General features: G+C 62.5%; 109 protein-coding genes and 1 other RNA gene (1 of these 110 cut by a window edge). 44 read left to right on the top strand and 66 right to left on the bottom strand.

What is annotated here, in order from left to right; all coding sequences use genetic code 11:
* Positions 1-926 carry the 3' portion of an FMN-dependent L-lactate dehydrogenase LldD gene (gene lldD / locus ACIQUI_RS15020; protein WP_391135279.1) on the top strand. 220 nt of this gene lie to the left of the window's left edge, so the window shows 926 of its 1146 coding nt (coding positions 221-1146); the start codon falls outside the window, past its left edge; it ends in the stop codon at positions 924-926.
* Between the two features lie 75 nt (positions 927-1001).
* Positions 1002-3812, top strand: a complete 2811-nt coding sequence (locus ACIQUI_RS15015; protein ID WP_403199845.1) for an FAD-binding and (Fe-S)-binding domain-containing protein — start codon at positions 1002-1004, stop codon at positions 3810-3812.
* A gap of 362 nt (positions 3813-4174) precedes the next feature.
* Here the strand turns inward: ACIQUI_RS15015 and ACIQUI_RS15010 are convergent, their stop codons facing one another.
* Entirely contained in the window at positions 4175-4423 is a 249-nt protein-coding gene (locus tag ACIQUI_RS15010; protein WP_403199843.1) for a hypothetical protein, read from the bottom strand.
* 395 nt (positions 4424-4818) lie between these two features.
* Between ACIQUI_RS15010 and ACIQUI_RS15005 the strand changes: the two genes are divergently transcribed.
* The 4 genes from ACIQUI_RS15005 (at position 4819) to ACIQUI_RS14990 (ending at position 6557) form a co-directional block, all read left to right on the top strand.
* Entirely contained in the window at positions 4819-5109 is a 291-nt protein-coding gene (locus ACIQUI_RS15005; RefSeq protein WP_403199842.1) for a hypothetical protein, read from the top strand.
* A gap of 99 nt (positions 5110-5208) precedes the next feature.
* Positions 5209-5607: a transfer-messenger RNA gene (gene ssrA, locus ACIQUI_RS15000) on the top strand.
* A 359-nt stretch (positions 5608-5966) separates the two neighbouring features.
* Entirely contained in the window at positions 5967-6206 is a 240-nt protein-coding gene (locus ACIQUI_RS14995) for a hypothetical protein (RefSeq protein WP_403199841.1), read from the top strand.
* An 87-nt stretch (positions 6207-6293) separates the two neighbouring features.
* Positions 6294-6557 (top strand): DUF3077 domain-containing protein, encoded by a 264-nt coding sequence (locus ACIQUI_RS14990; protein WP_403199838.1) that lies wholly within the window; start codon positions 6294-6296, stop codon positions 6555-6557.
* A 255-nt stretch (positions 6558-6812) separates the two neighbouring features.
* Here the strand turns inward: ACIQUI_RS14990 and ACIQUI_RS14985 are convergent, their stop codons facing one another.
* Positions 6813-9206 carry a TonB-dependent siderophore receptor gene (locus tag ACIQUI_RS14985; protein WP_403199835.1) on the bottom strand — a complete coding sequence of 798 codons (2394 nt, stop codon included), beginning with the start codon at positions 9204-9206 and terminating at the stop codon, positions 6813-6815.
* A 314-nt stretch (positions 9207-9520) separates the two neighbouring features.
* Between ACIQUI_RS14985 and ACIQUI_RS14980 the strand changes: the two genes are divergently transcribed.
* The 9 genes from ACIQUI_RS14980 (at position 9521) to ACIQUI_RS14940 (ending at position 17498) form a co-directional block, all read left to right on the top strand.
* On the top strand, positions 9521-10039 hold the full coding sequence (locus ACIQUI_RS14980; RefSeq protein WP_403199832.1) for a type IV secretion protein IcmW: 519 nt from the start codon (positions 9521-9523) through the stop codon (positions 10037-10039).
* Complete coding sequence (locus ACIQUI_RS14975; protein ID WP_403199829.1) at positions 10032-10877, top strand: hypothetical protein; 846 nt, start codon at positions 10032-10034, stop codon at positions 10875-10877. Before ACIQUI_RS14980 ends, ACIQUI_RS14975 begins: the two co-directional genes overlap by 8 nt.
* A 12-nt stretch (positions 10878-10889) precedes the next feature.
* Entirely contained in the window at positions 10890-11645 is a 756-nt protein-coding gene (locus ACIQUI_RS14970) for a hypothetical protein (RefSeq protein ID WP_403199827.1), read from the top strand.
* A gap of 1 nt (position 11646) precedes the next feature.
* Positions 11647-12783 carry a hypothetical protein gene (locus ACIQUI_RS14965; RefSeq protein WP_403199824.1) on the top strand — a complete coding sequence of 379 codons (1137 nt, stop codon included), beginning with the start codon at positions 11647-11649 and terminating at the stop codon, positions 12781-12783.
* Between the two features lie 7 nt (positions 12784-12790).
* Positions 12791-13966 carry a hypothetical protein gene (locus ACIQUI_RS14960; RefSeq protein ID WP_403199821.1) on the top strand — a complete coding sequence of 392 codons (1176 nt, stop codon included), beginning with the start codon at positions 12791-12793 and terminating at the stop codon, positions 13964-13966.
* A 13-nt stretch (positions 13967-13979) separates the two neighbouring features.
* Positions 13980-15116 carry a M23 family metallopeptidase gene (locus tag ACIQUI_RS14955; protein WP_403199818.1) on the top strand — a complete coding sequence of 379 codons (1137 nt, stop codon included), beginning with the start codon at positions 13980-13982 and terminating at the stop codon, positions 15114-15116.
* A gap of 27 nt (positions 15117-15143) precedes the next feature.
* A complete protein-coding gene (locus ACIQUI_RS14950; protein ID WP_403199815.1) occupies positions 15144-16532 on the top strand; it encodes a hypothetical protein in 1389 nt (462 codons plus the stop codon).
* 72 nt (positions 16533-16604) lie between these two features.
* On the top strand, positions 16605-17030 hold the full coding sequence (locus ACIQUI_RS14945; protein ID WP_403199812.1) for a hypothetical protein: 426 nt from the start codon (positions 16605-16607) through the stop codon (positions 17028-17030).
* 15 nt (positions 17031-17045) lie between these two features.
* Positions 17046-17498, top strand: a complete 453-nt coding sequence (locus ACIQUI_RS14940; protein WP_403199809.1) for a hypothetical protein — start codon at positions 17046-17048, stop codon at positions 17496-17498.
* Positions 17499-18076: 578 nt separating this feature from the next.
* On the opposite strand, the gene ACIQUI_RS14935 is transcribed toward ACIQUI_RS14940, so the two are convergent.
* Both ACIQUI_RS14935 and ACIQUI_RS14930 read right to left on the bottom strand, forming a co-directional pair.
* The gene (locus ACIQUI_RS14935) at positions 18077-18895 is read right to left on the bottom strand and encodes a hypothetical protein (protein WP_403199806.1); all 819 of its coding nucleotides are present in this window, start codon (positions 18893-18895) and stop codon (positions 18077-18079) included.
* Between the two features lie 85 nt (positions 18896-18980).
* Entirely contained in the window at positions 18981-19592 is a 612-nt protein-coding gene (locus tag ACIQUI_RS14930; protein ID WP_403199803.1) for a hypothetical protein, read from the bottom strand.
* 113 nt (positions 19593-19705) lie between these two features.
* Here ACIQUI_RS14930 and ACIQUI_RS14925 point away from each other — a divergent pair, with 113 nt between their 5' ends.
* The gene (locus ACIQUI_RS14925) at positions 19706-20053 is read left to right on the top strand and encodes a hypothetical protein (protein ID WP_403199800.1); all 348 of its coding nucleotides are present in this window, start codon (positions 19706-19708) and stop codon (positions 20051-20053) included.
* Positions 20054-20074: 21 nt separating this feature from the next.
* Here the strand turns inward: ACIQUI_RS14925 and ACIQUI_RS14920 are convergent, their stop codons facing one another.
* Positions 20075-20728, bottom strand: a complete 654-nt coding sequence (locus ACIQUI_RS14920) for an OmpA family protein (RefSeq protein WP_403199797.1) — start codon at positions 20726-20728, stop codon at positions 20075-20077.
* Entirely contained in the window at positions 20725-21216 is a 492-nt protein-coding gene (locus ACIQUI_RS14915; protein ID WP_403199794.1) for a hypothetical protein, read from the bottom strand. The genes ACIQUI_RS14920 and ACIQUI_RS14915 overlap by 4 nt, the downstream gene beginning before the upstream one ends.
* Positions 21217-21506: 290 nt before the next feature.
* Here ACIQUI_RS14915 and ACIQUI_RS14910 point away from each other — a divergent pair, with 290 nt between their 5' ends.
* Positions 21507-22040, top strand: a complete 534-nt coding sequence (locus tag ACIQUI_RS14910; RefSeq protein ID WP_403199793.1) for a hypothetical protein — start codon at positions 21507-21509, stop codon at positions 22038-22040.
* 38 nt (positions 22041-22078) lie between these two features.
* On the top strand, positions 22079-23332 hold the full coding sequence (locus tag ACIQUI_RS14905; protein ID WP_403199790.1) for a DUF6685 family protein: 1254 nt from the start codon (positions 22079-22081) through the stop codon (positions 23330-23332).
* Between the two features lie 85 nt (positions 23333-23417).
* Here the strand turns inward: ACIQUI_RS14905 and ACIQUI_RS14900 are convergent, their stop codons facing one another.
* The 6 genes from ACIQUI_RS14900 to ACIQUI_RS14875 all read right to left on the bottom strand — a co-directional run bounded on the left by ACIQUI_RS14900 (position 23418) and on the right by ACIQUI_RS14875 (position 30438).
* Complete coding sequence (locus ACIQUI_RS14900) at positions 23418-23870, bottom strand: hypothetical protein (RefSeq protein ID WP_403199787.1); 453 nt, start codon at positions 23868-23870, stop codon at positions 23418-23420.
* A gap of 103 nt (positions 23871-23973) precedes the next feature.
* Positions 23974-24459 (bottom strand): hypothetical protein, encoded by a 486-nt coding sequence (locus ACIQUI_RS14895; protein ID WP_403199785.1) that lies wholly within the window; start codon positions 24457-24459, stop codon positions 23974-23976.
* A gap of 59 nt (positions 24460-24518) precedes the next feature.
* Positions 24519-26342, bottom strand: coding sequence for a phospholipase effector Tle1 domain-containing protein (locus ACIQUI_RS14890; protein WP_403199784.1), 1824 nt, complete (start codon positions 26340-26342; stop codon positions 24519-24521).
* Positions 26343-26370: 28 nt separating this feature from the next.
* On the bottom strand, positions 26371-26823 hold the full coding sequence (locus ACIQUI_RS14885) for a hypothetical protein (protein WP_403199781.1): 453 nt from the start codon (positions 26821-26823) through the stop codon (positions 26371-26373).
* 75 nt (positions 26824-26898) lie between these two features.
* Positions 26899-27300, bottom strand: coding sequence for a hypothetical protein (locus ACIQUI_RS14880; protein WP_403199778.1), 402 nt, complete (start codon positions 27298-27300; stop codon positions 26899-26901).
* Between the two features lie 171 nt (positions 27301-27471).
* A complete protein-coding gene (locus ACIQUI_RS14875; protein WP_403199775.1) occupies positions 27472-30438 on the bottom strand; it encodes a DotA/TraY family protein in 2967 nt (988 codons plus the stop codon).
* 928 nt (positions 30439-31366) lie between these two features.
* Here ACIQUI_RS14875 and ACIQUI_RS14870 point away from each other — a divergent pair.
* A complete protein-coding gene (locus ACIQUI_RS14870) occupies positions 31367-31963 on the top strand; it encodes a hypothetical protein (protein WP_403199772.1) in 597 nt (198 codons plus the stop codon).
* Positions 31964-31973: 10 nt separating this feature from the next.
* Positions 31974-32327, top strand: a complete 354-nt coding sequence (locus ACIQUI_RS14865; RefSeq protein ID WP_403199770.1) for a hypothetical protein — start codon at positions 31974-31976, stop codon at positions 32325-32327.
* A 42-nt stretch (positions 32328-32369) separates the two neighbouring features.
* Here the strand turns inward: ACIQUI_RS14865 and ACIQUI_RS14860 are convergent, their stop codons facing one another.
* From ACIQUI_RS14860 to ACIQUI_RS14755, 22 genes are all read right to left on the bottom strand, one after another.
* A complete protein-coding gene (locus tag ACIQUI_RS14860; protein ID WP_403199768.1) occupies positions 32370-33233 on the bottom strand; it encodes a hypothetical protein in 864 nt (287 codons plus the stop codon).
* Positions 33234-33269: 36 nt separating this feature from the next.
* Positions 33270-33842: a hypothetical protein gene (locus tag ACIQUI_RS14855; protein WP_403199766.1), complete on the bottom strand. Its 573-nt coding sequence runs from the start codon at positions 33840-33842 to the stop codon at positions 33270-33272.
* A gap of 5 nt (positions 33843-33847) precedes the next feature.
* Positions 33848-34651 carry a hypothetical protein gene (locus ACIQUI_RS14850; protein ID WP_403199763.1) on the bottom strand — a complete coding sequence of 268 codons (804 nt, stop codon included), beginning with the start codon at positions 34649-34651 and terminating at the stop codon, positions 33848-33850.
* A gap of 288 nt (positions 34652-34939) precedes the next feature.
* Positions 34940-35734: a hypothetical protein gene (locus ACIQUI_RS14845; protein WP_403199760.1), complete on the bottom strand. Its 795-nt coding sequence runs from the start codon at positions 35732-35734 to the stop codon at positions 34940-34942.
* Positions 35735-35746: 12 nt separating this feature from the next.
* Entirely contained in the window at positions 35747-36733 is a 987-nt protein-coding gene (locus tag ACIQUI_RS14840; RefSeq protein ID WP_403199757.1) for a hypothetical protein, read from the bottom strand.
* 134 nt (positions 36734-36867) lie between these two features.
* Entirely contained in the window at positions 36868-38178 is a 1311-nt protein-coding gene (locus ACIQUI_RS14835; protein WP_403199754.1) for a type IV secretion protein, read from the bottom strand.
* 55 nt (positions 38179-38233) lie between these two features.
* A complete protein-coding gene (locus ACIQUI_RS14830; protein ID WP_403199752.1) occupies positions 38234-38452 on the bottom strand; it encodes a hypothetical protein in 219 nt (72 codons plus the stop codon).
* A 103-nt stretch (positions 38453-38555) separates the two neighbouring features.
* Positions 38556-39755, bottom strand: a complete 1200-nt coding sequence (locus ACIQUI_RS14825; RefSeq protein WP_403199750.1) for an ATPase, T2SS/T4P/T4SS family — start codon at positions 39753-39755, stop codon at positions 38556-38558.
* On the bottom strand, positions 39752-40699 hold the full coding sequence (locus ACIQUI_RS14820) for a type IV secretory system conjugative DNA transfer family protein (RefSeq protein WP_403199747.1): 948 nt from the start codon (positions 40697-40699) through the stop codon (positions 39752-39754). Before ACIQUI_RS14820 ends, ACIQUI_RS14825 begins: the two co-directional genes overlap by 4 nt.
* Before the next feature lie 14 nt (positions 40700-40713).
* Positions 40714-41214: a DotD/TraH family lipoprotein gene (locus tag ACIQUI_RS14815; RefSeq protein WP_403199745.1), complete on the bottom strand. Its 501-nt coding sequence runs from the start codon at positions 41212-41214 to the stop codon at positions 40714-40716.
* A gap of 82 nt (positions 41215-41296) precedes the next feature.
* Positions 41297-41836, bottom strand: coding sequence for a transglycosylase SLT domain-containing protein (locus ACIQUI_RS14810; RefSeq protein ID WP_403199743.1), 540 nt, complete (start codon positions 41834-41836; stop codon positions 41297-41299).
* Positions 41824-42441 (bottom strand): hypothetical protein, encoded by a 618-nt coding sequence (locus ACIQUI_RS14805; RefSeq protein ID WP_403199740.1) that lies wholly within the window; start codon positions 42439-42441, stop codon positions 41824-41826. Before ACIQUI_RS14805 ends, ACIQUI_RS14810 begins: the two co-directional genes overlap by 13 nt.
* 117 nt (positions 42442-42558) lie before the next feature.
* Positions 42559-45510: a TraM recognition domain-containing protein gene (locus ACIQUI_RS14800; RefSeq protein ID WP_403199738.1), complete on the bottom strand. Its 2952-nt coding sequence runs from the start codon at positions 45508-45510 to the stop codon at positions 42559-42561.
* An 11-nt stretch (positions 45511-45521) separates the two neighbouring features.
* The gene (locus ACIQUI_RS14795; protein WP_403199735.1) at positions 45522-48584 is read right to left on the bottom strand and encodes a type IV secretion protein DotO; all 3063 of its coding nucleotides are present in this window, start codon (positions 48582-48584) and stop codon (positions 45522-45524) included.
* Positions 48585-48647: 63 nt separating this feature from the next.
* Positions 48648-49394: an HNH endonuclease gene (locus ACIQUI_RS14790; RefSeq protein WP_403199732.1), complete on the bottom strand. Its 747-nt coding sequence runs from the start codon at positions 49392-49394 to the stop codon at positions 48648-48650.
* A 73-nt stretch (positions 49395-49467) separates the two neighbouring features.
* Positions 49468-49848 (bottom strand): hypothetical protein, encoded by a 381-nt coding sequence (locus tag ACIQUI_RS14785; protein WP_403199729.1) that lies wholly within the window; start codon positions 49846-49848, stop codon positions 49468-49470.
* A 37-nt stretch (positions 49849-49885) separates the two neighbouring features.
* On the bottom strand, positions 49886-50470 hold the full coding sequence (locus ACIQUI_RS14780) for a type IV secretion protein DotIE (RefSeq protein ID WP_403199726.1): 585 nt from the start codon (positions 50468-50470) through the stop codon (positions 49886-49888).
* Between the two features lie 14 nt (positions 50471-50484).
* Positions 50485-51108 (bottom strand): hypothetical protein, encoded by a 624-nt coding sequence (locus ACIQUI_RS14775; RefSeq protein ID WP_403199723.1) that lies wholly within the window; start codon positions 51106-51108, stop codon positions 50485-50487.
* A 10-nt stretch (positions 51109-51118) separates the two neighbouring features.
* Positions 51119-52546: a DotG/IcmE/VirB10 family protein gene (locus ACIQUI_RS14770; protein ID WP_403199721.1), complete on the bottom strand. Its 1428-nt coding sequence runs from the start codon at positions 52544-52546 to the stop codon at positions 51119-51121.
* On the bottom strand, positions 52543-53556 hold the full coding sequence (locus ACIQUI_RS14765; protein ID WP_403199718.1) for a DotH/IcmK family type IV secretion protein: 1014 nt from the start codon (positions 53554-53556) through the stop codon (positions 52543-52545). Before ACIQUI_RS14765 ends, ACIQUI_RS14770 begins: the two co-directional genes overlap by 4 nt.
* A gap of 2 nt (positions 53557-53558) precedes the next feature.
* Complete coding sequence (locus tag ACIQUI_RS14760; protein WP_403199715.1) at positions 53559-54323, bottom strand: DotI/IcmL family type IV secretion protein; 765 nt, start codon at positions 54321-54323, stop codon at positions 53559-53561.
* On the bottom strand, positions 54313-54579 hold the full coding sequence (locus ACIQUI_RS14755) for a hypothetical protein (RefSeq protein ID WP_403199712.1): 267 nt from the start codon (positions 54577-54579) through the stop codon (positions 54313-54315). Before ACIQUI_RS14755 ends, ACIQUI_RS14760 begins: the two co-directional genes overlap by 11 nt.
* A gap of 461 nt (positions 54580-55040) precedes the next feature.
* Here ACIQUI_RS14755 and ACIQUI_RS14750 point away from each other — a divergent pair, with 461 nt between their 5' ends.
* Positions 55041-55313 (top strand): hypothetical protein, encoded by a 273-nt coding sequence (locus ACIQUI_RS14750; RefSeq protein WP_403199709.1) that lies wholly within the window; start codon positions 55041-55043, stop codon positions 55311-55313.
* 141 nt (positions 55314-55454) lie between these two features.
* On the opposite strand, the gene ACIQUI_RS14745 is transcribed toward ACIQUI_RS14750, so the two are convergent.
* The 3 genes from ACIQUI_RS14745 to ACIQUI_RS14735 all read right to left on the bottom strand — a co-directional run bounded on the left by ACIQUI_RS14745 (position 55455) and on the right by ACIQUI_RS14735 (position 59784).
* Positions 55455-56846 (bottom strand): amino acid permease, encoded by a 1392-nt coding sequence (locus tag ACIQUI_RS14745; RefSeq protein WP_403199706.1) that lies wholly within the window; start codon positions 56844-56846, stop codon positions 55455-55457.
* A 466-nt stretch (positions 56847-57312) separates the two neighbouring features.
* Positions 57313-58656: a D-galactonate transporter gene (locus ACIQUI_RS14740; protein WP_391135307.1), complete on the bottom strand. Its 1344-nt coding sequence runs from the start codon at positions 58654-58656 to the stop codon at positions 57313-57315.
* 177 nt (positions 58657-58833) lie between these two features.
* Entirely contained in the window at positions 58834-59784 is a 951-nt protein-coding gene (locus ACIQUI_RS14735; protein ID WP_403199704.1) for a 2-hydroxyacid dehydrogenase, read from the bottom strand.
* Positions 59785-59883: 99 nt separating this feature from the next.
* Here ACIQUI_RS14735 and ACIQUI_RS14730 point away from each other — a divergent pair, with 99 nt between their 5' ends.
* On the top strand, positions 59884-60771 hold the full coding sequence (locus ACIQUI_RS14730) for a LysR substrate-binding domain-containing protein (RefSeq protein ID WP_403199701.1): 888 nt from the start codon (positions 59884-59886) through the stop codon (positions 60769-60771).
* A gap of 91 nt (positions 60772-60862) precedes the next feature.
* Here the strand turns inward: ACIQUI_RS14730 and gudD are convergent, their stop codons facing one another.
* Both gudD and ACIQUI_RS14720 read right to left on the bottom strand, forming a co-directional pair.
* Positions 60863-62218: a glucarate dehydratase gene (gudD, locus tag ACIQUI_RS14725; protein WP_403199698.1), complete on the bottom strand. Its 1356-nt coding sequence runs from the start codon at positions 62216-62218 to the stop codon at positions 60863-60865.
* 19 nt (positions 62219-62237) lie between these two features.
* The gene (locus ACIQUI_RS14720; protein WP_403199695.1) at positions 62238-63590 is read right to left on the bottom strand and encodes an MFS transporter; all 1353 of its coding nucleotides are present in this window, start codon (positions 63588-63590) and stop codon (positions 62238-62240) included.
* A 261-nt stretch (positions 63591-63851) separates the two neighbouring features.
* Here ACIQUI_RS14720 and ACIQUI_RS14715 point away from each other — a divergent pair, with 261 nt between their 5' ends.
* Positions 63852-64553: a FadR/GntR family transcriptional regulator gene (locus ACIQUI_RS14715; protein ID WP_403199692.1), complete on the top strand. Its 702-nt coding sequence runs from the start codon at positions 63852-63854 to the stop codon at positions 64551-64553.
* A 165-nt stretch (positions 64554-64718) separates the two neighbouring features.
* Here the strand turns inward: ACIQUI_RS14715 and ACIQUI_RS14710 are convergent, their stop codons facing one another.
* The 7 genes from ACIQUI_RS14710 to ACIQUI_RS14680 all read right to left on the bottom strand — a co-directional run bounded on the left by ACIQUI_RS14710 (position 64719) and on the right by ACIQUI_RS14680 (position 71072).
* Positions 64719-65480, bottom strand: a complete 762-nt coding sequence (locus ACIQUI_RS14710; protein ID WP_403199689.1) for an ABC transporter ATP-binding protein — start codon at positions 65478-65480, stop codon at positions 64719-64721.
* Complete coding sequence (locus tag ACIQUI_RS14705) at positions 65477-66538, bottom strand: FecCD family ABC transporter permease (RefSeq protein WP_403199687.1); 1062 nt, start codon at positions 66536-66538, stop codon at positions 65477-65479. Before ACIQUI_RS14705 ends, ACIQUI_RS14710 begins: the two co-directional genes overlap by 4 nt.
* Complete coding sequence (locus tag ACIQUI_RS14700) at positions 66535-67650, bottom strand: ABC transporter substrate-binding protein (RefSeq protein WP_403199686.1); 1116 nt, start codon at positions 67648-67650, stop codon at positions 66535-66537. The genes ACIQUI_RS14705 and ACIQUI_RS14700 overlap by 4 nt, the downstream gene beginning before the upstream one ends.
* Before the next feature lie 124 nt (positions 67651-67774).
* Complete coding sequence (locus ACIQUI_RS14695; RefSeq protein ID WP_403199683.1) at positions 67775-68785, bottom strand: NAD(P)-dependent alcohol dehydrogenase; 1011 nt, start codon at positions 68783-68785, stop codon at positions 67775-67777.
* Positions 68786-68949: 164 nt separating this feature from the next.
* The gene (locus tag ACIQUI_RS14690; protein ID WP_403199680.1) at positions 68950-69540 is read right to left on the bottom strand and encodes an HAD family hydrolase; all 591 of its coding nucleotides are present in this window, start codon (positions 69538-69540) and stop codon (positions 68950-68952) included.
* Positions 69537-70406, bottom strand: a complete 870-nt coding sequence (tesB, locus tag ACIQUI_RS14685; protein WP_016712127.1) for an acyl-CoA thioesterase II — start codon at positions 70404-70406, stop codon at positions 69537-69539. The genes ACIQUI_RS14690 and tesB overlap by 4 nt, the downstream gene beginning before the upstream one ends.
* Positions 70407-70502: 96 nt before the next feature.
* Entirely contained in the window at positions 70503-71072 is a 570-nt protein-coding gene (locus ACIQUI_RS14680) for a GNAT family N-acetyltransferase (protein WP_403199677.1), read from the bottom strand.
* A gap of 179 nt (positions 71073-71251) precedes the next feature.
* Here ACIQUI_RS14680 and ACIQUI_RS14675 point away from each other — a divergent pair, with 179 nt between their 5' ends.
* From ACIQUI_RS14675 to ACIQUI_RS14665, 3 genes are all read left to right on the top strand, one after another.
* Complete coding sequence (locus tag ACIQUI_RS14675) at positions 71252-71938, top strand: histidine phosphatase family protein (RefSeq protein ID WP_403199675.1); 687 nt, start codon at positions 71252-71254, stop codon at positions 71936-71938.
* 163 nt (positions 71939-72101) lie between these two features.
* Entirely contained in the window at positions 72102-73016 is a 915-nt protein-coding gene (locus ACIQUI_RS14670) for a histone deacetylase (RefSeq protein ID WP_403199673.1), read from the top strand.
* A gap of 148 nt (positions 73017-73164) precedes the next feature.
* Positions 73165-74406, top strand: coding sequence for a TIGR03862 family flavoprotein (locus tag ACIQUI_RS14665; RefSeq protein ID WP_403199670.1), 1242 nt, complete (start codon positions 73165-73167; stop codon positions 74404-74406).
* Positions 74407-74558: 152 nt separating this feature from the next.
* Here ACIQUI_RS14665 and ACIQUI_RS14660 read toward each other — a convergent pair whose 3' ends face one another.
* From ACIQUI_RS14660 to ACIQUI_RS14640, 5 genes are all read right to left on the bottom strand, one after another.
* Positions 74559-75884: a DEAD/DEAH box helicase gene (locus ACIQUI_RS14660; RefSeq protein ID WP_403199667.1), complete on the bottom strand. Its 1326-nt coding sequence runs from the start codon at positions 75882-75884 to the stop codon at positions 74559-74561.
* Positions 75885-75939: 55 nt separating this feature from the next.
* Positions 75940-76860, bottom strand: coding sequence for a drug/metabolite exporter YedA (gene yedA, locus ACIQUI_RS14655; RefSeq protein ID WP_403199664.1), 921 nt, complete (start codon positions 76858-76860; stop codon positions 75940-75942).
* A 125-nt stretch (positions 76861-76985) separates the two neighbouring features.
* Entirely contained in the window at positions 76986-77591 is a 606-nt protein-coding gene (locus ACIQUI_RS14650) for a PolC-type DNA polymerase III (protein WP_403199661.1), read from the bottom strand.
* 9 nt (positions 77592-77600) lie between these two features.
* Entirely contained in the window at positions 77601-78080 is a 480-nt protein-coding gene (locus ACIQUI_RS14645; RefSeq protein WP_016489324.1) for an NYN domain-containing protein, read from the bottom strand.
* A 162-nt stretch (positions 78081-78242) separates the two neighbouring features.
* The gene (locus ACIQUI_RS14640) at positions 78243-79007 is read right to left on the bottom strand and encodes a DUF2076 domain-containing protein (RefSeq protein WP_403199658.1); all 765 of its coding nucleotides are present in this window, start codon (positions 79005-79007) and stop codon (positions 78243-78245) included.
* Positions 79008-79173: 166 nt separating this feature from the next.
* Between ACIQUI_RS14640 and ACIQUI_RS14635 the strand changes: the two genes are divergently transcribed.
* Positions 79174-79830, top strand: coding sequence for a YciC family protein (locus tag ACIQUI_RS14635; RefSeq protein WP_403199655.1), 657 nt, complete (start codon positions 79174-79176; stop codon positions 79828-79830).
* A gap of 18 nt (positions 79831-79848) precedes the next feature.
* On the opposite strand, the gene hrpB is transcribed toward ACIQUI_RS14635, so the two are convergent.
* A complete protein-coding gene (gene hrpB / locus ACIQUI_RS14630; RefSeq protein ID WP_403199653.1) occupies positions 79849-82377 on the bottom strand; it encodes an ATP-dependent helicase HrpB in 2529 nt (842 codons plus the stop codon).
* 117 nt (positions 82378-82494) lie between these two features.
* On the opposite strand from hrpB, the gene ACIQUI_RS14625 reads away from it, so the two are divergent.
* Both ACIQUI_RS14625 and ACIQUI_RS14620 read left to right on the top strand, forming a co-directional pair.
* Complete coding sequence (locus ACIQUI_RS14625) at positions 82495-82914, top strand: polyribonucleotide nucleotidyltransferase (RefSeq protein WP_391135373.1); 420 nt, start codon at positions 82495-82497, stop codon at positions 82912-82914.
* 25 nt (positions 82915-82939) lie between these two features.
* The gene (locus ACIQUI_RS14620; protein ID WP_403199651.1) at positions 82940-83809 is read left to right on the top strand and encodes a cation diffusion facilitator family transporter; all 870 of its coding nucleotides are present in this window, start codon (positions 82940-82942) and stop codon (positions 83807-83809) included.
* Positions 83810-83933: 124 nt separating this feature from the next.
* Here ACIQUI_RS14620 and ACIQUI_RS14615 read toward each other — a convergent pair whose 3' ends face one another.
* Entirely contained in the window at positions 83934-84728 is a 795-nt protein-coding gene (locus tag ACIQUI_RS14615; RefSeq protein ID WP_403199648.1) for a DUF6515 family protein, read from the bottom strand.
* A gap of 395 nt (positions 84729-85123) precedes the next feature.
* Between ACIQUI_RS14615 and ACIQUI_RS14610 the strand changes: the two genes are divergently transcribed.
* Positions 85124-85600 carry an Lrp/AsnC family transcriptional regulator gene (locus tag ACIQUI_RS14610; RefSeq protein ID WP_016712159.1) on the top strand — a complete coding sequence of 159 codons (477 nt, stop codon included), beginning with the start codon at positions 85124-85126 and terminating at the stop codon, positions 85598-85600.
* A gap of 54 nt (positions 85601-85654) precedes the next feature.
* A complete protein-coding gene (locus tag ACIQUI_RS14605) occupies positions 85655-85858 on the top strand; it encodes a DUF2788 domain-containing protein (RefSeq protein ID WP_003249787.1) in 204 nt (67 codons plus the stop codon).
* Between the two features lie 112 nt (positions 85859-85970).
* Here the strand turns inward: ACIQUI_RS14605 and ACIQUI_RS14600 are convergent, their stop codons facing one another.
* The 5 genes from ACIQUI_RS14600 to ACIQUI_RS14580 form a co-directional block, all read right to left on the bottom strand.
* A complete protein-coding gene (locus ACIQUI_RS14600) occupies positions 85971-86603 on the bottom strand; it encodes a pseudouridine synthase (RefSeq protein ID WP_403199646.1) in 633 nt (210 codons plus the stop codon).
* Between the two features lie 6 nt (positions 86604-86609).
* On the bottom strand, positions 86610-88073 hold the full coding sequence (gene amn, locus ACIQUI_RS14595; protein ID WP_403199643.1) for an AMP nucleosidase: 1464 nt from the start codon (positions 88071-88073) through the stop codon (positions 86610-86612).
* 177 nt (positions 88074-88250) lie between these two features.
* The gene (locus ACIQUI_RS14590; RefSeq protein WP_403199640.1) at positions 88251-89903 is read right to left on the bottom strand and encodes an acyl-CoA dehydrogenase family protein; all 1653 of its coding nucleotides are present in this window, start codon (positions 89901-89903) and stop codon (positions 88251-88253) included.
* 503 nt (positions 89904-90406) lie between these two features.
* A complete protein-coding gene (ycaC, locus tag ACIQUI_RS14585; protein ID WP_403194906.1) occupies positions 90407-91036 on the bottom strand; it encodes an isochorismate family cysteine hydrolase YcaC in 630 nt (209 codons plus the stop codon).
* Between the two features lie 510 nt (positions 91037-91546).
* On the bottom strand, positions 91547-93535 hold the full coding sequence (locus ACIQUI_RS14580) for a sensor histidine kinase (RefSeq protein ID WP_403199637.1): 1989 nt from the start codon (positions 93533-93535) through the stop codon (positions 91547-91549).
* Between the two features lie 265 nt (positions 93536-93800).
* Between ACIQUI_RS14580 and ACIQUI_RS14575 the strand changes: the two genes are divergently transcribed.
* The 4 genes from ACIQUI_RS14575 (at position 93801) to ACIQUI_RS14560 (ending at position 97321) form a co-directional block, all read left to right on the top strand.
* Positions 93801-94598, top strand: coding sequence for a hydroxymethylpyrimidine/phosphomethylpyrimidine kinase (locus ACIQUI_RS14575; protein WP_403199635.1), 798 nt, complete (start codon positions 93801-93803; stop codon positions 94596-94598).
* Between the two features lie 13 nt (positions 94599-94611).
* A complete protein-coding gene (gene thiE, locus ACIQUI_RS14570) occupies positions 94612-95235 on the top strand; it encodes a thiamine phosphate synthase (RefSeq protein WP_403199633.1) in 624 nt (207 codons plus the stop codon).
* 17 nt (positions 95236-95252) lie between these two features.
* On the top strand, positions 95253-96536 hold the full coding sequence (hemL, locus tag ACIQUI_RS14565; protein WP_403199631.1) for a glutamate-1-semialdehyde 2,1-aminomutase: 1284 nt from the start codon (positions 95253-95255) through the stop codon (positions 96534-96536).
* A 239-nt stretch (positions 96537-96775) separates the two neighbouring features.
* Positions 96776-97321 (top strand): tetratricopeptide repeat protein, encoded by a 546-nt coding sequence (locus tag ACIQUI_RS14560; RefSeq protein WP_403199629.1) that lies wholly within the window; start codon positions 96776-96778, stop codon positions 97319-97321.
* Between the two features lie 3 nt (positions 97322-97324).
* Here the strand turns inward: ACIQUI_RS14560 and ACIQUI_RS14555 are convergent, their stop codons facing one another.
* On the bottom strand, positions 97325-97651 hold the full coding sequence (locus ACIQUI_RS14555; RefSeq protein ID WP_198752411.1) for a DUF1820 family protein: 327 nt from the start codon (positions 97649-97651) through the stop codon (positions 97325-97327).
* Between the two features lie 261 nt (positions 97652-97912).
* Here ACIQUI_RS14555 and ACIQUI_RS14550 point away from each other — a divergent pair, with 261 nt between their 5' ends.
* Genes ACIQUI_RS14550 through lnt form a run of 4 tightly spaced genes read left to right on the top strand, consistent with a single transcriptional unit; the run spans position 97913 to position 101768 of the window.
* A complete protein-coding gene (locus ACIQUI_RS14550; RefSeq protein WP_016712170.1) occupies positions 97913-98911 on the top strand; it encodes a PhoH family protein in 999 nt (332 codons plus the stop codon).
* Positions 98904-99377 (top strand): rRNA maturation RNase YbeY, encoded by a 474-nt coding sequence (ybeY, locus tag ACIQUI_RS14545; RefSeq protein ID WP_403199625.1) that lies wholly within the window; start codon positions 98904-98906, stop codon positions 99375-99377. The genes ACIQUI_RS14550 and ybeY overlap by 8 nt, the downstream gene beginning before the upstream one ends.
* A 25-nt stretch (positions 99378-99402) precedes the next feature.
* The gene (locus tag ACIQUI_RS14540; RefSeq protein ID WP_391129244.1) at positions 99403-100242 is read left to right on the top strand and encodes a transporter associated domain-containing protein; all 840 of its coding nucleotides are present in this window, start codon (positions 99403-99405) and stop codon (positions 100240-100242) included.
* A gap of 8 nt (positions 100243-100250) precedes the next feature.
* Positions 100251-101768 (top strand): apolipoprotein N-acyltransferase, encoded by a 1518-nt coding sequence (lnt, locus tag ACIQUI_RS14535; RefSeq protein WP_403199623.1) that lies wholly within the window; start codon positions 100251-100253, stop codon positions 101766-101768.
* Positions 101769-101894: 126 nt separating this feature from the next.
* Here lnt and ACIQUI_RS14530 read toward each other — a convergent pair whose 3' ends face one another.
* On the bottom strand, positions 101895-102656 hold the full coding sequence (locus ACIQUI_RS14530; protein ID WP_403199620.1) for a YdcF family protein: 762 nt from the start codon (positions 102654-102656) through the stop codon (positions 101895-101897).
* A gap of 133 nt (positions 102657-102789) precedes the next feature.
* Positions 102790-103104: a hypothetical protein gene (locus ACIQUI_RS14525; protein WP_403199617.1), complete on the bottom strand. Its 315-nt coding sequence runs from the start codon at positions 103102-103104 to the stop codon at positions 102790-102792.
* Positions 103105-103332: 228 nt separating this feature from the next.
* Here ACIQUI_RS14525 and leuS point away from each other — a divergent pair, with 228 nt between their 5' ends.
* From leuS to ACIQUI_RS14500, 5 genes are all read left to right on the top strand, one after another.
* Entirely contained in the window at positions 103333-105939 is a 2607-nt protein-coding gene (gene leuS / locus ACIQUI_RS14520; protein ID WP_403199614.1) for a leucine--tRNA ligase, read from the top strand.
* A gap of 61 nt (positions 105940-106000) precedes the next feature.
* Entirely contained in the window at positions 106001-106606 is a 606-nt protein-coding gene (gene lptE / locus ACIQUI_RS14515) for an LPS assembly lipoprotein LptE (RefSeq protein WP_403199611.1), read from the top strand.
* A gap of 39 nt (positions 106607-106645) precedes the next feature.
* A complete protein-coding gene (gene holA / locus ACIQUI_RS14510; RefSeq protein ID WP_403199609.1) occupies positions 106646-107683 on the top strand; it encodes a DNA polymerase III subunit delta in 1038 nt (345 codons plus the stop codon).
* Positions 107684-107872: 189 nt separating this feature from the next.
* Positions 107873-108037 (top strand): alternative ribosome rescue factor ArfA, encoded by a 165-nt coding sequence (gene arfA, locus ACIQUI_RS14505; RefSeq protein ID WP_403199607.1) that lies wholly within the window; start codon positions 107873-107875, stop codon positions 108035-108037.
* Between the two features lie 60 nt (positions 108038-108097).
* Complete coding sequence (locus ACIQUI_RS14500) at positions 108098-109414, top strand: lytic murein transglycosylase (protein WP_391129262.1); 1317 nt, start codon at positions 108098-108100, stop codon at positions 109412-109414.
* A gap of 114 nt (positions 109415-109528) precedes the next feature.
* On the opposite strand, the gene ACIQUI_RS14495 is transcribed toward ACIQUI_RS14500, so the two are convergent.
* The 5 genes from ACIQUI_RS14495 to ACIQUI_RS14475 all read right to left on the bottom strand — a co-directional run bounded on the left by ACIQUI_RS14495 (position 109529) and on the right by ACIQUI_RS14475 (position 113753).
* Positions 109529-110467, bottom strand: a complete 939-nt coding sequence (locus ACIQUI_RS14495; protein ID WP_403199893.1) for an LD-carboxypeptidase — start codon at positions 110465-110467, stop codon at positions 109529-109531.
* 110 nt (positions 110468-110577) lie between these two features.
* Complete coding sequence (gene lipA / locus ACIQUI_RS14490) at positions 110578-111594, bottom strand: lipoyl synthase (RefSeq protein ID WP_391129268.1); 1017 nt, start codon at positions 111592-111594, stop codon at positions 110578-110580.
* Between the two features lie 2 nt (positions 111595-111596).
* A complete protein-coding gene (lipB, locus tag ACIQUI_RS14485; protein WP_391129271.1) occupies positions 111597-112244 on the bottom strand; it encodes a lipoyl(octanoyl) transferase LipB in 648 nt (215 codons plus the stop codon).
* On the bottom strand, positions 112244-112519 hold the full coding sequence (locus ACIQUI_RS14480; protein ID WP_003249736.1) for a DUF493 domain-containing protein: 276 nt from the start codon (positions 112517-112519) through the stop codon (positions 112244-112246). Before ACIQUI_RS14480 ends, lipB begins: the two co-directional genes overlap by 1 nt.
* A 73-nt stretch (positions 112520-112592) precedes the next feature.
* Positions 112593-113753: a D-alanyl-D-alanine carboxypeptidase family protein gene (locus ACIQUI_RS14475; RefSeq protein ID WP_105946268.1), complete on the bottom strand. Its 1161-nt coding sequence runs from the start codon at positions 113751-113753 to the stop codon at positions 112593-112595.
* Positions 113754-114037 lie beyond the last annotated feature (284 nt).

Below are 114037 nucleotides of genomic sequence, written 5' to 3'. Positions count from 1 at the left end.
CACTGGCCCCGGTCGGCCTCACCGGCATGTATGCCCGCCGTGGCGAAGTGCAGGCGGCGCGTGCGGCGGCAGCCCATGGCATCCCGTTCACCATGTCTACGGTGTCGGTGTGCCCGATCGAAGAAGTGGCCCCGGCCATCGACCGGCCGATGTGGTTCCAGCTGTATGTGCTCAAGGACCGTGGCTTCATGCGCAACGCCCTGGAGCGGGCCAAGGCTGCCGGGGTCAAGACGTTGGTATTCACCGTCGACATGCCCGTACCCGGCGCCCGCTACCGCGATGCCCACTCGGGCATGAGCGGCCGCAACGGCCCGCTGCGCCGCGTGCTGCAAGCCATGACCCACCCTGAGTGGGCATGGGATGTAGGTGTGATGGGCCGCCCGCACGACCTGGGCAACATCTCCAAGTATCGCGGCAACCCCACCGGCCTGGCCGACTACATCGGCTGGCTGGGCAACAACTTCGACCCGTCCATCTCGTGGAAGGACCTGGAATGGATCCGCGAATTCTGGGACGGCCCGATGATCATCAAGGGCATTCTCGACGCTGATGACGCCCGCGATGCGGTCAAGTTCGGTGCCGACGGTATCGTGGTGTCAAACCACGGCGGCCGCCAGCTCGATGGCGTGCTGTCCAGCGCCCGCGCCCTGCCGGCGATCGCCGATGCGGTCAAAGGTGATATCAAGATCCTTGCCGACTCGGGCATCCGCAGCGGCCTCGACGTGGTGCGCATGATCGCCCTGGGCGCCGACACCGTGCTGATCGGTCGCGCCTTCCTGTGGGCCTTGGCCGTTCACGGCGAAGCCGGGGTAAAAAACCTGCTCGAACTGTTCGAGAAGGAAATGCGCGTGGCCATGGTACTGACCGGTGCCAAGTCGATCAGCGAGATCACCCGCGACTCGCTGGTACGCGAACTGGGCGCCTGATCGCCTGCCAGAAACACCGCCTGATTGACCCGGGGCACGTGGCGCACAGACGCCACGGCCCCGCGAGGAGACTGCATGAGCCTGCCCGCCGCGTTCCTGCGTGATGCCGAGCGCCTGATACCCGCCGAACGACGCTTCGACGACCCCACTTCCACCCTGGCCTTCGGCACCGACGCCAGCTTCTACCGGCTGATCCCCAAACTGGTAGTGCGCGTCGAATCCGAGGACGAAGTGGTCGGCTTGATCAAACTGGCCCAGCGCGAGCGGGTGCCGGTCACCTTCCGCGCGGCGGGTACCAGCCTGTCCGGCCAGGCCATCAGCGACTCGGTGCTGATTGTGCTCGGTGATAACTGGAACGGCCGCGAGATCCGTGGCCAAGGCGAGCAGATCCGCCTGCAACCTGGCGTGATCGGCGCCCAGGCCAACGCCTGGCTGGCCCCGTTCGGGCGCAAGATCGGCCCGGACCCGGCCTCGATCAACGCCTGCAAGATTGGCGGCATCGTTGCCAACAACGCCAGCGGCATGTGCTGCGGCACCGCGCAAAATACCTACCACACCCTGGCCGGCCTGCGCCTGGTGCTGGCCGACGGCACCCGCCTCGACAGCGAAGACCCGGCCAGCGTCGCCGCCTTTGCAAGCAGCCACGCCGAGCTGCTGGAATCACTCGCCCGCCTGGGTCGCGAAACCCGCGCCAACACTGCACTGGCCGAGCGCATCCGGCACAAGTACCGGCTGAAGAACACCACCGGCTTGTCGCTGAACGCACTGGTGGATTACGACCAGCCGCTGGACATCCTGCAGCACCTGCTGGTCGGCTCCGAAGGTACGCTGGGCTTCATCAGCGCCGTCACTTACCACACCGTGCCCGACCACCCACACAAGGCCAGCGCACTGCTGGTGTTCCCCAGCGTCGAAAGCTGCTGCCGTGCAGTGACCGTGCTCAAGCAACAGCCGGTTTCGGCCGTGGAGCTGCTCGACCGCCGCAGCCTGCGTTCGGTACAGAACATGCCCGGCATGCCGCTGTGGGTAAAAGGCCTGTCGGACAATGCCTGCGCCCTGCTGATCGAGTCCCGCGCTGCCAGCCAGAGCCTGCTGCACGAGCAACTGCAACAAGTGATGGCCTCGATCGCTGACTTTCCCCTGGAACAGCAAGTGGACTTCAGCGAAGACCCGGCCGTGTACAACCAGCTGTGGAAAATCCGCAAGGACACCTTCCCCGCCGTCGGCGCCGTGCGCCAGACCGGCACCACGGTCATCATCGAAGACGTGACCTTCCCCGTCGAGCAACTGGCCGAGGGCGTCAACCGCCTGATCCAGCTGTTCGACAAGCACCGCTACGACGAAGCGATCATTTTCGGCCACGCACTGGAAGGCAACCTGCACTTCGTCTTCACCCAGGGCTTCAACAGCGCCGAGGAAGTCGCCCGTTACCAGGCGTTCATGGACGACGTGGCGCAGCTGGTGGCCGTGGAGTTCGGTGGCTCGCTCAAGGCCGAACACGGCACCGGCCGCAACATGGCCCCGTTCGTGGAGCTGGAATGGGGCCATGACGCCTACCAGCTGATGTGGCAGCTCAAGCGCCTGCTCGACCCCAATGGCATCCTCAACCCCGACGTGGTGCTGAGTGAAGACCCGGACATTCACCTGAAGAACCTCAAGCCACTGCCCGCCGCCGATGAAATCGTCGACAAGTGCATTGAGTGCGGCTTCTGCGAACCGGTGTGCCCGTCCAAGGGACTGACCCTCAGCCCGCGCCAGCGTATTGTCATGTGGCGTGACATCCAGGCCAAGCAACGCGCCGGCATCGACACCCGCGAGCTGATGCACACCTACCAGTACCAAGGCATCGACACCTGCGCCGCCACCGGCCTATGCGCACAGCGCTGCCCGGTCGGCATCAACACCGGTGAACTGGTGAAGAAACTGCGCAGCCAGGCCGCCGACCATGACAAGACCGCCGACTGGCTGGCCGAACACTTCCACACCGCATTGGGTGGCGCACGCCTTACCCTCACGGCCGCCAATACTGCGCGCAAACTGCTCGGCGCCCCGCGCCTGAGCCGCCTGACCGCCACACTGAACAGAGCAAGCAAAGGCCGCCTGCCCCAGTGGACACCGGCCATGCCACAACCCCTGCGCCCGATCAGCTTCGGCCCGGCCAGTAACGACGCCCGCCCCCGCGTGGTGTACCTGGCCGCCTGCGTATCGCGGGTAATGGGCCCGGCCTATGCCGACCGTGAGCAAAGCTCGCTGCTGGACAAAACCCGCGGCCTGCTGGAGAAGGCCGGCTACCAGGTGGTGTTCCCCGAAAACTCCGACAGCCTGTGCTGCGGCCAACCATTCGCCTCCAAGGGCTACCCCGAACAGGCCGAACACAAACGCCAGGAACTGATCAACGCCCTGCTGCACGCCAGCCGCGGCGGCCTTGACCCGATCTATTGCGACACCAGCCCCTGCACCCTGCGACTGGTGCAAGACCTGGGTGACACCCGGCTGGACCTGTACGACCCGGTGCGCTTCATCCGCACCCACCTGCTCGACCGCCTGGAGTTCACCCCCCAGGACGAGCCGGTGGCCGTGCACGTGACCTGTAGCACCCAGCATCTTGGCGAAAGCCAGGCACTGATCGACCTGGCGCGGCGTTGCAGCAAGCAGGTGGTGATCCCCGAAGGCATACATTGCTGCGGCTTTGCCGGCGACAAAGGCTTCACCACCCCCGAGCTCAATGCCCACTCGCTGCGCAGCCTGAAGGACGCGGTGCAGTATTGCAGCGAAGGCATCAGCACCAGCCGCACCTGCGAGATCGGCTTGAGCAGCCACAGCGGTATCGATTACCACGGGCTGGTGTATCTGGTAGACCGCGTTACCCGGCCGCGTAGTATCTGACCGCAGGAATGCGCCGGCATCCACAGGGACTGCGCTGGCTTCGAGTCAACACCGTACTTGTGGGAGCGGCTTCAGCCGCGAACACCGGCTAAGCCGGTGCCATTCACCGCGCCGCCTGCTTCGCGGGCGCGCCCGCTCCCACAGAGACCGCACAGCGCTTAGCTCACGCGATACCTGTGGGAGCGGGCAAGCCCGCGAACACCGGCAAAGCCGGTGCCATCCACCACGCCGCCTGCTTGGCGGGCACGCCCGCTCCCCCAGAGACTGCGCAGGCTTCAAGTTGACACTGTACCTGTGGGAGCGGCTTCAGCCGCGAACACCGGCAACGCCGGTGCCATCCCCCGCTGGAGTTCCCAAGCAACTCAAGGCTCGCGATCGAGCACCAACTCAGCCAATGCCCTGCTCATCTGCACGTTGTGCACCGAATTCACCAGCATGCCTATCCCCGGCTCACCGGCATTGCCACAGATGTATTCATCCAGGGTGTCTTCAATGCCACGCATCAGCTGTATGGCATGCAACAACGCTTCGTGCGAAGGCACTGTGCTGTCGATGGTGTAGAACGGGCGGGAGGTGGTTTTGGCGGGTGGATCAGGAACAATTTTCTTCATGGTGATTCTCCGATGTCGAAAAGCGGAGCTATCACCTTCTTCCTCTCACAGAAGGAGGCGGCAGCCGTACGTGGGGTGAGAGACCGGCGATCATCGGAATTCCGGCCAGGCCGAGGCCTGCCCACATACGGCTGCCATAACAAAGGCACGATGAACTGCCAGGCTCTCACCCCCGATCGCCAAACCTAGGCGACCCAAGGAAATTACCCCCTGCACTCATCATCGACAACAGAGAAACGGCTGTGGCGGCAGTAGGATAATTCCTAATCCCCTCCCACCCGAAGCATTTAGTTTCAGGTTCAGAATTTACCTACCGCCGCAAAGATTGAACCCCCGCCAATCCCCCACAGTCCACCCTACAGGCCCACCTTCCCGAGGCCCCAGAGGAGACTCCCATGAAAGGTACCGCGCTTTCGGCCCTGTTCGCGGCCGCCACCCTGCTGGCTTCGCCGGTGTTCGCCGCCGAAGACCTCTGCACCATCAACCTGCAAAAGATCGACGACAGCATGGCCACCGCCGGCGCCACCTCCGAAGGCCTGGACAAAGCCATCACCGAGCGCGTCGACAAAGCCAAGGCCGCCCAGGCCTCGGGCGACACCAAGGAATGCATCGCCATCACCAGCAAAGTGCTGGAGCGCCTGGACAAAACCGAGAAAGGCAGTGGTACCGGCAGCGGCGGCGCGTGAGCCTGAAAGCGGGCGACAGGACCGGCTGTCGACGTCGCCCGCACAATGCCGTATACTCCACCCCACGTGCCGTAAGGCGCGTTAGCGTAACGCTAGTGTGGGGCCGATTAGGATTCGACGCCGGTAGCGAAACTCTAGGTGCATGCCGAGTTGGTAACAGAACTCGTAAATCCACTGTTGCAACTTTTATAGTTGCCAATGACGAAAACTACGGCGCGGAGTACAAGCTGGCTGCGTAAGCGGCCCTCTTGACCCGTTGCTTCTGGTAGCTTCGGCTCCAGCAATCACTAGGGGATGCCTGTAAACCCGAACTGATTGTCATACAGAACAGGATCGTCGCGTAGCACGTTGTGGGCGAAGTGACTAAAACTTACACAACTCATCCAAAGCACCCTGCCCGTCGGGCGGCTGCGGATTAAATCAGTAGACACGGCTAAGCATGTAGTACCGACAGCGGAGTACTGGCGGACGGGGGTTCAAATCCCCCCGGCTCCACCAAATCCTGGAAAGAAGACGCCCACGGGCGTCTTTTTTTGTGTCTGAAATTTGCGATCTATAGGTCAAAAAGTCAGATTTCACCCCTTCCTTGTAGGGCGTTTCCCAAAGATACTCCCAGCGCCTGTTTTCCGTTGCGGTCATTTTTTCAGGGTTTTAGTCTCGGTGGGTCGTTGCACATCAACGACCGGCTTTGACAGGCCGCAACGATACACAGCGCGCACAACCGTTCATGGCGGTTGTGCATGGGGCACGCTCGCGTGCGCCGGTTTCTGTGTTCGCCGGTCTGTCAACCCATGCACAGCTGCCACCTTTCCGTTTGACAGCGGGTTGGCGGTGGCCCCTATCGAGAACACAGCAAAATGCTAAAAATTGTTCCTGACCCACCTCACCTCACCTCCCTGGAAGACACGATCACGCTGGCCTCGGACTACGCACTCTGCGCAGAAGCCGTAGCCCAGCAGGCGATGCTGATGCAGCCGAGATCTCCCGCTTCGTTGTTGATCATGGCGTCGATGCACGAACTTGAAACCCTGCGGCGATTACTCGAATCAGCGCTGGCGCTAATCCAGCAGCCAGCGAACCCGCAACCGATGCATTGACTCGCATACCGAGCGAAAACCTGTGGGAGCCCGGCTTGCCGGCGATAGGGCCAGCCCAGGCAAGCACAAGACCAGGGAGATTGATCAATGACCACCGAAGACACGAAATGCACAGTCGGTAAAACCATCTTCTTTCAAGGCGAAGACCAGACTCACCCACTGTTCCGCATCGAAGCAGGCATTCCTTGCCAGAGCGCCCGCGAGCAGGCTTCTGAGCTGATGGGTTATGCGCGGGACCTGACGATTGATGGGCTAATGGAAGACAAACCGAAGCTGATCTGGGCCGCGCATTACCTGTGCGCCTTGGGCAAGGCACTGCTTGATGATGCCGAACTAGGCATGATGCGCTGAAGCTTTAAGGCTGAATGTGGTAGGCATCTGTGGGAGCGGGCGCGTCGAGGCGTCGAACCGCCGCGAAGCAGACAACGCGGTGGATGGCACGGGCTTCGCCCGTGTTCGCGGGCAAGCCCGCTCCCACAGGGGTCGCGCCAGCTTTTAGAAATTGAGCAAGACAGTTGCTCCCACCACGCCATGCTGAAGAACTACGCCGCACCTGTGCGGCTTTAGCCGCGAACACGGGCAAAGCCCGTGCCATCCGCCACTGCCTTACCAGCTGTAGCTGACCTTGGCCGTAACCTCACGCCCCGGGTTGTAATAGTTCGCCGTCCCCGACCCCACCACATGCTGCTCGTCAAACAGGTTGCTGACATTCAGCGCAAGGTCGGTGCCCTTGGCAATCTTGTAGTTCAGCGCCGCGTCAAACAGCGTGGTGCCGTCGCTTTTCTTGGTGTTGGCAGCATCCATGTAGTAGCCCCCTACATACCGCGCACCCAGGCCAACGCTTACGTCAGTATCCGGAATGTCGTAGTAGCTCCACAGCGAAGCCGTATGCTTGGGCGCGACGGTGAATTCCTTGCCCTTGAGCGAAGAGCCGTCATACAGCGAGCCTCGCAGCACCTCGGTCTCCATGTAGGAATAAGCACCGATCAGGCTAATGTTTTGCGTGACCTGCGCCTTGGCCTCAAGGTCCAGGCCACGTGCATGGGACTCACCCACCGTCTGCTGCTCGATGATCCCGCTCGGCAACACCACGGCGATTGTGACGTTTTCCTGGGTCAAGTCATAAACGGCAGCAGAGAACAACGCATCCATGCCCAGTGGCGAGTACTTGACCCCCACTTCGTACTGCCTGCCGGTCTGCGGGGTTACGCCAACCTGCGGAGGCGAAACCGACTCCACCATGCTGACGTAGGTGGAGACTTCATCGTTGACGATGTAGGTCAGCGCACCGCGGTACGAGGTTTCAGAGAAGTTGTCGCTCTGCTTGTTCACGCCACCGACGTATTCGGTGCTGGACAGGTCCATGGAGTCGTTACGCACACCCGCCGTCGCAATCACACGGTCATAGAAAGACAGGTTCTGCTGCAGGAACACAGCCTTGGTGGTGGCGTCGTTCTTCTTGCGGGTATAGGGCGTGACGCCGCCCGGAACGCCGGTGAATACCGGGTTGGCGATGTCGATAGACGGCGCAAGGCTGTAGACCGAGCTTTGCTTGGTGCTTGAGTCGAGGTATTCCACACCCACCAAGGTGCTGCTGTCGATGTGCTCGAACTGCGCATCGTACTGCAACATCAGGTTGCCGTTGAGCTGGTCGGCATCGCTGTCGGTGCCGAACACGTAGCGAGGGATGACGGTGCCAATACGCGAAGCGCGGTCACTCAGGTAGACATAGCCAAAATCATCGCTCAGCTCGCTGTAGCGCAGGTTGCTGCGCAGCGTGAAGCCGTTGTCGAAGTCGTGGGTGATGTTGCCGCTGAGGCTGGTGCGCTCCACATCGTGGAAGTTGTAGCTGGGCTCACCAAAGAAATCGCTGCGGTCGTATTCCTTGTCCAGTGGGTAGCCACCACTGTTCGGCGAGCTGTTGGTCTTCAGGTAGTCGAGGATCACCGTAGCCGAGGTGAAGTCGGTAGGTGCCCAGGTCAGGCCGCCCATGACGAAGCGGTTGTCGTCCTGCGAGTGGTCGTACTCGCGGTCGCTGTTCTGCATCTTGGCAGTGAATCGGCCAGCCAGGGTTTGCTCATCGTTCAAGGCATCGCCTACATCGATACCGGTCTCGGCGTGATCATAGGAGCCATAGGTCACATAGCCTTGCCCGAACTTTTCGAAGCGCGGCTGCTTGGTCACGAAGTTCACCGAGCCGCCCGGGTCTGCCGGGCCGAACAGCGTGGAGTTGGCACCGCGCAAAATTTCGATACGCTCATAGGCAAACGGATCTTCGCGCACACCGCGCATCGAGCTCAAGGTCAGGCCATCACGGTAGGTGGTGGCCTGAAAGCCGCGGATCTGGAAGTAGTCGTTGCGGTCGTCCGAGCCGTAGAAGTCGCTGACCACGCCCGGCGTGTACAGCAGCGCCTCTTCCGTGGTGCTGACACTGCGCTGCTGCATTTCCTTGTTGGTCACCACCGACACGGAAGCTGGCGTATTGAGGATGCTGGTCGCCACCTTGCCGCCGACCCACAGCTCCTTGGCAACCACCGAGTTGGTGTCGTCATCGGCACTGGCCTTGACCTTGGCGTTGATGATGACCGGCGCCAGGCGGTAGTCCTCGGTCGCGCCCAGTTCCAGCGGGCCGGCAGGCTTTGGCTGCGGCACTACCAGGTAAGCAGCAGGGCCCTGCTGCTCAAGCTGCAACTCGGTCCCTTGCAGCAACGACGACAATGCCGACTGGGTATCCAGCGCGCCCTGCACCCCTTGGGTATTGCGGCTGGCCACGTTCTGCGCATCGAAAGAAAGGCTGATCCCCGCCTCCCGCGCAAAGCGGTCGAGGGCCGGCGCAAGCGGGCCGGCAGGAATGTTCCACTGCTTGAGCGGGCTGCTGTGGTCAGCGCTCGAAGGCTGCGCCAGCGACGGCAAGGCGTAGGCGCTGACAACCAGACCAAAGAGTGCGGCGTGCAGGGCACGGTTCAATGGGTGGCGCTGTGGAACCGGGGTAAAACTCATTCTCTCGCTCCGTGTAGGGGGTCGGCGGGGCGGCCTGTAATCCGGCCTTACCTACAAGCCGAACGAGAATGAGAAAACACCTCATTTATTTTTCACTTGCTACTGGTAGCGCTTCGCGAACTGCCTTTGCCCCCTTCACTGATCAAACGAATGCGCCGCCCCCCCCCCGCAATCACTCGAAAATGATGGCCAATTGCCCTTGGCTTTTCTCTCAATCAGCATGTCAAAAAGTTGATACGCCAAGATTTTTGATAGAGAATAAGAAACAGGATGCATTTTAGCGTATTTCAGTATGCTTTAACCGAGTGCAGGGAATGGACGAACACACAACCTCCGGTACGCACATACCGCCCATCGACCAGCTGGACCTCACGGCACATGGCGTTCTTGGCCACTTCGCCAAGTCGTCGCGCAATGCCCAGATGGTGAAGTTTCTGGTGAGCATGGACCGCCTGGACCGCTGGGCAGTGGACTTCGATGAGGATGCCCCAGCGCAGCAGTTCGAAATCCAGCTACTGATGCAGGAGCTTCAGTCGTTCGTCGAAACCTACGCACGCGTCCTGCACCAGGTTCCGCAGGCCTTTGCTGAGCTGCTGGCCCACCTCACCTCTTCGCGTTGCATGTACCTGGCCCGGTATGCCGCGCAACACAACGATGCGTTCAACGCGGCGCTGGCGCCGCTGCTAGCTGGCGACCTGTCGCAGCCTGGGGACCTCGCTGCATTTCGCCGCCGGCTGGATGCCTTCAGCAAAGCTCACCTGCTCAGCGAGATTTTCTCTGCAGAGCGGCTGCGCGAGATATCACAGATCATGGAGAGTTACGCAGATGTATGACGGACGACTGAACCCTGTCACGGTGGCGATAGGCAAATCTGTGGGCAAGCGCGCGGTGATGGGTGGTGTGCTGGGTGCCTGGCTGTTGCTGGCCGGGCCGGCATTCGCCGCCACCAGCAGCCTGGGCTCCACGTCCAGTACGTTGCTCTCGGAGCAGAGCTCGGTAGTGGCCGACGCCATCAAGGCCGATGCCGAAGATTGCGCTGCAGGCACCAAGGAAGGAACGATTGGTGCCTCCATCGGCGACGCCCTGAAAATCCACACCGAACTGGCAGCGGCAACCCCCAATGTCGAGTCGCTGTTCAGTGCCACCGCGGACTGCTTCGGTGGCCTGGGCAGCCTGTTCGACCTTTCCGGCTCCATCCCGAGCCTGGGCTCCATTTTCGCAGCGGCCCAGGAAGCGGTATTGAAGTACGCGCAGAAAAAGGTCTGTACGGCAATCCAGCAGGTTTCCTCGATGGTTACCACTCCCATCAACCAGGCGATCGGCAAGGTCAGCAGCGGCACATCACTGGCTGACCTCAACGGCTTGACCAACGGCCTGGTCACCAAAGGCATGAACACGATCGACCCGGAACTGGGCAGTAGCTACCACAGCACCCCTGCCGGCTACGAGGCCACCTACACGGTAGACGTCAACCCGTTCAACTACGTGCAAACCGACTTCGGCGGTGGTGCCGGTACTGGCACTGGCACCACCACTAGCAGCGCGGCGGCAACCAGCACGGTGGCGCCTGCGCCAAGCAGCTCGTCTTCGACGACTTCGGGCAGCACCAGCGGATCCTCGTCCAGCACCAGCAGCGGGTCGTCCGGCTCGGCTGCCGGCCTGTTCAACTAAAGGGGGCTGGCGATGAAGAAAGTCGCGGCAGTGCTGGCCGTCGGCCTTGGCCTGGGCGCTACGGCGCTTCCTGCCCAGGCACTGACCTGGGCTTCGGTGCTGACGTTCATCAGCACCATGCAGAGCGAAATGAGTGCCTGGTCGGTGACCGTCAAGCAGACCGCGCTGTCAGCCAACGTGGTCTCGCAAATGGACAACGATTCGAAAAAGCAGCTTGCCAACGCAGTCGGTGCCATCAACATGTCCGACCGGGCGATGGCCGCTGTGACCTCGTTCGACTCTGCCGTCGGGCAACCGGTCACCATCAAGTGCATCGCCCAGCAGCAGGGCAAGCTGATGGTCGAGGCAGTATCCCAGCGCGACAAGGACGCAGCGCGCCTGATGGCGACCTACTCCTCCCGGCGTGTCGGCTCCAAGGCAGCGGCCGACCAGGAGACCCTGGAAATGCACCGTGACAGCTATTGCAGCGTGTCCGAGGCCAGGCAGGGCATGTGCACGCTTAACGCGAACGGCATGCAAGGCTGGGATGTCGACTACGCCGGGCCTTTCAGCGAAATGACCCTCGCCCCCGAGGGCGAGACGGCAGCGTATGCCTACACCGCGATGATCACCGATCAACGTGCAGAGGCACATATCGACTGCACCACGGTCGCCTGCAATGCCGCCCAGTCGCAGCAACTCGCCGCCTCGGCGATGACCGCGATGGCTGCCAACTCTCTCGTAGGGCAGGTGACGGACCGTCGCGTGCCAATGCTCACAGGGCAGTGATATGAATTTTCGGCTCAAGCTCGCCAGCATCGTCGTGGGTTCGACAATGCTCTCAGGTGTTTCCTACGGTGCACTGTACGGTTTCGGCCCCGCCGAGATGTGGACGGTGGCGCAGATCGAATTGCTGACAGGATCCGTGGGCACCAACATCACCACCTTCGGCACGACCTTCGGTAACCAGATGACCATCAAGTTCGAACAGATCATCGCGGCCGTGGCCGTCGCCACCAAACAGGAGGCACTGTCGGCGAACGTGGTGGCGGACAACAGCCGGCAAACCTCCGAGCAGCTGGTCAACGCGATTCGCGCACAACAGCAGAACTCGGCCGTGGCCAAGGCTTACCTCGACTTCAACGCAGCGACCGGCCAAGGTTTCGACCCTTGCGGCACGGTGGTGAAGAACAAGTCGATGGACATTGCCTTTACCAGCATGGCAGCCAAGGCCAAGGCCGCAGTCGGTGAACTGGACGCCTCTCCAGGCCGCCTGGTTCCCTCGACAGGCAAGGCAATGCAGCAACGCCTGCAAGAGCACCGCAGCAAGTTCTGCACCACCGCAGAGGCAGACGCAGGCCTGTGCACGCTCAGTACGCTGCCCGGTGGCGATACCAACGCCGCCCTGCTGTTCGAAGCCGCAGACGCTGACTCGCTGACCACCGAAGCACGCACTGCCTATATCCAGCACGTGATCGGCCCGCCTGATGAAGCCCTGGCCAAGGCCGCCGGCGCGACGCCAGCCGGTGAAACCTACATGGTGCACAAAAACCGCAAGGATTCGATGCTGTCGGTACCGGCCTACAGCCTGTCGATGATCAACGCAGCCAACACCCGTAGCAAGGAGTTCGGCGGCAAATCACCCAATGAGGTGCTCAAGCTGCGCGTGAACCAGTACTTCGGCGGCAAGGAAGCGGAGCAGTGGTCGGGCAGCCTTGCGCGCCAGACCCAGCGCGGGCTGCTGGTTGAGGCGGCCAAGATGGGTGGCCTCGAAGTCTGGATTCATCAGCAGCAGTACGAGCAGAACCAGCGCCTGCTGGCCAACCTGGCAACGCTGGTGGTCGCCTCCTCGGACGTCCTTGGCGCCCCACTGGAAGCGCGCTACCAGAAGGTATTGTCTGAAACAGCAGCGCAGTCGGTACAGTGAGGTGCCTATGAAAAAGGATTTCGACGAAGCGCGTGAAGCGCGCAAATGGAAGGTTGCGCTCGGGGCGTCGCTGGTTCTGACCTCCACGCTGGCTTGGGCCTATTGCCCACCCCAGTATCAGGAAAATACCGTAGCCCCGGCGTTCACTGCTGCTACCCAGACGCTCAACGGCCTGGTGTCGGGCGTGGATGCTTCGCTGTCGGCCCTGCTTGAGACCGAGAGCCAGCGCCTGACCTCGGCCATCGCGATCCTGACCAAGCAGAAAGCCCTGGCCGCAAACCAGGTCGCGGAGGCAGGGCACAATGCTGCGCAGCAAACGGCCACAGGGCTCAAGGTGCTGGCCCAGACCCAACGGGTCAAGCAGTCTCGCTTCGACTATGGCGGCGAATTTGGCCAGGGCTTCTCGCCGTGCTCGGTCTACGCAACGCGAACGCTGATCAGCGCCCGTGATGCCGACATGGGCACCGAGGTTCGCCAGCGGGTCAAGTCCGAGATCGTCGCCGCCCCCGGCACCTATGCCGAGCCCATCAGTGCACAGGCAGCACTGGTGGAAGCACGCAAGCCGTTCTGCACCCAGGATCAGGCAGATTCAGGCATGTGCGAGTCGGTCGGTGCTCTGCCAGGCGCCGACCTGACCGTGGCCACCTTGTTCGAACCCGCCATGGAAACCGAGCCGCTGTACCAGGCGAAAGTCGGCTTCGTGAACAACGTTGCCGGCCTGCCGGACGGCCCGGTGCCGGCATCGGCGGGCAAATCCGCCGCCACCGCGGACTACGCGCTGTCCAAGGCCCGCAAGGATGCGCTGGTTTCGCCGGCACTTGCCAGCCTCAAGGCGATCCAGCTGGACTATTCCGGCGTGCAAGGCAAAGAGACAGGTACCGACCTGCCGCTGGCCGTGCATTTCCGCACCGAGGTCAAGCGCTATTCGGGCAACACCGCCCAGTACGACAATTGGTCCAGGGTCATGTCGGCCCAGAACGAGCGCGGTGCGCTGGTCGAGATCCTGAAGATCAAGGCGCTGGACCTGGCCATCCAGGAAAAACAGTACCGCCAGTACGAAAGCATGGAAGCCCAACTGGCTTCGCTGGTATCGATGTCGGTCACAGCTGCCGGCGCGCAAGCCCAGACCAGCCAGGCAGCGGCAGATGCCGCCAAGCAGAACGTACAGCAAAGCGTGCAGTGACGGAGCGCCAGGGATGAACAGAACGATCTTGCGCAGCATTGCCAGCCTTGGCTTGCTGGCTTGCGCCCACAGCGCCATTGCCGACACCTGTATGGTATCGCCCACCGACAAGGAAATTGTGTCCGGTCGTTTCGGCAAGTTCCGGGGCGGCGGCGCGGCCAACCATGGTTCGGCCAACCAGAAAGCGCACATGCACGATGGCCTGGACTTTTCCACCAGCGGTACCTCGCAGCCGGTATACGCCACCACCGAGGGCAAGATCACCTTCGCGGGCTCTCGAAGATCTGCGGGCAACGCGATACTGATCCAGCGGGCCAATGGCGATATCGTCGCCTACTACCACCTCAGCGGCTTCGCCAACGGCATCAAGCAGGGCGTCACGGTCAAGCCGGGGCAGCAGCTGGGGCTGTCAGGCAACACCCCCAGCACGACCATGGCCAAACACTTGCACTTCACCTATGGCACCACGAAAAAGGACGAGGCCAGGGCCAAGGCGTTCAGGGAAAATGCCCACCGAGGGCCATTCAACCCGGCGCAGCTACCTTCCGCCGTGGTCACCCCGCAGGCTGACATTGGCTGGAAGACTGACCCGGCACCCTATTTCTGCCAAACTTACGCCATCCAGGATGGCCACCCCGAGCATTACCCGATCCTGGGCAAGGACACCAAAGCTCAGCACCAGATCCTTTTCGGTAATGTACCTTCGGGCGGGGTTGCGCCAGACTCCACAGCTGAGCCTGTCCAGGTGGCAGCCGCCAACGCCGATGCAGCGCTGGCCGAGGCGGATGGCAAGACACCCGCGATGTACTTGTCCGACGCTGATGGCTATGGTGCCTTGCCGAGCGCGCCGATTGGTGGCTACGACACCATGTCGGTTTCGGAAATGCTGGCTACCGAAGCCACCCGGCGCTTCAGCGATGCCGAGTGGAACAACAGTATCACCCATGTTTCCAGCCGCGCCCTGTGGGTCGACTACAACCGGGCAGTGGGGGTCGGCAATTATTTGTCGGAAGCGATTTATCGCAAAAAGGAAAAAGTTGAAGCATTGCTTGCCGTTTACGCGTCGCAGAAATTGGCAGGTCAACGGATACAGACCGATGGGGCCCAGCAGCGAGCCCAGAAAGGAGCTGTTTCCAGATCCATTGAATAACGCGGCGCCCACGAAAGGTAAACACAGATGGAACCCAAAGAACTCGATAAGCCTGATCATGCCGTCGCTGATTCTGCTGCCGGGCAAACAGCCCAGCCAGGGCGGAGCTATGCAGGCATCCTGGTCCATCATGGCGCAGCACCTTATCAAAATGACCCTGCCAATCAGGGCAGTTACTACGTAACCCTGGAAACACCTGCCGGTAATCAGACCTTGTGGGGTGCCGGCCTCGAACAGGCTATGCGCGAGACAGCACCTGCAGTCGGCAAACCCGTGCAACTGGATTACCAGGCAAGTGCCGAAGCAGGGAGTGAACAGTCGGCACCAGGTCGCTGGAGCGCGCATTCGATCGATGCGGCTGCCCTGCAGGCCCACAATGCCGGCCACAGTCCGTCGCCGAGCGCTGTGCCAGACATCGACCCAAGCACATTTGACGCCATCATGAAGGTTGCCGCAGAGGTGAAGTCCAAAGGGGCATCTCTCGACCCTGATGAAGTACGCCGCATCAACGCAGCCCTTCTCGACAGCAATGCCAACGACGCTGCGCAATCACCTGCACCCGCTGAACCCGAGGAGCAGGAGCCACATCACCAGGCGCCGCAGCCAGAAGCCAACGGTGCCGAAGCGCTGCTCAAGGGTGGGGCTCAGCTGGTGGGCGGCGTGGCCTCGCTCACCGGTGCTGCCATGCAGGGGCTTGGCAAGGGCGCAAGTGCCTTGGCCACTGCCCTGCGCGGGAACGCGCAAGCCCAGGATGCGCAGCTGTCTTCGGCGCAAGCGACAAGCCAGCAAACGCACGACGCTGCGCCAGAGCCCGCGGCTACCGAGGAAATGACCGGCCGTGTGCAAGTTCTGCCCCGTCTCTCCGAATACCGGGTAGACCAGGTCGAGAAAGCCGCCAGCAACTACGAGAAAGCCCACTCTGCCTTCTGGAACGCTGGGAACATGCCCCAGGTGCGCGAGCAGATCGAAACCCGCGCCGAGCAGACTGGCCTGAGCGTGCCCGAAGTCATCGAGAAGATGAAGCCAGACGGTGAATACACCGACCTTCACGAAAAATTCGTGCAGGCCGTAGGCGAGTCACCGGACGCGCAAAGCAGCAAGAAAGCCATGGACAAGGCCCTCACCGGCTGGACACGGCAGTATGGGCGTGCCCAGGAAGAATTACTGAACCCGGAAACCCAGGACAACCCGCACTACGACAAGCTGAAGAACCGGCTGGAGAACTCCAGCGACAACATGCACCACAATGCGGGCAACATGCCGGCCTTCGAGGGCGAAACGCAATCGCACCTGGAGCGCTTGAAAGATGTGATGCAGCGTATTGCCGAACGCCTGAAGGAAATGGTGCAAGGGATTGTCAGCATGGTTCGCGGCAAGCCTTCAGGTCCGTCTCAGGGCGATGACTTTACCCCGTGAGGCAGCTGTAGCAAGACTCAAACCCCAATGGAGCCATGAAGGCGCAGCCCTCATCCAAGCAAGGAGAACGGAATGACCGAGTACAGCAGCTGGAAAGAAATCACCGCCACGCCGGAGGCCCACCTCGATTTCCTGCGGGTGATCGATACCAAGCTGGAAGAAGGCCTGGGTCGCAGGAACCTGTATGAAAAGCTGTCGAAGGACATCACGGTTGAAGGCAAGGCCTTCAGCCAGTCCTTCCACCTGAACAAGCTGGAAACCAACTCCACCAACTGGGATACCGACGAAACGCCAGACCCGGTCAAGCTGGAGATTGTCGAATTGACCTCGAAGATCAAGGCGGCAGACCCAGGTTACGACCTGGCTCACTTCACGGTCGGCTACGAATACATGATCAACGAGATGAAAGAACGCGGCGTGCAGGTGAATGCGGGCCTGGACCACAGCGACCCTGCCCCGAGGCAACGCAGTGGCTCGGACTACGAGCCTGGCATGTGACGCCTGGAGGTGCCTGTGAAACCGACCATTTCACTCATGCTGGCATTCAGCGTGCTGGCCTTGGCAAATGCTGCCCAGGCCCAGCAAGCCCCGGCGGCGGCCGAGGAGCAATGGCAGGAGCTACCGCGCAACACCACCATTTACGTACCGGTGCCGAAGCAGATCACGCCGGTTTCGGCCTATCGTTCGTGCTCGAACCGTTACGAAGGTGAACGCTGCGATTTTTCCACCCCTCGTCAGGGTGTGGTCGAAGGCACCTGCCAGGCACCGGAAATGCGACAGCCGCCTGCCTATGGCTACGACACGCAACAATACCCAGCGCAAATACGCACTGCGCTGGTATGTGTCCCTGCCGAGGACCCGGCTGCTGGTGGTCCGAGCATGCCGGATGGCAACCCGGCCAATCCTGGCCACGAATCGCCCTACGCGCCCCCGGCAGCCCCGGCAGCGGAACAGCCCAATCCATAGCCACTGTTTTGCCGGATACCCAATCTTTGCGGGAACAACTGTCTGATTCAAAATCTGAGAGCTTGGGCAATCTCTGTGGGAGCGGGCGAGCCCGCGAACACCGGCGTAGCCGGTGCCATGTACCGAGTTGGTTTCTTCGCGGGTGAACCCGCAGAGGTACTATGCAGGCCTCAGCTTGGCGCGGTCCCTGTGGGAGCGGCTTCAGCCGCGAACACCAGCGCAGCCGGTGCCATGTACCGAGTTGAATTCTTCGCGGGCACGCCCGCTCCCACAGGTACTGTGCAGGCCTCAGGCTGGTGCGGTCCCTGTGGGAGCGGCTTCAGCCGCGAACACCGGCGTAGCCGGTGCCATGTACCGAGTTGAATTCTTCGCGGGCACGCCCGCTCCCACAGGTACTGTGCAGGCCTCAGGCTGGTGCGGTCCCTGTGGGAGCGGCTTCAGCCGCGAACACCGGCGCAGCCGGTGCCATGTACCGAGTTGAATTCTTCGCGGGCACGCCCGCTCCCACAGGTACTGTGCAGGCCTCAGGCTGGCGCGGTCCCTGTGGGAGCGGCCCTGGCCGCGAAGACGCCACTCACTCATGACATCGGATCAGGTTCTTCCGGCTCCTGCCGGGGAGCTGCCGACTGCAGCATGTCCATGATGAACCGTTGCGTTTCCGGCAACTGCTTGCCGAACGCCTCATCCACCTCCGGGGCTACCTGGATGTCACCCTCGCGCACACTCAGTTCAACCTCCTGCTGATAACGCGCCACGAAACGCTCGCGTATCAATTGCGCATCGGGCGCTTGCTCGTCAACCAGCTCTTCCAGCACGCCTTGCGCCGCATGCGTGAAGACCAAGGTGCTGTTGTATTGCTGCGTCTTCAGGCCCGACTGGGCAAAGGTGGACTGAAACTGCTTCTCCATCGCTTCAATGGTGGCATGCAGCAACCGGTTGGCCTCTCTGAGCGCGGCAACTTCCGCCGCCAGGCCAGCCTCGGGGCTACCCTGTGCACCCGCGGCGCGGTTCGCTTGCGCCATATGCGACATCTGTCCGTGCATCAACTGGATCAGTTCGCGCAGGCGCTCAGCTTCACCCCTGAGCTGCACAGTTTCTTCAAAATACTGGCGAACATACCCACGTAGCGGCTCCAGCTTCTCGTTGGCGCGCGCCACGCCGGCATTCCAGCCCTCCGTATACCCATGGGAGCGGCCTTTTCTGAAACCCTCCTTGCGGCCGTGCCCCCGGCCTTCCTGATAGCCCTCCTGGCGGCCTTCCTGGTAACCCTCGCGCCGCCCTTCCTGGCGCCCCTGGTCGCGGCCAACATGGAGGTTGGCAATGGCCTGCTGAACAGAGCCGTTGTAACCGCCGTCAAGGCTCATGTTGCCCTTGCGCGCAGCCCAGTTATGGTCCATCTCGCCATCTCCCTGGATCGGCGCGTCCTCGGAACATGCGCCGCTAGATTCTGGTCAATGCCAAACCCGATACTGTCGACCGAGTTCAGCGCGTGGTCTTTACCTCGCTCCCAGCTGCTTGCTGGGCTTCGGCCTGAGGCAAGGCAAAATCGGCCAGGCGATGCAGCGCAACCGCGACCCAGTCGCCACCGAAACGCTCGTCCTCCAGCACTGACTTCAGCGCCAGGATCGGCACACAGTGCCTTGCCACGCCTTGGACATAAAAAGCAGCGATCCATTCGGGTAGCAAGTGTTTTAAATCTTCATGGGCTTCCACACTGAACATCAACGCAAGAATACCCGGCATGGCCTTGACCTCCCGGCTGGGCAACGCGTCGGCCAGCCAGAAGGCCACCTCGCCGAACTGGCCGGCCTCAATCGGCAACAGCGCCACCACCTTGTGCCCGTAGCGATCCACCACGATCCCCGGTTCGAGATCGAGCGTTTGCGCGTCGAAGTGGATGGTTTCATGCCGAATCGGCAGCGACTTGAGAAAGTGCTCCAGCAGCGTGTACATCTCGAAGGCTGCCGGAATGTCCTTCTGGATGGCGGGTGCACTCTTGGCCATCACGCTGACGAAGCCGCCGCCCGCCTGGGCCAGGACATCGCCACTGATGGCCTGCGCCACTAAAGCCTCGAGTTCATACAACGAATACATGGTCCCACTCCCTCGCAACGGCTCGACTAGACTGAACTTCAACCTGCTGACAGGTCCAAAATCGCAGTCGTTCGTGTTTGTATGTTTGCAGCCCAAACTTCAAGGATGTACCCATGACCCATCAGTTTCACTGTGCATTTCACCCCGCAGCCGGCAATGACGGCGGGGTGCTGAACATCGGCCCCGCCTCGGTCAGCATCGACCTGGAAAACCTCTCCCTGTTCGCCAGCGTGGTCGGGCAGATCGAAAAGCGCCGGGCGGCGGGCCTGGCCAGGTCGGAGATTCTCGGCGAGTGGGCAGACAGTGAAAACATCGATTGGGCGCATATCGGCTTTCACGCCTGCCGAGAAAGCTACAGCCTGCGCTACAACGGCGTTGCCTGGGAGGCACCTGCCGACGCTACCATCGCCGCCGCTGCCGAGGCGCGGCTGTTCCTCGACAACATGCGCCTGCAGGCCTGAACCAACGACACGGCCCCTGTCCTAGCGAACCAGGGCCGTGTTCGCCTGATACTGACCGAAGAACTCGAACTCGACCCGGCGGTTGGCTGCGCGACCAACTGCAGTGTCATTCGCGGCGATGTAGTCGCCCTCCTGCCCCTCGGCACTGATCTTCGCCGCCGCTACGCCACGCCGAACCAGGTACATCTTCGCCGCCTGTGCCCTGAGCAGGGCGACCCGACGGTTCGCTGCCACCGTGCCCACGCTGTCGGTAAAGCCGACAATTTTCACCTGCAGCGCGTCTTGTGCCGAGCGCACCAGAACGTCGCCATCCTCGGCGCTGGGGCTGAAGCGTGAGTGACCGAAAGCGAAGTTCAAGGTCATGTGGTTGATCGACGACTGGATCTGATCCTGCCGTGCCCTGATTGCCAGCAGCTCCTGGCGGCTGTCACTGGCATCGGCTTCGGCCGCAGCCAGCCGAACCCGCAAGCTCTGTATCTCGGTGTTCAAGGCATTGATGGTCTGCTGCATTTGCGCAGTGCCCTGCCCTTGCGCACCAGGCGCAACGTAGGGTACCGGCGCGGCAGGGTTTTCCACCAGCTCGAACCCGGCGAACGCCGTTGGCGCGAGGACTGCCGACATCGTGGCCAGCACAAGCGGCACCAGCCGGCGTGGGGTGGCAAACAGGGTGCTCATACTTCTCTCCAATACCGCAGGATCACGAAAACGATGACCGACCAGGCATAGCCCAGCAGCAAGGCAAGAACGCCTGCAAGCAAGTAAGTGCGAAGCGGGTCAATGGCATCCTGGCCAAGCGGCTGGAGCCCAGGCACCAGCGTGGCGGGAAACCATGCGAACAACAGCGCCACCAACGGCGCCAGCCACAGGCCAAGGCGCAGTCGCCGATGGTCACCCTCACGTGTCCACCAGGCGTACCAGGCCAGGCTGAGCAAGTAGGCGGGTAGCAGCATGACACTGAGCAACAGTGTTGATAACGACAGCGCGGCAGCATAGAAGCGCGGCGACCCTTCGGCCATTTCACCCATCAGGGTCGCGACCACTGCAATGGTGAAAGCGCCAAGCGCTGCCAGTAATGGCACCGACAGCAGCCAAAGGGCCGCGCGGCGATCGCCGGCCAGCCGGAGGCCCGGCGCCACGGCAAGCGGAGGTAGCGGGTAGGACATGCCAGAAACTCCTTGTAAGGGCCAGCTGTAGGGCAAGGTTCAGGACAACCGTTGCACCGTGTCAGCCAACATTCGACATCCTGTCATTTATCAAAATGACCTGTTAGAAAAATGTTGATATTGATGGTGAGTATGAATTTGAGGCCTTTTGCCGTCAAGGTTTGAATCTCTGCTATCGGTATGCACGCACTTGACCAGGCGCAAGGCGTAGCGCACACTCAAACCATCTAAAAAACATTTTTTTGACAACCAAAATTGATAGCATTTTGTCATCCAGAAGGATCTGACGCATGAAAGCCCTGCAATTCGCCCTGCCACTGCTGGTTTCACTCGCCTGCACTTCGGCATATGCCGCAAAAATCGACCCGACCGAAGCCAATGCACGCCTCACCCAGGCCCTGACCTGCAAACGCAACCTGTCTCCGGAACAATTCGAGGCGCTGGTCAAGGCCGCCAACGGCAAGGCCATCGTGCAGGCCTCGGACCTGTCCGACGGCGAGTACACCGTGCCGAACCCGCTGGACGTTTTCGGCCGTGCCGTCACCAAGCTTGCAATCCACCCCGGCTCCAATGGCGAAGGCGACTTCGACACCTACTCCGGGGCGTTCACCGGCGAAAGCATCCAGGCAGTGGCCAAGCTGGCCGACGTTCCCAAGGACCAGTTCGGCCAGTACAAGAAAGAAGTCGGCAACCATGACCTGTGGCTGTATGAAGATGGCAACGACACCTACATCAGTTGCTCGTACGACATGCGCACAGTGGTAAAAACCATCAAGAGCACGGCACGTAACGCAGCCGAAGCAGTGCAGCGCGCCACCCAGTAAGGCCAAGCCAACCGACATGAGCTGAAGGGAGTCGCGCCATGAGCTTCAGGACACTGGCTGAAAAGTTTCTGGAAACGGTCAAGGACGACCTGGGCATCCCGGCCCGGTTACGCCGGGTCATCGCCGACACCCCGCGGTTACGCATGCGGGTGGATGACACCGCTGCCGTCATCGCGGCATCGAGTGTGGTTCGCTGGCATGAGTGGGCGCAGCGTATCGGCTTTGGCCATGGCAGCGGTAAAAGCGGCGAGGTCAGGGGCTGGCGCTCAATCAATGACCACTCTCACAGCGAGCATCGGCAAATCCCCGCCCTGGCGCGGCTGGGCAAGAGCGAGACCCAGGCCGGGTTCACCTGCGACATCGGTGATGTGACCGGCCTGTCGGCCTCCAAATCCGAGCTGTACCGGTTTTTCTCCCTGCAGCAGATGGCCGAGCAAACCTGCCAGGCGTTTACCCGCGACATGAGCCAGGAGGGGCTTGCGCAGAACCTGCGCTGGCCGGAGATCGGCATCGTGCATGGCAGCAGCGACTTCATGGTGCAGTATGGCTGGGATGATGGCCTGTACCTGGCCAACAGCGGCGGCTCGCACCATTTCGTCGCCGCCCGGCATATTGCTACCCGGTTGCAGCAACCGGTTGCTCTGCACGGCCGCCTGGTGCGCAACGACCTGGATGCCGAGGCCGCTGCCGAACTGAACGATGAGTACGCCATCTACGCCGTGAGCAAGGACCCCTTCTTCGCTGACGCTTTCGATGCCCTGCGCGACTTCAAGGCCACTCACTACTGGGGCGACCTGCCGCCACCCTACGAAAACGGTATGGCGATATTCCTGCCCAGAGAGGAAGCGCGCTCACGCAAAGTGGCGGAAATCTTCGCCAGCGAAGGCTTTACCAATGTAGGCAAAATCCTGGTGGAACTGGCGTCGCCGGATGCAGCCCTGCAGCGCCGGGCCCGCCAGGAACAACTGCGCGCACGCATTGAAGCCCTGCCAGGGCTTGAAGCAAAAGCCGGTGTAGCGCACCTGTTCGGCAAGCACGCGGCAGCCGCCCTGCGCGATGAACTGGCGACACAGGTGGATTGGCAAACCGTGGAGCAGGCCACCCTGGAGGAAGCCTTCAGCGTGCACCGGCTCGCCCCCCAAAGCGTTTACGAAGCGCTCGCCCAACACAGCCCTGGCGCCATTTCGAGTCATTCATTGCAGACCCTGCGCGCCACCGTCGATGGCTACGCAGCGCTGCATGAGCGCCAATTGGCCAACCCGGCTACGCCCGACGCACCAAGCCCGGACTGACTGCGGGGCATGCAGCGAGCCGGCTGCACCCTTCGGCTGGTCATTGTCCTTGTTGTTGGCAGTACCCCTATGAACGAGCGCAGGATCACTGCACATTCAGCTTCAGAATGTGATCCCGTATGGCAACCCCGGCCTGATGGATCAGCGGCTCCCAGAACACGCGCCCCCTGGCCATCAGCGGCGACCCACGCAAAGAGTCCGCCGTGGCTCGAAGTGCAAGCGCTCCAAATTCATCCGCCATGCTCGCGACGCTGCGCAGACGCTGGTCAGGGCTGTTGTAAGGCTTCTGGTACCACGTTGCGATCTGGTACTCGACACCTTGCTCCTCCAACTTCGCATACAGGTGGGAGACCAGTGCAAGGATGGTTTCGCGAATCAACCCGGGGTCGACATCTTGCGCCTCCAGGAACGCCTGGGTTGGGATCTGGGCAACAGCGAGCAAGTCTTGATGGTTGTAGCCTTGCATCGGCGCAAACACGCCATCCGGCAGTTCGCTATCGTCAGCAAACGATCGCTCGGTGTTCTCATCATTTTGCATGAATTCCTCCTTGGAAGGTCAGCCCACAGCTGACCACGGGAAAAGCAACTCTATTGATAAACAGATGATCAATTTTCCAACATGAAAACTGACAAACAAAAGCTCAACCAGAGCAGTATTGCCCAGCCAGCTGGTGAATGCGCGCAGCTGATTGGGCCTGGGCTCGAGCCTGCTCGCATGCCCACAGCAGGGTTGCCTGATCGGGAACGCAGCCAGCCCCGGCGGGCTTCTTCGCCAGGTACCATAGCGCGCGCATGACAAAGAGCGGGTCGGCGTTCAGCTGCGGATCCCCTGCTGCCTGCAGGGAACCAATCAGCGCCTGCAGCGCATTGACCAAGCCCTGTTCCTGGCTGAACTGGACCAAGGTACCCAGCGCCTGCGGTTTCATGGAAGGGTGAATCGTCAGCGGCGTGCAGTGTTCGGCGTCGAGCAAATCCCAAAATGTCACGCCGTCCTTGCAGACCATGCCCACGCGACGACCACCCGCCATGTCATCGACCTCGATGAAGGTGCCTGGCTGATATTTGTGGATTTTCATCTTCTCGCCCTTACCGATTGACTCGCCGACCATCGCCGGCAACAGATGCATTCTAAGCAAGCAGGCAGCAAAAAACCTTACTCATGTGCCGACGACACTCAGGCTGGCCGTCAAGGCTCGGGAGCCTGCCAGCTAACGGTTCGCTGCAACTCCGGGGTAACCGGGCAGGCAACCCTGGCTCGCACCAGCGGCTTGCCATCTTCCCCGGGAATTTCGTAATCGTCCGTCAAACGGCCTTCCGGCCGCTCGGCAATCCATTGTGCGGCCTGCTTGAGGCCATCATGAAGCAAACCTGCCTGCGCATCTTGTGCCACGTGCTGCATGTCGACAGCGATCAGCACACCACTCTCAGCCGCGAAGGCCGGTGCCTCATAGGCGGCCTCCAGGCTGCCCACCACATTGCCGTTGGTGTCGCGGAGCATGATCGGGTCATCAATCCTCAGAGGGGCTCGATTGCGCGCAGAGTCACCGGCCTCTTCAACAATGCGACTGGCCTCATACTCAAAGCCCAGGTCAGCAAAGGCCGATGAGCCTTGGTGGTCGATGCGAAGCACTGCATACTTCGGCAGCAAGCTCGGGGTTGGCAGCGGTACCTCTTCAAGGCCGAGCCGTTGAATGTGCTCGATCTTCGGCTTCGAGTCCGCAAGCAATGACGACAGCTCTGCGACCTGCCTCCTGGACTGCTCGGCCTCCTCTGCCTCAAACCGCTTTTTCCGAGCCTTTACTGTGCTGCTCACGCTGCTATCGGGCTGGTAGTCAGGCAGCGACGAAGAACCTTCGACCTTGTCGCTCCACCCTAAGAAGTTCTGACCTAGCTCCTTGCCGATACGTCGGATAACTGGCTCGCCACGCGAACCATCATTTTCAAATATGACTTTGCGGCCATTCACCGCGTGATCGAAAGGCTTTGTCTGCCAGTCCAGAGGCCCCAGGATCTTCCACCCCAGCACGTTGGCCGTGCCGCGCTCCGTCGGAAACGGTCGATTGTTGAGCACTGTCCAAGACCCATTCGCCTCGCGCTTGAATGCCTCATTGCCTTTGAGCAATCGAGAGTCGATCAACGCCTCCTGCAACCGGTCAGGGTGTTTGATCAAAGCGTTGTATTGCTCGATACGCTTCATTTCTTCCGGCGGCAACGGGCCCAATTCGACGCCTGCAGACTTCAGACGGTCGTACATGAAGGCCAGTGGACCAGCAGCCAGCAAATCGTTGCGGTAGCCACCACCCACTTGAGAGTGTGCGCCTGCGAACCGCACTTCTTCAGTTCTTGAATTGTCGTCGTTACGCAACGCGCTGGTCAGCGGAAATGTCGTACGGTATTCGTGCATGGCCACCAGGTGAGTGGTCGACTTTACGTTCTTGCTTATTTCCAGGTTCTTGTCAGTGTGGCTTTCCGTTATCGGCACGCCATAGGAGGCAACAGTGTCGAATATGGCAAGTTTGTTCACTTGCGCCTGGCCAGGGGGAATCAGGTACTCCCGGGTCGCTTTCCACTGGCTATCAAGCTTAGGTACACCCCGATCAATGATCACGTTTGCCAAGGCACGGGCCTGCGCTGCGCCACGGCTGAAGCCGATCACGTTCAGGTCGACCTGCAGATCATGGTTCTTGTTACAAAACGCGACAACGGCCTCGTAGGCTTGCTCGATACGGTTCTCGCTGCCGCGCCCGGTACCACGTTCGATCAGCGCAATCGGTGTACTGCGCTGATGGCTACCCACCCCGTCAAAGTAGATCTTTTCTGACAGGCCCAGGTAATGTGCGGGCTCATAGGCGACGGCCTCGTGGCCGGAGTTTCGGGAAAGGTTGGTACCTTTCGCCGCATCACACTCATAAAGACGGGCCACGTTAGTGTGGCTGCCCAAAGGTTTGTCGTTGTCCTTGCTATTGGCCGTACCGTCAAAGTACACGCTAAAGTACACAGTCTTACTCATGTCATATCCCTATGAACAACTGCACGCGTCAGCCTTCATTCAACTTCAGAATATGGGCCTTTACCGCCTCACCCGCCTGCTCGATGAAATCACCGAAAAACGCCTTGCCCAAGCCCCGCAACGGCGACCCGTCCAGTGAGTCCGCAGCCGCCTCCACGGTAACGATGGCAAACTGCTCGGCAATGATTTCGACACTGCGCTTGCGCATCCAGGGCTCGTCATACGGCTTCTGATACCACGTGGCAATCTGGTATTGGATGTCGTCCCTCTCGAATGCCCGATACAAATGTTCGGCCAGTGCAATAACGGTTTCCCGGATCAAACCGGGATCAATATCCTGCGCCTCGAGCATCGCCTCTACAGGAGCGTTGGCAACCGCCAGAAGATCCGCAGTGGTGTAGCCCGGCATCGGTGGAAATACGCCGGGGGGCAACTCAACGGCAGCACCTTGGCCATCACCTTTGCTGTCTTCGTCTTGCATATCCATATCCTCTTGCCGCATGCCAAATGTAAGGTCCCAAAGCCTGTTGCAGGGCCTGCAGAACTGCCTGCCCGGTCAGCCCTCGCCCAGCTCGCCATCACGCCGCAACCGCTCAGCAGCAGCCCGGTACAGCATTGTCAGATCCTGCCTGGCACCCAGCACTTCATTGTGAAAAACCGCCGAAACAAACGGCGCCACCTTGAAGAAGTCCGGCAGCACCTGCGGAGCACTGGCATGGATCGGAAAAACCGGATTGGCAGGCGCAGCCAACTGGAATTCATAACCAAACCCACCCAACCCCGCACGCTCGGACAATGCCTGGGCAATACACAGCACCGCCACCAGCCCGATTTCCGCCACGTCGTCGGCGTACAGCTCACCACCATCGTAGATAAACTGCTCACCACGCACGATAGCCTGGTCCGCCAGGCCGATCAGAAGCCGTCGAAGCTGGTCTTCCAGTTGATTCTCATCCATGCGAAGCCTCCGCCAAGCGATCCGGGTCAGTGTTCAAGATACGCACACGATTGCGCGCTAACGTCCAAGACAACCTGCTGCGGGGAAAATTCCGCCCCATGCTGGCAAATTGCCTGACCGTAACTGCACCCACTCAGTGTCAATACATGCACGGCATGACCACTCTGTCGTTCATCGATGTTCGTCATCGCTGCCTTTGTCGCCTGCCGAGTCGCTTCCAGCGGGTAGCGCGGCATCATTGAACGATTGACTTTGCGGGGCGGAACTTTCCGCCCCTGCATCTGCTGCAGACTGTTCCTGTGCCGTGTCACTACCGGCAGGAGGCGCCCCGCCCTGCAGCGAAGCCATGAACGCCTCGATTCGGGCGTCTGCACCTTCGTGGTAAGCCGCCTTGCCCTCCGACATCGCGGTCGAAAAAGCCTGCTTGTAATCAGCCCCGGCAGCACTGGCGGCAGAGGCCAGGCCTGCACCTGCAGTCAGTGCGCCAGCCGATACCGCGCCACGCATCCGGTTACCCAGGGAAGCGGAGCCAGCGTTGCGGAAAGACTCCACACCGGACCGCCCCGCAGATAAAGCAGCACTACCCGCGCCGCGCATGGCCCTGGCTGTTGAGGCGGTGCCCCCGGCGATCACCCGCCCCAAGGCGACACCAGCCGCTTCGCTGCGTTTCTCGCCGAGCGTACGGCTGTCATTCGACGCGGTCTCACCTTTCGCACCGCCCCCTTTGGCCGCACCACCGGCGCCCTGGCCGTTCGCGCTAAGCAGTGGCGTCTTGCCCCCCGGGCCACCACGCGGCCCACCACCCTTGGGCCCACCGCCTTCAGGGCCGCCGTCAGGAGAGTCGCCATCCGGGGATGACAGCCTCTTCTGTCCACCCCCCAGGCGCATGCCCGAGCCAGAACCCTGCAGCTTCGAGCCTACACCTGCGACGCCAAGGCGCATTTCCGATGTCGCGCTGGTTTCACCCATGCTGCCGAGGCCACCGCCGATCCAGCTCAGCACCTGGTCGGGCAAGGTCTGGGGCAGGCCAAAGATCATGTACAGCACAGGCAGCAGGGTCAGCCCGAATACCATGAACCACCAGGCAAAGGTCAGGAACTCTGCAATCATACCCACGCCCCCCGTCGAGGAGACGACCGCACCTCGCATGGCAAAGAAGCCCTTGGCTATGTAGTCGATCACAGGGTCGGAGACCAGCACCGCCGCGAACAACCCCAGGATGGCCAGCGCAGGGCGTGCGAACAGCGACAGCAGCAGCAGGTAACCCTGGGTTTGCGAGCCCACGAACGTTCTGTCCGGCGTCATGTGCATGACGGCCCACAGCGGCGCGGCGATGATCGATTGCAGCACGGCGAGTACCCAGCCGACGAATACGATCATGAACAGCGTGTAGGGCAAGCTGGGAAGGAACACGGAAAAGTAGAAGGCCAGAGGCTCGATGTAAGTGGCCATCAATGCAAGCTGCTTGACGGGCACTTCAATCACCCAGTCCCAAAGCGGGGTGACAATCTTGTCGGCCTCAAACCCGTTACCCATGATCTTGGCTGCGGAGACCGTACCGGCAAGCAAGCGCACGGTCGTGGTCGTGGTCTTGATCGCGACATCGGCAAGCAGTATCCCGCCGCGCGCAACGCTCAGGTAGTCACCCACACACTTCATGCGGTTGAGCGAGCCGCCCATCTGCCCTGCGGTTCCGCAAAGCGGCGTCTGCCCGTTACTGCCTGCGCCCGTGGCAATCTCGACCACATTCAGCATCATGCCGTTGACGAACGACGACATCTTGCTGTCCATGTCTGCCCGCAAGGACCCCACGTTGATGTCGGTTTTGGGGTCCTTGGGTATAAGGCTGGCAAGATCTTCCGGCTTGGTGGTCTTGGCCTTGGTGTAGCTCTCCTTCTCTTCAGCCTTTTTGTTGATCGCTTCGGTAACAGTGGTCACGCTATTGCTCAGAAGCAGGTAACGCGCATCCACAGGCAACCCGGCCAGGGACGGTGCGCCCACCGAGCCGACCGGCTCTGCCAGCACGCCCGCAATCTGGCCTCGCACCATACCGACCCGCTGGAACCAGCCGCCAGCGGCTGCCCAGCCATCGTCGGTGAGGGTTTTCAGAAAGTCCTTGAGGCCACTGTCTACTTCACCCTGCTCGTTGCTCACCTCAGTGACGAGCGCAGTGGCAATCTGGCTTTCCCAGGTCTTCACGATCTGGTTGAAACGGTCGGAGTCGACTTTGTCCCAACCCGGCTCATTGATGCTCGCAGGCCACGAGTCGACCCAGCTGTCCAGGTCTGCCATCAGGTTGCTGGCAGCTTCGATCTTCTGCCCTTGCACCTGCTGACGCACCTTCTCCAGGGCCTGGGGAATGGCGTCGGATTTGGTCTGTGCCACATACGTGGACAGCTTCACCGTGCCACAGAAAGGCTGGCCACCGGCCAGGTTGGTCACCGCATTGCGGTCCTTGATGAGAAAGGTCGACTCGAAGCGGCCATCAACTTCGATGCGCTTGTCGGCAGCCTGCTTGCTGACGCCCTGGCTGGTTTTTTCGCTCTTGGACTGGACCTTCGGCGCTTCGGCCGGGGTGGGTCCTGCGTAGATGGCATTTGCAGCCTTGGCGCAGTAGGAAACGGCAATGTACTGGCGCGCAAAATCGCGCAGCCCGTAGAAGTTGCCAGGCTGGTTGACGCCCTGAACGATACCGTCTGCCGACAGGACGCCAATGGCCATGCCTGCCTTGTAGGTGCCATTGGCAAAGCCGATGCCCCACAGCGAGAACATCAGAACGATCAGCTGGATGAACGAGAAGCCGCTGGTGGTCGGCAGCAGCACTGCGCCACCTGCCACGATCCGCACCGGCGTCCACAGGGACGACCAGCTCTTGCCCATCGCCTCACCGTCATTGGCCGTATTGGTCACCCCCATCACTGCTACGTACGAGACGATCAGCGAGCCGATGATCAGGATGCCGCTGTTGAAGAAACCGAACATGGTGGCAAGGATGTTCGCGCCAGCCTCCACCTTGTTGGGGTCGGTGCCATTGACCAGCGAATAGATGACCGGACCGAAGATCCGGTCAAGCATCGCGACCGACTGGTCGGTGCAGGCACTGGGGTCGCTGCATGGAGAAAACGGCATCTGGGCCATTTGTGAATACCTACCTGAATCGAGTTGCGGACGGTTGATCTGAATCGTTCGCGACGAATTCCCCTTGGAATGCTCCGTCGTCCTTGAGTTGAGCTGTCGAGCAGCCCGGCAAGCGCGTGCCTGCACAGCGTTGCTTTCGAGCCTGAGCCATTGCGCACACCACAAGCTGCGACCCACCAGATATCAAAAGCCCGGCAATCTTAAACCAGAAATCGCAGATTTATCAAAATATTGTTATGAAAGAAAACTAACAAATCACACAGGCAGGCTGGTCAGTACTTGTAGACGCTGATGCCATCAAGGTTTCAAGGTAAAATGTAAAGTCGTGTAAATATTGGCATTTAGCCATCAAATCAGGGGTTAAATGGTAAAAAACCGTGATAACCTCCACACTACCAAGAGAAGATTTCCTTCTGGATGGATCATTCTTCAGATACTGCTTTCATAAGCCATGCCGCCGGTTTTCAGGCGTCAATATGATGATGCAGGGCTGTTATTCGCTGCCCAGCGCCCACCAGAGAGGTATGGAGCGCATCGCGCCGTACGCGAAGCCGGGCGGCAGCTCAATATTGATGGAATCGCCATACCACGGGCGCTCGAGCGTGGCCGGCCTGGTCTGGAAGGGATTTTTTCACCGATGCTTCTGTCGTGCTCGAGACAAGCTCTACAGGGATACTTCAAGTAACCAAAAAGACGATTTATCCAGCGTATCCACAAGAAATGTGACAGCAAAAATGCTAAGGTCAATCGAGCATGTGAACCCGCAGGGTTCGTAAGGGTTTACCCACAGCACGTCAGCGGAATATCAAACGAGATCCGCATCAGCCTACGCGACGTAAATAAGGCGAGCCGCGCAGGGAAGCAGACGCTGCTGGATGCCGACTGGTTCGGGCGCGCTCAAGCCCCTGTGATTAAATGACGGACATAGATGCAGCTATCAATACGCGATGCCAGCCGATTCGTGATCGGCGCCGGGTCGATGCGGGAGAGGGCCATAGCGGCCTCTGGCAACCCGGCAATCAGCCTTGAAAACGTAGCGCAAGCCGCGCTGCGGGAGGGCCCTGACGGCCAGAAAATCCGGCAGACGATCGACACACTGGCTGAACAAGAGTCGGCGTGGCTGCGCAATACGCCGCCTCACACCCTGAGCACCGACCGAGTCATGCAAAGCCGTGCAGCCGAAGTCAGTGCATTCACCGCCATCCATCGCGCCGTGATCAGCAGCGTGGCCTTCGAAGCCGCTGCCGCGAGCGAAAAGGGGGAAGCGGAAACCGGCCTGCGCCAATCGCTGACCGGTGCTATCGAAGCGATCGATCACACGCCAGGCTCCCGGGCTGATCGAGAGGGGCTGCTGGCCAACCTGCGCGACCAGGTGCTAGCAGTGGCCTCGGACGGCGACTTCATGAAGCGTGTCTTACGCCAGAGCGAACAAGCCTACCTGGCTGCCGACCTCGACAAGACATTTGCCCGTTACGCCAATCCATCGCTGCCCCGCAGCGAGGACCTCGACGAGTACAGCCTGTAAGGACACAACCATGCCGAACGCGCAGGATTTCCAGAGCTTCACCGCCTCCGTTTTCCCGTCACAAACCGCGGAAATCGTCATAGCCAAGCAGCCCGCGCTGGCCGATTACGGCCAACAGCTGCGCAGCGCCGTCAACCAGCTGCCACCCGAGGCCTCACGCACCCTGCTGGGCGAATATGGCGTTACCTCACCGGCGCTTGTCAGCGGCATCGAAGACGCTATCGTGCAGCGTGAATTTGCCCACGAGCACGCAGCGCAGCAGGCAAACCTCAATCAGAACTGGCTGAGCGCCGCAGATGGGCACACCTCAGGCATCGACGAGGCAGTGGCGGCAGCAGACGATACCTGGAATACGGCGCCATAGTCGCCGTACATCTCTCCGCCGAAACCGCCCCACCGATCCAGGTCAGCGCGCGGCGGCCTGCTGTGAAACGCTCTTGTAAGAGCGCATACCATCACGGCACGACATCGAAGCAACGGTGAACTGCACCTCATATTGCAAGTACTCGCTCGCCGCGATACTTGCCGGGCGCCGCCCCCTGTCCACGGTCGAACTGTAGGCAAGTACCGCATCGCACGTGGTCCACTCACCGGACCGGGTATTGAGCTTGCTTGCCTTCGAGCGCATCTGCGCCGCGAACCCGGCATCATCCATGACAACCGGAATGCGATGAGGGGTGGTCACCAGGGCCACATGGCGCCCACTACCCTCCCCCATGAAGCCTGGCGTGATGGTGATGTTGCCATTGCTGTCGACGCGCGGAATCGCCGTGAAGCGCGTAGTGAACTGCTGGGTAGCGGCCAGCTGGCCAATGGTCTGGCCTTTCAGCCTGGCCCAGTAAGCATCAGGCGGATTGCGCGCATCATAGGTGGGCGCGGCCCTGTCATAAGGGTTGCCCGCCAGCCTCAGTTCCGCCTGACGCTGGAAATAGCCATCGCGGCATGACGCATTGGTATTGCTGTCCAGGTCTTGCCCGGATTTCGCACTGTAGAGCAAGGCGCTCGCGCAGGCGAAGTCATACCGGCCATTGAAATACAGGTACAGACCACTGCCGGTCTGGCTCTTGGTCGGTATCAGGTCCAGCCCGCCGCTGCCCGCGCCACCCGCAACGCCAGTGACAAGGCCACTGGGCATCATCGATGTCAGCGAGCTGACCGCCTCGTCCGAGAAACGGATCTTGGTCGTACCGTCAGGCATCTGCTCGGTCGTTACACAGCCCGCCATCGCCGCAGCGGCCAGCACGGGCAGGATGAGTCTGCACTTGGTCATGCACGTATCCTTACTTGAAAAGTCTGCTTGAGCGCGTCAGAAGAACCGCCCCATGTCTTGCTGCTGAACCTTCGCCTGGCGGGTGTCGCGCAACTGGCGCACCACATCGCCCGGGCGCACCGGGACAGGCTCGCCACACGGTTCGCCCACCTCGACCACATAGCCGTCACGCACCATCACCTGCACGAACTGAACGAAACGGGCAGCGGCCATGCGCGCACGCTTGCCACCCTCGTCGACGAAAATGCCGAGCGCCAGGGGTGGCATGCGCGAATCCATGAAGTTCACGCCCTCGACCGACAGGTACAGCCGGTCAGAAACGTAGGCAGCCTCGAACGGCATGCACGAAACCCAGGCAACCTCGAACGGCTGCACGCCCACATACAAGGTGTCGCCCTCGAGGGCGAAACTGAAGCGCCCACTTTGCATGGGCGAGAGCAGCATCACACGGTCATGCCCAGGGTGGCGCAGCACTTCGTCCCGCTTGAAGTTCGCCGTCCAGCGCAGAAAGTTGGCATACCCCACCACCTGCCTGGCCGCCCGCGCTACACGGGCCCGCTCCTCTGCACTTATTGCTGGCCCGACATCCTTATGGCCCTGGATCCCCATGTAAATCAGTCCTCGTGCTTTTTGCGTTTTTCCAGCATCCCGAAGAAGTCATCCAGAATCTTGTTCAGCATCTTCTGCGGCGTGTGGCCAAAGTTCTTGGCGTGTTCAGACACTCGTTCATGGTTGTCATTGCGCAAGGTGTAGGCGTTGGACGGGTCTTTCTTGCGGTTGCGGAACGAAATCAACCCCGAACGGCGCGCCATCGACATCATGCGCTCGTAGTCCGTGTGCGAAATGTTGAATTTCTTGCGGATATCGACCTTGGTCAGGCGCTCGTCCGCCTTCATCAAGCGCACCGACTCCACCATCAGGTTGTGCAGCTGATTCAGCCGCACCAGGTGGTTGAACCCGCTGTCGATCTGCCCCCGCTCCACCGCCCCGCGATCGGTGTCCGGACGCGCCAGGCCACTGGAGAGGTTCTTCAATACGACTTCATCGGACAAGTCGAGCGGGTTTCGGTTCTTCTTGGTTTCCTTGAAATCTGGTGATTCGCCGCTCAGGTAGTACACCGAGCCCTGCTTGGCAATTTCCACTTCCAGAAATGAACACGCAACCATGAAGATGTCTTCGGTGCACAGCTTGCGCGACACGCCCTGCTGAATCGCCTCGCGGCTCAGCGGCTCGTCGGCGGCGCGCATGGCGGCCTGGGTATGCTTGGCCCGCTGGATATCCTGGACCATGTTGAAATACGACTTCAACGGCAGCACCTTGTCCGACAGGTTCACCAACGGATGCAACTCTTTGACGGTGTCTGCCAGTACATCTGGCGAGGGGACCAGCAGCGACCTCAGGCCCTGGGCAAGGGACAATAACTTGGCCCCGTCTTTAACTTCATTCGCTGGTCGCATATACGTACCTAAGATTTACAATCCAAAAAAGTCTTGATGTGCCTGCACAGGGACGAACACCCCGCTCAAGCAGAACAGCGGCGCCAGGCTTCGTGGGCCCGGACCGCTCTCATTCTCCAATCCTGGAAAAGATCCTCCTTCGGCACCGCAAGGCTGCATCCGGGCGACGCGAGAGGGTTCCCCGCCATTCTACGCGCCCGCAAACCAGCGAAAGACATACCCCATCCGTGAAGCAGGAAGCAATGGCAATCATTGCGGCGCCAGGCACCCAATGTCACCGCCCTGACCAGGATCAAGCCCCATGGACTGCAGGGTCTGCTTGGTCAGTTCCACCTGCGCCTTGATCGACTCCGGGTCGTTCGCCATTTGCTGCGCGACAGCATTTTCAATCGGCGACTGGGAGGAAGCAAGATGAGACAGGGTCGCCATCACTGCAATTACCACCAAAGGCGGTACCAGCCAGGCCATCGCGGTCTTGCGCCGGCGCGATCTGGCCTGGCGCTCGGCATCGCTCGCAGCCTGCTCGCGCAGGGCTTTGCGCGAGGGCTGTGGCGCTGCACTCGGGTACTGCGGCGCAGCCATGGACAGCGGCTGAAATACTTCTGTCGGCACGCCCGCCCTTTCAGCTTCTTCGCGCTGGAAGTAATCGTTCAGGGCTTCGTTCAGGCACTGCGACAGCGCTTGGCGCACCGTGTAGCCCACCAAGGCAGGGTCAATGTGGGTAAGCGCCCCCTTGCGATCTGCCTCGGCATGAAACACCAGCTGCAAGGCAGCCAGCTCATGATTGGCCTGCACCCCGGCATCGCCCTGGATCGCCAGGCTGACGCTGCCTTTCAACACCCGCTGATGGCCATCGTCTTCGACCGCATCAAAACCGGAAACGACCAGCGACAGCTGCTGGAATGCCCTGGCAATACGCACGGTACGGGTAGCCCGCTGTGCGTCATGGGGGCTTTGGCTGTCGAACACCACCAGCAGGTGCTCGCCGGAACCGAAGATGCGGATGCTGGGATCGAACTCGAAGTTCGGCGCTTTGGCTTTCATGTACTTTGCTCCTTAAAGTTTTCCAAAGATGTCTTCAAGCACGACCGCCTGCGAAAGGCCGGTCATCATCCTTGGCTTCCCTGTACGGTGATCAATGAAGAATGCAGCCGGCACGCCCGCCTGCTCCTTGCCGTTGTGTTCGAATGCGGCGAACAGGAACGCCAGGTTGGTGCTCAGTTGTTCGACGGTCTCTGGCGATGGCTCGGAGCGCACCTGCTCATGCTTGCCCAGCACCCGCGCCAGCATCTGCTGGTCCTTGGTCTGCAGGATGGTGGCCGCCAGCGGTACGCCGTCTGCCGGGTTACCCAGCGCTGCCGACGGGATCCACTTGATCGAGTGGCCCTTGGCTGCGTATGCCCGGGTCAAATTGTACGCTTCGCGGCAGTACGGGCAGCGTGGGTCGATGATGATGTAGACGGTATCGCCGATACCGCCCTTGCCTTCCTTGACCCCTGCCAGGGAGTCAACGGTCTTCATCGACTCCGGGATCGCCCCCTTGAAGCTGCCATCCATGGCCGCGGCCTCGCGCACGCTCGGTGCTTCAACGGGCGACATCTGCGGGGCTGCGGGTACTGTGGGCGCAGCGGGCGCGGCAGCGACGGCGGCGGCAGCAGGGGGCGCGATGGCAGCCTGGGCTGCGCCAGGCAAGAAGGCATCGGAGATGTTGCGGCCTGTTTCGGCATTCCAGGCCACGCCGGTGAACAGCACTGCAGAGTCCGGGGTACTGAACAACACCACCTGATGGCCGTTCTTTTCCACGGTCCAGGCAGTCAGCCCGCCAAGGCCGACCGGGCGGGCACTGACAATGCGCCCATAGCGCGATACCCGCTGTGCGGTCAGGTCATCGAGCTCCTGCAAGGCGGGGTTAGCCGAGGCGGCACCTTGAGCGGTGATGAAGGAAGAGAGGTCCGCCGTTTGTGCCGGGGCGGCATGGGCGACTGAAACCCCCGCCGCCAGCGCCGCCAGCATGGCGACAGGTCTTGCAATCACACCTTTCATGGCTCGATGTCCCTATTAAGAATCCAATACGACCGTATTCTAACAAAAAAGCAAAAAAAGGCACCAAAAAAACAAAAAAGGGCCATCTTTATAGATGGCCCTTTGATGCTACTCAAACCCTGAAGGCCAAGGCCTCAGGCTGCTCCTTCATCCATCGCCGAAGCTTGCCTGGCTGCATGCCTGTCCTGCTCCATGGCCTCATAGCGCTGCTTGTCTGCGTCGGAATACTTGTACACCGACATCGCCAGCTCAAGCCCGTTGACCGCCTTGTCCAGCTGCGGTTCTGCCAGCGATACACCCGCCTTGCACTCATACAGGAAGTGCGACAGGATCCCCGGCGCTTCCGGGAACCCGGCCTGGCGCCCGATCGTCTGCAGGGCGTACCACATGTCGCGGTCGTAGAAGCGCAGCCAGCGCATTTCCGCCGGCGGCAGCACACCCAGGCGGCGCGCCTGGAAGAACATGGCGAAGATGATGGTACGGACGAATGCATGCGCATGCAGGATCGCGCTGGCATTGGGGTGCTTGATGTATTTCTGGATGATCGCCCGCGGCACCTCCAGCGGCACGTCGGGCTTCAGCCAGGCATAAGGCTCGCCATCCTGCGCGGCCTTGCCGACAGGCGCCTTGAACTGATCCCAGCACCAGGCAACCATGTAGTCGCTGTCAGCCATCGCCGCCTTGAAGGCGCTGTCATCCAGCGCCGTATCGGTGGCAATCACTCGCGGCAAAGCGATCGCCACCAGCAGGGTTTCTGCCGGCGTCAGGTTGGCTACCCGGGTCCAGTGCTGGCCCAGCTGGCGACGCATCACCTCGGTGGTTTTCTCGCGATCGAGGGTTGGCGCCCAGCTGCGATCCGACTGCGCCTGCCAGCCACTGATCAGCAAGTGCTGGTAGGCGAACTGGCGCGATGTCTGCGACATGCCAAACACCGGGTGGTCCAGCGGCTGGGCGATCAGGTCGAGCTCGGCGAACATGCGTAGGTGCGGGTACTGCGCCTTGTTCTCCTGAACGAAGCTTTTGATGTTGTGGGTCTTGGTGAACCTGAGCTTGGGGTGGGTCTTGTTGATACGCAGGAACATGCGCACCGACAGGGTCACGATCAGCACCAGGAAAAAACCGTTGATGAGCAGCGACGACGAAGTGATCTCACCCCACGCCACGCTGGAAAAATCGCGCTGGCAGGCGCCGATGATGCCATCCGGCGCACACATGCGCCCGACCCACTGGTTGATCGAGGCGATACCAGGAAGTGCCGCGAAGTCTCCCAACACGCTAGGCACCCACAATTCCACGTAACGAATGTAGGTGTACGCCTTGGCAATCTTGTCATGGGCGAAGTACCAGGCTCCCCACCCGCCCAGGTAAAGCACCGCCATGATCCCGAGCAAAATGGCGGGGTCATCCCAGGTAAAGCTTTTCTGCCCACCTCCCTGTTGCTTCATTCAATTCCTCCTCTGGCCGCCACAAAGTTGCTGCCGGTCATGTCTGTCCTGCCAGCTACCTGGCCAGTTCCTTGAGCAAGTTGTGCGTGGTACGCACTCGCCCCACCATGAACACTGCGGCTCGGCGGCAAACCGCGCGCACGGTCATTTTCTTCACCACCTCGATGTAGACCAGAGCGAACGTCATGCACAGGGCCAGGGGCAGCAAAAACTTCCACAGCGCCGGCACCAGCAGCAACATCAGCCACGGCAAGGCGGCGCTTGCGTTGATCACGAAAAATCGTGCGGGTGGAGCGCATCTGCTCCAGTGATACCGTCCTGTTGCCATAACCTCTCCGTAAAATCGTTGCAGTCAGCATTGGTGGGCAGCCAGCCCCTCAGCCGTGGCGCAGATCGCGGGCAGTCGCCTCGCTGATCAGGCCCGCGGCCAGCAGGCGATCCGCCTCGGCAGCAAAGGTATGCCCTTCTTCACGCACGAACTCGGCGACCCGCTGGGTTACCCGGCCCATGTCGGTCAGGTCCATCAAATTGTCGCGCACCTGCTCGGTGAACCGCAGCCACGAGCGCGCAGCAGTGCGCTTGCCATCAACCGTTGGCACCAGCTTCTGCGCCATCATGAAACGGCTGGTGTCGACCAGGTCGTAGATCGCCGTGGCCCGCTCCTGCTCGGGAAAGCGCGAAATCATGCGGCGCATGATCGCTGCCACATCCTTGGCGTGCACCGTGCCGAACACCGGGTGCCCGGTCAGCGACAGCTCCACCGCTGCGCGAATGGTTTCCTGGTCACGCAGTTCGCCGATCACGCACAGGCCCGGCGCACGCCGCATGGCCTCACGGTTCGCTCGGTAAAAGTCCTTGAAGTGCGTGGGAATCTGCGACTGCACGAAGATCGAATGCTTGCTCTGGACCTTGTCGTAGGTGAACTCGATCGGCTCTTCGTGGCTGATCAGGTTGCCCTTGATCGGCGTGTCGTTTTCCAGAATGAAGCGGTTGATGGCAGCAAACGTGGTGGTCTTGCCATGGCCGGTAGCCCCAGCGATGTAGACGATGCCATCGCGCGGCGTGGCCATCCTGACGATTTCCTCGCTCAGCCCCACATCCTGGATGCGTGGCGGGTCGTCGGGAATGGCCCGGATCACGATCTGGCACGAGGTATCGCCATGGCAGGCGATGGGCGAGGCGTTCACCCGGTAGGCATACCGCAGGCGTGCGCCGCGGGCATCCTTGCGCTGCGGGTCGAACAACTCGTAGCGCTCGTTGACCGCCGTGCCAGAGACGATATCGGTGGTGGCGGTATCCCGGTTGGCCGCCATCTTCAGCAGTTCGTTGACTTCCCCGACATCCAGCGCACGCCGGGTCACCGCATACATCTTGCCGTACTTCTTCACCACCACCGGCAGTGCCGGCTGGATGAAGATGTCACTGACCCCATGGGTCAGGGTTTCCAGCATCATTGCCTTGAACTGGTCGGCGCGATCAAAACGAAACGGGTCTTCGTAACTGGTCAGGCGCTCCAGGCGCTCGATCATCGCACCCGGCTCCAGCATCATCACGTCGTCGTGAAAGTCCTGCTTCATTGCCGCCCGCCTTCAGCGCCCGCAGGCTGGGCGTGCACCTGGCCTCCCGCTGGCGCGGCGAAGGCCTCGGCCCCTGCCGGCTGGCGGGCAGGCGCTGGCGACGGCGCCGGGCTGCCGGCGCGGTTTACCGGCGCACGGTGTGGCGGGTTGGCAATGGTGGAGGTGGCGATCGAACTGCGCCACACGTTCATGTTGTCGTTGAACGCTGGCAGGGCAGTGATGCGCAACAGGGTTTCGTCCACTGCCATCGTGCGCCCCTCCTTGGTAACCGGGATCGCCGCACCGGAAATGATCGGCATGGTGACCTGGCCGTGACGGGCAAACTCGCTGAAACGGCGCATGCCATCGATATCGCGGTTCATCCGGTCGAAGCCGTAGGTCAGCATCAGGTTCGCCTGCTCGACGCCCTGTTGCCAGCCTTCACGTACCGCCAGCTTCCACACCCGCTCTTCCTCATCGGAACGCGGCACCAGTGCCGACACCAGCGAAGTGCGGTCGAAGCTCGGCAGCGGGAAGCTCAGGTACTCGCGCCAGCTGGGCGGCACCGAAGAGAAGCGCGCCTGCGACTCGATCTTGTAGGCTGCCCCAGACAAGCGCAGCGTGTAGTCGCCCTCCTGGTTGTACAGGTGGCGCGCTTCGGTGATCACCGGCGGTACCACGCGATCCTGGATCATCAGGCTGCTGAAGTCGTAGACCGTGTCGAACTCGCGCTCGCGCAGCTTAAGGGCGCTGTTGATATTGGTCAGCTGCCACGCCAGGCCAGCCTTCACTCCCACCTGCAATGCCGCATCGAGAATGGCTTCACCACGGGCGGCCGATGCCTGGTTCTTCTCGTCGCGCATGGCTTCGATCGCCGAACGGGCGTCGCCGGCTTCACCCTGCTGCTGAACGTAGGCGGGTTTGTCATAGAGGCGCTCGGCGTCCTCGAGGGTCATCGGGGGCATGTCCATTGCCATGTTCAGCCCCTCCCCAGCGCCAGCGGTACCGGCTTGTAGATCAGGCGCAGCGTATTGGTGCTCTTGTCCAGCACCACATCGGCACCGGTATCGATTTGCGCCCCGACATCCTTCAGCACGTTGATCGGCGTTGCCTTGCGCACCCACACATTGATGGGTTTGAGGTCGACGCGCTTGCCGCTCTCGACATAGGCATAGCCATAACGGCTGGCGAAGGTCTGCAGCAGCTCCTGGGGCTTACCGATGAAGTCGATGTCGACCTGGTCGGTGTCCACAGCAGCCTGTCGCGAGGCCGCCTGCACACGGTCGGCATTCAGCCGCGAAACATAGGTGTGCTGGGAGTTGACCGCGACCGATACCTTGTCGGCGATGATCCGGCTGGCAAACGCCTCGGTGTCTTCGGTCGTAGGCTTGGCCGAGCTTGCACAACCACCCAGCGCAAACAGTGCCAGCAGCACACCACCAGCCTTGCAGGCGCGTGCACCCATGAGCATTCCTTTCATGTAAAAAACTCCTGAAGTTGTCTTGTTCATCGACCCGGGGTAACCCTTGCCCAGGTGCCTCGGCAACCTGTGGCGGCCGGCCTTACTGGTAGCTCACCACCAGGCGGGCGTGGCGCTGCCGCTCGAGGTACTTGCCCCATTTCACCGCCAGCGGGATCAGGTCTTTCTTGTAGATGTCGTTGAATTTGCGGGTACGCGAGTGGTAGTTGGCGGCGCGGGTCCAGAAGTCCTGGCCGTTGTTTTCGTCGAGCTTCTGGCGCAGCAGCCATGCCGCCAGTTCTGCGTTGTAACAGCCCCGCCAGGCCACATCGGACTTGGTAATCGCCGGGTACGCAGCAAACACGCCTTTCGGCCCCCAGTGGGTGGTATTGATCTGGAAATGGCCAAGGTCGAAGCTGCCGTTGCGGTTCGACACGCTTTGCCCGTTCTTGCCGCTTTCCTTGCTGGAGATGGCCAGCAACACGTTGGCCGGTACGCCCTGGCGCTGGGCGGCCTGGACGACACAGTCGATGTCCGCCGGCCGCACGGCGTAGAAGTCATCAGCCAATGCCTGCACAGAGCAGCACATCAGCGCGGCGAACAGCCACTGGAGCCGGTTGCGTGCCATGGTCAGATGATCCATTTCTGATGCTGGAACCAGAACCAGAACGCACCCTCGACGAACAGCTGCCCGCTGGCGACCTGCCAGCTGCGATAGGACTTCTTCATGCCGAATACCCACAGTGCGAAGCCCATCGACAACCAGTTGAGGGCAACCAGAATGCCTGCGCCGGTCGCCAGCATGTAGACGAAGCCGGCAATCGCAAACAAGCTGGCAATGAAGAACGCCCGGGAGTGCAGCCGGTGGCTACGGGCAATCCGGTCGATCTCCTCACGCTCGATGGTGGTCAGCTGCGCCTTGACCCGCTCATTGCGGTAGCGTGCGGCATGCGCCTTGACCTGCTTGACGTCATCTTCTTCGAGCAAGGCAAAGTCACAGTTGTTGCAACCCCAGCTGTGTAGCACGCGCATCTTGCCCTTCGGCCCCTGCTCGAACTCCTGATGATCATCGTCTGCCTTGGTCAGCACACCCCGCTCGCATTCGGGGCAAGCCGGGCTGAAGTTGGACCGCCAAAGTGCCTTGATGTGCTGGTTGCCCATGCGCAGCTGATTCACGCCCAGTGCCGCCATCGGCATGGTGACGAACGCGAATTTCGCGGCTTTCTTCCCTGAACTGAACAACCCCATCGCCTCACCCTAGCATGCAAAAAATCTTGTTTCTGATTATCTGTCAGATATCTATCGTCGTCAATTTATGACACAAAATAGACTCGCGTGCCGACTGACGGCCATGGTGCCCACTACCTACTCGCGTGGCGGCTCTTTCATCATCAAGCGGCACTGGGCCTGCAGGTTGTTCAGCCGCTCACGCATGCCGGCCACACCCTCGGTGCCGGGCTCAGGCGATACGTGGTAAGCCGTTTGCCGGGCGATTTCTGCGCAGGTTTGCTCGATCCGCTCTTGTGCGGCCCACTTGTCCGACAGCGATGCAAACGCTTCGCCGCTGGCCATCACCTGCATGTCGAGCATCTGTTGTGGCACGACCATGGCCAGCTCACGTGCCCATTCATCGTCAAGCTCCTGTTCGTCTACCGCTGCAACGGCTGGCGTCACCGGGGTAACTGCCAACAGGTCGGCAACAGCCAGGATGCTTGCCTGGATTGCCTCCGGGCTCATGGGCTCAACGTGCGGCGTAAGCACCGGCGCCGCTGTAGCCACTGGTGCAACCGGCGCCTCGGCAGGGGCCTGCGGCACCGTCTTTTCTGCCTTCGGCGCTACCGGTGCCGGCTTTTTCAGGTCGCCGGACAAATACGCACCGAGCACGCCGAACGAGGTGTCCAGCCGGCCCAGCAAAGGCCGGTCAGGGTCGGCATAGTTATGCTCGAACACACTGTGCATGCGGGCAAAGGTGGGGTCCCCCTTCACCACCGCGCGCACCCGTTTGGCGAAAGAACCGTCCTTCAGGCTGTCGACGAATGCCTGGCGTGACTGTCGGTTCTGCGGCAGGTCCGAGGGCTCGGGCGGCTCGACCGGGATGAAATCGTTGATGCGCATTTCCTTCGGCGCCGGGCCGGCCGTGTAGAAGCCCAGACCGCGAATTAGCGCCACGCCACCCGTCTTGCCATTTTGCGATTTCTTGCCGATCAGGAAGGTGAACTCGCCGTTCTCCTGCATGGCGACGTCGTCGTAGTTCAACCGGCTGCGCTGCTCGATGGCAATGTTGTCCGACTGGCGCAGCTTCTCGTTGCCCGCAGTGCGCTCGAAGTTGCCCAGCATGGCCTGCGAAGACTCGGCCGCCGCACCCTGCACGCGGCGCCAGGTTTCCGACTCGGTGCCCGAAGTAAGGCGGCCGACGGCGCGAATGTTGGTGTTTTCCCAGGTGGCATCCGCCTCTTCCGCGCTGGACTTCTTCAGTGAGGAAAAGTCCTGCGCGGCGAAGGTGACGCTGAAGCCCAGGCTACGCGCCTGAGCAGGCGCCACTGCAAAGCCGACCACGGCGTAATAGCCGTATTCGTCGAGGATGGTATAGAACGGGAACTTCGAGCCGGTCGGCCGGCTGTCGATGATTTCACGCACCACCCCTTCGACCCGGTTGCCCAGGCAGCCGGCCATCATCTGCTTGATGCTGCCTACAATCATCTTGCCAAGCATGCGCATGCTGTCCGGTGCCCGCTCCAGGGCCGGCAGCAGCACCACCAGCAGGCGGCGGTTGATTACCACATCGTAGAAGTCCACGTCGCCGACGCGGGTCTTGAAGATATGGCCGTAGTTGAAGGTCAGGTCGTTGAAGATCCGCCCCAGCTGCATGACGATATAGCCGTGCTGCTCCAGGGTCTTGGTTTCCTGCTTCTTGAACTTGGCCTTCTGGTAACCCGGCAGCGTCAGCAGGTACGAGCGCAGCGGCGCCACGATCACGTCGAACATCTCGCCGTATTTGCCGTTGTGCTCCCACACCAGTTCTTCGATGACGTTGAGCTCGAAGTATTCCAGGTACTTCTCGGGCGACAGGTTGATGTGGCCCTTGTCCCGCAGGTAGGTCAGCGGCCGCGTCAGGGCCGCCACGAACATGATCGCCCGCCCCTTCCACATGTCACCGCCGCCACCGGAGTCATCCATCAGCGACACGATCAGCTCGATCAACATGCCCGACGAGGTATTGCCCATCATGTTCATGTTGTTGGTCACCTTGTCGACCTGCTTCTCGACGAAGTCGCGGCCAGAGGTGATGAAGTTGATGATCAGCAGGTCATCTTCGCGGCCCAGGTAGCGCGACAGGCGAAAGATTTCCTTTTGCAGCTTGGGGTCACCCTTGCCGTCGACGTAGATGAAGCCGGTGTTCTGCACCAGGGCATTGAACACGATGCCGAGCAGCAGCTCGGTGTTGTGGGTGACCAGGCTGTCGTCGGTGATGTACAGGTGATGCGGGTGATCGATCTCGATGCACTGGCAAGGCGCCTGGCCGGCAGCGGTCACTTTCCACACTTCGGCCCAGCCGTTGAACCTGGCCGAGCCGCGCTTCTTGCGCACCTTGGGCAGCATCACCACGATGCCGCGCACCATCAGCTCGCGAATGGCGTCGGTGGTGACGGTGTGGGCCTCTTCGCTGCCATCCTGGCCGTGGGTAAGCACCCGCCACAGGTGGTCACCCGTGGCTTGCGCCCGGCGCCCGTCACGCGTGGCCACGGTCCAGATCGGCTGGATACCCTGCTCGATCACACGCAGTACCGCAGCCTGCTTGCCATCGGGCGTGCACACGCTGTCGCCGACCTGTATGCGGCCCATCTGCACCCAGCCGCCCGGTGTCAGCACCTTGGCATGCTTGGGTTGCGGCTTGCCGGAGCCGGTAGTGCCCAGCACCAGCTGATGCGTGCGCAGGTCGCTGTCGCCGGCGTAGATCTGCTCCTTGCTCTCCAGATCATTGCCGAACAGGGTCACGCCCTCGCCTTTCTTCTTGCCCTTGTACGAGCCGTCATTGACGTCCGCCAGCTTGGGCACCCGGTAAGGGAAGTCGAACGTGCGATTGTCGACGTCGACGAACTTGCGCTTGAACGCCCAGGCCAGCAGCAACAGCAGCTCACCGGAAAAGGGCACCTTGATCGAAATCAGCGCCAGGACCGGCAGCGCGAACGTACCGAACACCGCGCCATCGGCCGACTGGAAGAAATCACTGAAGCGCTGCCCGGCCAGGCGGGTATCCTTGCGCCGGCGGCTGCTGCTGATTTCATGCTGACGGGATGCGCCCTTGTACTGAGCCATCTGTCACTCCCTCACACTACGTCTTCGAATGCACTGGCGCCGATGTAGTCAGCCACCAGGTCTTTGGCGATCCGCGCGATCACCGACTGTTCCATGTCGTCATCGACGAACTCGACGTCCTTGAACGTCTCTCGCTTCAAACGCTCGACCATGTCCTTGCAACCCCCTGACGGGAAACGTCGGGCCAGCAGTGCCAGCGCGTCCGGGCGCGGCATGTGCTCGTAGAGCATGGTCCGTAGCTTGCGGTCCTCGGCGGTTGTCGTCAGTGCCCACAGGCGCATCGGCCCCGCCGACATGGTAAACAGCTGGCTGTAGGTCGCGTTCTTGGTCTCGAAGCGGGCCAGGAAGGTACAGCCATGCTTGTTGGCACCGTGCACGAAGTTGACCAGCGCATGCTCTTCGGTATCGGACAGGCCGATGTTCTTGCGCAGCCAGTCGCGAGTCTCCTTGGTGCCCGAATCGAGGATGAAGGTGGCGGTGGCGATCTTGGTCAGCTGGCCGAAGTCTTCCATCAACTGCGAAGCCAGAATGATCTCCATGTTCCACTTACGGGCCTCTCGGCCGTCGGTCTGCATCTGTTCTTGCAAGCCCGCGTGGCCACCGGTCTTGTGGAACTCGTCCATGCACATGACCTTGTATTCATCCACCAGGTCAGCCACCAGGCGCTCGTAGAACGGCAGGTACTTTTCGGTAAAGAACGGGAAGTCTTCCTTCGAGAACGCCACCTTCTTCATGAAGCACTGGCGGGCGATCATGTACATCAGGGCAGTCTGCTTCTTGGCCGAGGCAGAGCCCTGCAACGCCACGTCCTGCAGGTCGAGGGCAACGATGCGGGCACTGCCGACATCGAAGCGGGTGTGGTCGGCAAACACCGGGAAGTCACCAACCGCCTCGCGAATACCGAGGATGAACGCATCCACCAGGCTGCGCCCGACCTCACCGGAGCCTTCGTACTCGGCCCGCACCTCTTCAGTGGAGGCCACCGCCACCAGGTCGTTGAGGGTCGGCACCGCGTAGCGCTGGGTGACTTCCGCTTCGTACACCATGCCGGCATCGAACATTGCATCGACCAGCTCCCAGTAGGTGGTCGCCGGCAGGATACGGAAGCCCAGCTGAGCCACGGCACTGTCGACCACATCGTTGTGCCCGGGCTTGTAGGTTTCCGGGCTGGCCCGCTCGATCTTGTCGTCCTTGCGCCGGTAGGCCAGGTCGACCATGCGGCCGACAAAGTTGCTCATCCCTTCATACGGCTTTTCACGCTCGGGCGGCGTCACCAGAATGGTGAGGAAGTTCTTGTTGAACTCGCGGTCCTTGGGCAGCGGGTAACGCTGGCCCAACGGGGTATCCAGCGGGTTGATGCAGTCCTTGCGGGCATTCTGCAAACGTTTGTACACCACCAGGTGATGCAGCCGCGGCGGCAGGTTGTCGCGCACCAGGTCGCAGAAACCGGACGAAGAAATACCGATGTCGGTGATGCCGATGTAGGGCAACCCGGTCAGGCCTGGCATCAGGCACGATTCAAAGTGGTTGTTGTTCATCAACACCGACTTGCCCGAACCCGGCTTGCCAGCAATCAGGGTGATCCAGGTGGTCTGCTGCGAGGAAAAACGCTGGTACTTGAGGATCTTGCCATCCAGGCTGCGGTAAATGGTCGAACCTTCCTGGAACGGCGAAGCCGGCCGGGTCAGCGGCAGCATGGCCACGGCATCACCCAGCGGCGCCGCAGCCGGGTCGCCGAGGTGCTTGGTGGTCAAAGCCAGGCAGTTGGACTGGAACGCCTGCATCGGGTTACCGGTACGCTCGATGAACACGGGCTGGCCCCACGCTTCCAGGGTGCGCCAGAGCTTCGACTTGCGCAGCGCAAGCTCCTTCACACCCTTCTCGTCCGGGCTTGCCCAGGTCATCGCAGCCACCTGCAACTTGACCATGCATTCACCGTCACGCACGCGCTCGCGCAGTTCCTTGGTGGCGAGGTTGATGTTGCGGTTCTGTTCGGAGGTTACCGACAGCAGCTGGGCGAACAGGCTCTTCCAGGCCAGCACGCTCATGCCGTCGGAAGACAGCATGATCGACACCGAGTACGGCAAGGCACGTGATACGCCGTTTTCCTGGGTTTCCGCGCGGTTGAGGCTGTTGAACAGGGTGTTGAAATATTGCGGCTCTGCCGGTGGAATCGACATCAGCAATGGCGCGTACACGCGCGAGCCAACCCGCACGCTGGTCGGGTCCGGCAGCAGGCTGGTGCGCTCGCCACTGCCAATTTCAGCCGAAGTGACCATGATCTGGCTGGGCAGCGTGGGGTACATGAACTCCGACATGTCGCCGCTGCGCTTGCTGGTCTTCCAGCGCATGGGGATGGCGGTGCCCGGAATGTAGGGCCTCCAGGTACGCGGCGTGATGTCGGGGTTCACCTTCGCACGGATGGCGCGAATGGCTTCACTGACGTCGAGTACATCGGCCGAGCAACCGAATTCGGGGGACGTCAGGTCTTCGGAAATCTTGGTGACGAATGAAAGGTGGCGGTCCTTGAGGTAGGAAATCGGCCGCAGCAGGTTCTGTGCTTCGGCGGTGGCTGGCCACTCCGATTCCTTCCTGAACTCGTTCAGCGCTTCGCGCGCCATCGACCGTTCGGTCTGGTCAAGCAGCGCAGGCCGCGACCAGAACACCAGGTAACACTCTTCGTCATAGACATACTGGGCGTACTTGCTCACACCTTCGTTGATCAGGTGCCGCACGTTGAGGTTCAGCCGCTCGGCGGTTGCAGCCTGCTGCGAGGCGTTCTGCTCCAGCGGCGCAGTCGCATCCAGGTCGCGGCTGAAGACAATCTGCAGGTGATGGCCGCGCACCTTGAAGTACACCGAGAGCGACGCTTCCAGCAGGCTTACCAGGCGCTCGAACTGTTCGCGCCCGAGCACGCTCTTGGTACCGTTGAAACGTACGATGGAGGCCAGCGAACCGTCGTTGGCGACGATGGCCTGGCCACCATCGACCGTTTCCAGGTCGCAATAGTCCTGTACGTCTGCCTTGAGCTGGCTCAGCACCGTCAGGATCACCGCTTCGAGTTTGTTAAACATTTCCTTGTTCTCCCTTGCCAACGCTCTCAACGGCGAGACTGAGCAGCTGTGCGTGCGGCTGCATCAAGCAAAATTCTTCAGTAACTGGCCGGTCAGGGCCGACCAGTTACCCGGCAGGAACAGTGCACGGTTATTGGCCGCGTAATATTCAAGTTGCCCATCTTTGAACGCGCTTTTGGTTGGAAACAGCCGTAACGGCGCCAGCCATTCAGCGCGCTTGCTAAATTCTTCATCGCTGACAAGTTGCTTGCTCGCGAGTGTTTCCGCCACACCCAGCACGGTGATGACTTCACCACCGAATATTTCTTTCAGCGTGTCATTGCCACGAAACTTGAAAGCCGCCAGCAAGCTGGCCAACTTTTCATTGACCGCGAGGTCATCGAGCAATTCGTTCACGTAGATACAGCGGGCAATATTATTGATCTCGGTTTGCGTCAGTTCCTGCACGGCGACGAAAAAGCCGGTGTCATTCATGGCGCAGGCGCCAAGATGATGAACCTGACGGCACAGGTTGCACGCCGTGATCAGGTTTTCCTTGGTGCAGTTGTCGGGGTTGCCGTCCAATGCATGCAGTTCCTGAAACTTGGCCGACTTGAACCCACAGAAGCGACAGGTGTAGTTGTCGCGTTGCCACACCGAAGTACGAAGTTTGCTGTTTTCGTCACTGAACAGTTTGCGTTGGTCATCGTCAGAGCGCCACAGCGGCCGGCGCACGCCGAATACCGGCTGGTTGGCAGTGCGACTGAGGTAGCCACTTGACAGCGTGGGCACCGTACTGGCCCCGCGCGCAGAAGCGTTGGTTTCGCTCACGTCCGAATATCCCCGAAACTGTTCTTGAAATGCGGGGCATTGCGCCCCGCCATAGGCTCAGCGGCGTGCAGCCTTATTCGACCAGCGTGTTGCGCATGATCCACATCACGGTACCGACACCGGCCATCAGGCCGCCGATGAACAGGCCGACAATCGCCGACATCGGCTTCTCACGCTCATCCTTGGAGGCCTTCCACAGGGTGTACAGCGAAATGGCAACGACCACGAAGCCACCAATCGACACCAGCGAGATCAGCAGCGTGGCGCCAGTCTGCGCAGCGTCGTCGATGTTGCCCATGACGTCGTTGGCCGTCTTGCCGCCCGAAGTGTCCTGGGTCAGGTCAGTCTTGTTGATGGCAAATGCCGACGGGGCAGCCAGTGCAGTTACAACAGCGGTCGTAGCTCGAACTTTGGCCGAATCGTATGCAGCTTTCAGGGTTTTGAGTGCTTTCATGAGTGACGCTCCTTGGATTTCATATTGCGAAAAGCCGTTACGACCACGGCGTGAAAAGGCCAACCAGATTGAATCCGATTGTGTTGTTGAGTACATCGCTGAACCACTTGAAGTTCCACGCCAGTACACCGCCGATGATCCATCCGCTGGCGGTGCCGAGGCCGGCTTGAGTTTGGTTGTTGTAATAACCGTTTACCGTCAACCAACCTTTCACCATGGCGATCAGGCCGACAACCTGCATGATGCCCAGCAGGGCCAGGGTTGCCAGTTGTGCCTGTTCTTGCAGCGTTGTGCCGGTCGAGGAATAGGACAGCATGCGCGAGTTGGCATAATCCCCGGTCAGGGATCGCGACATGATGCCCATCCACTCCAGCGTACCGACCGCCAGCAAGATAGAACCGACCACCAATTGCACACAGGCAGAGCCGACAGAAAAACGCTGTCGCCCGGCCACATATTTCAACGCGTTGTCATGGGTAACGCCCCATATTTCAATCAGTGCAGCGCCGGTCAGGTAAAGACCGATAAGCGCAGCAATACCCTGGCACAGCATGATCGCGGTCGGGATAACTTTCCCGATATTGACCATTACATCTACGAGATCGGCAAATCCGGCCGCCATGACAACTTCCCTGTTTAAAGAGCGGGTGAAGTAACTACGATGCCGCTGTCGCGATCAACGGCCAGCACTTTCAATTCACGCTGCACCGGCGGCAACGAGTCACCGGCCTTCACGCTGTCTTCGCTGTCGCCGTTCTTCACCCAGGCCCGGTGCCCGACCACTGCCTGCACCTTGTAGCCAGTCGACTGCGGGATCGGGTGAGCGCGTTTGGCGTAACCCTGCGACGCAGTAGGCGCCGGCTCCGGGCGCGGAGGCTTGATCACCTCCACGCGCTGGCGGCTGTCCTCATAAAATTTCATGCGCTGCTGCAGACCGGTCACGTTGCTGTCCAGGGCTTTGATCTGGCTCAGCAACAACTGGGTGTTGCGCTGCGACTCCTCGCGCACGACCTTCAACTGCCTTTCGCTGTTTTCCTGGGCCTGCAACGCCGCCTGGGCCTGCTCCCGGGACTTGGCCAGCTCGATGCTCAGCACGTCCATGCGTGGTTGTTGCACCGACTGGGTCTGGGTTTGCGCCATGCGCTTGGCCTTGGCCGCTGGCGACGAGGTCGCCTTGATCACCACCACTGCCAGCACGATGAGTGCCAGGAAGCTGCCGGCAAACACGCCAATGAGTTTTCCGAACGACCAGTTCTTCATGTCGAACTCCTTATCGAGATTGATCGTGAACGTCTTGCAGGAAGAACAGGCCAAAGCCTTTGTTCGCTGGTGTTGCGTAGGTGGCCGGGCGGTTGAAGCCGCGGCGCACTTCCCCGGCGATCGCGGTGCCCATTTCACCGACCGATGAACCGATCACCTGCTTGGTCGAAGGCTCGGTAGTGGTTTGTGCCACTACGCCACTTGGGCTGATGACCGTGGTACCCGCCGTCTGCTGGTATGCACGCCCATAGCCGGACAACAGCGAGGCCGCACCCAAGGCGAAATAGCGCTCCATGGTGTGATGGTCCTTGGTCTCGGCAATGCCCTGCTTGGCATCATCCTCACGCAGGGCCACGGCACTGATGCGCATGGTCGGGCGCGGGTCGTTGACAGGTGGCGCCAGAATGGTGAACTTCACGCGGATGTTGTCGGGCGCTTGCTCGATCTTGCCGATCAGCTTGGAGCCGTTCCACTTGCCACCGCGAATGGTCGCCAGCACGTCACCGCCGTCATCGGTGTTGACCTCGGCATCCAGCGTGGCGTACATGATGGTACCGGTCTTGATCAGCATCGCCCGGTCGGTGTCGCCCACAGCCTCGATGGCATTGGGGTCCTTGTCGTCCTTGGCAGTTCGCACTGCAGAGCCTGCCGCACCGCTGCCAGCGCGTTCGGCCGGGTAGTAGCTGACCGTGCTGAAGCTGCTTTTTTCCGCGAAGCCCTTGGCGCTTTCAGACTCGCCCATCAGCTGCTTGATCGACTTCAGCGTTTCGCTTTTCAGCTCGCTGACGTACTGGTCGCGCTGCTCTTCGGCCTTCTTCAGCTCTTCCTCCAGGCGCCTGCGCTCCTGTTCTTGCGACTGCGCATTGGCTGCACCAGGCTGTTGCGCAGCCTGGACTGCCTGAGGCGCCTGCCCGGCGCCGACATAGATCTCGGGCGGTTGTCTGTTGGCATCATTGTATGGCTGCCCGGGCACATTGAACTGGGCGCTCTGGCCACGGGCATAGTCCCTGCCGGTGGACTGTACGATGTTCGGGTCAAAGCCAGGCTGGTACGACATCCCGCGCTCGGCAGCCTGCTCGGCCTCCAGCGAGCTTCGCTGGTTGCGGCGCTCCGCTTCGGCAGCGGAAATCGGGTCGACCGACACCTGCGGCTGTGGTGCGTTGGGCACATCCACCGTGGACGCCTTGCCGGCCGCATCGTGCTTCGACGACATGCCGTTGTAGGCCAGGGCGCCCAGCGCCAGCACCACCAGCCCGGCAGCAATCAGCGAGACCTTGCCAACACCGGAACCGAACACGGCCTTCAGGTTGCGCTGCATCTCGTCGGACTTGCGCGCCTTGTTCACCTGCGAGCCGGCCGACCCGTCGCGATCGGCAACCAGGTGTTCGTCCTCTTCATCGAAGCCCGAGTCGTTCGGCGGCATGTTGTTATCACTCATTGCAGATTCCCTTGCTCGATGAAGACGGTTACGGCTTGCCCGCCAGTCGTGAACGTGACGCTGTTCTGCAGGCCCGCATAGCGGTACACCGCCACACCGGTGGTGCTGCGTGCAGCGTTGGTGTACGCCGGGTATTGCGCATCAGCCTTGGCCTTCACATACATGTTCGGGCCATAGCTCCAGGCTTCCACGCCCTCCAGCCCGGTCACTTTCAGGCGATTGGCTTCTTTCGGCGGCACACCATCCAGGAAGTAGGTCAGCGCTTCGTCGATCGACGGCATCCGTAGCATTGCCACACTCGCCGCCGCATCCGGGTTGCGCCCCGGCACCTTGGCATCGACACGCATGTCGACTTCTTCCTGGCCGGCCGCCAGGATCAGGATGATCGGCGTGGCCAGGCCGCGCAGGGTCACGGTGACGTTGCCGTAGGCCGCCGCGGTGGCTGGGTCCAGGGTCAGGATGTTGGTCGGTGTGGCAGTGCCGTTCTGACCGTTCTGCCCGCCGCGCTCGCGACCGTCGCTGAACAGTTCACGGTTGATCGACACGCTCTGGATCATCCACGGCTGCCCGGCATAGTCGGAGAACACGATCGATGACTGCTGGCCCTTGCTCAGGCGAACGATGGGTGGCGACACACCCGGGTCAAGGTTGAGTGCCAGCGTGCGGGTCACCGGTTTGGCCGGGCTGACATAGGCCGTGGCCTTCTGCTTTTCCCGTTCCAGCCAGAGCTGTTTGATCAGCTCCACCTGCGACGCCGTCAGCTGCGAGTCCTGGACGTCGTTGACCGTGTCGCTGATCACATCTTCGGGACGCGGGTAGACCACTTGAGCAGTGCTGGATACTTGCCGGCCCAGGCCATTCATCGGCGGCTGGGGCGGAGCTTCGCTGCCTTGCGCCGCGTCAACCTGCCCTGCGCCGCCCTCGGCAGCGGGTGCAATTTGCGCCTCGTTGGCAAATGCAGGCAAAGCGATAGCGCTCGCAAGCAACGATGCGATCAGATGCTTCTTCATGGTCACTTCCTTGAGATGTACGGCGACAGCTGAACAGAATCGACGGCAATGCCTTTGGTGTTGGTGGCCGAGGCGGGGATCTGGACGATGGTCACGGCGGCGAGGAAGTCCTGGCGCGAACGCGCCTGCTGGTCACCGCCGACATAGAACTCGATGGCAATCGGCACCTGCACCAGCCAGTAGTTCTGCCCGCTGGCCAGCACACCGGTCTCTTCGACCTGGGCCACCTGGGTGGCCATGGCGCGCAGAATCATCCGCCCCTTGAGCACCCGCTCCAGGTTGCCGGAATCGTCGAGCGTCTTCAGGAAGGCCTTGCGCCCCTCGTCGGTGTACCAGCGGGCGCCGGCAGCGTTGAGGTTGGAGCGGTAGTTCACGTAGTCGTAGGAATACGAATTTACTACGGCATCCTTGGCGTACTCGGCCAGGGTCGCCGGGGTCACGCGTGGATTGCTTTCGGTCGAGACCTCACAGATGGCGTGGTTGTCGGTAGTTGGAATCCAGCGGTACTTCGGGTACCAGAACACCACCGCAGCGATGGTTACGCCAAACACGCAGGTCAGCGCCAGCAGTTGCCCCCAGACGCGCTTGTTGCGGCGCTTGAGATCCAGGCATTCCAGCTGCAGGCGTTTGACTTCGCGGACGGTGGCCGCTGCTTCACCAGGCGTTTCATCCAGCGCCAGTTCCAGCAACTTCTCTTCGTCCGTGCCCCGCCGAGCCTCCTGCGCTTGACCACCAGGGGTTCCGTGTTGGGTTTCCTTACTCGACATTGCGGATTTCCCCTGTCGTTCCGTCGTAGATGCAAATCGAGTCGGTTCCGTCATAGAACACGACATTTTCAAAGTTGGTTTGGGTCACCAGCCAGATGGCCGCAACCGCTACGAAAGGCAGCAGGCCTATGCACGCCCACTCGCCGACATCCAGCAACACGCCAAGCAAGCGGTTGTAGCGTCGCAGTGCGCGAACATCCACGTCCTCCCCTGCACCGCTGCCCCATGATGTGGTGATTGACCCTTGCTCATCCATATCTCGCTCCATGCGGCGGCATTTTCATCCAAAACTTAGAAAGCTGCAACAGCGAAATTTTGACATATCGGAATATTACCTGCAATCCGCGACGCATTTCGACACGCCAGCACCCAAGCCTTTGACACTAAATAGGCCAAACCAGAGCGGCATGACGCCAGACAAAGCCGCGCAGAAAGCAAGGCTTTACCCAAGCAAATGCTAGATAAATCAATAGCTTATTGATTAATCCTAAGCGCACCCGGCTTTCCTGAGAACAGCACTACTCCAGCCTTTGAAAACTGAAATTCCAATGACTATTTTGATGCTCAAAACATGACCATCCAGTCAAGCGACGAGGCCAATCCAGTCTATTCCCAGGAACCCGGAAAAAACTGCTCAAGCCAAGATTTACGTGGCCTATAGAGGCTTTTAGGGCTATTTGGGGAGACGCACGGCGAGGGGATGCAAATGCGTTTCTCATGACAAGCCTGAAACGGCTCCAGCGTTACGCCGCGAGGGTCGCCGAAGACCCGGACACCCACACGTCTCGGGTCAAAATCCCCTTTAAAATCAAGGGTAATGGCACTTTTGAAGCGATTTTGGCCGCCTGCTATGTCGCACTTAACAAACGCCCAGACGACGGAAGAAAACCGCCCCAGGGCACAACCTTGGGTCGCGAGGGTAACGCATCGGTATGGCTAAAATATGATTTTCAAACAAATACACAACTTTCCGCGATAGCGGCTTTTTAATATCACATTGCCATCACTTGATGGCATCGTGGTCATTGCGCTTCGAGATCATCCGGCCTGCAATCACTGACACATACCGCTTTCAAAAAAAAAGGGCACCCATCCCAGGGTGCCCTTTGCCTTACTGCGAGGTGATCTGGCTCACCCCATTGAACGCACCCCCACGGGTTGCGAATGGCCCCGCGAAGTCACGATCCCCAGGAAGGAAATCACGATCGCCAGGCCCAATGTCGAACTCACCTCTACCCGGTGCTCAGGCGTATACATCATCACCGCCAGTGCCCCGGCAATGAAGATGATCACCGCCCAGGTCAGGTACGGGAACAGCCACATGCGGAACTTCAGCTCGGTGTTCTCCCGCTCAAGGCGCCGACGCATGCGCAGCTGCGAAATGGCGATGACCATGTACACCAGCAGGGCGATGGCGCCGGAACTGGCCAACAGGAACTCGAACACGCCCTTCGGCGCAAAGTAGTTGAGGATGGCAATGGCGGCGCCGATCAGGGTGCTGCCAAACACCGCAGCACGCGGCACGCCAACCCTGGAGGTCTTGTTGAGGAAGGCCGGGGCGTCGCCGCGCTTGGCCAGCGAATACATCATCCGCGAGGCAATGTAGATCGACGAGTTCATGCAACTGGTCACGGCCACCAGCACCACCAGGTCGACCATGAACGCCGCGTTGGGGATGTTCATGATTTCCAGCGCACGCTGGTACGAGCCCACCACTGCCAACTGCGGGTCGTTCCACGGCACCACCGAGATGATCACGAAGATCGACAGGATGTAGAAGGTGCTGATCCGCCAGATCACCGAGCGGGTGGCCTTGGCAATGTTGCGCGACGGGTCGCTGGATTCCGACGCGGCAATGGTTACCGCCTCGGTACCGATGAAGCTGAACATCACGGTGATGAACGCCCCCACCACCGCCGACCAGCCCTTCGGCGCAAAGCCGCCATACTCCGCCATCAGCCCGCTCAGGCCGCTGACCTCGCGGTTGGGCAGCCAACCCATCAGCGCGGCAGCGCCCAGGCCGATAAAGCCCAGGATGGCCGTAACCTTGAGGATGGCGAACCAGAACTCGAACTCACCGTACTTGGCCACGCTGAACAGGTTGGTGCCGGCCAACAGCAATACCGAGGCCAGGGCGAAGATCCAGCTGTCCACCTGCGGGAACCAGGCGTTCAGCACGTGCCCTGCGGCCAGCGCTTCGATCGGAATCACCAACACCCAGAACCACCAGTACAACCAGCCGATGGTGTAGCCGGCCCAGCGGCCAATGGCCTGGTCGGCATAGGTGGAAAACGATCCAGTGTCGGGGTGTGCCACGGCCATTTCGCCGAGCATGCGCATGACCAGTACCACCAGGGTGCCGGCCACGAAATAAGAAACTATGGTAGCTGGCCCGGCCGCCGCAATGGCGTGGCCAGAGCCTACGAAAAGTCCGGCGCCGATGATGCCGGCGATGGACAGCATCGTTACATGACGCGGCTTGAAACCTTGTGCAAGGTTGCCATCAGATCCCACGGTGCTCATTGATGTTGTTCTCTTTTTGCTGACACAAGGATGGGGGCAGAGGTAGGCGAAAATATCTCCTTTGAATTCAGTAAGTCGACAGGTTGCTGGCGCGCTTTTGTTGATCTTTGCTACGCATCACAAAGCAACGTGCCGGTGCAGTTCGGGGTTCATTTAAGCCGCGCAGGGCTGTGGGAAATTACACGAGAACGCCCCGGAACTGTTCGATCACGACAGGGCAGTTCCATTACCGCCAGATGTCGCGAATGGCATGCCCGATCGCGCCATCTGGCCATCTGAAGCTTTTGTTTTTCATTCGGATGTGTTCCGCCTGTACTGGCCTCTTCGCGGGCTCGCCCGCTCCCACAGAGGCTCGCGTAGTACCTGTGGGAGCGGGCGAGCCCGCGAAGAGGCCAGCACTGACGCAACAATTTTCAGCCAAAAAAAAGCCCCGGTCTCCCGGGGCCTCTGTTGCCAGGGCGTCTGCCTACGCCTGCCCGGTTCGTTCGAAGCGCCGGGCCAGCAACAGGTAAGCGAGGATCCCCAGCACGCCATGGGCGGCCACGAACCAGAGTGCGTTGTGGAACGAGCCGGTACTGGCCACCACGTAACCGATCACCAGCGGGGTGATGATGCCGGCGATATTGCCGATGCCGTTGAATACGCCGCCACACAGGCCGACCATCTTCTTCGGCGCCACATCCGACAGCACCGCCCAGCCCACCGCGGCCAGGCCCTTGCCAAAGAAGGCCAGGGTCATCAGGGCGATTACCGCCGCGTTACCCTCCACGTAGTTGGCCAGTACCAGGCTGGTCGACAGCGCCATGCCGATGATGAACGGCGTCTTGCGCGCCCTGGAGGGATGCACGCCACGACGGATCAGCCAGTCGGAAACGAAGCCACCCAGGATGCCGCCGGTGAAGCCGCAGATGGCGGGTAGCGCGGCCACCCAGCCCGCCTCCATGATGGTCATGCCACGGCCCTTGATCAGGTAGATCGGGAACCAGGTGATGAAGAAGTAGGTCAGCGCGGTGATGCAGTACTGGCCCAGGTACACCGCCCACAGGTTGCGGCTGGTGAACAGTTGCATGACCTCGGCACGGGTCGGCTTGCTTTGGGTCGCCTTGCGTTCCTGCTCCAGGTCCACCAGGGCGCCACCTTCACGCATGTAGTCCAGCTCTTCGCGGCTCAGCCCCGGGGCGCTGTGCGGCTCGTGGTAAAGGCGGAACCACACCACGCTCAGTACCAGCCCCAACACGCCCATCCAGATGAACACTTGCTCCCAGCTCAGGGTGTGGGTCATCCACGCCATCAGCGGGGCGAACACCACCACCGCCATGTACTGCGCCGAGTTGAACAGTGCCGAGGCAGTGCCACGCTCGCGGGTAGGGAACCAGCAACTGACAATGCGTGAATTGGCCGGGAACGCTGGCGACTCCACCAGGCCCAGCATGAAGCGCATGGAGAACAGCGCCACTGCCGCAGACACACCGGCAAGGCCCATCCAGCCCACTGTCCCCTGCAACAGCGTGAACAGCGACCAGAGGATAAGGCTGATGCCATACACACGGCGGGCGCCGAAACGGTCGAGCAGCCAGCCGCCAGGCACCTGGCCCAGGGCGTAGGCCCAGGCGAAAGCGGAGAAGATCATGCCCAGCATGACCGGGTCCAGGCCGAGGTCCTTGAGCACCTCGGTGCCGGTGATCGACAGGGTGGCGCGGTCGGCGTAGTTGATGACGGTGATGACAAAGATCAGTGCCAGGACCAGGAAGCGATGGCGACCGATCCCGGCCACGGCCTGCGGTGCGGCAACGGCGGATTTGCTGTTCATGTTGACCCTCTTGCTTCTCGGTGGAAGCGATTGTTCTTGTGCGCAGAAGGGGTGGCTCTTGGAGCCTTGTGTTGCTTGTGCCGGCCCTTTCGCGGGCATGCCCGCTCCCACAGGTACTGCACAATGCTCAGGACCTGTGCTTACCTCTGTGGGAGCGGGCGCGCCCGCGAAAGGGCCCTAAGGGTGAACCACCCGATGCGGCGGCAGCTCACCGCGAAAACAGGCTTGAAGGTTTTCCAGCACCATGCGCCCCATCTGCAACCGGGTCTGCAGCGTGGCGCTGCCCCGGTGCGGTTGCAGGCTGACCTGGTTCAGGTCCAGCAACGCTGGCGGCACATGTGGCTCATCGACAAACACATCCAGCCCGGCACCGGCGATGCGCCCTTCGCGCAACGCTTCGACCAGCGCGTGCTCATCGACCAACTTGCCGCGCGCCACATTCACCAGATAACCCTGTGGCCCCAGCGCCTCCAGCACCTCGGCTGTCACCAGCACCTGCCCGCCATCGGCAGCAGCGGCCACCACCAGCACATCCACCGAGCGCGCCAGCGCAACCAGGTCGGGCTCATAGCGGTACCCTGTATCAGGCTGTTCACGCCGCCCGTTGTAGGCAATGCGCATGTCGAAGGCCGCGGCGCGGCGAGCGATGGCCTTACCCACCTGGCCAAGCCCGACAATACCCAGTTCAATGCCACTGACCCGGCGCGCCAGCGGCAGCTCGACCTTGCCCCACAAGCCATCGCGCACCAGCCGCTCAGCTTCGCCCAAGCGGCGCAGGCTGCTGATGATCAGCCCCATGGCCAGGTCGGCGACATCCGCCGTGAGCACGCCCGGCGTGGTGCTGACATGGATGCCGCGGCTGGCGGCGTGGCGCAGGTCCACGGCGTCGGTGCCGATGCCGCTGATGGCAATGATTTCAAGGGCCGGCAGTTGGTCCATCAATGCGTTGGCCAGGCCTTTGGCGCCCCCGGTGACCACGCCACGAATGCGCGGGCCAACGGCGTCAAGCAGCGCTTGCGGGTTGGGCTGCTGATACAGGCGGTGTACCTGATAAGCGCTGACCAGTTGGGCATCGATGGCCTCAGGTACGGGCTGCGTCAACAGCACTTCAATGGGGTTGTCGTTCATCGTAGGCATCCGGCAGTTGCGAGTCATGACCTGATGCTAGGCCTGCAATTGATACAGGTCTAATATAGATAGTGGATCGAATAATTCAGGAATTGAATCATGGAGCTGCACCAGTTGCGCTGCTTCGTCGCCGTTGCCGAAGAGCTGCATTTCGGCCGCGCCGCTACCCGCCTGCACATGACCCAGCCGCCCTTGAGCCGGCAGATCCAGCTGCTGGAGCATGCCCTGGGCGTGCTGCTGCTTGAGCGCAACAACCGCCAGGCGCGCTTGACCCTGGCGGGCCAGAGCTTCCTTGAAGACGCCCGGCGCATCCTGCAAATCGCCGACTCGGCCAGCCACTCGGCACGGCGCATCGCCCATGGCGAAGCAGGCCGGTTGACCCTGGGGTTCACGGCGGTCGGGGCCTACAGCATGATCCCGCGCTTGCTGGTGCATGCCGGGCAGACTGTGCCAGACATCGAGCTGGTGCTCAGCGAGCGCGTTTCCAGCGCGCAGGTGCATGACCTGGAGGCCGGCCTGATCGATGTCGGGCTGGTACGCCAGGTGCTGCCCAGTGCGCGCGTGGAGTACGTGCCGATTCACCGCGAACCCTTTGTCGCCGCCCTGCCTGCCGCGCATGCACTGACCGTGCGCGAGCGGGTAAGGCCGAGCGATTTTCATGAGCAGCCGTTCGTGATGTACAGCGCCAACGAAGGGCGCTACTTCCATGACCGCATCGCGAACCTGTTTGCCCGGCATGAGGTGCAGCCCAGGTATCTGCATCAGCTGGGGCAGACGCATTCGATTCTGGGCCTGGTCAATGTAGGGCTGGGGTGCGCTGTGGTGCCGGCCTCTGCGCAGGCGTTGCGCCTGGAGCAGGTGGTGTTCAGGCCGCTGACGGGGATGGAGCAGCAGGCGGAGATTTTTTTGGCATATTGCCGGGACAACCCCAACCCGGTGCTGGGGGCATTTGTAGAAATGGCGCGGGCGTTCTTTGAAGCAGGATAAAAAGTGACGGCCCATTCGCGGGCACGCCCGCTCCCACAGGTACTGCGCATACCCTGTGGGAGCGGGCGTGCCCGCGAAAGGGCCTGCGGCCTTAACGCACCAGGCAGGGCCGCTTGTTATCGAAGCTCCAACCCGGAATCAGGAACTGCATTGCCACGCTGTCATCCCGCGCCCCCAGGCCCATGTTGCGGTAGCACTCATGCGCCTTCGCCAGTTGGTCTTCATCCAGCTCCACCCCCAGCCCCGGCCGCGCCGGAACCCGCACATGCCCGTCGACGATACGCAGTGGGTCACGGGTCAGGCGCTGGCCGTCCTGCCAGATCCAGTGGGTGTCGATCGCGGTGATCTCGCCCGGCGCCGCAGCCGCCACCTGGGTGAACATCGCCAACGAAATGTCGAAGTGGTTATTGGAGTGCGAACCCCAGGTCAGCCCCCAGTCATTGCACATCTGTGCAACACGTACCGAACCTTGCAAGGTCCAGAAGTGCGGGTCGGCCAGGGGAATGTCCACTGCCTGCGACTGGATCGCGTGGCCCATCTGCCGCCAGTCGGTGGCAATCATGTTGGTGGCGGTGGGCAGGCCGGTGGCGCGACGGAACTCGGCCATCACCTCACGGCCCGAGTAACCGTTTTCGGCACCACACGGGTCTTCGGCGTAGGCCAGGACATCGTGCTTGTCGCGGCACAGCCCAATGGCCTCTTTCAACGACCAGGCGCCGTTCGGGTCGAGGGTGATACGTGCTTCGGGGAAGCGCTCGGCCAGCGCCGTCACTGCCTCCATCTCCTCCTCACCACGCAACACACCGCCCTTGAGCTTGAAGTCGCTGAAGCCATAACGCTGCCTGGCCGCTTCGGCCAGGCGCACCACCGCTTCCGGGGTCAGGGCCTTGTCGTGGCGCACACGGAACCAGTCGTCCTCGGCATCGGCTTCGTTGCGGTACGCCAGGTCGGTCTGCTGGCGGTCGCCGATATAGAACAGGTAACCCAGCATTTTCACGGCATCGCGCTGCTGCCCCTCGCCCAGCAGCGCCGCCATTGGCACATTGAGGTGCTGGCCAAGCAGATCAAGCAGTGCTGACTCGATAGCGGTTACCGCATGCACGGTTATGCGCAGGTCGAAGGTTTGCAGGCCGCGGCCTGCCGAGTCACGATTGGCAAAGGTCTGGCGCATGGCATTGAGCACACGCTGGTAATGGCCGATCGGCTGGCCGACCACCAGGCTGCGGGCGTCCTCCAGGGTCTGGCGAATCTTTTCGCCACCCGGCACTTCACCCAGGCCGGTGTTGCCAGCACTGTCGCGCAGCACCACCACGTTGCGGGTGAAGTACGGGCCATGGGCGCCACTGAGGTTCAGCAACATGCTGTCGTGGCCAGCCACGGGGATCACGCGCAGGTCGGTGACCACAGGGGTGCTGGTGTGAACGGCGGGATTGGTCTGCATATTCATGGTTGTTGTCTCGCAGTCATCAGTGGGTCTGGCCCAGGCCCGCAGAGGCCTTGAGGTCGTCAGAAGGAGCGCCCTTTGGGCGAGTGCGTACGAAGAAGATGGCAATGGCCGCCAGCACCGAGGTCACCGCCAGGCCATACAGCCCGCCCTGGATCGAGCCGGTCTGCTGCTCCAGAAAACCGAACGTGGTAGGGGCGACGAAGCCGCCAAGGTTGCCGACCGAGTTGATCAGGGCGATCACGGCCGCCGCGATGCGGGCGTCCAGGTAACCCTGCGGGATCGGCCAGAACAGTGACGACGCCGACTTGAAACCGATGGCTGCAAAGCACACGGCCACGAAGGCAAACACCGGCCCGCCGGTGGTGGACATGAACATGCCGATTGCGGCCACCACCAGTGCCCCGGCCACCCACGCCTGCTGGAACTTCCAGCGTGCAGAGCCGGCCGCGAAGGCATACATGGCCAGGATCGAGATCAGCCACGGGATGGAGTTGAAGAAGCCGATCTGCAAATCGCTGAGGTCGCCCATGCGCTTGATAATGCTCGGCAGCCAGAAGGTGGCGGCGTAGATGGTCAACTGGATGCAGAAGTAGATGAGGCAGAACAGCACGATCTGGCGGTCCTTCAACAGGCTCCAGGCAGAAGGCTTCACCGCACCAACGGCTTCGCGTTCACGCTGCTCGCGGTCGATGGTGGCCACCAGCGCCTCCTGCTCGGCCTGGCTCAGCCACTTGGCATCCTGGGGCTTGGAGTCCAGCCAGAAGAACACGAAGAAGCACAGCAGCACCGAGGCCATGCCTTCGATGAACAGCATCCATTGCCAACCGTGCATGCCCAGGCCCTGAATCTGCATCAACGCACCGGCCAGCGGCCCGGAAATCAGCGAGGCCAGCGCCGAGCCGCTGAGGAAGATGGCAATTGCCTTGCCGCGCTCGGCGCCTGGCAGCCAGCGGGTGAAGTAGTAGATCACCCCCGGGAAGAAGCCCGCTTCGGCAACACCCAGCAGAAAGCGCAGCACATAGAACTGGGTTTCGTTCTGCACAAAGGCCATGGCCGTGGCCACCAGCCCCCAGGTGAACATGATGCGGGTCAGCCAGAGCCGCGCGCCCACCTTCTGCAGCAACATGTTCGAAGGCACTTCGAACAATGCGTAGCCAATGAAGAACAAGCCGGCACCAAAGCCATAAGCCGCGGCACTGATGCCCAGGTCGCTTTCCAGGTGCGGGCGGATGAAGCCGATATTGACGCGGTCGAGGTAGTTGACGATGAACATGATGACGAACAGCGGCAGGACGTGGCGCTTGACCTTGGCCACGGCACTGGCCAACGCGTCGCCGTCATGCCGGGCAAGCGGAGCGGGGGTGTCGTTCACTTGTGAATCTCCCACTAATTGTTTTTGTGCGGGTCTTGGTTGTCTGACAGGGCAGTGGGGATGAGCATATGCGCAGCGAGGTTGTACGACAAGATCAACAACGTCGACAAAATAGCAAAATACAAGCTGTCATAATGACAATATGCTTCGATCTTGCAAAAGCAGCCTCGTTAAACGCTGCATTGGCTAGCGGAAAATTCGGCAAAAATAATCTGCATCGATTAACTTGTCGTACAAGCACAACAAGAACGGGATCACAGCATGGCATCCGAACACGCGCACAAACGCGGCCACAGCCGCGCCCATGACCTGGTCTCCAGCCTGACCCAGCAGATTTTGCTGGGCACGTTCAAGCCGGGTGACAAGTTGCCGTCAGAGAACACGCTGGTGCGCGAGCATGGGGTCAGCCGCACGGTGGTGCGGGAAGCTTTGTCCAAGTTGCAGGCTTCGGGGCTGGTGGAGCCGCGCCACGGTATCGGCACTTTCGTGATGGAGCGCCAGGCCCAGGCCGGGATGCGTATCGCAGCAGAAAGCGCGGCCAGTGTGCGCGACCTGTTGGAGTTGCGTATTGGCCTGGAGGGCCAGGCCGCAGCGCTGGCTGCGCTGCGCCGTGACGAGGGGCACCTGGCACGGATGCGCCAGGCACTGGATGACTATCAGGACCTGGCAGCCGCTGGCGACAGCTGCATCGAGGCGGACAGGCGCTTCCACCTGCTGATTGCCGAAGCCACCGGCAACCTGTATTTCACCGAGATGCTGCTGCATCTGGGTAACAGCCTGATCCCGCGCAACCGCATGGCCTTGGCCGAACGTGGCGGCGCGAAGCTGGCGCGGCAGGCGTACCTGGCCAACCTGGAGCATGAGGCCGTGCTCAATGCCATCCGCCGGCAAGACCCGGATGCAGCGCGGGCAGCAATCTGCCTGCACCTGTCCAACAGCCGTGACCGGTTGTTGCCCGATTGATGTTCAACTGACTGGCGCACTTCTCCCTGTAGGAGCGGCCTTGTGTCGCGAAAGGGCTGCGAAGCAGCCCCCGGCCTTCAGCTTTTTCACATAAATCGAGGGGCTGCTTTGCAGCCCTTTCGCGACACAAGGCCGCTCCTACAGGGGACCGCGTCAACTTGAAAGTCAGGCGAGCGCCCGGTCAACCAGCACTTGCAGGCGTCCTTGAGAACACTGTTCCACCCGCGCCTCGACGCCATACACATCAGCCAGCAACCCCGGCTGCAGCACGTCCCCAGGCGCCCCACAGGCCACCACCCTGCCCTCGCGCAACACCACCAGCCAGTCGGCATGGCTGGCCGCCAGGTTGATATCGTGCAGTACCGCCACCGCCAGCAACCGATGCGCCTGCACCCGCTCACGCACTGCATCCATCACCCGCAACTGGTAATGCAGGTCCAGCGCGCTGGTCGGCTCGTCCAGCAACAGCACCTGCGGGTTACGCGCCAACAGCTGGGCCAGCGCCACCAACTGCCGTTGCCCACCAGACAGGCCGTCCAGCGAGCGCTCGGCCAGCCCCTCGATGCCCAACTGGCGCAACGCCTGGTAAGCGTTGCCCAACAGGTCGTCGCTGCCACTCACGCGCAAGGCCGCGACAATGCTTTCCAGTACGCCCAAGGCGATGCCGGGTGGCAATTGCTGGGGCATGTAGGCCAGGCGCCGCGAGCGCTCGGCAAAGCCCAGCCGGGTCACGTCCTGCCCATCCAGGCTCAGCCCGCCGCGCATCCGCTCCAGCCCCGCCAATGCCCTCAGCAGCGTCGATTTGCCCGCGCCATTGGGCCCGACCAGCGCTACCAGGCTACCGGCCGGCAACGCCGGCAGGCTCACCCCATGCAGAATCTGCCGCGCGCCGTAAGCCACCGAAACATTCTCGATCAACAGGCTCACAGCCTTCTCCCCCGGCGAAACACCAACACCACGAACACCGGCACCCCCACCAACGCGGTGACGATACCCACCGGCACGATCACCCCCGGCAAGATCACCTTGCTGGCAATCGACGACAGCGACAGCATCAGCGCCCCCACCAGCGCACTGGCCGGCAGCAGAAAGCGCTGGTCCTCGCCCACCAGCAGGCGGGCGATGTGCGGCCCGACCAGGCCGACGAAACCGATGGTGCCGACGAACGCCACCGCCGTTGCCGACAGCAGGCTGATGCGCAACAGCGAGGCCAGACGCAGGCGCCGGGTGTCCACGCCAAAGCTGCGCGCGCGGTCCTCACCCATGCGCAGCAAGGTCATGGCAGGTGCCGCCCGTAGCGAGAACGGCAGCAACAGCGCCAGCACCAACGCCAGGATGCCGAGCTTCTGCCAATCGGCCCGCGCCAGGCTGCCCAAGGTCCAGAACACCAGTTGCTGCAACACGTCCTCGGTGGCCAGCAGTTGCAGCAACGACACCAGTGCGTTGCAGCTGAACACCAGGGCAATGCCGAACAGCACCAGGCTTTCCACCCCGGCGCCACGCAAGCGCGACATGGCCTGTAGCAGCACGACCGAAAGGCAGGCGAAAACAAACGCCATCACGGTCACCTGCGCACTGGGCGCCAGCCAGGCGATGCCTAGCGGGTAGGCAATCGCCAACGATGCACCCAACGCGGCAGACGACGACACGCCCAAGGTGAATGGGCTGGCCAACGGGTTGTCGAGGATCGCCTGCATCTCGGCGCCCGCCAGCGACAATGCCGCGCCCACCAGCACGGCCATCAGCGTGTAGGGCAGGCGCACGTTCCAGATGATTACCCGCTCGGTGGCACTGAGCGTTGCCGGGTCGCCAAGCCCCTGCAGCAGGCGCCCCAGGCTCATGCCAGAAGCGCCGCTGGCCAGGTCACCCAGCACCGACAGCAGTAGCAAAAGGGCCAGGCCCGCCACCAGCCAGGTGCGGCGCCACAGCAACCGGCGGTAATGCCAGGCGGCCTGCGCGGCGCCCGGGTGAGCCTGCGCGGTCACTGGGCGCTGACCCAGTAGTGGCCGTCCAGGCCTACCTTGAGCATCTGGTTGATTTCGCCCATGGTCGCCTGCGGGTCCAGGTCCTTGAAGCGCTCCGGGTGCACCCAACGGGCCATGGCTTCGATCGCCAGGATGTTGAACGGCGAGTTGTAGAAGTCATGCCACAGGCCATGCGCCTGGCCAGCCTGGATCGGCCGCAGCGGGGCGAACTCGGGGCGTGCGGTGATCTTCGCCAGGCTCTGGCGTGCCGTATCGGCCGACACACCGGCCCCCAGCAGCACGCCCGGTGCGCGGTTACCGGTGGCGATGTACACGTCCGGGTCGGCTTGCAGCACATACTCGACACTGACATCACCCAACGCCCCAGGCACCACATCGGCACCAATGTTATGCCCGCCTACGGCTTCGACCACACTACCCAGGCCGCTCTTGCCGGTGGTATGCCCCGGCGCCTGCCATACGCCGGCCAGCAGTTCGAGAAACACCTTGGGGCGCTCGCTGTCCTTGATCCCGGCCACGCCGTCGGTTACCCGCTTCAGGTGGCGGTCGTACAGGCTCAGGTACTGCGCCGCCTGCGGCTCGCGCCCCAGCAGCGTGCCCAGCGCTTGCATGCTCACCCGGGTATTGCGGATCGGGTGCACGCGAAAATCGATGAACAGCACCGGCACGCCGGCCTTTTCCAGCAGGTCGGCCACCGGGCTGTGCTGGGTCGGGCCCTCCCCGGCGATGCTGAAAATGGCAAGGTCGGGCTTGAGTGCCAGAATCTGCTCGGCGCTCACGCTCTGCTCGGAGGCCTGGCCAATCAGCGGCAGCTGGGCCACTTGTGGATATTTTTGCGCATAGACCTCGTAGGTGTGCGGGTCGAGCAGGCGCATGTCGTTCTGCCAACCGACTACCCGCTGGAACGGGTTGTCGCGGTCGAGCAAGGCCAGGGCAAAAAACAGCCGCCCTTCGCCAAGCACGATGCGTTGTGGAGCGTGGTCGACTTCGACCTTGCGCCCAAGTACATCGGTCACTTGCACGGCAATAGCGGGTTGGGTAAAGCCGAGGCAGGACGCCAACAGCAACAAGGCAGGCAGCACACGCCGCCAGGAATGGGGAAGCAAACACATCGGGGCATCCTCTTGAAGAGAATCAGTCGCAACAGAGCGGGGCATTCTAGCCAGCCGCCCTGCGCTGCCGATGTGCGCGAATGTATTGGCTTGTAGAGTGGCCGTTACATCCGGCCGGCTCAACTCACCAGGTCAGGCAGATCTTGCCGAAATGCCGGTTGCTTTCCTGGTGGCGGAACGCCTCGACGATCTGCTCCAGCTCGAAATGCTTGTCCACCACGGGCCGCAGGCCGTTGGCATCGATTGCCCGCACCATCGCCTGCTGCTGGGCGCGGCTGCCCACCAGCACACCTTGCAGGCGAATCTGGCGCACCAGCGCCTGCACCAGCGGCAGCTGCCCGGCCACACCGGTGAGAATGCCGATCAGCGACACATGCCCACCGATGCGCGCGGCAATCATAGACTGCTCCAGCGTCGCCGGGCCGCCCACTTCGATCACATGGTCGACACCACGGTTGTCGGTGAGCTGGCGAACCTTCTCACCCCACGCCGGGGTGCTTTTGTAGTTGATCAGGTGATCGGCGCCCAACGCCTTCAGGCGCTCCAGCTTGGCGTCGCTGGACGAGGTGGCGATCACCGTCGCGCCGGCCAGCTTGGCAAACTGCAGGGCGAAGATCGATACACCGCCAGTGCCCTGCACCAGCACCGTGTCGCCAGGCTTGAGGTGGTCATCGCTCATCAGCGCACGCCAAGCGGTGAGGCCGGCCGTGGTCAGCGTAGCCGCTTCGGCGTGGCTGAAGCCCTTGGGCGCCAGGGTGAACGCGCTGGCGCGGGCAGTGACCTGCTCGCGGGCATAGCCATCGATACCGTCGCCGGGCACCCTGGCAAAGCCTTCGACATTGGCCTGGCCGTCGAGCCAGTCGGGGAAGAAGGTGCTGACTACATTGTCGCCAACCCGGAACTCCGTGACGCCCGCCCCCACCGCGACCACTTCGCCAGCACCGTCGGCCATGGGGATACGCCGCTCGCTCGGCCCCCACATGCCGCTGACCACGGCGAAGTCATGGTAGTTGAGGGAGCTGGCGTGCAGCTGCACGGTGATCTCGCCGGCCTGGGGCGCGGGGGCCTCGCTGGTGCCGACCTCGACCTTGTCGTAGCCGCCGCCGGGTTGTACGTAGATGGCCTTGCTGGTCATGGGTGAGTCTCCGTATCAGAGGAAAGAATGGGGTTCAGCATAGACAGGTCCGGCCCTTTCGCGGGCACGCCCGCTCCCACAGGGGCGCCGCAGGACCTGAGACGTGCGCAATACCTGTGGGAGCGGGCATGCCCGCGAAGAGGCCCGCACTCCCAACACCAGCATCAGCCCAGCATCACCCTCAAAGCCCGGCAATCGGCCGCATGCCAATCCACCAGCTCCGGCCAAGGGTTGTCGGGCAAGTTCACCAGCACCGTCCGGGCTCCAGCCGCCCGCCCGCAGTCCAGGTCGAACCGATAATCCCCCACCATCACCAGCTCGCCCGGTGCCACGCCCCAGGCACTGGCAATCTTCAGCAGCCCATCCGGGCTGGGCTTGGGCGCCGCCTCGTCACGCCCCAGAATATGCTCCACCGGGAAGCAATCGGCCAAGCCGATGGCCTCCAGCGTCACATGCGCCAGCTCCCGCGCATTACGGGTCAGGATAGCCAGCCGGCAGCCGCGCCCGGCCAGCTCGCGCACCAGCTCCACCGCCCCGGTGGCCGCGGTGGAGGCCAGTGCCAGGTCGCGCTCGTGTTCCAGCAACCAGGCATGCTTGGCCGCGGCTACATCTGCCGGCAAGGCCGCCAGATGGGTAAGGATGTCGTCCTCGGCCGGAATGTCCAACGCCACACGAATGGCGGCAAAGTCATGCACGGCCACGGTCAGGGTGCCGTCCATGTCGAACACCCAGTTGCGTACCTCGCCCAGGCTCATGCCCAATCCTTGCGATGGCGAATCAGGCCTTCCTGGCTCGAAGAAGCCACCAGTTGCCCGGCCTGGTTGAAGATGCTGCCACGGCAGAAACCGCGGGAATTACCGGCCCACGGGCTGTCGGTGGCGTACAGCAGCCACTCGTCGGCGCGCAGGTTGCCGTGGAACCATAGCGAATGGTCGAGGCTGGCAATCTGCATGTCGCGCTGCCACACCGATTTGCCATGTGGTAACAGCGAAGTGGTCAGCAGGCCAAAATCCGAGGCGTAAGCCAGCATGTATTTGTGCAGGGCCGGCACATCGGGGAGGTTGCCGTCGGCGCGAAACCAGGCGTACTTCACCGGGTCCCCGGGCTTGGGGTTGAACGGGTCGCGCTCGGTGACCGGGCGGATCTCGATTGGCTTGGCACACAGCACCTTGTCGCGAATGCGCTCGGGTAACTGGTCAGCCATGGCGCGCGCCAGCTCTACCTCGGTGGGCAGGTTTTCCGGGCCGACCACGTCAGGCATCTGCGCCTGGTGCTCGAAACCTTCCTCGTCGTACTGGAACGACGCGCTGCAGGTGAAGATGGTCTGGCCCTTCTGGATCGCCGTCACCCGACGGGTGCTGAAGCTGCCACCATCGCGCACGCGGTCCACCGAGTACACCACCGGCAGGCTGGCATCACCCGGGCGCAGGAAGTAGCCGTGCAACGAATGCACATGGCGAGCGTCCTCGACCGTCTGGCTGGCCGCCGACAACGACTGGCCCAGCACTTGCCCACCGTACAGCTGGCGGAAGCCCAGGTCCTGGCTACGCCCACGGAACAGGTTCTCCTCGATGGCTTCGAGGCTCAACAGGTCGACCAGGTCGTCCAACACATGACTCATCGGGGGTTCTCCTCGCAAGGCAACACGTCTCTACAGCGCTTGTAATGAAGGCAAATGATACAGGGTTTGTCATTCGCACCGGGCATGGCCGTGCATTCAGGGGCGCAGGGTGCGCTCCCAGTGCGCGCGGTCGATGCGGTACAGCACGTGGGGGCGCAGCGGGTGGCCCGCGGCCAGGCGGGGGTGTTCGAAACTGCCGTTCAGGTCCTGCTGCATGCCAATGGCCTGCATCACCTTCTGCGACGGCAAGTTGCTCTCGCTAGTGAACGACACCACCTCCTCCAGGCGCAACTGGGCGAAAGCACAACGCAGGCTGGTCCACGCTGCCTCGCTGGCAAAACCCAGGCCCCAGTGGCGCCGCGCCAGGCGCCAGCCAATTTCCACAGCCGGCGTAAAATCGGCATCGAAGCCGACATGCAACAGCCCGGTCATGCCGATGAATGCGCCACTGTCCTTGCGCTCCAGCGCCCACAGGCCAAAGCCGTACTCGTTGAAATGCCCGCGCACGCGGCCTATCAGTGCAGCCGCTTCAAGGCGCGTCAGCGGTGCCGGGAAATAACGCATTACCTGCGGGTCGGCACACAGCGCAGCGAACTCGCCCAGGTCGTCATCGTGCCATTGGCGCATTACCAGCCGTGCGCTTTCCAGTTCAAGAATGGGGGTCATCGGGCCTGCTCCGGTTTTGCCGTGTTGCAGTTTACAGCGTAGGCGCGAGCGCAGGTTTCACCCAGCAACAGCCGCCGAATGCAATTTTCACAAGCCCTTCACCGCCTCCCGACAGGCCGCTTGGCAGGATGCCGCCATCCACCTGCGCACCAGCCGCGGCACTGCCAACGGAGCAACACATGCTATCGAGCAACACCCTGGGCCACCCAGCCATCCACGCCCGGCGCAAGCGGCGCCTGTCACGCAAAGCCCTCGGTGCCGCCCTTGGCCTGTGCATGGTCGTTGCGGCATTGACCACCTGGCTGGCGACGAGGACGCATATCGTGGACCTTGGTAACGAGCAACAACTGAGTGACAGTGGCCTGCTGCAGGACTGGGCCGACGGTGCAGTGATCGTAATGATCCGCCATGCCGAACGCTGCGACAGCGCCCCCGGCCCCTGCCTGGACGACCCCACCGGCATTACGGTGGCCGGTAGCCAGGCCGCCGGGCGCGTTGGTCAAGGGCTGAACCAGTTGGGCCTGGACAATGCCGACCTGCTCAGCAGCCCGAAGCTGCGTACCCGGCAGACCGCGCACTTCATCCTCGGCCAGGCAGTCGCCAGCGAGGACTGGCTGGAAGGTTGCGACAAGCAGTTCGCCAGCGAAGCGATGGCCCATAAAAGGCCGGGGCATAACCTGGTGCTGGTGACCCACAACGGCTGCATCGACCATTTCGCCCGCCAGCACAACGTTGTGGGTGGCGAGCGCGAGAGTGGCTATGCCAGTGCGCTGTTCGTGTCGGTGGATGGCAACGGCAAGGCACGCATCCTCGGGCGCTTGAACGAGCCGGACTGGCAGCGGGTGCTGGCCAGCACAGGGAGATAGCATTGGCCTGATCTGGCCTCATCGCCGGCAAGCCAGCTCCCACAGGTCCCCCATGGCCTTCGAGGCTTGTGCACTACCTGTGGGAGCTGGCTTGCCGGCGATTGGGCAGCAAAGCTGCCCCGGCCATGGCAAGATCAGCACTGGCCCTGATTGCGAACACCTCATGCCGCTGCCGCTGATCTACCACGAAGACTACAGCCCGGAGTTCCCCGCCGAGCACCGCTTCCCGATGGACAAGTTCCGCCTGCTGCACGACCACCTGGTCGACAGCGGGCTGACCACCGACCAGGCGTTGCTGCGCCCGGACATCTGCCCCAACGACATCCTCGCCCTGGCCCACGACCGCGGCTATATCGAGCGCTACATGAACGGCGACCTGTCCCGCGAGGACCAGCGCCGGCTCGGCCTACCCTGGAGCGAAGCCCTGGCCCGGCGCACGGTGCGGGCAGTGGGTGGTTCGCTGCTAACCGCCGAAATGGCACTGCAACAGGGCATCGCCTGCCACCTCGCTGGCGGTACACACCACGCCCATTACGACCACCCCGCCGGCTTCTGTATCTTCAACGACCTGGCCGTGATCAGCCATTACCTGCTGGAGGCTGGCCGGGTGCATCAGGTACTGATCTTCGACTGCGATGTGCACCAGGGCGACGGCACCGCGCGCATCCTGCACGACACGCCCGAAGCCATCACCGTGTCGCTGCATTGCGAACAGAACTTCCCGGCGCGCAAGGCGCAGAGTGACTGGGACATCCCCCTGCCGCGCGGCATGGGCGACGCGGCCTACCTGAAGGTGGTGGACGATGCCCTCAACTACCTGTTACCCCTCTACCAACCCGACCTGGTGCTGTACGACGCCGGCGTCGATGTGCACAAGGACGATGCCCTGGGTTACCTGCAACTGACTGACGCGGGGGTTGCCGCCCGTGACGAAGCCGTGCTGCGCCATTGCCTGGGCCGCGACATTCCGGTGGTAGGCGTGATCGGCGGCGGCTACAGCAAGGACCGCCAAGCGTTGGCCAGGCGCCATGGCATCCTTCACCACAGCGCGGCACGGGTCATCGGTTGTTCACAATGACTGTGGAACCGCTTGTGGATAACCTGCGGGAAAGGCGCTGTAGCCCTTTGTCGGCAAGGCCTGCAGAGAACTGATTGTTTTTTGACCAGTGCTTCCGTGGGCAGCCCTGCGCTAGAATGCGCCTCTTTTCCACAGCCTGCTGCCCACCATGCCCGATCTGAACCCCGCCTCCTCTCCCCTCGCCATCGTGATTGGTGGGGGCCCTGCCGGCCTGATGGCTGCTGAAGCGCTGGCCCAGGCGGGCCTTGCGGTCGAGGTGTTCGATGCCATGCCTTCGGTGGGGCGCAAGTTCCTGCTGGCGGGCGTTGGCGGCATGAACATCACCCACTCCGAGCCTTACCCGGCGTTCGTTTCCCGCTATGCCGGGCGCCAGCGCGAAATCGATGCGCTGCTGCGTGACTTCGACGCCGAAGCCTTGCGCCAGTGGATTCACCGCCTGGGCATCGAAACCTTTATCGGCACCTCGGGGCGGGTGTTTCCCACCGACATGAAAGCCGCGCCACTGCTGCGCGCCTGGCTCAAGCGCCTGCGCGAAGCCGGGGTAGTTATCCACACCCGCCACCGCTGGCTGGGCTGGAATGCCGACGGTGCCTTGCGAATTGCTTATCCACAGGGCGAGCTTGCCGTGAAGGCTGCGGTCGTGGTGCTTGCACTGGGCGGTGGTAGCTGGGCGCGATTGGGCTCCGACGGCAGCTGGCAACCGCTGCTGGCGGAACGGGCTGTGGATATCTCGCCTTTGCAGCCAAGCAACTGCGGCTTCGAAGTGGCCGGTTGGAGCGCATTGTTGAAGGAGAAGTTCGCAGGTGCGCCACTGAAGAACATTGCCCTCAGCGTGCCTGGCAGTGCACCGCGCAAGGGCGAGTTCATCCTCACCGCGCAAGGCGTGGAAGGCAGCCTCGTGTATGCGTGGTCAGCGCCGCTGCGCGAGGCCATCAACCACAGTGGCCGAGGGGTGCTACTGCTCGATCTGCTGCCGGACAAGCCTGTGGACAAGATTGCCCTGGCACTGGCCAAGCCGCGCGGTTCACGCTCGATGGCCAAGCACTTGCACAGCCAGTTGGGCATCGATGGGGTCAAGGCGGCACTGCTGCGGGAACTGACCGATCAGGCGACCTTTGCCGACCCACAGGCGCTGGCCCGGGCGATCAAGGCGTTGCCGATCACGCTGGTGCGCACTCGGCCGCTGGATGAAGCGATCAGCAGTGCTGGCGGGGTGCGTTTCGAGGGGCTGGACGAGGGGTTGATGGTCAAGGGCATGCCGGGGGTGTTCTGTGCCGGCGAGATGCTGGACTGGGAGGCGCCGACCGGGGGGTATTTGCTGACGGCGTGTTTTGCCAGTGGGCTGCGCGCCGGGCGGGCGGCGGCGGATTGGCTAAAAACCCCAAGCTGATACCGCCCCAACTGCCTTGCATAGAGCCCACAGGCTGCTGCGATCCCTGTGGGAGCGGGCAAGCCCGCGAAGCAAGCGACGCGATGGATGGCACCGGCTGCGCCGGTGTTCGCGGGCATGCCCGCTCCCACAGGAACGAGATGGCTGCAAATTTACGGCTTACGCTTACGCGGCCCACCATTGAAGCTAGGCACCTTGCGCACGGCCTTCACCGCCGGCTCCGCCTCACCACTACTGTCCATCCAGCGCCCCAACCCGCGCTTGGCGCTGTTCTCTTTCGGCTTCTTGGGCTTTTTCGGCTTCTTGATCACCTGGCCACTGGCATCGGTCATCGGCACCCTGTGTTCCGGGATGAAGTCCGGCTCTTCATGGCGCGGCAAGGTCTGTCGGGTCAGCACTTCAATGGCCGACAGCATCTGTACTTCATCCGCACACACCAGCGAAATCGCCTCGCCCTTGTTGCCCGCCCGGCCAGTACGGCCAATGCGGTGCACGTAATCCTCGGCAACAATCGGCAGGTCCAGGTTGACCACCAGCGGGAGGTCATCGATGTCCAGGCCACGGGCCGCCACATCGGTTGCCACCAGCACCTGGATCTCGCGGGCCTTGAAGCTGTCCAGCGCCCGCTGGCGGGTGGCCTGCGGGCGGTCACCGTGAATGCCATCGGCATTGACACCTTCGGCCAGCAAGCGCTCTACCAACTGGTCAACGCCGTTGCGGGTCTTGGCGAACACCAGCACCTGCTTCCAGCGCTGCTTGCGCAGCAGGTGGCAGAACAGGTCGACCTTGCGCTTCTTGTCCACAGGCACCAGCCACTGCTTGACGCTGGCGGCGGTGGCATTGCGCGGGCTCACTTCGATGCTGAGCGGGTCATTCAGCGCCAGCCCTGCCAACATGCGGATCTGGTCAGAAAAGGTAGCGGAGAACAACAACGTCTGGCGCTTGCGTGGCAGCGCGGCGTAAACCGATTGCAGTTCTTCGGCAAAGCCCAGGTCGAGCATGCGGTCGGCTTCATCGAGCACCAGCATTTGCACCTGGTTGAACTTCACCGCGTTCTGCCGGAACAGGTCGAGCAAGCGGCCCGGGGTGGCCACCAGCAGGTCGACGCCACGGCGCAGGCGCATCATCTGCGGGTTGATGCTGACCCCGCCGTATACGGCGTAAGTGCTCAGCGGCAGGTTCTCGGCGTACTCGCGCACATTGTTGTGCACCTGCTCGGCCAGCTCGCGGGTAGGCACCAGCACCAACGCGCGGATCGAGTTGCTGGCCACCTTCTCGCCTTCCAGCGCCAGGCGCTGCAGTACAGGCAAGGCAAAGCCTGCGGTCTTGCCGGTGCCGGTCTGGGCTGCGGCCATCAGGTCGCGGCCGGCCAGCACGGCAGGGATGGCCTTGGCCTGCACCGGGGTCGGAGTGGTGTAGTCCAGCTGCTGCAGGGTGCGCAGCAGCGGTTCGATCAGGCCGAGTTTGGCGAAATTCATGGCAATACCGTAAGGGGGTTCAGCGAAGGCGGCAAGTTTACCGCATCGCCCCGACCTACTTGCAGATTTCGCCTTTCAACGGCTGCGCCAGCGCTGGGGCCTTGCGCCACTGCGGCAAGCCGATCAGCACCACCGCGCCGATAATCACCGCCATGGCCACACACTCTTCGGCACCAATCTGTTCGCCGGCAAAGACAATGCCCAGCAACACCGCCACCGCCGGGTTGACGTACGCATAACTGGTGGCGGCGGCCGGGCGCACATGCTTGAGCAGGTACATGTAGGCACTGAACGCCAGGATAGAGCCGAAGAACACCAGGTAGGCCAACGCCCCCCAGCCGGCTGCGGTCGGCATCTGCGTCATGCGCTCGCCCGACAGCACGCTGCCCAGCAACAGCACCGCACCGCCCACCAGCATTTCTGCAGCACTCGCCATCGGCCCCTGAGGCAGCGGCAAGGACTTGCTCCACACCGAGCCAAACGCCCACGACGCCGCAGCAAAAATGATCAGCGCCGCGCCAACCGGGCTTGCCTGCAGGTTGGAGCCCAGGTTCAGCAGGCCGATCCCCACCAACCCCAGGGCAATCCCCGCCCATTCCAGCTTCGAATTGCGGTGCCCGAACAACAAGCCGAACAGCAAGGTAAACAGTGGCACGGTGGCCACCGCCAGCGCTGCCACGCCCGATGCCACGCCGGCATGCTCGGCCACCGTCACGCCGCCGTTGCCACAACTCAACAGCAGAAAACCGATCGCCCCTGCCGCTCGCCATTGCGGCCAGGTAGGCGCCGGCACACCGCGCCAGCGCAAGAAACCGTACAGCAGGCCACCAGCAATCAGAAAGCGCACCCCGGCCATGAGCATCGGCGGCCAGCTCTCCACCCCAATGCGAATGAACAGGTAGGTAGACCCCCAGACCAGGTACAAGGCCAGAAAAGCACCAATGAGCAACAATGGGAAGCGGCGGGCGGCAGGCATGGGAAAACTCGAAATCCGTTTACGGGTGATTCAGTTTAATAGCCTGCCTGGGTAAACATCAGTTACAAAATCGCTCGAAATGAGCGGCACACTTTTGGTGCGTCCGGTTTGGGCAGTGGTGAGCCTTAACGGTATCTGGCCAGGGTTTCGCGGATCTTCGCGGCGGGCACTTTCTGCAAGCGGCACAGGAAGTCATGCGAAAGTTGCTGGATACCATGGGCCTGGCGCAGTTCGCCGGCCAGGTGTTGCAGCAAGTTGGCAGCCATCTCGGCATCGGCCATGGCCCGGTGCGCGGTGCCGGTGTCCGGCAGGCCGGCCCAACGGGTCAGTGTGCCCAGCTTGTGGTTCGGCGCCATCGGCAACAGGCGCCGCGACAGCAGCAGGGAGCAGGCGAAAGACTGCCTGCGGCTACGGCCGATGCGGCCCAGTTCGTAGTCCCAGAATTTCTGGTCAAAAGCCGCGTTGTGTGCCAGCAGCGGGGTGTCGCCGACAAATTCGGCCACTTCGTTCATTACCTTGTCCACCGGCGGCGCACTGCGCAGCATGCTGGTGGTGATGCCCGTCAACCCGGCAACGAAGGCCGGTACCGGCACACCGGCGTTCATCAGGCTCTGGTAGCGCTCGACGATGCGCCCGTCCTCCAGCATCACCACCGCCACTTCGGTGGCGCGGCAGCCTGCACTGGGGGTAATACCGGTGGTTTCAAAGTCGATGACAGCAATGCGTTCCATGAAGGGCCCTCAATGTTTGAGCAACAGCTTACCCTCGATGGGCACATAACGGGTGGCTGCACGGATCAGTGACAAGGCGGTAAGCCCAGGCACGCCATACACCACGGCCTCGGTACCGTGGCGCTGGATCACCCGCTCCAGCAGCAGGTCGAAGTCGCCATCGCCAGAGGCCAGCACCACCTGGTCGACCCGGCTGGCTGCATCGATCACATCCAGGGTGATACCCACATCCCAGTCACCTTTGGCCGAACCGTCGCTGCGCTGGATGAAGGGTTTGAGGCGCACGTCGAAACCGAGGTTGCGCAAGATCTGCTGGAACTGCTGTTGCTTGCTGTCGCCACGGTCGATGGCATAGGCCACGGCTTCGACGATCTGGCCCTCACGGCTGACGTCGGCCCACAATGCGGTGTAGTTGAAATGGCAGCCATGGGCCTGGCGCACGGTGTAGTAGAGGTTCTGCACATCGGCGAACAGCGCGATCTTTTTCACCTGGGAACCTCATGTCTGGCCTGGAATGCTGAGGGCTGCGGTGCAGCCCTTTCGCGACACAAGGCCGCTCCTACAGGGAATTGCGTACCCGTGTAGGAGCGGCCTTGCGTCGCGAAAGGGGCGCAGCGCGCCCCCAAAAATGCCAGCAGTATGCCAGACCTGTCAGACGTACGAATCGTCGTCCGAGAAGAACCCGCCATCGTCGCTGCCGTAATCGGTGTCGGCATAACCGCCCTGGTCATTGCCCCAACCACCGTTGTCAGCCACTTGCTGCTGCCCGCCCTGGTCGTTCCAGCCGCCGCTGTCACTGGCCGGCGTCGGCTCTTCCTTGATCACCTCGACCACTTCTTCGGGCTGCGAGTTGTGGTTGAACAGGCTGCTGATGCCCTGCGCCAGCAACACACCACCGGCCACACCGGCTGCAGTCTGCATGGCACCACCGAGGAAGCTGCTGGCACCGCCACGCGCCGGCGCGGCGCCAAAACCGGGCTGCTGCGCCTGCGCTTGCGGCTGGGAGAAGCCCGGGGCCGAGGGTTCGCGCCAGCCACCACCCGAGGCCACCGGGGCTGCAGCAGGACGCTGCGGCTGTGCGGCTGGAGCCGAACTGCGCCCACCCGAACCAAAGATGCTCGACAGGAAGCCACCGCCACCATTACTCGGCGCACTGTTGCCAGCTTGTGCGGCCTGTGCCTGGGCCCGAGCCTGCTGCAATTCGGCTTCCAGTTGCTTGTTCTGCTCATCGAGGCGCTTGATCGCAGCCTCCTGCACCAGGATGGCCTGGGCCATGTAGTAAGGTGCTGCCGGTTGCTGACGCAGGTGCTGCTCGATGCACGCCTGCGCCTGCGCGTCACGCGGCTGGCTTGGATCTTCGGCTTGCTTGATGCGGCCGAACAGGCCGTCGATCAGGGTTTGTTCTTCAGTGTTCATGGGGCGACCTCGTGGGGTAGCGGGACAACGGACAGCGTCAAAGATGGGGTGTAGCGGCACGGGATTCAATCACTGGCGCGGTGAAACTTTTTTCAGCAAGTGACAGCCACGGGCCTGCTTTGGGCTAAAGTTACGCCCCTGTTTTATTGCCATGCGATGTTGACTGATGAATCCGCTGAGCGTTCTGCGCGACTCCCTGTACTTCTTCCGCCGCCACCTGCCGAACATCCTCCAGTTGTGCCTGCCGCTGGTGGTGCTGGAGGCCTTGCTCACCCAGCTGCTGTACCGGCAGATGGGCGACCAGGCATCGCCGGCCTACGGCATGCTGGTGAGCCTGCTGTTCTACCCGCTGTACAGCGCCGCATTGATCCTTTACCTGCACACCCGCAGCAATGGCCAGGACATCGGCAAACGCGACCTGCTCGCCCGCGCCGTGCAGCTATGGCCGCAACTGGCCTTGCTGATTCTCATCAGCTCGCTGCTGATCATGGCCGGCCTTGCGCTGTTCATCTTCCCGGGCGTGTGGATCATGATCAACCTGGTGTTCGCCGAGTACCTGCTGGTACTGCGCGGCCGGCCAGTGGTGCAGGCTATGCGCGAAAGCGCCAGCATGACCACCGGGCACTTCATGCGCATCATGATCTGCGTGGTGGCGGTGCTTGCACCGATCTGGCTGATCGACGGGCTGCTGCTGATGGCCTTCCCCGAGCCATCACCTGGCATGGAGCTGGCCATGGATAGCCTCAGCGGCTTCCTGCAGCTGTTCAGCACTGTGGTGCTGTACCGCCTGTTCATGCTGCTGGAGGGCGAAGCCGGGGCGTGAAGCCCAGGCCCGACCTGATCAGGTACCCCGCGGCTTGGCCCGCGCCGTGGCCTCGGCCACCAGCGGGTCGTCCGGCCAGTAATGCTTGGGATAGCGGCCCTTCAGGTCCTTTTTGACCTCGGCATAAGTGGTGCGCCAGAAGTTGGCCAGGTCCTGGGTCACCTGCACCGGCCTGCGTGCCGGTGACAGCAGGTGCAATTTGACCTGCTGCCGGCCATTGGCGATGCGCGGGGTGTCGGCAAGGCCGAACAACTCTTGCAGACGCACGGCGAGAATCGGCGGGTTTTCGCTGTAGTCCAGGCGAATGTTCGAGCCCGATGGCACCGTCAGGTGAGCAGGAGCCTGTTCTTCCAGGCGTTGCGGCAATGGCCAGGGCAACAGGTTGCGCAGCAACGACGGCAGGTCCAGTGCGGCAAAGTGGCCAAGGCGCGAAACCTTGCCCAGATAGGGCTGCAACCACGTTTCCAGGCTGGCGAGCAGCGCTTCGTCACCCAGGTCGGGCCAGTCGCTTTGCCCGTCCCTGGCCATGTCCAGTTGCCGTAACAGGGCCACCCGCGCCTGCCACTGGCGCAGCTCCGGGGTCCAGGTCAGCAGGTTCAGGCCTTTGCGCCGTACCAGGCCAAGCAGCGCCTTGGCACGCGCTTCGTCGCTCAGGCCAGGCAACGGTTCGCGGCTGAGTATCAGCTCACCGACCTTGCTCTGGCGCTCGGCACGCAGCACCTGCTCGCGCTCATCCCAATCAAGCAGATCAACCCGCTCGACCTGTTCGGCCAGCACGTCATCAAGCAACGCCGGGTCGAACTCTGCCGCCAGGTAGATACGTTCTTCGCGCTGGCCCTGGCGGCTGCCCAGGTCGGCGATCACCAGCCATGGGTATTTCATCAACGCATCGACTTCGCCGAACAAGGCTGCACGGCCATTGGCCAGGCGATACTCGGCGCCCCCTTCACGTCGCTGCTGCGCGACCCGGTCGGGGTAGGCCAGCGCCAGCAAGGCGCCAAGCCAACGCGGATGGCCCGGGTCGGCAACGGCGGCCCCGGCCTTGCCGCGCAACAGGCCACGGTACTGTCGCGCCAGCTGCCGGGCACGCTGCACGCCACCCTGGCCGCCACGGCTGGCCTTGCTCTCGCCGCTGACCAGGGCTAGCCGGCTGTGCAGGTCGGCACCTCCGCCGCGCTGGATATCCCGCTCTCCCAGCAACGCCGCCACATCACAGGCCATGGTTGCCAACCCCAGGTACTGACCGCGCAGCAACAAATGGGCGATACGTGGATGCGCCGGCAGTTCTGCCATGGCCTGGCCGTGGTCGCTGAGGTTGTCGCGGCTGCCCGGTTTGAATGCCCCAAGCCGCGCCAGCAGGTCCTGGGCCTGGGCAAACGCCGCACTGGGCGGTTGATCGAGCCAGCGCAGCTGGTTAGGTGCAACGCCCCAGCGTGCCAGTTGCAGGGCCAGCCCTGCCAGGTCGGCCTGCAAGATCTCGGCACTGCCATGGGCCGCCAGCTGGTCATGCTGGGCCTCGGACCACAGGCGGTAACACACGCCCGGCTCCAGGCGCCCGGCGCGGCCTGCGCGCTGGGTGGCACTGGCACGAGAGATACGCTGAGTGTCCAGGCGGGTCATGCCACTGCCGGGGTCGAAACGCGGCACCCGCGCCAGGCCTGCGTCGATCACCACACGCACGCCGTCGATGGTCAGACTGGTCTCGGCGATGTTGGTCGCCAGCACCACCTTGCGCAGGCCCTTGGGCGCCGGGTCGATGGCGGCGCGCTGGGCATTGAGGTCGAGTTCGCCATGCAGCGGGCACAACAGAATCCCGGGGCGCTCGCCCAGTGCCTCCTGCAAGCTCTGGTGCACCCGACGGATCTCGGCCTGGCCCGGCAGGAACACCAGCACACTGCCGGTTTGCTCGGCCAGCGCCTGCAGCACACTGTCCACTACCCGTGGCTCGATGAACTCACCCGGCTGCAAAGGCCGGCCCCAGCAGATATCCACTGGATACATGCGGCCCTCACTGCTGACCACCGGGGCATCGTCCAGCAACCGCGACAGGCGCTCGCCTTCCAGGGTGGCGGACATCAGCAGAATCTTCAGCGGCGGGTCGTCACGCAGCAACTCGCGGCCGTTCAGGCTCAATGCCAGGGCCAGGTCGGCATCCAGGCTGCGCTCATGGAACTCGTCGAAGATCAGCAAGCCCACGCCTTCCAGCGCCGGGTCGGCCTGCAGGCGGCGGGTGAGGATACCTTCGGTTACCACTTCGACGCGGGTGTTCGGCCCGACCTTGCTGTCCAGGCGTATGCGGTAGCCCACGGTCTGGCCCACCTGCTCGCCCAGTTCGCTGGCCAGCCTTTCGGCAGCCGCACGCGCCGCCAGGCGCCGGGGCTCCAGCATGAGAATGGTTTGCCCGGCCAGCCACGGCTCGTTCAGCAAGGCCAGCGGCACGCGGGTGGTCTTGCCGGCGCCGGGTGGTGCTTCGAGCACGGCTTCGTCACGTTTTTCCAAGGCTTGGCGCAAGGCGGGCAAGACGGCATCGATCGGTAATGAAATCATGGTGGTCCTCGAACAATCTCGCGAGTATAACGGCGAACCCAGCCTGCTCTATCATGGTCTTAAGCTTCAGGCGCAGGCGCTTCGCCTGCCCTGCTGAACACCCTCTCGGAGATTTACATGCGCATCCCATCCCGCGTCATCGGCGGCGCCCTGATTGTCACCCTGCTGACCCAGCTGACGGCCTGCGGCACGATTTTCTATCCAGACCGTCGCGGCCAGATCGGCGGCAAGATCGACCCTGTGGTCGCGGCCATGGATGCCATCGGCATCCTGTTCTACGTGATCCCGGGGCTGATCGCCTTCGGCATCGACTTTGCCACTGGTGCCATTTATTACCCGGGTGGCCGAACCGCCCAGGTAGACCCGGCAAAACTGCAGGAAGCCGTAAGCGCTGACGGCAAGGTCGACAACCTGAAGTTGCAGGCCATCATCGAAAGCGAACTGGGCCAGCGCCTGCCGCTGAACGACCCGCGGCTTATCCAGCACCGCGGCAGCATCGAACAGCTGGCCAGCCTGGGCCTGGTACCGGCCGCCTGAACCCCCGCACGGACGTTGACCACGGATGATCACCCCAGCCGAACACCAGCGCCTGCTGCGCCTGGCCACCCGCGCCTCACTGGCGGTGGCCAGTATCCTGGTGCTGAGCAAGGCGCTGGCCTGGTGGCTGAGCGGCTCGGTCAGCCTGCTGGCCGGGCTGACTGACTCGGCACTGGATGCTGTTGCCTCGTTTCTCAACCTGCTCGCCGTGCACTACGCCTTGCGCCCGGCCGACGACGACCACCGCTTTGGCCATGGCAAGGCCGAAGCGCTGGCCGGCATGGCGCAGGCGCTGTTCATCGCCGTCAGTGCGGTGCTGATCGGCGTGCAGGCAGCCGAACGGCTGCACACGCCACAACCCCTGGGCGATACCGGTATCGGCATCGCCGTGATGCTGTTGTCACTGGTGCTGACCCTTGCCCTGCTGGCACTGCAGCGCAAGGTCATTCGCCTGACCGGCTCCACCGCCGTGCGGGCCGACTCCCTGCACTACCGCTCCGACCTGCTGCTGAACAGCAGCATTCTGCTGGCCCTGTTGCTGGCACGTTTTGGCTGGCCACAACTGGATGCGCTGTTCGGCCTGGGCATCGCCTTGTACATCCTCTGGAGCGCGTTGCAGATTGCCCGCGAAAGTACGGCGATCCTGATGGACAAGGAATTGCCGGGCGATGTCGGCGAAGGCATGGCCGCGCTGGTGCTGGCCATTCCCGGCGTGAAAGGCGTGCATGACCTGCGTACGCGGGTGTCGGGCAACCAATGGTTCGTGCAATTGCACCTTGAGCTTCCGGGGCAGTTGCCGCTGCATGAAGCGCATGGGTTGTGCGTTCAGGCATCAAAGGTGATCCGCCAGCGTTATCCACAGGCGGATGTGATGGTGCACGCAGACCCTGTGTAAACCTGCAAGGGCCCTATCGCTGGCAAGCCAGCTCCCACAGGTATTGCGCATGCCTTCAGGCCGGTGGAGTCCCTGTGGGAGCTAGCTTGCCAGCGATAGGGCCCTTGCAGGCAAAACACCCGGCTCAGTTGATGCTGTAGCCTCGGCCATTGAAGCAGGCGCCCAGCGCCCGCTGGTAAAGGCTGAGCACATTGGCCGGCGGCGCATAGGTCGCCGTCGCCGGGTCGAAGCCCGACTGGCTCACCGCCCAGCGGTGGCACTGGTAACGGTCTTGCTCCTGCTGTTCCTGTCCCTGGCCATTCATCGGGTACGCCACCACGTCATAGCCACCGTTCGAGGGTGCCACCGGTGCCGGTGCCGGCGCACCAACTGGCGGGTTGACCACCACGTACTCCTGGCTGTCCGCCAGGTACTGGTAATAAGTATCGGCCACCAGGAAGAACAGCGCCCCGCCCAGCCACACTTCCCGGGCATACGGTGGCAAGTAGTTGACCCGCACGCCGTAAGGCGGCGTCACCACGATGTAGCTGCCACCGTGCGGGCGGTACCAGTAGCCACCGGAGTAGAAGTAATCCGCGCCACGGTAAGGCACTTTCCAGTAGCGGTCAGGAAAATGGTCCACCGTATGCCCGGGACGATACTGCGGCCCAGGCCCCCAGCCATTGCCATGGCCATCCGGGCGCCCCTGCCAGCGGTCATCACCGTGGCGTCGAGGTATGTCCTGGTAATACCCCTGGCGTGGCGCCTGGGTCTGGCGCACTTCGTCGCGCGAGTTGAGCGTGCGGCCCGGCCCGCCCTCACCTTGCACCTGCTGACCGTGTTCACCGTGCCCCTCACCCGGCCCTTCGGCCAGCGCCCCCAGGCTGATGCTCAAACTCAGCAAACCAACACCTGCCAACTGCCAGATGCGCGACTTCATGGTGTTCCTCTCGGTAGACAATTCGGCAACTACAGCCAGTCTACCGCGCCCGCCACACAGGCCAATTAAATTTCCAGACAGAAAAAAGGGAGGCCGCAGGGCCTCCCTTCAGGAATTGTCGTCCGTGCTCGGCACTTGTGGCGCCGGCTCACCTCACACCGTCTTCTGGAGGGTGTGTAGCCCGGGGGCCTGCAGATCCTGTTGGATGGCTGGCCGCGACCGCCCGCCTAGAGCGCGTCGCCGTGGACTGATGTCCGGGCAGTGATTCTGTTGATAAAGATACCGGACAGGTTGCAGCACAGGATTGCGAAGATTGCTCGAATAAATAGCACTTGCGCAATTTTTCACCCTGGATTGATAATTCGAAGCAACACGAACAGAAAAGGCCAACTTCCATGAGCAAACTTGATCGCTACGACCTGAGCATCCTCGCCGAATTGCAGCGCGATGCGCGCATTTCCAACCAGGAACTGGCCGAACGCATCGGCCTGTCGCCTTCGCCGTGCTCGCGTCGGGTCAAGCAACTGGAAGACGACGGCTACATCTCGCGCCAGGTGGCCCTGCTCGACCGCAAGAAGCTGGGCCTGAGCCTGACCGCCTACGTGCTGATCGGCATGGACCGCCACACCCCGGAACGCTTCGAAACCTTCGAGGCGGCCATCCGCAACCTGCCGCAGGTGCTTGAATGCAGCCTGGTCACCGGCATGGATGCCGATTACCAGCTTAAAGTGGTGGTACCCGACATGGACCACTACCAGAAACTGCTGCTAGGCAGCCTGACCCGTATCGAAGGCGTCACCAGCGTGCGCTCGAGCTTCGTGCTCAACCAGGTGCTGGCCAGTACCGAGATGCCATTGACCCACCTGCGTTAAATGCCCACGGCAGCCGGCGTATAATCGGCTGCTCAGCCTGCCTGGAGAACACCGATGGATCCCGCCGTATTCGAAGAGTGGATGATGATCATCCTGGTCACCGTGTTGATCGGTTTCATGGGCTTCATCGTCTGGGACCTGGCAAAAAAGTCCAAGGCCGGGAAGTTTGGTACGTTGATCCTGTTCTTCGTGCTGGGGCTGGGGGTGCTGGCCTTTATCATCAAGAGCGTGGTGGTGGGGTTTCTCGAAGGGGTGTAAAAATTTCAGGGCCATTCGCGGGCACGCCCGCTCCCACAGGTTTGGCGCTGCCTTCAAGTACTGCGCCGTCCCTGTGGGAGCGGGCGTGCCCGCGAATGGCCCCTGAACTGGACTAAAGCTTGGCAGGAACTTCGCGCCAGCAACCCTGCTCCAGCCCATCCAGCGCCCAATCTCCAATCCGCACCCGCACCAGGCGCAAGGTCGGCAACCCCACCGCCGCCGTCATCCGCCGTACCTGGCGGTTACGCCCTTCCCGAATCACCAACTCCAGCCAACAGGTCGGCACACTCTTGCGAAAGCGCACCGGTGGGTTGCGTGGCCACAGTTCAGGCTCATCCAGCCGCCGTGCCTCTGCCGGCAACGTCGGCCCGTCGTTCAGCTCCACGCCATCGCGCAAGCGCTGGATCTGCTCGTCGCTCGGTTCGCCCTCCACCTGTACCCAGTAAGTCTTGGCCAGCTTGTGCTTCGGGTCGGCAATACGCGCCTGCAACCCGCCATCGTTGGTCAACAGCAAAAGCCCTTCGCTGTCACGATCCAGCCGCCCCGCCGGATACACGCCCGGGATGTCGATGAAGTCCTTGAGCGTCGCCCGCCCCTCGCCGTCGCTGAACTGCGTCAGCACGTCGAACGGTTTGTTGAACAGGATCAGGCGCGGCTCGGCCGGCGGCGCCTTGGCCTGGCGACGTGGGCCGGCGGCAGGCCGCGCCTGGGGGCGGCGCGGCTTGTTACGGGGTGGCAGTGACATGGATCCTCAGCGGAACGGCGGCTCATCGAAGCTGCGCAGTTTACGCGAGTGCAGCGAGTTGAGCTCGGTGCGCAGCAGGTCGAGGGCAGCAATGCCGATCTTCAGGTGCTGGCTGACTGCCCGGTTGTAGAAGGCGTTGGCCGAACCCGGCAGCTTGATCTCGCTGTGCAGCGGCTTGTCGGACACACACAGCAAGGTGCCGTACGGCACGCGCAGACGATAACCCTGGGCGGCAATGGTGCCGCTTTCCATGTCCACCGCCACCGCACGCGACAGGTTGATGAGCGGGCGCTCCTGCGCCCAGCGCAACTCCCAGTTACGGTCGTCGTAAGTCAGCACGGTGCCCGTGCGCAGGCGCTTTTTCAGCTGTTCGCCACGCTCACCGGTAACCTGGGCTGCGGCTTCCTGCAACGCTAGCTGCACTTCGGCCAGGGCCGGAATCGGGATATTCGGCGGTACCACCCGATCCAGAATCCCGTCACGGCGCATGTAGGCATGCGCCAGCACGTAATCGCCGATGGTTTGCGACTGCCGCAGGCCGCCGCAGTGGCCGATCATCAGCCAGCAGTGGGGGCGCAACACAGCCAGGTGGTCGGTGATGTTCTTGGCGTTGGACGGGCCGACACCGATGTTGACCAAGGTGATGCCATCGCCATCGGCGGCGATCAGGTGGTAGGCCGGCATCTGGTAGCGGTGCCAGATCACACTGGCTACCAAAGCCTGGGTCTCACCGTGGTCCATGCCCTTTTCGATCACCACGTTGCCCGGCAGCACCATGCGCACAAAGCGCGGGTCGTCACGCAGTTGCTCCAGGCCGTGGCTGATGAACTGGTCGACATAGCGGTGGTAGTTGGTCAGCAGGATCCACGGCTGCACATGGCGCCAGTCGCTGCCGGTGTAGTGCACCAGGCGGCGCAGCGAGAAATCCACGCGCGCGGCATCGAACAGCGCCAATGGCAGGATTTCCGCACGGTCCCAGTCGTACAGGCCATCGGCAATGTTGTCGGTAGCGGCCGACAGGTCGGTGCTGGGGAACACCCGCGCCAGTTGCGCGGCGGTGATGCCGCTGCCGGCCAGTTCGTCGCCCTGGTCGACCACGTACGGGTAAGGAATGTTCTGCTCGCTGACGCCGACCTCTACCGTGACGGTGTAGTCGTGCATCAAGGGGCGCAGCTGTTCCAGCAGGTAGCTGCGGAACGCGGCAGGCTGGGTGACGGTGACGCTGTAGGTGCCGGCCACCTGGACCTTGGCGTAGGCCCGCGTGGTGGCGGCGACTTCACCGTGGCTGTAGTAGGTCAGGCGCAGTGCCGGGTAGCGGAACAGGTCGCGCTCGTCGGCGTCTGGCTCGGTACGGTCCTTCAGGTAACGCTTGAGGGCCTGGCTAAGGGCCCCGGTGGCCTGATCATGCAGGGCCGCCAGACGGTCGACGGCCTGTTCGGGGGTATCAACGACTACAAAAGCGTGGCTCACACTGTGCTTCCTGTCTGGACATGCATGTGAACCATCTTGCCTGCCTTCTGGGCTAAATACATCCCCATTGATCGGTGTTGGGTTCATTCGCGGGCGCGCCCGCTCCCACAGGTACGGCGCTGGCCTGGAAATCTGTGAAGGTCCTGTGGGAGCGGGCATGCCCGCGAAGAAACCAACTCAATTCGTCCAGGCTGGCGTCGCCCTCGCCACCAGGGCCTGCACATCGATACCACGCGGCAGTGCACCGTAAACCCGGCCACCACCCGCCAACCGGCTGCCAATAAACGCATCACTGACCACTGCATTCCCCGCCTCCAGCAACAGCTTGGCCTGCAATGCCAAGGCAATATCCTCGGTCAACTGCCGCGCCCGGTACTGCATGTCGCCGGTATCGGCAAACGCCCCCTTGAGGTTGCCGATGTGCGCCGCCAGGCGCGGGTCACCGTGGCCATCGCCCAGTTCGGCAAACAACGCATCCAGTACCCCCGGTTCCTTGGACAAGGCTCGCAGCACATCCAGGCACTGCACATTGCCCGAGCCTTCCCAGGTCGAGTTGACCGGTGCTTCGCGGTACAGCCGCGGCAGAATGCTGTCTTCCACATAGCCCGCACCGCCCAGGCACTCGGCGGCCTCGTTGATCATGGCCGGCGCGCGTTTGCAGATCCAGTACTTGCCCACCGCGGTGACCAACCGGGCGAAATGCGCCTGCTGCGGGTCATCCAGTTGCTCCAGCGCCTGGCCCATGCGCAGGCTCAAGGCCAACGCGGCCTCGCTTTCCAATGCCAGATCAGCCAGCACGTTCTGCATCAGCGGCTGTTGGTTAAGCACCCGGCCACCGACCTTGCGGTGCGCGCAGTGGTGAGCAGCCTGGGTCAGTGCCTGGCGCATCAGGGCGCTGGAGCCGACCATGCAGTCGAAGCGGGTCATGGCCACCATTTCGATGATGGTCGGCACACCGCGCCCTTCTTCGCCGATCATCCATGCCAGCGCGCCACGGAACTCGACTTCGCTGGAGGCGTTGGAGCTGTTGCCCAGCTTGTTCTTCAGGCGCTGGATATAGAACTGGTTGCGGTTGTCGTCCGGGCGATGGCGCGGCAGCAGGAAGCAGCTCAGGCCCTTTTCGGTTTGCGCCAGTGTCAGGAAGGCGTCGCACATGGGCGCCGAGCAGAACCACTTGTGGCCGACCAGCTCGTAGGGCTGGCCCGGCCCCGGCGCACCGACCGGGTAGGCCCGGGTGGTGTTGGCGCGCACATCGGTGCCGCCCTGCTTTTCGGTCATGGCCATGCCCAGGGTGACCCCGGCCTTGTGCCGGTCGCCGACGTTGCGCGGGTCGTACTCGCAGGCGAGGATCTTCGGCAGCCAGTATTCAGCCAGCTCGGGTTGCAGGCGCAGGGCTGGCACGGCGGCGAAGGTCATGGTCAGCGGGCAGCCGGTACCGGCCTCGGCCTGGCTGTGCAGGTAAGTCATCGAAGCCCGCGCCACATGGGCGCCGGGGCGGGGTTCGGCCCATGGCAGCGACGGCAGGCCGTGCTCGACGGCGGTGCGCATCAGTTCGTGGTAGGCGGGGTGGAACTCGACCAGGTCGATGCGATGGCCATAGCGGTCATGGCTGCTGAATTCGGGTGTGTGCGCGTTGGCCAGGAAGCCTGCCTGCATCAACGGGCCACCAGCCAGGGCACCGTAGGCGTCGATCCGCGACTCGGCCCAGCCTGCGCCAAAGCGCCGGGACCACTCTTGCAATGGCAGGTCGAGGCGGTAGAGGTTGGCGCCGTCGAGCGGCGGTGGCTGGTTGGTGACTTCGTGGGTTTCAGCGTACTGGTGCAGGTTCATCGGGGGCTCCTGGATCCGGGTAGGCTTGAGAGACCCAGTGAAGCACTGCTTGCGGGGGAGTCAAAGGGGCATTCGTGACTAAAGGTGTGGTGGTGGGGGCATGGGTTGAGGTGGTGTGGGGGGTGATAGGTGCATGTCTTGAGTGGGCATCAGGGCTGAAAGGTGTTCGCCACAACACATTCAGCGCCTGTGAGATCGAGCGCCGCCCGCGCGGCGCTTCGCGGGACAAGCCCGCTCCCACATTTGTTGCAACGTGCCGAACCTGTCAGGCCATGGTTGTCAGCCTGGTTGCGCTGACTGGATTTCTCGACTGGCGCATCTGCAGTCCCACCTGTCTCGAGACATGCACCAAGGCGGACAACGCCTCTCCCACAGGCATGGCCACGTTGCAACAAATGTGGGAGCGGGCTTGTCCCGCGATGCGCCGCGCGGGCGGCGCTCGATCTCACAGGCGCTGCATCTGTCATGGCAAGCACCTGCCAGCCCTCTCCCGGTCTCCCGCCTTACTTCCCGGCAGTCAACGCGTTATAGCTGGTCATCAGATTCCGATAATCCGGAATATGGTTCGAGCACAGCGCCGCCAGCCCTTCAACATCGTTGCGCCAGTCACGGTGCAACTCACAGGCCACGCCAAACCAGGTCATCATCTGCGCCCCTGCCTGGCTCATGCGGTCATGCGCCGCATCGCGGGTCATTTCATTGAAGGTGCCAGAAGCATCGGTCACCACGAACACATCAAACTCTTCTTCCAAAGCCGACAACGCCGGGAACGCCACGCAAACCTCAGTCACCACACCGGCGATGATCAGCTGCTTCTTGCCAGTGGCCTTCACCGCCTTCACGAAGTCTTCGTTATCCCAGGCATTGATCTGGCCAGGGCGAGCGATGTACGGCGCATCCGGGAACAGTTCTTTCAGTTCCGGCACCAGCGGGCCATTGGGGCCTTGCTCGAAGCTGGTGGTGAGAATGGTCGGCAGGTTGAAGAACTTGGCCAGATCAGCCAAGGCCAGCACGTTGTTCTTGAACTTGTCCGGCTCGATGTCACGCACCAGCGACAGCAGGCCAGCCTGGTGGTCGACCAGCAGTACGGCGGCGTCGTCTTTGTTCAGGCGGTTGTATTTGAAGTTGGTCATGGTCTGTGCTCCTAAGGGTTTTGATCTTTTCAGTAAGTTGGGTGTTTCGCGTTGATGGGAGAAGATTAAAACCATCACCTTTGGAGCGGTAGATAGCGGTTTTTGGCTTTAGCGTTCTGTTTTGTGAACGATGGATTGGCGCTGGATTTGCTGGCCTCTTCGCGGGCACGCCCGCTCCCACAGGAGTTGTGCACAACTTGGAAAATGCGCGATCCCTGTGGGAGCGGGCATGCTCGCGGGCGCTGCGGCAGTGGATGCCCTCGGCGATGCGGAACAGTGGATGGATTTGGCCTTCGCCTTGGAAGAAGTAGGTAACACCGGGGGTGGAGTTGCCAGTGCAGAGGTGTAGGAAGAGTCTGGTGATGGTGTAGCCGTTGAGTCCATAGGGGCCGCTTTGCGGCCCTTCGCGGGCGCGCCCGCTCCCACAGATATCGCGCGTTGCCTGGTTGAACACTAAACCTGTGGGAGCGGGCGTGCCCGCGAAGGGCTGTAAAGCAGCCCCGTTTCAGACTACAGCGACCGCCGCGTCTGCAGGCTACTCACCGGTATCTGCACCTGCGAAACCGCCATGTTCAAACTCAATTCAAACCGGCTCCCCAGCCCCCGCGTCGACTCATGCGCCAACCGCGCGCCCAGCAACTCGCCCATCTGCCGGCAAATCGACAACCCGATCCCCAACCCGCCATAACGCCGGGTCATCGAGCCATCTACCTGGAAGAACCGCTGGTACAAGGTCGATTGCTCCAGGTCATCAAAGCCGATCCCGCTGTCACTCACCGTAAAGGTCAATGCCAGGTCGTGCGGCCCTACCCGGCGCCCGCGCACCTGGATCATCACCCCGCCCTGGTGGGTGAACTTGAGCCCGTTGTCCACCAGGCAGCCCAGGCAGCGCGCCAGCTTCTGCGCATCACCCACCAACGCGTCGGGCAGATCCGCCGGCATATCCAGGCTCAGGTACAACCCCTTGCCCAAAGCCTGCCCGGCATACCCCGCACGCAGGCTCTGCAACAGCGTGCGCAGGCTGAACGGCGCAGGCTGCGCTCTCAGGCGCCCCGCTTGCAGCTCGGACAAGGTCAGAATCGCATCAACCATGTCCATCATGCCCTGCGCCGACCCCACCGCCGTACGGTGGTACTGGGCCATCTCGCCTTCCATCGGCAGTGTATGCATCAGCTCCAGCGACCCGATCACCCCATTCATTGGCGTGCGCAGCTCGTGGGTCACACTGGCCAGGAACTCGTCCTTCAGCCGGTTGCTCCTGGCCAGCTGCAGGTTCAACTGCTCCAGCGTACGCCCCGTCTCACGCAACGTCCGCGCCTGCTGCTCGCGCAGGCTGTTGATGCGGTCGGCCAGCGCCAACGACAGCAATGCCACCTCCAGCGCTGAACCCAACTGGCTGGCATACATGGTGATGAACACGTTCGGCAGATAGCCCAGCACCATCAGCGTGTTGACCAGCCCACCAAGCAGGAAGGCCGTCCAGGCAATGATGAACCAGCGCGCCACGCGCAAGCCACGCCACCAGGCGTACAACCCGGCGCCGAAAATGCTCACGGTAAACAGCAGTGCCAGCAGCGTGGCCATGCGCAGGGCCACACCGTAGGCCATGCTCACCGCCAGCACCATGACCACCGCGCCCCCCAGCATCAACAGCTGCAGAAGCCGGTCAAAGCCACGGCTGATGCTGCCCAGCTGCAGGAAGTGGCGGGCAAACTGGCAGCCAAACAGGCCGGCCGCACCAATGAACAGTGGCGTCGAGGCATTCGCCCACCACGGGCTGTCGGGCCAGAAGTAGGCCACGCCGGCACCGTTTACCGACACCTGGTAGAAGCCGAACGACGCGATATAGAGGATGTAGTAGAGGTAACTGACATCGCGCACGCTCAGGTAGATGAACAGGTTGTACACCAGCATCACCAGCAACACGCCGTAGATCATCCCCAACACATACAGGCGCGTTGGCTGCTCTTCCATATAGGCCTCGGGGGACCACAACGCCAGCGGCGCCTGCACCGAGCCTTGGCTATGCAGGCGCAGGTAGGCGGTGGTCACCTGGCCTGGGGGCAACAGCAAGTTGAACAAGTAGTTGTTCTGCCGGATCTGCCTGCTGTTGTAGGGCAAGGCATCGCCGGTGCGCTGCGCCAGGCGGTACACACCCGAGCTGTCGGGTAGATACAGCTCCAGGTGGTCCAGCGGCGGGTAGGCCAGCTCCAGCAGCCATTGCCGTGGCGCGGCGCCGGGCGGTGCAACGGGGCGCAGTTCGACCTTGAGCCAGAACACCGAGGTGGAGTAACCGGCGTTCAGCACGTCTTCATGGTGGGGGCGAAAATGTTTGGCGAACCCAGGGGCGCTGACCTGGGCGATGCTGGCACTGCCGTCGAGGTCTTCATAAACCTGCATGACCTTGCCCAACGGAAGATGCCGGGAGGCGTCGTCGAAATCGACCGCTCCGGCCAGCACGGGCAACAAGCCCAGAAGCACAATCAGCAAATAGCGCATACAGCCCCAGCATGGCCTGTCTGGTCGCGTCGCGTTTGCCTCCCATCCGTTTGAGACGACGTAATCCAGCAGCACCCGTTTGTCGAGTTATCCGAGCACTCTAGCATAGCTTCGCAACCTGGCAATCGGCCATATCAAAAACCAAAGAAAAGGCTCTAAATCAATGCTTTCAGAACAACATAAAGCCACAAGCTGACCGATCGATCAGCAAAACTCGTTTGTAGGACGATCCGCCCAAACAGGTTTGGTGGTAAGCTCGCCGACCATGAATACCTACAGCTCCCGCCCCGTTGTCCTCTGTCTCTCCGGCCACGACCCAAGTGGCGGCGCCGGCTTGCAGGCAGATATCGAAGCCCTGATCGCCCAAGGCTGTCACGCCGCGCCCGCCGTGACCGCCCTGACCGTGCAGGATACCGTCAACGTTTCCGACTTCCGCGTGCTCGATCGCGAGTGGGTACTGGCCCAGGCCAATGCCGTGCTGGCCGACTCCACGGTGGCCGCGGTCAAGCTGGGCATGCTCGGTTCGATCGAAATGGTCGACACCGTCGCCGAACTGCTGGCCGCCCACCCGCACCTGCCGCTGGTCTGCGACCCGGTACTGCGTGCCGGTGGTGGTGGCCGCCTGGGCAAGGACGAAGTGGGCTACGCCATGCGCGAACGCCTGTTGCCGCTGGCGACCATCGCCACGCCGAACCTGCCCGAGGCGCGCATCCTCGCCGAACTGCCCGAAGGCACTGCCGACGAGTGTGCGGAGAAACTGTTGCCGTTCTGTAGACACCTGCTGATTACCGGCGGTCACGGCGACGAAGACGAAATCCACAACCGCCTGTATACCCAGGACGGCCAGCGCCACACCTGGACCTGCCAACGCCTGCCGGGCAGCTACCACGGCTCGGGCTGCACCCTGGCCAGCGCCCTGGCCGGCCGCCTTGCCCTTGGCGAGCAGCTGGAAAGCGCCGTGCGCAGCGCCCTGGAATACACCTGGCGCACCCTGCGTGACGCCGAGCAGCTGGGCAAAGGCCAGTTCGTGCCGCGCCGCCTGCCCCTGGACTTCTGCTCCTGATACGAGGCCTTCAATGAAGCTACGCGGTCTGTACGCCATCACCGACAGCCAGCTGCTCGCTGGCCGGTTCCTGTCCCATGTCGAAGCGGCGCTGGAAGGCGGTGTGTGCCTGCTGCAGTACCGTGACAAAAGCGACGACGCGGCGCGCCGCCTGCGCGAAGCCGAAGGGCTGATGAAGCTCTGCGAGCGCTACGGCACGCAGCTGCTGATCAACGACGACGCCGAGCTGGCCGCGCGCCTGGGCGTTGGCGTGCACCTGGGCCAGACCGACGGCCCGTTGACCCCGGCCCGCGCCCTGCTTGGCCGCCAGGCGATCATCGGTTCCACCTGCCACGCCAGCCTCGAGCTGGCCGCCCAGGCCGCCAGCGAAGGCGCCAGCTACGTCGCCTTTGGCCGCTTCTTCAATTCCGTCACCAAGCCGGGTGCGCCCGCTGCCAACGTCGAACTGCTGGAGCAGGCACGCACTCAGGTTAAACTGCCGATCGCGGTGATCGGCGGCATCACCCTCGACAACGCCGCCCCGCTGGTCGCCCATGGCGCCGACCTGTTGGCGGTGATCCACGGCCTGTTCGGTGCCGACAGCACGCAGGAAGTCACCCGCCGCGCCCGCGCCTTCAACGCCTTGTTCGCATCCTGATTTCGAGAGAGCCTTTCATGTCCCGTTCCGAAGACCTGTTCGCCAAAGCCCAAAAGCACATCCCAGGTGGCGTCAACTCGCCGGTGCGTGCCTTCAAGAGCGTTGGCGGCACGCCGCTGTTCTTCAAGCATGCCGAAGGCGCCTACGTTGTCGACGAGGACGACAAGCGCTACGTCGACTATGTTGGCTCCTGGGGCCCGATGATCCTCGGCCACGGCCACCCCGACGTACTGGACTCGGTACGCAGGCAGCTGGAGCACGGCCTGTCCTATGGCGCACCGACCGCCATGGAAACCGACATGGCCGACCTGGTCTGCTCGCTGGTGCCGTCCATGGAAATGGTACGCATGGTCAGCTCGGGCACCGAAGCCACCATGAGCGCCATCCGCCTGGCCCGTGGCTATACCGGCCGCGACGCCATCATCAAGTTCGAAGGCTGCTACCACGGCCACTCCGACAGCCTGCTGGTAAAAGCCGGTTCCGGCCTGCTGACCCAGGGCGTACCGAGCTCGGCCGGCGTGCCGGCAGACTTTGCCAAGCACACCCTGACCCTGCCGTTCAACGACATCGCCGCCGTCGAGAAAACCCTGGCCGACGTCGGCCAGACCGTGGCCTGCATCATCGTCGAGCCGGTGGCTGGCAACATGAACTGCGTGCCTCCGGCGCCAGGCTTCCTTGAAGGCCTGCGCGAGCAGTGCGACAAGCACGGCGTGGTGCTGATCTTCGACGAAGTGATGACCGGTTTTCGCGTTTCCCTGGGCGGCGCCCAGGGCCATTACGGCATCACGCCAGACCTGTCGACCTTCGGCAAGATCGTCGGCGGCGGCATGCCGGTCGGCTGCTTCGGCGGCAAGCGCGAGATCATGGGCTGCATCGCCCCGCTCGGCCCGGTCTACCAGGCCGGCACCCTGTCGGGCAACCCGCTGGCCATGGCCGCCGGCCTGACCACCCTGAAGCTGATCAGCCGCCCGGGCTTCCACGCCGAGCTGACCGACTACACCAGCCGCATGCTCGATGGCCTGCAGCAGCGCGCCGATGCCGCTGGCGTGCCGTTCGTCACCACCCAGGCCGGTGCCATGTTCGGCCTGTACTTCAGCGGTGCCGACGATATCGTCACCTTCGAAGACGTGATGGCCAGCGATGCCGAGCGCTTCAAGCGCTTCTTCCACCTGATGCTGGAGGGTGGCGTGTACCTGGCACCGAGCGCATTCGAGGCGGGCTTCACTTCCATCGCCCATGGCGACAAGGAACTGCAGATCACCCTGGATGCTGCTGAAAAGGCCTTTGCAGCCCTGAAGTAATGGTTAGCCTGTGCTGGCCCTTTCGCGGGCTCGCCCGCTCCCACAGTTCAAGCGCGTAACCTGTGGGAGCGGACAAGCCCGCGAAAGGGCCAGTACAGGCAACAATTATTCATGCACAATCAGCTGACTTCCCCAACCAAGCAGAAATTCGAGTAAAACTTTGTAAGGTTGGCGCTGCTTATCCCATAATGTGCCACCAGAGACATTGGCCGCAGCTTTGCAGAGGTAAGTCGATCCCCATGAACCGCACCGGCCGCGCCCTGACCCTGGGCTGCCTGTTGCTTCTTCAGCCCCTGCTGGCCTTGGCGGAGGGCGGTAACTCGTTGCTCATTCCAGCGACGGGCCGCTGCACCTTGAACGTCCAGCCAGAAGACCTGGCAAACGCCCTCAAGGCTTGCGAGCAGACGGCGACGAACGGGGATGCCCAGGCGCAATTCGAACTGGGCGAGTACTACTACACGCAAACGCCAAAAAACCTGAACAAGGCCCTGGACTGGTTCCAGAAGGCCTCACTGCAAGGCCAGGCCGACGCACAGTATCGCCTGGGCGCCATGTTCTTCCGCGGCGAAGGGGTCAAGGCCAACAACGTGCAGGCCTACATCCTGCTGAAGATGGCCGCCGTCAACGGTGCCGAAGATGCACTGGACATGGCCGACGAAGTGACCGAGCAAATGCCCCGCGACGAGCTGGAGCATGCCACCCAGGTGCTCGGCCAGATCTTCCGCAAGTACCTGCTGGAGCTGCAGAACGCCGAAGGGCGCACGCCGTTCTCGCCACTCCCCTGAGGCTTACTTTTCCGGCATCGGCATCGGGAACGGCATTACATTGCCGCCACCCTTGGCTTCGCTGATCTTGGCCGTGCCCAGGCGCTCCACCTCATCGATGCGCACGATCGAGTGCATCGGCACGAAACTGCGTACTACCCCCTCGAACTGGGTCTTGAGCTTTTCCTCGCTCGGGTCCACCACCAGTTGCGAGCGCTCGCCGAAGACGAACTCCTCGATTTCCAGAAACCCCCACAGGTCGCTCTGGTAGATCTGCTTGGCATACATCTCGAAGACCTGCCCCTGGTTGAGGAAGATCACTTTATAGATGGCAGGTTCGCGTTTGCTCATGTTCGGCGGGATAACACATGCGTAAGAAAAGGCAGGCATCATACCTGCACCGGCCCCTTCGCGGGCAAGCCCGCTCCCACAGGTATTGCACCCACCTTCAAACCGGTGCAGTACCTGTGGGAGCGGGCTTGCCCGCGAAGAGGCCAGAACAGGCACTACATACCTTGTGCCAACCCTTGATCGTTTCAGTGCTTTCGCCACTGCCATTCAAGGGTTATTCTTGAGTTCACCTCCATTGCCGTCGAGCGGCTAAAAACGACCTTGAACGCACCCATAGAACCCCATCGTTTCATCCTCGAGCCCTTCGAGGCCCACCGTTTCGCCAACTTGTGCGGACAGTTCGACGAGCACCTGCGCCTGATCGAACAGCGCCTGGCCATCGAAATCCGCAACCGCGGCAATCAGTTCGAACTGATCGGCGAACCCAAGACCACCTCCGCGGCCGAACAGCTGCTGCGCCGCCTCTACCGCGAGACCAAGGCTACCGACCTGTCGCCGGAGACCGTGCACCTGTACCTGCAGGAGTCGGCTGTCGAGAACATCGACAACCCGGCCGTCAACGAGGTCAGCGTGTCGCTGCGCACGCGCAAGGGCAACATCCGCCCGCGCGGGCTCAACCAGCAGCGCTACGTGAAGGAAATCCTGGCCAACGACATCAACTTCGGCATCGGCCCGGCCGGTACCGGCAAGACCTACCTCGCCGTGGCCTGCGCCGTGGACGCGCTGGAGCGCGAGCAAGTGCGCCGCATCCTGCTGGTGCGCCCGGCGGTCGAAGCGGGCGAAAAGCTCGGCTTCCTGCCCGGTGACCTGGCGCAGAAGATCGACCCGTACCTGCGCCCGCTGTACGACGCCCTGTACGAAATGCTCGGTTTCGAGCACGTCGCCAAACTGATCGAGCGCCAGGTAATCGAGATCGCCCCGCTGGCCTACATGCGTGGCCGCACCCTGAACAACAGCTTCATCATCCTTGACGAAAGCCAGAACACCACGCTGGAACAGATGAAGATGTTCCTAACCCGCATCGGCTTCGGCTCAACAGCGGTAATCACCGGCGACATCACCCAGGTCGACCTGCCACGGGGCACCAAGTCGGGCCTGGCACATGTCATCGAAGTGCTGAAGGACGTTCCGGGGATCAGTTTTACCCACTTCCAACCCAAAGATGTGGTTCGTCACCCACTGGTGCAGCGCATTGTCGAAGCCTATGACCGCTTCGAAGCCCGCCAGGCCAAGCCCGAGGCGCCCGGCAAAGATGCTTGAACTTGATATCCAAAGGGCCACGGACGCTGCCGCCCCGGATGACGCCGCCTTCCGCCGCTGGTGCGAACTGGCCCTGCGCCAGCGCAGCGCCGACTCGGAAATGACCATTCGCCTGGTCGACGAAACCGAAGGCCGTGAGCTGAACCACACCTACCGGCACAAGGACTACGCGACCAACGTGCTGTCGTTCCCGGCCGATGTGCCCGACGACCTGCTCGATATTCCGCTGCTGGGCGACCTGGTGATCTGCGTGTCCGTGGTCGAGCGCGAAGCTGCCGAACAAGGCAAGGCGCTCGAAGCCCACTGGGCCCACCTGGTCATCCACGGTTGCCTGCACCTGCTTGGCTACGACCACATCGATGATGAGGAAGCCGAGGAAATGGAAGGCCTGGAACGGGAATTGCTGGCAGAACTGGGTCACCCCGACCCGTATGCCGACGATGAAACCGACTCAATCACACACTGAAACACGAAGGATCACGAGAACCGCCATGAGCGAAGATCGATCGAGCAACGGGCAGAAGTCCTGGCTGGGTAAACTGACCCAGGCTTTTGCCCATGAGCCGAAAAACCGCCAGGAGCTCCTTGAGCTGCTGCGCGAAGCCCATCAGAACAAACTGCTGGACAGCGAAGCGCTGACCATTGTCGAAGGCGCCATTCAGGTCGCCGACCTGCAGGTTCGCGACATCATGGTGCCTCGTTCGCAGATGATCAGCATCAAGGCCAGCCAGTCGCCGCGCGAGTTCCTGCCAGCGGTGATCAACGCCGCCCACTCCCGCTACCCCGTGATCGGCGAAAGCCACGACGATGTGCTCGGCATCCTGCTCGCCAAAGACCTGTTGCCGCTGATCCTCAAGGAGAACGGCGACAGCTTCAACATCAAGGACCTGCTGCGCCCGGCCACCTTCGTGCCCGAGTCCAAGCGGCTGAACGTGCTGTTGCGCGAATTCCGCGCCAACCATAACCACATGGCCATCGTCATCGACGAATATGGCGGCGTGGCAGGCCTGGTGACCATCGAAGACGTGCTGGAGCAAATCGTCGGCGATATCGAGGACGAGCACGATGTCGAGGAAGACAGCTACATCAAGCCGCTGCCCAGCGGTGACTTCCTGGTCAAGGCGCTGACCCCGATCGAGAACTTCAACGAGTTCTTCGACAGCGAGTTCTCCGATGACGAGTTCGACACGGTTGGTGGCCTGGTGATGAGCGCTTTCGGCCACCTGCCCAAGCGCAACGAAACCACCGAGATCGGGGCTTACAAGTTCCGTATTCTCAATGCCGACAGCCGGCGGATACACTTGCTGCGCCTGACCCCGATCACCCGTTAAGGACAAACATGCGTTGGATCACCCGCCCCGGCTGGCCCGGTAACCTGCTGGCCCTGGCGGCCGGTGCTTCCACCCTCCTGGCCCTGGCGCCGTTCGACATCTGGCCGCTGGCGGTGTTGTCCATCGCCCTGCTCTACCTTGGCCTGCGCGAGCTCAACCCGCGCCAGGCCATGTGGCGTGGCTGGTGGTTCGGTTTCGGCCTGTATGGCGCCGGCACCTGGTGGATCTACGTCAGCATGAACACCTACGGCGGCGCCTCGCCATTGCTGGCGATCCTGCTGCTGTTGGCGTTCTTCGCCGCGCTGGCCTGGTTCTTTGCCCTGCCCACCTGGCTCTGGGCACGCTGGCTGCGGCGCAATGAAGCGCCACTGGCCGACGCCCTGTGCTTTGCCGCCCTGTGGCTGCTGCAAGAAGCCTTCCGCGGCTGGTTCCTTACCGGTTTCCCCTGGCTTTATTCCGGCTACAGCCAGCTGGACGGCCCACTGGCCGGCCTGGCACCGCTGGGCGGCGTGTGGCTGGTTTCCTTCGCCCTGGCGCTCACGGCTGCCCTGCTGTGCAACCTGCACCGCTTGCGCGCGCGCCCTTCGTTCCTGGCCGTGGGCTGCCTGCTGTTGCTGGCCCCGTGGGCGCTGGGCCTGGCGCTCAAGGGCCATGCCTGGACCAAGCCGGCGGGCGACCCGCTAAAGGTGGCGGCTATCCAGGGCAACGTCGAGCAGGACCTGAAATGGGACCCGGCGCACATCGACGCGCAACTGGCGCTGTACCGTGACCTGAGCTTCAGCTCCAGGCCGGTAGACCTGCTGATCTGGCCAGAAACCGCAGTACCGGTACTCAAGGACCAGGCCCAGGGCTATATCGACGTGATGGGCCGCTTCGCCGCCGAGCGGCATTCGGCACTGATCACCGGCGTACCGGTGCGCGAAGAGGTGCACCACCAACGCCGTTACTACAACGGCATCACGGTGACCGGTGAAGGCGATGGCACCTACCTCAAGCAGAAGCTCGTACCGTTCGGCGAGTACGTACCGTTGCAGGACATGCTGCGTGGCGCCATCGAGTTCTTCAACCTGCCCATGTCGGACTTCGCCCGCGGGCCGGAAGATCAGCCACTGCTGCAGGCCAAGGGTTACCAGATTGCGCCTTACATCTGCTACGAAGTGGTCTACCCCGAGTTCGCCGCAGGCCTGGCCGCACGCAGCGACCTGCTGCTGACCATCAGCAACGACACCTGGTTCGGCAAGTCGATCGGCCCGCTGCAGCACCTTCAGATGGCGCAAATGCGCGCACTCGAAGCCGGCCGCTGGATGATCCGCGCCACCAACAACGGCGTGACCGCGCTGATCGACCCGTTTGGCCGCATTACCACGCAGATTCCGCAGTTCCAGCAGGCGGTGCTGTATGGCGAGGTGGTGCCGATGCAGCAGCTGACGCCGTACCTGCAATGGCGGTCGTGGCCGCTGGCGATTGTCTGTGCGCTGCTGCTGGGTTGGGCGCTGCTGGCTGGGCGCATTGCCAAGACCGTCTGAGTTTCCCTGTACCGGCCTCTTCGCGGGCTCGCCCGCTCCCACCGGTATTGCGCACGCCTTCAGGGCTGCGATAACCCTGTGGGAGCGGGCAAGCCCGCGAAGAGGCCGGCACAGGCAGCACAAGGTTCAGTAGAAAACCCGATACCCCACCAACCCCACCACCTCATTGAACAGCTGCCCGCTCTGCCACATCGCCCGGCTCTCTGGCAGCAACCCACCAAACGGCCGAGCATGATCGCGCCCCAGGAACCCCACCGGCGCCGGCACCACCTCGAACCCGGCCTGCTCGAAGCTCCAGCGCGAGCGCTGCATGTGCCAGGCCTGGGTCACCACCACCACACGGCGAATGCCCAACGGCTGCAACACCTTGGCTGTTAGCTGGGCGTTCTCCCAGGTCGTGCGGCTGGCCTCTTCGCGCCACTTCACTTCGACCGAAAAATCCTCATGCAGACGATCAGCCATCAACCGCGCCTCACTCGGCGGCGTACCGTAGTGCAACCCACCACTGGTCAGCACCGGAAGGCCTGACGCCTTGGCCAGCTGCGCAGCAAAACGCATGCGTTCCAAAGCCGTGGCCGTGGGCTGGTCGCTACCACCCCAGGCCGGGTCGCCACGTTCGCGGCCTGCGCCCAGCACCACAATGGCATCCGCCCGCTTCGCAAGGTCGGCCCAGTCACCTACCGCCAACGGTGGCTCGCTTTCCAGTACATGGGCGGTTTGCTGCACCACCAGCGGCAGGCTCATCAGCCACAGGCCACCAAGCCCCACGGCAAAGCACAGCGCCGCCAGCCGTGGCCGCCGCGCACGCAGCCACCAGGCCACGAGCAGCAGCAGGAACAGGATGCCCGGCGGCATCAGCCATTGTTTGATGAAAAATCGGATCGGCATCGGCCACACCTCCTTGGCAGGCGTGCAGCCTAGAAGGATCGGCGCCGGTCAACAAGGGTGCGAGCGGCGCCGATCGTGAGTTGTGTGTTGTCGAAGAACCGGCGCACTGGCCCGCGCCTGGCGTCCTGAACGGCTAGCGATGTGGCAGCGTCCTGGACCTCGCCGGACTGGCGGGGCGCTTCTTGTCCTTGAGCCAGATGATCTTGGCCGATGTCGGCTCCGCTTGTGGGTAACTGCCGACAGAACCAATGTGGCGCTCCGGGAGGGATTCCAGGTAGGCCTTGATCACTTCGAACTCTGCGTGGCTCAGGCCACGCAACTCCAGCTCGGCTGGCATCTCGTCGCGCAATCGTACCGAGGTCCTGGCCACTTCCAGTGCCAGGCCAAGCCGGTCGATCAGGCGCTCGTAAAGCTCCGGTTTCATAGCGGGTAGCTGCGTCTCTCCCATCCGTCACCTCAATTGAAGATAAAGAATATCTCCCCCCACACCTGAGCTTAGCGGCGCCTTGAAAAGCAGCCGGGCGCTGCGACCAGCGGCCATTCGCAACGAAGGTTTCCCACGATGCGCGGCGCTGCTGTATGCTACGGCGTTCACTCTGAACGACACCGGAGTGCCGGACGCAGCGAGGTTCCGCTGCCTGGAACAAGGTCTCTTCTCTCTCAGCCAAAAGTAGCCATGCACGAACAATACACGCCCCGTGATATCGAAGCCGCCGCCCAGAAGTTCTGGGACGAGCAACAATCGTTCGCTGTTACCGAACAGCCAGGCAAAGACACCTACTATTGCCTATCGATGTTCCCGTACCCGAGCGGCAAGCTACACATGGGCCACGTTCGCAACTACACCATCGGCGACGTGATTGCCCGTTACCAGCGCATGCTGGGCAAGAACGTCCTGCAGCCGATGGGCTGGGACGCTTTCGGCATGCCCGCAGAAAACGCGGCGATGAAAAACAACGTCGCCCCGGCCAAGTGGACGTACGAAAACATCGACTACATGAAGACCCAGCTCAAGAGCCTGGGCCTGGCCATCGACTGGGCACGTGAAGTCACCACCTGCAAGCCCGACTACTACCGTTGGGAGCAGTGGCTGTTCACCCGCCTGTTCGAGAAAGGCATCATCTACCGCAAGAACGGTACCGTGAACTGGGACCCGGCGGACCAGACCGTACTGGCCAACGAGCAGGTCATCGACGGCCGCGGCTGGCGTTCGGGCGCGCTGATCGAAAAGCGCGAAATCCCGATGTACTACTTCCGCATCACCGACTACGCCGACGAGCTGCTGGAAAGCCTCGACGAGCTGCCGGGCTGGCCTGAACAGGTCAAGACCATGCAGCGCAACTGGATCGGCAAGTCGCGCGGCATGGAAGTACAGTTCCCGTACGACCAGGCCAGCATCGGCCATGAAGGCACCCTCAAGGTCTTCACCACCCGCCCCGACACGCTGATGGGCGCGACCTACGTCGCCGTTGCCGCCGAGCACCCGCTGGCGACCCAGGCAGCCCAGGGTAACCCGGCGCTGCAGGCGTTCATCGACGAGTGCAAGAGCGGCAGCGTCGCCGAAGCCGACATGGCCACCCAGGAGAAGAAGGGCATGGCCACTTCCCTGCTGGTAGAGCACCCGCTGACCGGTGAGAAGCTGCCGGTATGGGTCGCCAACTACGTGCTGATGCACTACGGCGACGGCGCCGTGATGGCCGTGCCGGCCCACGACGAGCGTGACTTCGAGTTCGCCCACAAGTACAAACTGCCGGTCAAGGCCGTGGTGCGCACCAGCGCTGGCGACGAAGTCGGCAGCGAATGGCAGGCCGCCTATGGCGAGCACGGCCAGCTGATCAACTCCGCCGAGTTCGACGGCCTGGACTTTGCCGGCGCCTTCGACGCCATCGAAGCGGCCCTGATCCGCAAGGAACTGGGCAAGTCGCGTACCCAGTTCCGCCTGCGTGACTGGGGTATCAGCCGCCAACGCTACTGGGGCTGCCCGATCCCGATCATCCACTGCCCGTCCTGCGGCGACGTACCGGTGCCGGAAGACCAGCTGCCGGTCACCCTGCCAGAGAACGTGGTGCCGGACGGCGCCGGTTCGCCACTGGCGCGGATGCCCGAGTTCTATGAGTGCACCTGCCCGAAATGCGGCACCGCTGCCAAGCGCGAAACCGACACCATGGACACGTTCGTCGAGTCGTCCTGGTACTTCGCCCGCTACGCCTCGCCGAACTACGACAAGGGCCTGGTAGACCCGAAAGCCGCCAACCACTGGCTGCCGGTCGACCAGTACATCGGTGGTATCGAGCACGCGATCCTGCACCTGCTGTACGCGCGCTTCTTCCACAAGCTGATGCGCGACGAAGGCCTGGTCACCTCCAACGAGCCATTCAAGAACCTGCTGACCCAGGGCATGGTGGTCGCCGAAACCTACTACCGTGTGGCCAGCAACGGCGGCAAGGACTGGTTCAACCCGGCCGATGTCGAAATCGAGCGCGATGCCAAGGCCAAGATCATTGGCGCCCGCCTGAAGACCGATGGCCTGCCGGTGGAAATCGGCGGCACCGAGAAGATGTCGAAGTCGAAGAACAACGGCGTCGACCCGCAGTCGATGATCGAAGCCTACGGCGCCGACACGTGCCGCCTGTTCATGATGTTCGCCTCGCCGCCCGACATGAGCCTGGAATGGTCCGACTCCGGCGTCGAAGGTGCCAGCCGCTTCCTGCGCCGTGTCTGGCGCCTGGCCCAGGCGCACGTCAGCCAAGGCCTGCCTGGCAAGCTGGATGTTGCCACCCTGGACGACGCGCAAAAGGTCATCCGCCGCGCCATCCACGCTGCCATCAAGCAGGCCAGCACCGACGTGGGCCAGTTCCACAAGTTCAACACCGCCATTGCCCAGGTGATGACCGTGATGAACGTGCTGGAAAAGGCCCCGCAGGCCAGCGAACAGGACCGCGCCCTGCTGCAGGAAGGCCTTGAAGCCGTGACCCTGCTGCTGGCGCCGATCACCCCGCACATCTCCCACGAGCTGTGGCAGCAGCTGGGCCACGCAGGCTCGGTAATCGATGCCGCCTGGCCAAGCGTCGACGAACAAGCGCTGGTGCAGGACACCATCACCCTGGTGGTCCAGGTCAACGGTAAACTGCGCGGCCAGGTCGAGATGCCTGCCACGGCCAGTCGCGAAGAAGTCGAAGCCGCCGCCCGCAGCAACGAAAATGTCCTGCGCTTCATCGATGGCCTGACCATCCGCAAGGTCATCGTGGTACCGGGCAAGCTGGTCAACATCGTCGCCAACTGATGGCAGCGCCCGCTCGCAGTCACTGCGGGCGGGCGTAACAGGCCCACAAGGGAGCAACAACATGATCAAACGCAATTTGCTGGTAATTGGCCTGGCGGTCATGCTCAGCGCCTGCGGTTTCCAGCTGCGCGGCACCGGCTCTACCGAGCTGAGCGTGAAGGAAATGGACGTCAGCGCACGCAACGCCTACGGCCCGACCGTGGTCGAGCTGCGCAAAGTATTGGAGCGTAGCGGTGTCAACGTACACGCCGGCGCCCCCTACCGCCTGGTGCTGACCAACGAGCAGGAAAACGAACGTTCGGCCACCTACAGCAGCGGCAACCGTACTGCCGAGTACGAGCTGACCAGCGTGCTGAACTACAGCATCCAGGGCCTGAACAACCTGGAACTGATGAGCGACAAGCTGGAAGTGCGCAAGATCTATGTGCGTGACGGCTCGAACATCACCGGGTCCGAGCAGGAAGCCAACCGCGCCCGTGAAGAAATGCGCCGTGACCTGGTAAACGCCATGGTCGTGCGCCTGCAAATGCTGACCCCGACCCAGCTGGACGAGCTGCAGCGCAAAGCCGACGAGCGTGCCCAGGCCGAAGCCGCCGCGCTGGAGGCTGCCCGTCGCCAGCAGGCCGAAACGCCTCAGCAGTCGCCGCTGGAAGTACCGGGCAACTAAGCCCGCGTGGGGCACCTTCGGGTGCCCCGCCTGTTTCCCATGAAACTCGCCCCCGCCCAACTCAACAAGCACCTGCAAGGCGCCCTGGCACCGGTCTACGTGGTCAGCGGCGACGATCCGCTGCTGTGCCAGGAAGCCGCCGACGCCATCCGTAATGCCGCGCGTCAGCAAGGTTTCGACGAACGCCAGGTATTCAGTGCCGATGCCAACTTCGACTGGGGCACCCTGCTCCAGGCCGGCGCCAGCCTGTCGCTGTTCGCCCAGCGTCGCCTGCTGGAACTGCGTCTGCCCTCTGGCAAGCCCGGTGACAAAGGCGCCGCTGCGCTGATGGAGTACTGCGCCAACCCCGCTGAAGACACCCTGCTGCTGGTCAGCCTGCCCAAGCTCGACGGCAGTGCGCAGAAGACCAAGTGGGGCAAGGCGTTGATCGAAGGCGCGCACTGCCAGTTCATCCAGATCTGGCCGGTGGATGTGCACCAGTTGCCGCAGTGGATCAACCAGCGCCTGCAGCAAGCCGGCCTGTCGGCACAACGTGACGCTGTCGACCTGATCGCAGCCCGCGTGGAAGGCAACCTGCTGGCGGCCGCGCAGGAAATCGAAAAGCTCAAGCTGCTCGCCGACGGCAACCAGATCACCGTGGAAACCGTGCAGGCCGCCGTTGCCGACAGCGCCCGCTTCGATGTGTTCGGCCTGGTCGATGCCATCCTCAATGGCGAAGCGGCACATGCCCTGCGCATGCTTGAAGGTTTGCGTGGTGAGGGTGTGGAGCCGCCGGTGATCCTCTGGGCCTTGGCCCGTGAGTTGCGCCAGGTGGCCGGGCTGGCCCAGCAGTTCAGCCAGGGTGTACCGCTGGACAAGGCCTTCAGCCAGGCCCGCCCGCCGATCTGGGACAAACGCCGACCGTTGGTCAGCAAGGCCCTGCAGCGTTTGTCGGCGCAGCGCTGGGCGCAGCTGCTGCAGGATGCCCAGCGCATCGATGCACAGATCAAGGGGCAGGCCGAGGGCTCGCCCTGGATCGGGTTGTCGCGGTTGACGCTGCTGATGGCTGGTCAGCGTCTGGCGCTACCTCCTCTATAACATTCACCGGCCCTATCGCCGGCAAGCCAGCTCCCACATGGATATCACAGGCCTTGAAGCCTGTGCTGTACCTGTGGGAGCTGGCTTGCCGGCGATAGGGCCGGCGAACCATATATACAATCAATTGGCCTAACCCCGCCCCAAGCCCTACAGTGCGCCGCGAAATTCACCCAACCCGGGAACGCCACCATGAGCAAAAAGCCGAAAAAGCACGGCCCCAACAAGGCCAAATCGATCATCGCCCAACCGCTGTTCCGCTGCCGCCAGGAACAACCGAACAAGGGCAAAGGCAGCTACCGTCGCGAAGCCTTCCAATCGAGAGATTGGGAGGCTTCCTACTTTTTTGCGGCATGAAAGCATCGCAAGCGCAGGCATGGTATGGTCGTCACCTGACCTGCAATTCTGGATCTGTGCATGCTCTTCCGTCTTCTCCCCCGTTGGGAAACCCGCCAGCTGATCGCGGCCTCCAGCTTCATTCTGCTCGTGGCTTGCGCGGAAAAACCCACCGCTGCCGACGCACTGCCGCTGGCCCCTGCGCAACCCGCTCCCGTGGTAACCGTACCCGGCGCAACGCCAGACGTCAGCACTGAAATCCAGCCTCTGCAAACCTTCGCCCAGTGGCAGGCGAACTTCCGCCAACAGGCCCTCCAAGCCGGCATTTCACCCAGCACCTTCGACCGTGCGTTCCTCGGCGTCACGCCGGACATGGACGTGATCAAGGCCGACCGCAGCCAGCCGGAATTCACCCGCCCAGTGTGGGAATACCTCGAAGGCGCCCTGTCGCCCCTGCGCGTGCGCAACGGCAAGAAGCTGCTGGAGCAGAACGCCGAGCTGCTGACACGCATCGAACAACGCTACGGCGTAGACCGCCAGGTGCTGGTCGCGGTGTGGGGGATGGAAAGCAACTTCGGCCAGTTCCAGGGCAACAAGTCGGTGATCCGCTCGCTGGCCACCCTGGCCTACGAGGGCCGCCGCCCGCAGTTTGCCCAGGACCAACTGATCGCAGCGCTGCAAATCATCCAGCATGGTGACATCCAGCCAGAAGCCATGCGCGGCTCGTGGGCAGGCGCCATGGGCCAGACTCAGTTCATCCCGACCACCTACAACACCCACGCCGTGGACTTCGACGGCGATGGCCGCCGTGATATCTGGAACAGCACGCCGGACGCACTGGCCTCGACTGCGCACTACCTGCAGAGCTCGGGCTGGAAGCGGGGTCAACCGTGGGGCTTCGAGGTGCAGGTACCGGCTGGTTTCGATTTCTGGCAAGCCGATGGTGCGCTGCGCAAGCCGGTGAGCGAATGGCTGGCGATGGGCGTGAAACTGCCCGCTGGCACTCAGTTGCCGGCAGGTAGCAACCCGCTGTCGGCAGCCCTGCTGCTGCCAGCAGGAGCACGTGGCCCGGCATTCCTGGTGCTGGATAACTTCCGCGCCATTCTCAAGTACAACAACTCGTCGTCCTATGCGCTGGCAGTGAGCCTGCTGGGGGATCGCTTCAGTGGCTGGGGCTTCATCGCCGGCAGCTGGCCGAAAGAGGACCTGCCGCTGAGCCGCAGCGAGCGTATGGAGTTGCAGAACCTGTTGAACAGCCGCGGGCATGAGGCCGGGAATGCCGATGGCATCATCGGCGCCAATACCCGCAAGGCCATTCGTAATGCCCAGCAGGGGCTGGGGTGGCCGGCGGATGGATATCCGACCCACAAGCTGCTTGAGAGCCTGCGTAGCCAGTGAGATTTTTGGGGCCGCTGTGCGGCCCTTCGCGGGCACGCCCGCTCCCACAGGTATCGCGCCAACCCTGTGGGAGCGGGCGTGCCCGCGAAGGGCTGCAAAGCAGCCCCAAAAATCTCAAGCCCTGAACAGGTTCTGTTCCAACACCAGACTCTGCCGATCACTGTCCAGCCGAACCCGAGCCCCCAACGGCAAGCACACATTCGGGTCGCAATGCCCGCTGCGCCACCCCGCCAGCACCGGCACGCCCAGCGGCGCAAAGATATCCACCAGCAACGGCGCCAACGCCGCCGTGGTAATCCCGGCAAAGTCCCCAACCAGCACGCCCTTCACCCCTTCCAGCTTGCCCGCCAGGCGCATCTGGGTCAGCAGCCGGTCCACCCGGTACAGCGGCTCGTTGACGTCCTCGATGAACAGGATGCAGCCCTGGGTATCCAGCTCGGCAAGGGTTCCCATGGTCGCGCCCAGCATCGACAGGTTGCCGCCCAGCAGCGGCCCGCTGGCCACACCCGGCAATACACTGCTCAAGGCATGGTCCGCCGGGTGCACGATCTGCTCCCCTGCCCGCACATGCCCACCCAACTGCGCCAGCAACGACGACTCGGTCGGCGGCAACTTGGCCCCCAGCAGGTCGGCATTAAGCATCCCGCCATGGAACGTGATCAGCCCGGCATGCCGGTAGATAGCCGTGTGCAGCGCGGTAATGTCGCTGTAGCCGATCAACGGCTTGGGGTGGCGGCGAATCAGGTCAAAGTCCAGCCGGTCCAGCAGGCGCATGCTGCCGTAACCACCGCGCATGCACACTATGGCGTCGATAGCCGGGTCGGCAAAGGCATCGTGCAGGTCTTGCAGGCGCTGCTCGTCCGGCCCCGCCAGGTAGCCCTGGGCCTGCAGCGCACCCGGGTAGATGCGGCAGCTATAGCCACGCTCAGTGAACCACTGGCTGACCTTGTACGTATCCAGCCGCGCCGCGCCCGCCGGCGCGATGATGGCGAAGCAGGCATTCTGCGGGATCGCCCTGGGCAAATGTACGGGAAGGGTATCGACACAATTCATCATGCAGCTCCAGACATCTTGTCGCTTGTAGCTTATGGCTTGTCGCCGGCAAAAAAAAATGCCGATGTTGCCTTTTTGGCAAACATCGGCATTTGTGTTTCAGCCCAGGCTCAGAGCTTGATCTTGGCTTCGTGAGCCTGCTGGTCGGCGTGGTACGACGAACGCACCAACGGGCCGGAAGCAACGTTCTTGAAGCCCATCTTGTAACCTTCCTCGGCGAACCAGGCGAAGGTGTCCGGGTGCACGAAACGCTGAACCGGCAGGTGGCTGCGCGACGGCTGCAGGTACTGACCGAGGGTGAGCATGTCGATATCGTGCTCACGCATGCGGTGCATCACTTCGATCACTTCCTCGTCGGTCTCGCCCAGGCCGAGCATCAGGCCCGACTTGGTCGGTACATGCGGCACCATCTGCTTGAACTTCTGCAGCAGGTCCAGCGACCAGTCGTAATCCGAGCCCGGGCGCGCAGCCTTGTACAGGCGCGGTACGGTTTCGAGGTTGTGGTTGAACACATCCGGCGGCTCTTGCGCGGTAATTTCCAGCGCAACATCCATACGGCCACGGTAGTCCGGTACCAGGGTTTCCAGCTGCACGCCCGGCGACAGCGCGCGGATTTCGCGGATGCAATCCGCAAAGTGCTGGGCACCGCCGTCACGCAGGTCGTCGCGGTCCACCGAAGTGATCACCACGTACTTCAGGCGCAGGTCGGCAATAGCCACAGCCAGGTTTTTCGGCTCGTCCAGGTCCAGCGGCTTCGGCCGGCCGTGGCCGACGTCACAGAACGGGCAGCGACGGGTGCAGATGTCACCCATGATCATGAAGGTGGCGGTACCACCGGAGAAGCACTCGCCCAGGTTCGGGCAGGAGGCCTCTTCGCATACGCTGTGCAGCTTGTGCTTGCGCAGCAGTTGCTTGATGCGGTCTACCTCGGGCGATACCGGAATACGCACGCGAATCCAGTCGGGCTTTTTCGGCAGCTCTTCGGTCGGGATGATCTTCACCGGGATGCGCGCCACCTTTTCGGCGCCACGCAGTTTTACCCCAGCTTCCACCTTCTTCGGCGCTTGGCGCGGGGTGACATCCTGGGTGGGTATCAGGTTCGGCACGGCTTCTTGCACAGTTGTCATATTCAGTCGATTCCGCCCGTGAGGGTCGTCTGCTCAGCGTAGTCGAGGTGCTTGACCAGCTGTCCGCGCAGCCTTGTCCTGACCTCGTCGAGTTCGATCGGACCTGCCAGGTCGCGCAGCTGGGTCATGGCCAGCCCCGCATAACCGCAGGGGTTGATTCGGCGGAATGGCGCAAGGTCCATGTCCACGTTCAGGGCAAGGCCGTGGAACGAACGGCCGTTGCGAATTCGCAGGCCGAGGGAGGCGATTTTCGCTCCATCGACATAGACGCCCGGGGCATCGGGCTTGGCCGATGCCTGCACGCCGTAACTGGCTAGCAGGTCGACCAGCGTCTGCTCGATACGGCTGACCAGTTCACGCACGCCAAAGCCCAGCCGGCGCACATCCAGCAGCAGGTAGGCCACCAGCTGCCCGGGGCCATGGTAGGTTACCTGGCCGCCGCGGTCGGTCTGCACCACCGGGATTTCGCCCGGCACCAGCAGGTGCTCAGCCTTGCCGGCCTGGCCCTGGGTGAAGACTGCGGGATGCTCGACCAGCCAGATTTCATCCTGGCTGTCCGGGCTGCGCTGCTCGGTAAAGCGACGCATGGCCTCCAGCACAGGTTCGTAGGGCTGCAGGCCAAGCTCGCGAAAACCGAGACAAGCGGGCATCAGAGCACCATTTTCACGATGCCGGTAGCGCGCAGGGCGCTGTTGATATCGTGCAGCTGGTTCTCGCTTTCGGCAACGATGTGCAATTGCACGGTGGTGTACTTGCCTTCCTTGCTCTGGCGCTCGGCCAGGGTAGAAAGGTCAACCTTCGCGTGCTTGCTGAGGATCTCGATTACCGTGTCCTTGAAGCCGACTACGGTATCGCCGATTACCTTGATCGGGTAATCGTCGCAAGGGAATTCGATTTTATGCGACTTGACGTCTGGTTCGCTCATGGCGGAAACGGCCTCGTAAGCCGTGGCAACAACAACGCCCCCGCGAGGTACGCGGGGGCATGCCGGTCACGTGTCAGTTGAACAAGCCATAGAAGAATAGACGGATGCTATCCCACATACGGCGGAAGAAACCACCTTCCTCAACGCCATCGAGGGCGATCAGGTCGGCGCTGTGAACCACTTTCTCGTCCAGTTTGACTTCCACTTTGCCGATCACGTCACCTTTGGCAATCGGTGCAGTGAGCTGCGGGTTCATGGTCATCGAAGCCTGCAGGCGCTTCAATTGGCCTTTAGGCATAGTCATGGTCAGGTCGTCAGCCAGGCCAGCCTTGATCTGGCCGGTAGCGCCCTTCCAGACCGGGGCCTGGGTCAGCTCGGTGCCCTTCTGGTAGAAGGTCTGGGTTTCGAAGAAGCGGAAACCATAGGTCAGCAGCTTCTGGGTCTCGGCAGCACGCGACTGCTCGCTGTTGGTACCGAACACCACGGCGATCAGGCGCTGGCCATCGCGAACGGCCGAGGCCACCATGCAGTAGCCGGCTTCGTCGGTGTGGCCGGTTTTCAGGCCATCGACGGTCTTGTCACGCCACAGCAGCAAGTTGCGGTTAGGCTGCTTGATGTTGTTCCAGAAGAACTCTTTCTGCGAATAGATGGCGTAGTGGGCCGGATCGACGGTAATGATCGCACGGGCCAGGGTCGCCATGTCGTGCGCCGACGAGTAGTGGTCCGGGTTCGGCAGGCCGGTCGGGTTCATGAAGTGGCTGTTGGTCATGCCCAGGTCGGCAGCCGTCTTGTTCATCATGTCGGCGAATGCGTCTTCGCTGCCGGCGATGTGCTCGGACAGGGCGACCGAGGCGTCGTTGCCGGACTGGATGATGATGCCGTGCAGCAGGTCGCTGACGGTTACCTGGCTGCCCACCTTGATGAACATGCGCGAACCGCCGGTACGCCAGGCGTTTTCGCTGACGGTAACCGGGTCGTTCTCACCGATCTGGCCACGGCGGATGTCCAGGGTGGCGATGTAGGCGGTCATCAGCTTGGTCAGGCTGGCCGGTGGCAGGCGCTCGTCACCGTTGTTCTCGACCAGCACGTTGCCGCTGGACGCGTCCATGAGTACGTAGGACTTGGCTGCCAGTTGCGGTGGCGCCGGCGTCATCTGCTCAGCCGCGAAGGCGGCAGGCGTGATCATCAGCAGTACAGGCAGGCAAAGTCGTTTGGCAAGGTTGGTGATGTTCATCCGTCTCTCGAAAATCGCTAATGGTCTGAGATGTTCCCTGGGCAAGATCGTGTGCCCAGCGCCAGTCAGTCTGGTTTTATGGCCGTTGGCCTGGCCCGTTCAAGTGCGGCGTTATGTCGCTGCGGGCAAAAGCCGTCATTGTACATGGCCGCGCCCGGCAATTCATGACAAAACCGACAGTTTGGTGTTGCCTTCTTCGCGGGCACGCCCGCTCCCACAGGGTTTCGCATGCCCCTGTGGGAGCGGGCGCGCCCGCGCAAGGGGTGGTTGCCGACCAGCCGACC

Source organism: Pseudomonas sp. NPDC090592, from assembly GCF_044769185.1.
Taxonomy (GTDB): domain Bacteria; phylum Pseudomonadota; class Gammaproteobacteria; order Pseudomonadales; family Pseudomonadaceae; genus Aquipseudomonas.
Note: the sequence above shows the minus strand (reverse complement) of the source record. Positions and strands in the feature narration are given on the sequence as shown.

Bases quoted from the DNA above. Each gene is read 5' to 3' on its own strand.
- ACIQUI_RS14930 (WP_403199803.1), bottom strand. From the start codon at position 19,592: ATGTATTCGTTGTATGAACTCGAGGCTTTAGTGGCGCAGGCCATCAGT.
- ACIQUI_RS15010 (WP_403199843.1), bottom strand. From the start codon at position 4,423: ATGAAGAAAATTGTTCCTGATCCACCCGCCAAAACCACCTCCCGCCCG.
- ACIQUI_RS14765 (WP_403199718.1), bottom strand. From the start codon at position 53,556: ATGAAGAAGCATCTGATCGCATCGTTGCTTGCGAGCGCTATCGCTTTG.
- hemL (WP_403199631.1), top strand. From the start codon at position 95,253: ATGTCCCGTTCCGAAGACCTGTTCGCCAAAGCCCAAAAGCACATCCCA.
- ACIQUI_RS14755 (WP_403199712.1), bottom strand. From the start codon at position 54,579: ATGGATGAGCAAGGGTCAATCACCACATCATGGGGCAGCGGTGCAGGG.
- ACIQUI_RS15015 (WP_403199845.1), top strand. From the start codon at position 1,002: ATGAGCCTGCCCGCCGCGTTCCTGCGTGATGCCGAGCGCCTGATACCC.
- lptE (WP_403199611.1), top strand. From the start codon at position 106,001: ATGATCAAACGCAATTTGCTGGTAATTGGCCTGGCGGTCATGCTCAGC.
- ACIQUI_RS14690 (WP_403199680.1), bottom strand. From the start codon at position 69,540: ATGAGCCTGGGCGAGGTACGCAACTGGGTGTTCGACATGGACGGCACC.
- ACIQUI_RS14555 (WP_198752411.1), bottom strand. From the start codon at position 97,651: ATGAGCAAACGCGAACCTGCCATCTATAAAGTGATCTTCCTCAACCAG.
- ACIQUI_RS14605 (WP_003249787.1), top strand. From the start codon at position 85,655: ATGGATCCCGCCGTATTCGAAGAGTGGATGATGATCATCCTGGTCACC.
- ACIQUI_RS14480 (WP_003249736.1), bottom strand. From the start codon at position 112,519: ATGAGCGAACCAGACGTCAAGTCGCATAAAATCGAATTCCCTTGCGAC.
- lnt (WP_403199623.1), top strand. From the start codon at position 100,251: ATGCGTTGGATCACCCGCCCCGGCTGGCCCGGTAACCTGCTGGCCCTG.
- tesB (WP_016712127.1), bottom strand. From the start codon at position 70,406: ATGAGTCATGTGTTGGACGACCTGGTCGACCTGTTGAGCCTCGAAGCC.
- ACIQUI_RS14695 (WP_403199683.1), bottom strand. From the start codon at position 68,785: ATGACCAGCAAGGCCATCTACGTACAACCCGGCGGCGGCTACGACAAG.
- ACIQUI_RS14670 (WP_403199673.1), top strand. From the start codon at position 72,102: ATGCCGCTGCCGCTGATCTACCACGAAGACTACAGCCCGGAGTTCCCC.
- ACIQUI_RS14620 (WP_403199651.1), top strand. From the start codon at position 82,940: ATGATCACCCCAGCCGAACACCAGCGCCTGCTGCGCCTGGCCACCCGC.
- ACIQUI_RS14865 (WP_403199770.1), top strand. From the start codon at position 31,974: ATGCCGAACGCGCAGGATTTCCAGAGCTTCACCGCCTCCGTTTTCCCG.
- ACIQUI_RS14540 (WP_391129244.1), top strand. From the start codon at position 99,403: ATGAGCGAAGATCGATCGAGCAACGGGCAGAAGTCCTGGCTGGGTAAA.
- ACIQUI_RS14700 (WP_403199686.1), bottom strand. From the start codon at position 67,650: ATGTGTTTGCTTCCCCATTCCTGGCGGCGTGTGCTGCCTGCCTTGTTG.
- ACIQUI_RS14580 (WP_403199637.1), bottom strand. From the start codon at position 93,535: ATGCGCTATTTGCTGATTGTGCTTCTGGGCTTGTTGCCCGTGCTGGCC.
- ACIQUI_RS14495 (WP_403199893.1), bottom strand. From the start codon at position 110,467: ATGAATTGTGTCGATACCCTTCCCGTACATTTGCCCAGGGCGATCCCG.
- ACIQUI_RS14935 (WP_403199806.1), bottom strand. From the start codon at position 18,895: ATGGACCATAACTGGGCTGCGCGCAAGGGCAACATGAGCCTTGACGGC.
- ACIQUI_RS14770 (WP_403199721.1), bottom strand. From the start codon at position 52,546: ATGAGTGATAACAACATGCCGCCGAACGACTCGGGCTTCGATGAAGAG.
- ACIQUI_RS14590 (WP_403199640.1), bottom strand. From the start codon at position 89,903: ATGAACCTGCACCAGTACGCTGAAACCCACGAAGTCACCAACCAGCCA.
- ACIQUI_RS14885 (WP_403199781.1), bottom strand. From the start codon at position 26,823: ATGCAAGACGAAGACAGCAAAGGTGATGGCCAAGGTGCTGCCGTTGAG.
- ACIQUI_RS14785 (WP_403199729.1), bottom strand. From the start codon at position 49,848: ATGAAAGCACTCAAAACCCTGAAAGCTGCATACGATTCGGCCAAAGTT.
- ACIQUI_RS14875 (WP_403199775.1), bottom strand. From the start codon at position 30,438: ATGGCCCAGATGCCGTTTTCTCCATGCAGCGACCCCAGTGCCTGCACC.
- hrpB (WP_403199653.1), bottom strand. From the start codon at position 82,377: ATGATTTCATTACCGATCGATGCCGTCTTGCCCGCCTTGCGCCAAGCC.
- ACIQUI_RS14890 (WP_403199784.1), bottom strand. From the start codon at position 26,342: ATGAGTAAGACTGTGTACTTTAGCGTGTACTTTGACGGTACGGCCAAT.
- ACIQUI_RS14905 (WP_403199790.1), top strand. From the start codon at position 22,079: ATGAGCTTCAGGACACTGGCTGAAAAGTTTCTGGAAACGGTCAAGGAC.
- ACIQUI_RS14750 (WP_403199709.1), top strand. From the start codon at position 55,041: ATGACAAGCCTGAAACGGCTCCAGCGTTACGCCGCGAGGGTCGCCGAA.
- ACIQUI_RS14805 (WP_403199740.1), bottom strand. From the start codon at position 42,441: ATGGGGTTGTTCAGTTCAGGGAAGAAAGCCGCGAAATTCGCGTTCGTC.
- ACIQUI_RS14815 (WP_403199745.1), bottom strand. From the start codon at position 41,214: ATGAAAGGAATGCTCATGGGTGCACGCGCCTGCAAGGCTGGTGGTGTG.
- ACIQUI_RS14680 (WP_403199677.1), bottom strand. From the start codon at position 71,072: ATGACCCCCATTCTTGAACTGGAAAGCGCACGGCTGGTAATGCGCCAA.
- ACIQUI_RS14910 (WP_403199793.1), top strand. From the start codon at position 21,507: ATGAAAGCCCTGCAATTCGCCCTGCCACTGCTGGTTTCACTCGCCTGC.
- ACIQUI_RS14665 (WP_403199670.1), top strand. From the start codon at position 73,165: ATGCCCGATCTGAACCCCGCCTCCTCTCCCCTCGCCATCGTGATTGGT.
- ACIQUI_RS14560 (WP_403199629.1), top strand. From the start codon at position 96,776: ATGAACCGCACCGGCCGCGCCCTGACCCTGGGCTGCCTGTTGCTTCTT.
- ACIQUI_RS14640 (WP_403199658.1), bottom strand. From the start codon at position 79,007: ATGAACACTGAAGAACAAACCCTGATCGACGGCCTGTTCGGCCGCATC.
- ACIQUI_RS14715 (WP_403199692.1), top strand. From the start codon at position 63,852: ATGGCATCCGAACACGCGCACAAACGCGGCCACAGCCGCGCCCATGAC.
- ACIQUI_RS14925 (WP_403199800.1), top strand. From the start codon at position 19,706: ATGACCCATCAGTTTCACTGTGCATTTCACCCCGCAGCCGGCAATGAC.
- lipA (WP_391129268.1), bottom strand. From the start codon at position 111,594: ATGACAACTGTGCAAGAAGCCGTGCCGAACCTGATACCCACCCAGGAT.
- ACIQUI_RS14775 (WP_403199723.1), bottom strand. From the start codon at position 51,108: ATGAAGAACTGGTCGTTCGGAAAACTCATTGGCGTGTTTGCCGGCAGC.
- ACIQUI_RS14625 (WP_391135373.1), top strand. From the start codon at position 82,495: ATGCGCATCCCATCCCGCGTCATCGGCGGCGCCCTGATTGTCACCCTG.
- ACIQUI_RS14900 (WP_403199787.1), bottom strand. From the start codon at position 23,870: ATGCAAAATGATGAGAACACCGAGCGATCGTTTGCTGACGATAGCGAA.
- ACIQUI_RS14660 (WP_403199667.1), bottom strand. From the start codon at position 75,884: ATGAATTTCGCCAAACTCGGCCTGATCGAACCGCTGCTGCGCACCCTG.
- ACIQUI_RS14525 (WP_403199617.1), bottom strand. From the start codon at position 103,104: ATGGGAGAGACGCAGCTACCCGCTATGAAACCGGAGCTTTACGAGCGC.
- ACIQUI_RS14845 (WP_403199760.1), bottom strand. From the start codon at position 35,734: ATGAAAGCCAAAGCGCCGAACTTCGAGTTCGATCCCAGCATCCGCATC.
- ACIQUI_RS14985 (WP_403199835.1), bottom strand. From the start codon at position 9,206: ATGAGTTTTACCCCGGTTCCACAGCGCCACCCATTGAACCGTGCCCTG.
- ACIQUI_RS14795 (WP_403199735.1), bottom strand. From the start codon at position 48,584: ATGTTTAACAAACTCGAAGCGGTGATCCTGACGGTGCTGAGCCAGCTC.
- leuS (WP_403199614.1), top strand. From the start codon at position 103,333: ATGCACGAACAATACACGCCCCGTGATATCGAAGCCGCCGCCCAGAAG.
- ACIQUI_RS14870 (WP_403199772.1), top strand. From the start codon at position 31,367: ATGCAGCTATCAATACGCGATGCCAGCCGATTCGTGATCGGCGCCGGG.
- ACIQUI_RS14965 (WP_403199824.1), top strand. From the start codon at position 11,647: ATGAATTTTCGGCTCAAGCTCGCCAGCATCGTCGTGGGTTCGACAATG.
- ACIQUI_RS14980 (WP_403199832.1), top strand. From the start codon at position 9,521: ATGGACGAACACACAACCTCCGGTACGCACATACCGCCCATCGACCAG.
- ACIQUI_RS14860 (WP_403199768.1), bottom strand. From the start codon at position 33,233: ATGACCAAGTGCAGACTCATCCTGCCCGTGCTGGCCGCTGCGGCGATG.
- ACIQUI_RS14575 (WP_403199635.1), top strand. From the start codon at position 93,801: ATGAATACCTACAGCTCCCGCCCCGTTGTCCTCTGTCTCTCCGGCCAC.
- ACIQUI_RS14970 (WP_403199827.1), top strand. From the start codon at position 10,890: ATGAAGAAAGTCGCGGCAGTGCTGGCCGTCGGCCTTGGCCTGGGCGCT.
- ACIQUI_RS14745 (WP_403199706.1), bottom strand. From the start codon at position 56,846: ATGAGCACCGTGGGATCTGATGGCAACCTTGCACAAGGTTTCAAGCCG.
- ACIQUI_RS14880 (WP_403199778.1), bottom strand. From the start codon at position 27,300: ATGGATGAGAATCAACTGGAAGACCAGCTTCGACGGCTTCTGATCGGC.
- ACIQUI_RS14950 (WP_403199815.1), top strand. From the start codon at position 15,144: ATGGAACCCAAAGAACTCGATAAGCCTGATCATGCCGTCGCTGATTCT.
- ACIQUI_RS14960 (WP_403199821.1), top strand. From the start codon at position 12,791: ATGAAAAAGGATTTCGACGAAGCGCGTGAAGCGCGCAAATGGAAGGTT.
- ACIQUI_RS14780 (WP_403199726.1), bottom strand. From the start codon at position 50,470: ATGGCGGCCGGATTTGCCGATCTCGTAGATGTAATGGTCAATATCGGG.
- ACIQUI_RS14915 (WP_403199794.1), bottom strand. From the start codon at position 21,216: ATGTCCTACCCGCTACCTCCGCTTGCCGTGGCGCCGGGCCTCCGGCTG.
- ACIQUI_RS14920 (WP_403199797.1), bottom strand. From the start codon at position 20,728: ATGAGCACCCTGTTTGCCACCCCACGCCGGCTGGTGCCGCTTGTGCTG.
- ACIQUI_RS14840 (WP_403199757.1), bottom strand. From the start codon at position 36,733: ATGAAAGGTGTGATTGCAAGACCTGTCGCCATGCTGGCGGCGCTGGCG.
- ACIQUI_RS14760 (WP_403199715.1), bottom strand. From the start codon at position 54,323: ATGTCGAGTAAGGAAACCCAACACGGAACCCCTGGTGGTCAAGCGCAG.
- ACIQUI_RS14810 (WP_403199743.1), bottom strand. From the start codon at position 41,836: ATGGATCATCTGACCATGGCACGCAACCGGCTCCAGTGGCTGTTCGCC.
- thiE (WP_403199633.1), top strand. From the start codon at position 94,612: ATGAAGCTACGCGGTCTGTACGCCATCACCGACAGCCAGCTGCTCGCT.
- ACIQUI_RS15005 (WP_403199842.1), top strand. From the start codon at position 4,819: ATGAAAGGTACCGCGCTTTCGGCCCTGTTCGCGGCCGCCACCCTGCTG.
- ACIQUI_RS14990 (WP_403199838.1), top strand. From the start codon at position 6,294: ATGACCACCGAAGACACGAAATGCACAGTCGGTAAAACCATCTTCTTT.
- gudD (WP_403199698.1), bottom strand. From the start codon at position 62,218: ATGAATATGCAGACCAATCCCGCCGTTCACACCAGCACCCCTGTGGTC.
- ycaC (WP_403194906.1), bottom strand. From the start codon at position 91,036: ATGACCAACTTCAAATACAACCGCCTGAACAAAGACGACGCCGCCGTA.
- ACIQUI_RS14820 (WP_403199747.1), bottom strand. From the start codon at position 40,699: ATGCCCCCGATGACCCTCGAGGACGCCGAGCGCCTCTATGACAAACCC.
- ACIQUI_RS14975 (WP_403199829.1), top strand. From the start codon at position 10,032: ATGTATGACGGACGACTGAACCCTGTCACGGTGGCGATAGGCAAATCT.
- ACIQUI_RS14650 (WP_403199661.1), bottom strand. From the start codon at position 77,591: ATGGAACGCATTGCTGTCATCGACTTTGAAACCACCGGTATTACCCCC.
- ACIQUI_RS14530 (WP_403199620.1), bottom strand. From the start codon at position 102,656: ATGCCGATCCGATTTTTCATCAAACAATGGCTGATGCCGCCGGGCATC.
- arfA (WP_403199607.1), top strand. From the start codon at position 107,873: ATGAGCAAAAAGCCGAAAAAGCACGGCCCCAACAAGGCCAAATCGATC.
- ACIQUI_RS14500 (WP_391129262.1), top strand. From the start codon at position 108,098: ATGCTCTTCCGTCTTCTCCCCCGTTGGGAAACCCGCCAGCTGATCGCG.
- ACIQUI_RS14730 (WP_403199701.1), top strand. From the start codon at position 59,884: ATGGAGCTGCACCAGTTGCGCTGCTTCGTCGCCGTTGCCGAAGAGCTG.
- ACIQUI_RS14635 (WP_403199655.1), top strand. From the start codon at position 79,174: ATGAATCCGCTGAGCGTTCTGCGCGACTCCCTGTACTTCTTCCGCCGC.
- ACIQUI_RS14615 (WP_403199648.1), bottom strand. From the start codon at position 84,728: ATGAAGTCGCGCATCTGGCAGTTGGCAGGTGTTGGTTTGCTGAGTTTG.
- ACIQUI_RS14735 (WP_403199704.1), bottom strand. From the start codon at position 59,784: ATGAACGACAACCCCATTGAAGTGCTGTTGACGCAGCCCGTACCTGAG.
- ACIQUI_RS14610 (WP_016712159.1), top strand. From the start codon at position 85,124: ATGAGCAAACTTGATCGCTACGACCTGAGCATCCTCGCCGAATTGCAG.
- ACIQUI_RS14740 (WP_391135307.1), bottom strand. From the start codon at position 58,656: ATGAACAGCAAATCCGCCGTTGCCGCACCGCAGGCCGTGGCCGGGATC.
- ACIQUI_RS14895 (WP_403199785.1), bottom strand. From the start codon at position 24,459: ATGCATCTGTTGCCGGCGATGGTCGGCGAGTCAATCGGTAAGGGCGAG.
- lipB (WP_391129271.1), bottom strand. From the start codon at position 112,244: ATGCCCGCTTGTCTCGGTTTTCGCGAGCTTGGCCTGCAGCCCTACGAA.
- ybeY (WP_403199625.1), top strand. From the start codon at position 98,904: ATGCTTGAACTTGATATCCAAAGGGCCACGGACGCTGCCGCCCCGGAT.
- ACIQUI_RS14945 (WP_403199812.1), top strand. From the start codon at position 16,605: ATGACCGAGTACAGCAGCTGGAAAGAAATCACCGCCACGCCGGAGGCC.
- holA (WP_403199609.1), top strand. From the start codon at position 106,646: ATGAAACTCGCCCCCGCCCAACTCAACAAGCACCTGCAAGGCGCCCTG.
- ACIQUI_RS14825 (WP_403199750.1), bottom strand. From the start codon at position 39,755: ATGAAGCAGGACTTTCACGACGACGTGATGATGCTGGAGCCGGGTGCG.
- ACIQUI_RS14800 (WP_403199738.1), bottom strand. From the start codon at position 45,510: ATGGCTCAGTACAAGGGCGCATCCCGTCAGCATGAAATCAGCAGCAGC.
- ACIQUI_RS14675 (WP_403199675.1), top strand. From the start codon at position 71,252: ATGCTATCGAGCAACACCCTGGGCCACCCAGCCATCCACGCCCGGCGC.
- ACIQUI_RS14995 (WP_403199841.1), top strand. From the start codon at position 5,967: ATGCTAAAAATTGTTCCTGACCCACCTCACCTCACCTCCCTGGAAGAC.
- ACIQUI_RS14475 (WP_105946268.1), bottom strand. From the start codon at position 113,753: ATGAACATCACCAACCTTGCCAAACGACTTTGCCTGCCTGTACTGCTG.
- ACIQUI_RS14955 (WP_403199818.1), top strand. From the start codon at position 13,980: ATGAACAGAACGATCTTGCGCAGCATTGCCAGCCTTGGCTTGCTGGCT.
- ACIQUI_RS14855 (WP_403199766.1), bottom strand. From the start codon at position 33,842: ATGGGGATCCAGGGCCATAAGGATGTCGGGCCAGCAATAAGTGCAGAG.
- yedA (WP_403199664.1), bottom strand. From the start codon at position 76,860: ATGCCTGCCGCCCGCCGCTTCCCATTGTTGCTCATTGGTGCTTTTCTG.
- ACIQUI_RS14600 (WP_403199646.1), bottom strand. From the start codon at position 86,603: ATGTCACTGCCACCCCGTAACAAGCCGCGCCGCCCCCAGGCGCGGCCT.
- ACIQUI_RS14835 (WP_403199754.1), bottom strand. From the start codon at position 38,178: ATGAAGCAACAGGGAGGTGGGCAGAAAAGCTTTACCTGGGATGACCCC.